The organism is Prochlorococcus sp. MIT 1201 (assembly GCF_047303415.1).
Classification (GTDB): domain Bacteria; phylum Cyanobacteriota; class Cyanobacteriia; order PCC-6307; family Cyanobiaceae; genus Prochlorococcus; species Prochlorococcus marinus_D.
Map to the genome: position 1 here is coordinate 848,294 of NZ_CP138947.1, position 115,343 is coordinate 963,636.

Sequence of the window (115,343 nt, forward strand, 5' to 3'; positions counted from 1 at the left end):
CCTACTTGCTCGTGGATGGACTGGCAGCAACCAGACACAACACCTTTGCCTATCAGCGCTAATGGTTGCGAGTCAACTATCGAACGACTCAGATGAAGTAGCCAATCATGTTAAGGAGCTACTGATCCACGCAAAAGGCTTCGCTGATCATTGCGGGCACATCAGGGAAATCGAATCAGGACAGTTGCCTGGTAGATCTGCGTGCCAAAAAGCAGCAAGATTCACTCCAAGCTATGAAGGCAGCTGGAAGGAGGCCGCTAACCAAGCCAAGGCACAAGATGCTACTGAGCGGGCGCTTGGAAGTATCGCAGCAGCCAGCATCGACGGAGTCGTCTTTCCGTCAATCAACAAAGCAATCATCTACTTGAGAGAACACTACGGAGCTCCATCAAGAGCTTGGTGGTTCAAAAGCCAGAACAATTTTCCCCTTGAGTCCCTGAAGGGATTTTTAGCTCCATAGTCAAAGTGGTTCTGACGCTCATGCAAGGGGCTCGTTGAACAACCTCAGTGCACTGATCGCGTCGTGGTTCCTGTAAATCGCATCGCTGTCATTCAGGTTGAGCAAGGCCTAGAAAAAGAGCGCAATACTCAGTTGATCCTGAAACGACAGGCCCTTGAAGTTGTTGAAGGTATAGATCTAGCCAAGGAACAAGAGGCCAAGGGGCAGGAAGCTAACTAGATATCAGCTTGTTTTTAGGGATTTTCTATCTAACTGGTACAAGTTCTGGCAGCTGCCAACTACCATCAAAATAAGCTTTCTGAGGCTGATACATTCTCAGTACAAAATTCCAGCCTGGATAAATTCCCAGGTAATTGCTCTGAGAAGGCTCGCCACCAAAGTGGATCACATAAGCCCCATCAGCATTCGCTTTCGCGAAAGCACTGTTGATGTTGTAGGCATCACCTTGAACGAACCCGTCTTTGTCGTAAACGGTGATTGACCAAAAACCATCGACAGGAACATCCTTCAGGGTGAGAACATTGGGTCCTTCAAATGTTGGGGTATAGAAGGGGTAAACAGCCTGCTCTTTGGGTAGACCACCCCAGCCAATTGCGACGCCAGCTCGATGCTGATCTGCTGTGAGCTCGCCGTTCTTCCCAAAAATATCTTCTGACTTAAATCCTTCAAGATCGAAAACCTCCTGAACTTTCTTACGCATGGCAAGAATCTGATCCATGTCCCAATTGTTTGTGGGGGTATACGATCCGCGCTTGGTCTGGTAGACACCCAATTGATCCTGCAGAGCTGAGGCTTTTGCCATATCGGCAGGATCGCGCATGTTCACGCCTGTTCTGAAAATCACCAGGGCATATGGCGTACCAACGTTTTCTTTGGTCAGTGTGAATGCTCCTGGCGAGGTGATTGTCATCGGCATGTAGTGCTCTTCAGAGACCACAAGTGCACTTTGGTAACGCCCTTTCGTTCCTGGCATTGAGATTGTGGCTGGTCTTGAGAGGTCGAGAACTAATGCGGAGTAGAGCGTGTCAAAGTTCGGGCGAAGGATCGTTCGGTCGTTGGGATCCATGGCTCCCTTCATGTGCCAGAACACACCGACTCCATCAGAGCAAGTGTTCTTGGCAATCTTTTTCACGTAGTCAGCAAAGATGACCTGAGTTTCTGCAAGCGCATAATTGTCTTCATTCACCCGGGTTACGGCTTTGGTAGGCCAGTGAATGGCAGCAGGCGGTGACTGAGCACATTCCGTTTCTGCGGCCTTTAGCGCTGTGTTGTCTATGGACATGCCAAAAAGCAGGCTTGATGCGAAGAAACCGCCAAAGAGAGCCGGGTGAAATTTGAACACAGACAAAAGAATCTTTCAATCACCCTAGAGCTGAGTTCAAACAAAATGCCCTTCACGGTTCAGCCTCAGTGCATGGTGGTGGGGGATCAGATGGCCTGTCTTCAAGGGATACAGCGGGCCTGGGAAACCCACTTACAAACGAAACGCCTACCTGCCCCCCCCATACAAGCAACAGATGTTTTGCCGGCTAAGGCTTCGCGGCACTTCCTGCGCGCAGTCTTTAAAGCCTCTAGTGGTGGTCGAACTCCATAGACCAAACGCTACAGGGCTAGAGACATAACACCATTGAATGCATTGTCAAAACACCCGTCAGTTGCTAACAGAAGTTGGTACTGAATGTTGGGGCTCGAGAAATGGATGCATGGGAGATATCAATATTGCTTGCAGGCGGTGCTTTTGCTGGTGCACTCAACACACTTGCAAGTAGCGGATCAGCAATAACACTTCCTCTTCTGATTTTCCTAGGAGTACCGCCAGGGGTTGCTAATGGGACAAATCGACTAGGAGTCTTGCTCGGATCTTTGTCAGCGGTAATCAGCTTTCAAAAATCAGGGTCTATCCCCTGGAGGAAAACTTTCACGCTATCTGCGCCGCTTGCCGTAGGCGCAATTATAGGGGCAAGAGCTGCAACCTATCTGAACGATGAGAGAATACAGCTAACAATTAATATGGCGATAATTGCTGCGTTGGCAGTACTTGTTATTGGGTCAAAGAGGTTTCTTTTTTTAAGGGAATCTCGTCAAAATAAAGAGAGTATTTTTATGCTCCCATGCATTTTTTTGGTGGGCTTTTGGACTGGATTTATAGTTTTAGACTCTGCCACGTATATGATTCTTGCATTAGTAATGCTTGGCTCGATGGATGTCACCAAAGCGAATCCGATAAAAGCCGTCTTTCTACTCTTTGCGTCAATACTCTCTATTCCTATCTTCTTTTTAGAAGGTCAAATTGCCTTGGTTCCTGGCATTGCATTAGCACTGGGAGGCGCTGTAGGATCTTGGTGGGCAGCTAAAGTTGCCATAAAACCTTGGATTAAAAGTTGGATTTATTTTCTTTTGATTACAGTAGTCAGTATTGAGCTTGTCGGTATGATAATCAAGAATTAAAAGTAGCACCAACGAAAGATCAGAAGAAGACTCTCAAATTCCTCAGTGTTAAGACCCCTTCTATCGGTATCCCCAGGAATGGCCCACAGAAGGGTGATCATGTGCTGCCCTTGTTGGCTAGTGAAGACAAGCCCTAGAGCGGGGCTTTTCTTATTTACTTTTTTTCTCTGAGGCGGTAATTATTTTTTTGTTTTCATCCTTCACCGCTAGCCATAAGTTGTCTCAACCTTTTTAAGAAATCAGTGTCCTGTCTCAATGCCATCGATGAGTTCGAACACAGACAGATCAAAGACATGCATAGCTTTTGATAAGCAGAGAAACCACTGGCATGAAGAAGGGCACCCGCGTTGGATGCCCTCAAGTCCAGGACAGGTTTTCAGGGTTTCTACGTCCTCGGACTCCTGATCTAGGTCTAAGCAAGCAACAACAAGGCGTCAGTAGGCAGAATTGCTCCTTTCGATCAAGGGTCTCTAAATGCCCCAGCAATAAACTTTCATACCAGTGGGTGCAGGTCTTTTTGTAGCTGCTAAGAACATAAAAAAGAACCATCCGAATCGGGATAGAGGGTTTAAGTAGGCGTTTCGTTTTTAAGCGGGTTTTCCCAGGCCCGCTGTATCCCTCGCAATCACGCCAGTTGGGTCCCAATCCACCTAGCGATAGCGATTATTGATCAGCAGTCACAACAACTGCAGCGACAACTACAAGCACAGGTTACAGAGGCTGTCATTGACTGAAAAAGCAAGCGGCACCAAAATAGAAAGATGAAAAGCAAGGCTATTGATAGGATTAGTCGCAAGACTGATCTAGAATAATCAGATTCTCCATCCAAATTACTTCTAATCAATCGATATGCACAAATAAAGGTGTGACCTACGTCACAATTGAATATGAGCAAGTTCGTGGCTCAAAAGGTTCTGGATCACATCTAAAGTCATGACATTGAGCGAAATTGATTGAGTCATTCAAAAGGCTTTGCCTTTTCTCTAATCATGAAACGGCTCTTCAGAAGTATCAGCTCAAATGACAAGCAATCAGAGCGCAGAGACTTCATCAGTGACTCACTAAATTTAGCAAAGCCAACAGACAGTCAGAACACTCATCTTGGCTCGGGGCATTCAAGCCACTATTACTCCAATAGTGACAAGATCACTGAACAAGAGCAGCCCTTTGAACTCGAAGCTAAGGGAGCCTCAAATTCAAACAACACAACCAAAGATTATCCTCGCGATAGCAGACTATCTTTTGAGAGGCAAGAAACATTCAATGTTCATCATTCCACAAGTTTGGAAGATCCGATTACAGGCAATCAACATGGTCCAAATACAGTTGGCCGACACCTAAGGCAGCCATTTCGTTCAGTCAATCGGCAAGGTTTCTCTTCCAGTGCAAATCAGCAAGATCGCGATGAATCACCTGATGAATTCAATCATCAAGGCCAATTTGAAAGAAAATCAAATAGGTTTTCCTTCGTAAGGCTAAACTGGATAGCAAGAAAAGGCCAACAGGATTTACCAGAAGATCGTACAAATGGTGAACATGAAGCTGGCGAGGAAGGTGGTTCACACAACCCATTTAGCCAAGGTTTTCACCGGCAAGCTTTCAACAAACTCCCACTAGCGCGCGATGTTGATCTCAGCATCAGCATCAAGCCATGGGACTTTAGTGTAGAGGGTCTATTTGATTATGGTTATACCCGTATTTATGATGCATCACACGACGGTACGAAAAAAGAAGTCTTTGAAGATGGTGCTATCAGAATCAATTATGATGGTGATTTCTTAAATGATAATAGGTTAGATTTCTCAGATATTTATGGCTGGAGTTGGGGCCCATTCTCAACAATGAAACTTGGTAATGTTGAAGCTCAAGTCAATGCAACCCACACCACTACAGGAGAAAGTGTTGATCTTGGATCATACACACTAGATCTCTCAGAAGATCGATTCCTTGTCGATCTTAACGGCAAGATCGATGCTGCGGAAAGCTTCTTCGATAGACGCAGTAACTGGGACTTTGATGTGGATATTGATGCTGTATTCGGTGGCTGGAGAGAAAATATAGAAGACTTTGATGAAAGATTAACGATGATTGATGCTCTTGACTGGAGTACATTTGATGGTGACATTGAAGCGAACACTTTTACTTATAATGATCTGGATGCATATTCATGGGTAGGTTCACAATATGATTCAGGTAGAATTTACAAGGCTCGTGGTGGAACCGACGAACTAATACTTAATGGTATTGATAGTGCAGACATCAAGAGCTTCAATGGCGAAACCTTCAGCGGTTTGACTGATTACACAACGATCGGCGAACAGGCCATTTATCAAGGCACAGCTTTCGACATCTTGAGCCTCAAAAATGGAGATGAGATTTATCTACAAGGTTTTGAGAGGATTACCACCGAAGACGATAGCTACCGCATTAGAGAAGGAATGAGCGACAGTACAAAAGAACAATGGAATCTAAATGCTATGGATGCTGCAAGTGCATGGCGATTCAACAAAGGTTCAGAAGATGTTGTTCTCGTGTCTCTTGATAGCGGCTTAAAAGACAGTGGAGATGGTAGTGCGGCTGTGCATGATGAAATCGGCCATATCAGCTATGAGACAGGAATCAATACTTACAATTCTGATCATGGCCACCAAGCCATGAGTGTGATGGCCGCCAAACATGACAGTGAAAACCTTGCAGGTATTGCACCAGGAAGTCAACTATGGGGTTACAACGTCAAAACATCTAGCCAAGGGGGTATTGGCCTCTATGACGCTTTGGTTAGTGTTGACAGCAAACGTTCCTGCAATGAGCGCATTGTCTTTCAAGGTGGAATTCAGGGAGATTGGCCCTGGACAGCAAATGGCTCAAGCAAGGAAGATGTTGAAACGGAACTTGGTAAGAGTAGCGAATGGGGTTTCTTTGCCATCGCCGCCGGTAACGGTGGACCTGGGACTGCACCATTTTATGATGATTATCTAACTACTGTTTCAGGTGTTGCTGCCGCATCTGAAGACTTTGATCACATCGCAAGTGTCGGTGCTCTGCAGTTCACAGGCACAGAAGAAATCGATGCAATTACTGGGGGTTCACTTACTAATGTGACAGGCACTCAACTTGCTGGTTATTCCAATAGAGGCGATAACCTTACATTAGTAGCACCAACAGATAGTAAAGCAATTAATGCTAATGGCACAGTTAGCACCTTCGGTGGCACCTCGTGTGCAAACCCCAATGTCGCTGGAGCTGCAGCTATTGTTTGGAGCGAAAATTTATCTCTAACTGGCGGAGAGATTAGAGAAATCTTAACAACAAGTGCCATGGATCTAGGTGATCCTGGCCGTGACGACACCTACGGTGCAGGCACAGTCAATATTGACTCAGCGGTTCGTCGTTCTCACGCCCTTTCAGTCGATAATGAGTTAGCCAGTCTCTATAGCAATACGGAATTTCTAGCTTGATTAATAACATGATCTAAGCGCTTCTCCTTTCATCGCCCTGGGCATATGTCCAGGGCTTTTTTAGGTATTAATGAGCCTGAACGCACTTTCAGTGGATCAACAACAACAAGAATACCGCTTCCTAGCACCATTCAGCTCATCAGCCAACCACTCAAACTTCAGAACGGCACCTCGCTTCCCTTGCAAGTTGGGTTTCACTTACTGCAAATATCAAACGACTCAGTGGTAACTATTAACAACTACTACTGGGACAGCTCCAGAGCAAAACCGATTCACTCAGGCAATTGTGAACTAAGTAAAAGACTATCAATATTAACTGCAACAACAGCAGGGCAACAATAAGCACAGCTACTGCAATGGCAACAGTGCTTGGTGTTCTCAAGGTTATTCATGGCATTCATTGCACGGTTCAAACAAATCCTCCTGCCTCCGCAAATACAACCGAACCAAAAAGGTAGTGAGAATAAAGGCCGGTCGGTGATCGACATCCCGTCTTAAACGTCACAGGTACGGTTTTCGTGGCCGCGATTTCCTCAATTGAATAAAGGTGGCTATGGAGCAGTCGACAGGTCTAAGGATTTTTAGATTCCTTCAGCCAGCGTTTGCGACGTAAGTCAAGGCAAGGCCCACACATACAGATGAAATCCCGGGCATAGGCTCCCCTGCGAATCCAATCTTCCCTCCCCCACTTTGAATGGAGCGTGAAAGGCATGCTTTGAGCAAGTTGCTCGTCGGTTGGCTGTAGTTCTTCCATGCTGTCTTGTCCTCAACCTTCCTTCCACCAACCCTTTGGGGACTTTCTTATTGGATATATATTCTCTGCTTACTAAGGAACCATGATTTTGAGGGCTTCTGGACTTGCAGCCGCATCTGTGCTGATTTTTTCAGGTGCTGCCTTTGCATCACCTCAGCCAATCACTGAGGAGCTTTTCAGGGCGAATCGGACCCTTGGAGGGAGAGTTGTTGCGTATCCAGAAGGGACACCTGAGATGAGGGTCTATCGGATCACTCTTCCTGTTGGCGCCAAGATTCCTTTGCACATCCATCCTTCGCCAGTGGTGGTGGTGGTGGAACAGGGAAGACTGAGCAATGTCCGCATCGTCGACGGTGCTGAGGTGACCGACATTGTTGAAGCAGGGGATGGCTTTCTGGAGGGCAACCCAGAAGAACCTCACTATGTAGTCAACAAAGGGTCTGAACCGGCGGTGAGTCTGGTCACCTTTGCCAGCGTGGAGGGAATGCCAAACATGGTTCGGGTTGAGTGACGGCTAGCAGGGAACCACCTCATACAGCGTTTCAACTCAGGAAAAAGAGAACAATTCCCCCCTGACCGGTCCATTCCATAACTGAAAGCACTGCCTGGAGGACTTCGTTCGCAGCCCGTTTGGTAACGGCCTTTCCTCTTGCTCTGTGTAAGTGCAGCTCAACTGATTCCGGTGATTTGAGGAGCAATGCTTGCTCGCGGATTTTGCGCGGTGTGTCTGTGCAATCGATGGTCAGTTGAGCCAAGCCGTTCGTGAGTGGATCCGCCGCCTTCCTGGTCAGCATTAAGCATTCACCTGTGCATAAAGATCTGCCGTTGCATCTGGTTTGAACCTGGCGTAACTGCCGAGATGCACTTCAATCGTGTGCCCCATGGCTTCAGCGATATTGGCGACAGGCAGATTCGCTGCATGTGATGCTTTGGCGTAGCGATGGCGAACTAAAGATTCATTTGATGACTACGATTATGAAATGGTTTCCCGCAAAGAAGATGCTGGAATGAGTCCTACTCGCTCAGAAAGCACAGATTCGATAATGAAATGCATGTAGAAAGCCTTCCTGAGGCAGACTAAAGAGTTCTGATCGGAGATAGGAGTACATTCAATTGCAGTATTAACGGCACACATTGCCTTGAGGTTAGTGGTTCGGTCCATCGTGAAAGTTCCGTATCGATGTTTATAGCCTCACCGCAAGAAGTCCTCAAAGCCCTGAGTTAGATCATCTCGCGCTGTGAGATTGGTCACTGCACTAGTGGCGCTCTAGCAATGACTTTGTAGATGGAGTAATAGGACTATCTGGTTATCACCAATGACGCCCCAAGCATTCAGATCTAAGCCTAAAGAAAGCCACTACAACCCCCGTGGCCTCGAGGGTGCCTGGGAGGGATTCCCGGATGAGGTGGCTTAGGGGCCCTACTTTCTCGGGCCCCGCAAACGATTGAGAATCAATCAAGCGCTAGCCCACCTCTTAGCGGTGTTGGTTGAGCCGTTGCCTAATGATCGATCCATTGAGTAATTGCTGTTTCGTCATAGATATGACCACTTGATTCAATCATTACTTTTGCCTCAGGGTCATTCCACATGCCCATCGCAACTCCCTCCTCTGCTTGGAATATCACAATCGCTCTTGATGAATCTTCTTTGTGTAAGCCTCTGTACAGAGATGTGATTCCGCCTGCTTTCAACATTGCTTTGTTGTCTTCACTGTCGTAAATAGCTCTCCACTCGTCAAAGGTTTTACTGATTTTGAAGTCAAACACGGTGGTTTCGATTGCCATTCCTAAGGAATAATTTCGACCAATTAGACCATGCTTGCCCACCACCTAGCTGTACGCGCTGAACATTGATAGCGCTCTGCGATTTGTTGCTAGTTGTCGTCCATGCATCTATAGCACTCAAGCAACGTTTGATGAGGGTTGATAAAGCATCACCGAAATGGTGGAATCCAATTTCAGTTCACTTGTGCAGTTCCCGCATTCACTTGCGCATAGAGGTCTGCCGTCGCTTCTGGCTTGAACCTGGCGTAACTACCGAGATGCACTTCAATCGTGTGCCCCATGGCTTCAGCGATATTCGCCACAGGCAAACCGGCCGCATGTGACGCCTTCGCGTAGCGATGGCGAAAGGTATAGGGCTTTAATACCTCACCCGTATGATCAGCGTCTTGTCGTAGTTGCTGCCATATCGCCTTGCGCTTGAGATAAGTGCCAAGTGCATCACCAGCGTTGCCTTGTTGCCCTAATGGCGGGAGTTGTTCGCCAATCTGTAGACGGCCTTGCAGGTTCCAGTCGCTAGGATTGCTATCTGAGTCTTTGACTAGCAGGGGATTGAGTCGACGAGGTTCAGTGCGTTCGCCTTTTTTCCACCTTTACTCTTGCGCTAGATAGTCCATAACTCAGGTCCTATTGGTCCATCCTTTTGACCTAGATCTGCACGATTTGATTATTACGTAGGTGTAACAGATTGAGTCGGCACCTTAAGGTGAAGCGTCACCAGGGGTCCCCTTTTGAAATTCTTGAGGGTGATGACGATGAATCAGACCTACTTCGACGAGCTGTTCGAACGTTGGCAGGCAGCCGATGAGGTTGATGCTGAAACGCTCCAACTGATCAAAGATACTGTTCGATTTACCCAAGAGACAAGTGACGACAGCTTGCGGGGTCATGCCCGTCAGCTGCTTTCTGATGTTTACCACCTTCCGAGTACTCCTCAAGAGATTGCTCTGATCGGGGAAGCGTTAGAAGGCACAGGCACAGCTCCTCCTGAAATACCTCCTGAAGACAATGGCTATGGCCTATAACGAAGCTCGATAAAGAGAGATGGCTCTCTCAATGGACGACCAGTGTGGAGCACTCCCCTCAAATCAGAAGCAAGCGCACCAATCACGTCTACGTGGATTTCCTGTAGCGAAGGGCTGTCGGCAGCGATTGCTTTGAGCCACCTCCTACAAACACCCACAAGCTTTTAAAACCAATAACTTTCACTTGTCTTTTGGCATGGGCAGCAGTTCTCGTCTTGCTCCCTCTCCTCATCCTTCTCTGGGCTAAAGAATCACGTCACACCAGAATCCAGCGCTATCGACATATGGGCTACTCCTGACAACAGATCGCTGATCGCTATCACTACTCAGCCAATACAGAGAGGAAGTGGCCCGCTACCTGACTCAACTTCTCAATGGGGGGGTAGCTAACGCCTCCAATCTCGACTTGATCACAAACTGCATCCCATCAAGTCCCATCATCACCATCGCACTCATACATGCAGCTCCCCACTCTCCAAACTCTTCCTCATCCAATACACACTCACCCCTGAACTCGATCCCTCGCTCCCAATACTTCTCCATTACCAGTATCTCTTCTCGTAACACGGCAATAGAGCCCATACGGCTACCAAGACTGTTCCTGGAACTTAACCTGGTCTTACGACCAACTAGTTCATGCCTTTCCCTAACGGCACCTGGACGACTTACTTTTCCCAAAGCGGCATCCAATACAAATCCATCACCTTTATTCATGGTGGCAAATCCTCCTCCTCAGTTACCGTCTCTTACTGAGTCAACAGCCGCAGGGCAAGAAAAAATCTTTGCCAAACGTCACCCTTTCTTTGACTGAAGTCCCTGGCTTGGCGTCACAATTGCTACGCTAAACTGATAAGCCTGGGCTTAATTAGCCAACGATTGTCGGGGAATTCCCAGCACTAAAAGCAGCCTTCGAAGCCGGTATTGGCTCAAGAACTAACGAGATCAAGAGTCTTTTCCTTTCTTGGTTGCTGTTTCCATCGGAGGAAGTCCACCTTGCTCTTACTTTATGTGTTTGTAATTATATTTTCAATAATACGCTACAATTAGTTCAGGAGATTAAAGGATGAACAACTAATGAATGAGAAACATTCTGATCACGCAGATAAAACAAAAATGCCGTCGTCAGAAACTCTAAAGCAAGTATGCCAGCCTGAGGAGCGAGTGTTAGGCAGGGCTGATGATGGCAGTGTAATGGAGTTCATGCTTCAAACTGAGCATGGTAATACCTACTTGTGCCGTTTTCCCCCTGGCTTTATTTCACATGCTGCCATTCAATTATGTACAGAAGAAATATGGTATTTTATTCAAGGGGAAGGGGTGTTTTGGATAAAGCATGAAGGCATTGAAAGGCATGTGCCTTTTAATGCTGGCACCGCGTTACATGCACCTTGCGGTGGAGCGATGCAATTTCGTAATAATGGACAGACGGAAGCTGTGGCGCATGTAGTGACCATGCCTCCATGGCCTGGTTCAGATGGCGCTAAATTAATCAAAGGCCCATGGGAAAGTGTTTGATTCAGCTCTTTTAGTAGTGGTCTAATTCTCGTAGGTGTCTTGCTTTGGATAGCGTTAGTCCCTGTAGGTTCTGGCGTTGCTGGCCCATAGTGGGTTGAATACTTACGACCAAACAATGCCCCGTGCAACGGAGTATTAAACACCAAGGGCCACCAAAGGTAACGCCGCTTTGACTAAGCACTTTTTATCTGTTCGTCGGTGCAGAGGACGCACGTCAGGATCGCTAACTGGCCTCATAAACCACACACTTACATCAAACCAGTAATCAAACTTTTAACTATCGGAGTCCTTTGCTTGGCTGCTGGTCTTTCGCCACATCTGGCGCTGATGAACACCACCATCTCATTCAATACCTAGCCGAAGGCAAAACCGAAAGGGTCTGTAATCGGGAGTACATAGCCCAAACGGTCGCGGACTTAAACGAATCAAAGAAAGCTCTTAATGCAGAACTTTCAACTCTCCGCAAAAGCTTCCAACGAAAATTGGTTGAGCCGGCGTGTTCGCGCACCCGGCTCACGGAGTTCAACCACTTACATATAAACTCCCTCACAAGACAATGCCCTTCGCGGGATCATGACTTGATTGTTTGATACTACTAAACAGCACTGCGGGGTGGAAGCTTGGCAAACAGATCTTTGTGCGCATCAACTACATCTTGACAGCTCATAACAGGGGTAAATTCGATCACAATTCCGAATTGAGCGCGCCAGGGAGCGAAATGTGTGAAAAGCTGTTTGTCGCTCTCTGCCCTGCACAGGATCACGACACGCCCTTCGCCTGGCGCATGAACACGGAAAAGGAGTTCAAAACCTTCAAATTTATCTTCCTTTGCCATGGCACCACTTTCCCATAGTTCAATAAACTGGGCATAGGCGGCTTTCTGAAGCTCAATATCTTCGAACTGGGCATCACATAGAAAGAGCTGCATTGTCTGTGAGTCAAAGGACTTTACTTTCTACATGAGCAAAAAGATGTTTTTACAGTCCGTTAGGATATTAAGACTCAGCTCACTACCAGACAGAGCTTGCCGATGCGCATTTAAGTCTTCTGTTGTAATCGAGAACCCAGCAGTCTTAGCAATAGAAACAACATCAGCACCTTCTGCTTTAAGTTGTTCCTGTAGTGAGCTATCTGCTTGAACTTTGGCGATGAATACCTTGAGTTGCTCTTCTCAGATCGATTGTTTATCTAAGAATTTATCATAGCAGTGAATCAACAAAAAACCCCGCCATGGTGCGAGGCCTTTGTTTATTTAATTTCTCCCCCCTGGGGCGGTGATGATTTTTTGTTTTCATCCTTCACCGCTATCAATAGATTCACTCAACCTCTTTGAAAATGCAGTGACCTGGCTCAATGCCAATAGTGAGCTTGAGCACAAACATCAAGAACATATCCATTTTCTCTACAATTAGCACAAATAACTGACATGAAGAAGGGCACCCGCGTTGGATGCCCTCAAGTCCAGGACAGGTTTTCAGGGTTTCTACGTCCTCGGACTCCTGATCTAGGTCTAAGCAGGCAACAACAAGGCGTCAGTAGGAAGAATTACTCCTTTCTATCAAGCGTCTCTAAATGCCCCCGCAATACCCTTTCGCACCACTCAGGGGCTGGATCGCACAAGCATTTTTTGCTGTTAAGAACACAAAAAAGAGCCCCCGAATCTGGATGGGAGATTCAGGTAGGCCTTGTCTTATTAACGACGATCTAAATAGCCGGTTCTGTCCGTTGAAACCCTTGTGGTCACTTGTCAGCAACTGGCCAACTCAGACAAGAAAAAGGGGCCCGCAGGCCCCGTAGAACGTACCGTTGTATCCCAGCAAATATCGGCAGATGGGTCCCACTCCAGCTGCCGTTAGCGGTCACTCTTTTGTGGCCGCTATCTCTTTGTCTGGCTCTGCTGCTGGTAGTGCAGCTTGCAGTTCTCCGATCTGCTCATTGAGGCGCTCAATTACCTGAGAGTGATGCTCTTTGCGAGCTTCAAGCTTGGCAACTTGGCGCTCGTTTTCTTGCGCACGCAGCTTGTTGTACTGCGAATCAGGGATCACAACAACGCGATCACGAGGGATGCTGTAGCCGAATGGAACGTCAAAGACGGAGTCGAATAGTGAATACATGATTGTTCTCTTCAAGACCCTCTTAGTTTGACTCCACCAGAATGTTCAACCGAACCAAAAGGGTCGTGAGAACCAGGGCCGGTTAGCGATAGACATCCCATCGTGAACGTCACAGGTACGGTTTTCGCGACTCAAAATCGATCGTCTCCTCAAGCGCTAACCACAGCGTCTTCGCTTAACCAAGATTCAACGCTTGACTCTTCGACTCGCTGTTGTTCTCCTCCTCAGCAAGAGGAGCTTCGAGCCGTTTCTTTGCTCTTTGTGCTGTTCGCTTCCTGTTCGTGCCTGTTGTGGCCATGCTGAATACAGCAAACGTTTGTCAGTTCTCCGGTATGGAATTGAACGGTGGATATGTAGGCCTTGCGATCATTTGCCTCTATTTCGCTATCTGGCCGTTTTTTGGGATCGCCAAAGAACTGGGGTGGTTCAGAGCAACAAAGGAGATCAGACTTTCACAGGAAATCAGCCTAGACACTGAATCAGAACGCGATCACAGCCCAATCAGTCGGGATAATTCATTCAAAAGGGATCTGGAGAAGACCTTCGCGCATAGCCCTTCACAGGTCTCAGATGATTGGAGGCCATTACCAGGAGGGTGACACGACCCTTCCTAATAGTGGGATGCCGTGGCCATCCAGCCCTCTTCTTGCTGTCTTTTTCGATAGCTCCCTGACCTCATCCCCTTGAAGGTAGATCCTCTGGGTTTTTAGGAGGGCCGGCACGCCTTTCATCGGCCGGCCTTTGATTACTTCAATCTGGAGATCTAAAGAGCTACAGCCGAGAACATCTTTAAAACGCAGATACCAATACCCCTTTGGGTCAGATCAACAGTGCGTCTTGCCATTCCTGACCGCCCTCAGCGTCGAGACCTACGTTTCAATACTTATGCACTACTGAAACCCAGCGCTAAAGATGCTCTGCGCTTCTACGGCCCTGACGTTTCTCAACAAAGGAGCTAAGACAAGAAGAGACTGGTCAGAACCTATGGAGGACAACCTTGTTCAGAAAGAATTGCTTTATCTATTCGGTGGGATCGTTGCTATTGGTGCTGCTGGCCTCCTGGCCTGGTTCCGTTCGGGCAGGAGAGGCGACGGCTGATGGTGAATCGGAGCAGATGGCACAGGCGCAGGCGCAGCGAAAAGTCCCTCAAGGTAAAGCTGTCACTGATATGTCGTGCATAACAATTGCTGTTGCCATGAGCACGCGCTATCGCTGCACGGCCACTTGGGCTGATTGAACGTCCAAATGAAAACCCTTGGCACTTGGTGTGATCTCATCACTTGTTTTGGGCAGTCAATCACTGAAACCCTTTCGTGTTCTTGGGAACAAATTGTTTTTGCTTCGGTTTCTTGTCGACTTTCTTGTCCCTTTGAAGCCAGACAGCTAGACCACCACCACCAATAACACCGAGTGCAACCAGCAGATAGCGCAAATTGTCGCCTGCTTGAACAGCGGTGTCTTCCATAGTTTTCGAGGTGTCTCCTGTTGTCCTAGCTCTTTTAGGGGCGGGGAAGCACTTGGAACACTTACCCAGTTACATCAAACCCATGAGGCCGAGCAAGTCTTTTGAGTTGAACACTATGAGGTTGGGCCGTCAATCAGCCGTCCTCACCGTTCCCTCCAAAACGCCAGGCAAAAAAGGCAGCAGCACCAATAACAACAATCCCAATCTCAAATAGATAGAGCCTCAACAGTTCTGGTGGCAAAGGTTTTTAGGCGGATTGTCTTGTCCTAACTCCTTTGTTGAGAAACGTCAGGGGGCGTTGAAGAGGGTCACCCCTTGGCAATGGGGCTTAATAGGGGATAGGCACTAACGAAAGGCTCCTGATGATGAGGGGTGCGGCATGGCCAACTTTTAACAGATGAACCAACGCCGAATTGGGAACGCCAAGTTCACCTGCAATGCGTTCAGCTGTAACTGCTGTGGAGTGCTAGCAGAAGAGAGGGCGACTCCTGGTGTGGAGTTCCCTTCGATAAGCGGCGAGTTGCGGCAATACTTAGCTCCTCGTCTGATGTCTAAGAAGCTACGGCAGGTTATTCGACCTCTCTATCTCAGCAAACTGATCTGGATCGACTGGTCTCCAGAACCTTCAGATAAAGCTGCTCGTCAATTTCTCGGATGTCGTACTCCGTTGGCTTTACTCCGTGACCATGCTCATGAACCACCATCCAGCAGCTGCGCTCCAACTCCCCGCCTGCACTTGCCGAAAGCTCTAAAGCCTTAGCGACAAGGGCGTCTAAAACTGCCGGGTCTGATTCTGTCAATTCCAGCTCTCGATTAGCACACATCATCATGCTGAGCAGACAGAAATACACCAAGGCTTAGCGACTGCGAGAAGACTTGCTGGCATGCAAAAAGGCCCCACCCTCAGGGCCTTGATCCAGCAACTCCCTGATGTTGACACGTCTAAGGACAGCTTTGATCACATCCCGATATGTCATAAAAACCAGACCGGCTGATTTTGATGGGCTGCCTCGAAGGCCCATAGCGGATCACAAGCACGCAAGAAAAGGACGGCACCAGCGATTACCGCCCATCCATGCTGTGTGAGGAGTGTCGTAGCTCTGTTCTACTTCTTCAAAAAAATTTCCTTAGAAGCAGAACAGGTACAAGCACTCATCCCTTAACAGTGATGGATGTTGCTAGAGCGTGTGTCGAAAGGACAGGGCCTCCTCCGGGGGGCTTTTTATTGGCCTTTTTTAGACAGGGCCATGTAGTTGGTCATGTTGGTGAGCTTGTCTTCCAGCCTTTGCTTGAGCGTGTCGTGAGCTGAAATGACATTCTTGAGTAGAACTCGCATCTCCTCAATGTCATCTAGTGAATCGACCTGAGAGCGTGCGCTCTCGATCGTGCCGTGTGAGGCCTTCTCAAGCCCCACCCAATTCCTCAACACTGCGTCATCCCTTGATGTATCAAATGTAGCTCTGAACACAAGGGGCAAGGTATGACACCTCGACCCGCAATGGCTGAAACCTCTCACCCTTTGGTGTACGGCTTCGCACAAGAGGGCAGATCGCCACCCTCCCATGACACTCCAGGAACTTCAGGATCAGTCCTTAGCCTTTGCTCAGGACGAGAAATTAACCAGAACCCAATCCATCCATCAGCCTCACCATTGCGGTGATGGTCCTAAGGGTCATGTCTACAAGTCAGCCTTTGATTTTGTTCACGGTGAAAACGCCTTCAAGGTTATGGCTGGCGAGATTGATGACGACAAGCGGCTCCGATTTGTGGTTTGACTAGTTTTAAAAAAGCGAAGATCTGCAGGCCCCACGCCAGGGCCTTTTTTATGGGGTTCCTAAAGAATCAACTGCAAAATCGGTGACAGATCCAAGGCACGTCTAGGTGCTGACTCAATAAGACAAAAAAAGTGTCCGGGATTGACAACAAAAAACGGGAAAGTCCTCGATGGTTGCAGAAGTAGCCACGGAAACGATGTCCAGAAGCGCTTGGCTCAAGCCCCCAACTCGCTGCTCGGCAGCCTCGACCTGGCGGTCCTTTTACCAACCGTCAAAACAGACATCGCCCTCACCGTCCGTGATTACTTCCAAGGATTCTTCGTCTATGCCCGAGGACACCTCACCGTCTCCAAAGTAATCCCGTTCATATAGCCCCCACCCCAGCGGGAATCGATCCCCTATTGAACCCACTGCAAAAACGGTGACAGACTTAGCGTCGCCCGATAGGCCAGGACATGACATGCGCTTCCTACTGATCGCAGCTGCAACGTTGATCTTGACGGTGGGTCCTGGTATCAGGGCTTGGTCTTCTTCTGAAGAAGATCCCTGGATGCAGGGAACTGTTGCCTGGAGCAGGCCAATAAAAAAAACCAACACGAGGCGGGGCGTTGATGGTTTTGTCGGGGGATTGATCGCGCACAACACTTCGCGATCTGCTTTCCCCATCGAGGGTGTTGTATAGCTTTCAGCCGAAGCTTCAGGCTCCCCGGCTAAGCCTCAAACAAAGAACCCTCCAGTAGTCATCGCGACGACTGGAGCAATCAAGGCTCCGCAGATGCCTTGCCCCGCATTCAGCAGATCTTTAAGCGTTGGGCTGATGGAAACATCACACTTGCAGAGGCAGCGCAAACTGCTGATACAAGCAGCTCAAAACAGCAACTGAACTTCGACGAGCTGATCGAGAGCTATAGAAAGTTCGTCCCCAACGCTTGCGATAAAACCTGGAAGAAGAATTATCTGCCCGTATTGCCCAAATGCCGAGACAAGTTCAAAGGAACCCCACCGCGTGATGGCGAAACACTCTGCATGGCATGCCTTGAGCAATGGGAGCAAGGCTCCAGGTCCCGTCAGATCAGCCGTCAAAAGCTCTATGGCTTTCTGACTTGGGCAGTGCAACGAGGTCACCTAAAACCGATCTACTCACCTCCTGCAACGCTTCCTGAGGTACTGAAGAGCAAGCGCGTTGGTTACGCCATTTCAGACGTAGAGATCCTCAGGTTGCTGGAAGGGATGCCTGATCCTCGCTGGCAGTTCGCCATACAACTGTGTGCCGTATACGGACTGCGACCAGAAGAACTGCGATGGCTACAGATCAAAAAAGGGGCAAAGGGTTCCGAACTGTGGACCATCTATCAAAAGTCGATGGGCGGCAGGAAAGGAGATAAGACAGAACCGCGTCGCTTGCTACCGCTACTCGTGCGTGATCTCGATGGCTCTTCCATTGATTGGAAGTTGCAAGCCCGGATTCAAAAAGGCAAAGAGTTACCACCACTGCAGAGCTATGGCGATGGAGCACAGGCGTTGAATAATTATCTGCGTCGGCGTGAGGTCTGGAGGAGCTTGAAAGCTGAGGCGTTGAACTCAGGTGAACAGCTCACGACGTATTCCTTTAGGCATCGCTACGCGAAGGCGTCACATGCGGCCGGTTTGCCTGTGGCGAATATCGCTGAAGCCATGGGGCACACGATTGAAGTGCATCTCGGTAGTTACGCCAGGTTCAAGCCAGAAGCGACGGCAGACCTCTATGCGCAAGTGAATGCGGGAACTGCACAAGTGAACTGAAATTGGATTCCACCATTTCGGTGATGCTTTATCAACCCTCATCAAACGTTGCTTGAGTGCTATAGATGCATGGACGACAACTAGCAACAAATCGCAGAGCGCTATCAATGTTCAGCGCGTACAGCTAGGTGGTGGGCAAGCATGGTCTAATTGGTCGAAATTATTCCTTAGGAATGGCAATCGAAACCACCGTGTTTGACTTCAAAATCAGTAAAACCTTTGACGAGTGGAGAGCTATTTACGACAGTGAAGACAACAAAGCAATGTTGAAAGCAGGCGGAATCACATCTCTGTACAGAGGCTTACACAAAGAAGATTCATCAAGAGCGATTGTGATATTCCAAGCAGAGGAGGGAGTTGCGATGGGCATGTGGAATGACCCTGAGGCAAAAGTAATGATTGAATCAAGTGGTCATATCTATGACGAAACAGCAATTACTCAATGGATCGATCATTAGGCAACGGCTCAACCAACACCGCTAAGAGGTGGGCTAGCGCTTGATTGATTCTCAATCGTTTGCGGGGCCCGAGAAAGTAGGGCCCCTAAGCCACCTCATCCGGGAATCCCTCCCAGGCACCCTCGAGGCCACGGGGGTTGTAGTGGCTTTCTTTAGGCTTAGATCTGAATGCTTGGGGCGTCATTGGTGATAACCAGATAGTCCTATTACTCCATCTACAAAGTCATTGCTAGAGCGCCACTAGTGCAGTGACCAATCTCACAGCGCGAGATGATCTAACTCAGGGCTTTGAGGACTTCTTGCGGTGAGGCTATAAACATCGATACGGAACTTTCACGATGGACCGAACCACTAACCTCAAGGCAATGTGTGCCGTTAATACTGCAATTGAATGTACTCCTATCTCCGATCAGAACTCTTTAGTCTGCCTCAGGAAGGCTTTCTACATGCATTTCATTATCGAATCTGTGCTTTCTGAGCGAGTAGGACTCATTCCAGCATCTTCTTTGCGGGAAACCATTTCATAATCGTAGTCATCAAATGAATCTTTAGTTCGCCATCGCTACGCCAAAGCATCACATGCAGCGAATCTGCCTGTCGCCAATATCGCTGAAGCCATGGGGCACACGATTGAAGTGCATCTCGGCAGTTACGCCAGGTTCAAACCAGATGCAACGGCAGATCTTTATGCACAGGTGAATGCTTAATGGAAGAACTACAACCCACCGACGATCAACTTGCTCAAAGCATGCCTCTCACGCTCCATTCAAAGTGGGGAAAGGAAGATTTCTGTCGACGGGAGCTTATCCCAGGGGCTTCTTCTGTAAGTGCGAGTCTTGCCTTGACTTGCGACGCAAACGCTCGTTGAAGGAATCTAAAAATCCTTAGCCCAGTCGACCGTAAGGGATTTCTCAATCCGAATCGAAGGAAGAGGGATAGCGCATTCCCGATCCGTGCGAATGCTGTGGCCGGAAGGTGAGTCCTGATTGCTTACCGACTGGGCTGACACCGCAGCCAGCCGGCCTGCCAGATGTGGGCCTTTATTCGACAGCAGCAGCAGCCTTCACGCCAGGCCACATTGCTGCGAACTCTGCATCTGACACCACAGCCGTGACCTCGAATTGGATGCCATAGCCCTTAATCCAAGGGCCGAGGTGGGCCCAAACCTTGCCGATATCGCTAGCTACTGCAATGGCAACCCCACTGCCACTCACGGGCTCGCAGACGCGATATTTCAGCTCAAAGCCCTCGAATTTGTCGCCAGGCCCTCCTTCATTGATGTAGTCCGCAAATCCAGGGCACGACTCCCAGGCCCCCTCAACAGTGGGGAAAGTCCAGACAATCAGGTAATGCTGCACAAAGTTGAGGCAAAGCATCTTCTGCTTAGCAACGGACCACTTGTGTGTCTTGGAGTAGTCCCGATGCCCTGAAGATCGGAGATTTCAGCGAGGAGGAGTGCTCTGATTACCAGCGGGGCTGGCGCTGCTCACCAGTTGTTTGAGTATGCGACTACCTCAGTGGCACTTGGGAGCAGCTTTGCTGTGATGGCGATAATTCTGGCAGAAACGCTCATAGTGCCTGGCACAAACATTCAGAGTGGCCGAGAGCTTTAAAAAGGCAGGGCTCCATTCACTGATGCCGTCTGCCTTCAATCTGCTGTAGTTGCCATAATTGGAATAGGGGTCATCAAAGCCTGTCCTTACCCCAGCCGCTTTGGGGTTGGCATGGATAGTTCTGAGCGTATTCAACATTCGCCGGTGATCTTTTGGGTGGATCGGTAAGGCAACAACTTCTTAGGACTTAACTAAAGAGGGCTTGAGGTTTCTTTAATTGAAGCTAGTGTAATTTTAAATTAAAATGACTCTTGCGTGAAGACTGTTCTTGAGGTTGGAGAAAAGCTTGTCAAGAAATCGCCGGCAAACCATCAAAGAGGTATTGAGACCGTTGGAGGGATGCTTTATCTGACCACAGCAAGATTAATTTTTGAGTCACATGCGCTCAACATTCAAGCAGGTGTAACTACCGTCTCGATTTCTGAAATCAATAAGCTAAGAAAGGATTGGACAAAATTCTTAAACGTTATCCCTATCTTTCCCAACACTCTAGCCGTGACTTCTAGTTCAGGTCATGAAGATAAATTCATTCTGTTTAGAAGAACTCCTTGGATCAATGAAATCAATAAATTAAAAGAGGGACAGAACTAAGGCCCCTAACTATTTCCTCACTCCTAACCCACATGACTTGTCGAATTGAGCTACAGCGCTCACAACAGCAGCGGGGTTGTTCTGCTTTAAAGCAACCCTTGCGCTTCCCATCACTAGATGAATAGCTTGAGCAACAAGATCTGTTCTTTGGATATCTTCCTGATCGATGTCCTCACGGATCAAGGCATATCCCTGTTGAACAGTCCTTTGAGAGGTGCGCAGCGGAGATAGCCAAATACGTCGCCACTAACGCTTAGGGCGGTGATGGACCTACCAGTTTCGCGCTGAAATCCTCTTCACTGCCAACCAATAGCACAACAGGCTGAGCCAAGCCTTCACATACCAAAACCCAGTCATGCGAGCGCAACTTGCCTGATTGATTGACGCAGGTGATTGGCAGGGCCCCAGCTACTTCTTTGCCCTTGTTTCAAGCATTAATCACAGGCGCATAAGAAAAGGGCGCCCTCATCGAGTAGCTCCAAACGACAAACTGTGTGGGGAGTATCGCGGTTCTGTTCTACTCCTAGGTCTGTACAACCCAGAATCAATAATGAGTAAAATTTCTCATCTCGATCAAGCCAAGGGTAGCTATTAGATAAGTGGTTCGCTTTTCAGGGCATGGACACACCTGCTGTGATTGTCATGGGGATCAGTTTTGTGCTTGCACTAGTGGGGCTGCGAGAGCTGCTTAAGGAACTGAAGCCCGCAAAGCCTCAAAAAGTTCACTGATGCCAATGTCCACTGGAAGAGGACATTGCTAGCCACTGTGTGGGAAAAGCGGAAAGGGGCAATTCTTCCTACTGACACCTTCTACCTGCTTGCTTAGAGCTAGATCAGGAGTCCGAGGACGTAGAAACCCTAAAAACCTGTCCTGGGCTTGAGGGCATCCAACGCGGGTGCCCTTCTTCATGTCAGTTATTTGTGCTACTTGGAGAGAAAACGCAATGTTATTGATGCTTGTGAACAAACTCACTGTTGGAATTGAGCCAGGTCACTGCGTTTTTAAAGAGGTTGAGTGAATCTATGGATAGCGGTGAAGGATGAAAACAAAAAGTCGCCACCGCTTTAGGGGGAGAAAACAAATAAGAAAAGCCCCGCAGCATGGCGGGGCTTTTTGTTGATCCACTGCTATGACATGTTCAGAGATCAATAATCGATGTCAGAAGAACAACTCAAGGCATTCATCGCCAAGGTTCAAGCAGATACTTCATTGCATGAATAGCTCAAAGCAGAAGGAGCTGATGTTGTAGCTATTGCTATAGCTGCTGGGTTCGCGATTACAACAGAAGACTTAAAAGAGCATCGCAAAACCCTGCCTGATGAAGAGCTGGAGAGCGTAGCTGGGGGGCATCACGGGGGCTGGACAGTGTGATTCTTGCCTGTTCCCGCCCCGCTTAAAGTTTGTGGTGGTTAGTCGTGGAGTTGGTAGTACCGCTGGGTCCGCCTAGACACTCAAAGCCCTTGCATTAGCAGAGACTTTTATTTCTTTGAATACCTCAATATTCGCTTAAAACGAGATCCGATACCTGGCACGATTGAGATCATTCGCTGTTTTGCTTTGGTCACTTTAGAACTGGCCAATAAACTCCAGACACTTGAGGCGCAGCAAAGCAAATTTCTTCAATTCTTATCTCTGCCGATACATCTATCTCCTCAAAGGAACCAGTAAAGACTTCGCTCTTTATCGCCATCTCTAATTCCATTTGTTTTTCTAAATCTAACCGGAATCTGATGCCAATCCTTAGGAATCTGGTTCAGGCGAATATCCCAAGCCATGGCAATCGATATTATCTATTTGCATCCGATTTGGTTGAAAAATGCAATTGATCTCCCATAAGTATTCTGATTAGCTATAGGCCTTGGCTTTTGATAAAGCAACGGAAGGTAAGGTTGATTCTTGGTTGAAGCACTCTCTTTCGTCTCGGCAACGCATGTAGCCATTCTTTTTGACATTGAGGGTGCATAATCAACAGATCGCCGCCCTGCAAATGAAGCACTTCCCGTAACGGTTGATGGCGATGCTTTAAACAGAAATCCCTTGTTGCTCCCAGTGACAAGGAAGCGATCTGTGTGTTTGGTTCAATCTCAGCTTCATCATCCGCATGCCAACCCATGCGGTCGTTGCCATTGCGATAGAGATTCAGTAAACAACCGTTGAAGTTTTCCTTGCAGGCCGCATTCACTTGCCTGAGCAAGGGATAGAGCCAATCAGGCAATCCTTCGCCGCGATGGCTTACACCGCTGTAGTGATAGTTGACCCCCTCTGCTGCCATGAATGCCGTTAGTCGTGGGACAACATGATGACGTCCGTAGACTCGAACAACCGGTTGCTCCCAAGCCACACCGTCTTGTAGTCGATGCAGCCAGGATCGAGCATCAGCGCAGTTCAACCAATTGGCCATCCACGTCCAGGGGCGAGCTTCTGCCCAATCGTGTCTTTGTGATGGCTGTGCCATAGAGCTCCTAGCCAACACCATTGAACAGAACCATGTTGGCTTTATAGATGGCGGAGAGTAGTCACAGATGCCAGTGTTGAGTCATAGCTGAAACACTTCGCGGGTGACCACGACCAAGCAAAACCAACCCGCTTTGATTCAGGCATTAATGAAGCCTGAGGCTTATCCACATCCGGTGATGGTTGTGGAGCTTGTCGAGACCCACATTTCCTGGGTGCTTCTGACCGGTTCCTATGTTTACAAAGTCAAAAAAGCTGCGCATTTTGACTTTGTAGACGCCACCACACTCAAGCAACGCCTTCATTTTTGCCAAGAGGAGCTGCGCCTAAATCGTCGCTTGGCTCCAGACCTTTATCTAGGTGTGACCCGGATTCTCGAATCAGTTGATGGCGCCATAGTTCTCGATGAAAACTTTGAATCGAATGATCCATCCACAAAGGGTGTGGTTGAGGTTGCTGTGAAGATGCGTCAGTTTCCTGCCTCTCGTCTTCTCAGTGTTTATCTGAGTGATGGGGTTTTGAAGACTGAATCCCTAAAAAGACTTGCTTTCGATCTTGCAGAGTTTCATCTCAGTGTCGACAAGGCTGCTTCAGATGGCGGTTTTGGTGGATTTGAAGCGGTGACTAACCCTGTGCATGCAAATTTGCGTGTTTTGGATCAGTTGAAACTTCCTGAGCCATTAGAGCTTTGGCTTGAGCAGCATCGAGCTTGGATTAAGAGGATTCAGCCAGAACTGGCTTTTCGTTTTAAGCAACGACTCAACGCAGGAGCCATACGCGAATGCCATGGCGATCTTCATGTCGGCAATATACACTTAAACAACGATGAACGTTTAGAAGTCTTTGATGCCATTGATTTTAATCCAAGTCTTCGTTGGATCGATCCGATTAGTGAAATGGCATTTCTAGTGATGGATTTTGAGGTACACGATCATCAGGATGATGCCATGGTGATACTCAACGAATGGCTTGAGCACACCGGCGATTACAAGACTCTTGATCTTTGGCCTTGGTATTCGGCTTACCGAGCGCTTGTGCGCGCCAAAGTGAGTGGCCTGCAATGGCAGCAACTCTGCTCCCAGAGTCAGCATCAATCTGTTGATCAGCAACATCTTCAAAGGCTGCTTAAGGATCTCAACCTCTACATTCAGCGGGCAAGAGAGGTCCAGCAAACAAAATCAGCCGGTATTGTGCTGATGCATGGACTCAGCGGTAGTGGTAAATCCTTTTTGAGTGAGCAGCTCTATCAGCAGTTGCCAGCAGTACGATTGCGTTCAGATGTTGAACGTCAGCGTGCTTTCGGTCGCAGACCGCTGCACAAGCTGCTTGGCTTTGAAAAAGGAACGATGACAAGTGGTGGCATTGCACCACTTTTTCAAGGAGACCCTTATCGACCTGAGGTCACCCAGTGGTTGTTTGATCAATGCCTACCGGCATTAACTCAAAGTTGCTTGAGCAGTGGTTACACCACAATTGTGGATGCCACCTTCTTGCGCGAACGAGAACGACAGCGAATGTTTGCATTGGCGCATCAGCAAGGATGCCCGATTGCCATCGTGGCCTGTGAATGTAGTGATTTCACAGCTCAGCAGCGGCTCGCTACAAGGATGGGGATTGGAACTGACCCCTCTGAGGCAGATTTAAGCGTGCGTGAACTGCAGAAAGCGTGGATTGAACCTCTAACCACCTATGAGCAAGATCTGACGGTTAGGTTTACAGAAAAAACTTCTATCAGCATTGGCCTAGAACGTTTGCGTGTTTTGCTGAATCCTTAGTGCATCCGATACGCATGACTTTTGTAGATGAATTTATAGAAACTTGCTTTCTCTTTTGGTTACTTTTATTTTGCTAATTATGATTATTTTGACAATATTTCAGTCACGCAAACTTACTCTTTGATAGCAGAACCATAGCCAGTGCTGAAACAGTAGATTTCGATGTGACCGCCATAGAGTTAGAGGGCTGTCTGGATCAAAGTTTTCAGGGGGCTGAACATCGCCTCTCGCTTGATCTCGTTCCATCTCTGTTAACAGGCGACCCGCGTTGTACTCCGGATGCCCAAGATGAACAAGTTGGCGTTGATCGGTGGTCTCAAAGATCGTGTAGCCAACCTTCTCACCATGCGCCAGTAAACGTAGACGTCCCTGTCGCTGTGCTGCTTCCATTGCGCCATCAGGCAACCCGGCATGGCGACTCTGCGGACACACAAATCGATCGTCTTGCGTGCCCATCAGAGCATGGCCAGGAACCAAGCTGCGCATCGGGAACACCCCAAACAACTTTTTGCTAAAAGACTTTTTATCGACACCTTGGAGATAGGCCATGGCAAAACCAGCCCAGCACAAGCCAAGCGTGTTTGCACAGTTCTGCCGTGCCTCTTCGATGATTTTTACTAGCTCTTGCCAGTAGTTCACCTCCTCAAATGGCAGATGTTCAACTGGGGCTCCAGTGATGATCAAACCATCAAGAGGATTGGGTTCCATCGCTTCCTCCCAGCTCACATAGAGATTATCGAGATGAGCAAGGTCCCATGTTTTATAGCTATGGCTACGTAGCCTTATCCAGATCGGTTCGATCTGTAGAGGTGAAAGCCCTAGGGGATGCAGCAGATTGAATTCATACTGCTTGCCCAGGGGCATGATGTTGAGGATTCCGATTCTTAATGGCCGGATGTCCTGACGTTCTGCAAGTTCCGGCTCGATCCATGAGATCCGGTTCTTCTCCACCGCGGCGATCTTGTGATAACTGCGTGGCAGGATCAGCGCCATCGATGCCTCCAGTCTCAGCTGATGGCCGCTAGGGCCTGTTCAAAATCAGCCTTGATGTCTTCGATGTGTTCAAGGCCAACAGATACCCTAACCATTGTGGGAGTGACTCCTGCAGATTCCTGCTCTTGAGCAGAAAGTTGTTGATGCGTGGTGGATGCAGGATGAATCACCAAGGTCTTGGCATCACCAACATTGGCGAGATGGCTAGCTAATTCAAGACCATTGATGAAGCTCACGGCATCATCAAAGCCTCCTTTAAGGGAGAACATCAGCATGCATCCCATGCCTCGATTCGTTAGGTATGTTTTGGCTTGTGCGTGGTATGGGTCATTTTTCAGGCCGGGATAGTTGACACTGGCAACCTTGGGATGATCCTGCAGCCATGTAGCAAGAGCCATGGCATTGGATGCATGGCGTTCCACTCTTAAACTCAATGTTTCGAGCCCTTGCAAAAGTAGGAATGAATTGAATGGACTAAGAGCTGCTCCCCAGTCACGCAGTCCCTCAACTCGAGCTCGCAGTGCAAAGGCCACATTGCGATTGCTTGGAACGCCGAGCATGGAGCAGATGTCGCTGCCGAACCCGAAAGCATCCCAGTGCACCAGACCGTGATATGCCGTGCTTGGCTCACTCATCAGTGGGAACTTGCCATTGCCCCAGTTAAAGGTGCCAGCATCCACAAGCACTCCACCAAGGCTGGTGCCATGGCCTCCAATCCATTTGGTGGCACTTTCCACCACCACATCAGCACCATGCTCTATGGGCCGAAGCAAAGCACCAGCTGCTCCAAGGGTGTTGTCAACAATTAATGGGATTCCCATGTCTTTTGCTAAGCCTGAAAGGCCTTTGAAGTCAGGGATATTGAAGCGAGGGTTTCCCATCGACTCCACATAAATTGCTTTTGTGTTGGCATCGATTTGAGTGGCAAAGCTATCAACATCATCACCATCTGCAAACTTCACATCAATGCCAAGGCGGGGAAACTGCACCTTGAATTGATTGTAGGTTCCTCCATACAAGAAGGATGTTGAGACAAGATTGTCACCAGCCTGCATGCAATTTGTAATTGCCAGGAACTGGGCGGATTGTCCGGAAGCTGTCGCTACAGCAGCAATCCCTCCCTCAAGAGCCGCAACACGCTTTTCAAACACATCCGTCGTGGGGTTCATCAGACGGGTGTAAATGTTGCCGAATTCTTTAAGACCAAACAGGTTGGCACCATGTTCAGCGTCATTAAAGACATACGAACTGGTTTGATAAATGGGTACAGCCCGTGAGTTCGTGACAGGATCAGCTACCTGGCCGGCATGAAGCTGGAGGGTTTCGAAGCGATGTGAAGTCAACTACACGTAAACAGGAAGGTTCCTTCTTTCTAGCAACTTAGTCTCAGGCGCGGTTCCAGTCGTCAGGTGGAGCAGCTTTATCTGTTTTGGCTAATGATGGCAGTGTTTCGCGAATCAAGGGCACCAATTCGGCCCTCACTTCCTGGCGGAAGCCTTCGACCACAGAGGCATTGAGTATGGGATAGCTCTGATCAGCTGCAGTGTCTTCTTCTCTTAATTGGCGCCATTTTGTTGGCTCTTGAGCTTTGAGAGCGTTGAGGGGGGCCTGGAAGTCAAAACTCACCACAAGGCCCTGCTCATCAGCAAGCTTTGATGCACGGTTGGCAATCGATTCACGTACAGCATCGAACTTCTTGGCCTTCAGGGTGTCTGGTAGGCCGAGAACAGGTTCGTAATAGTCGAGAGCTCGCAATTCTTCTTCCAGCAGGATCGGCCATGCACCACGAGCGTTCTCTTCAAGTGCGAGAGCTAACTCTGCTTCATTCATGGCCTGGAGATAGAAGCGGAGCCTGCGGTAATAAGACTTGTCCTCAGTGGCTTTTTTGGCTGCAGCCTTGCCAGTAACGATTGCTGGCAGAGCGGCTTCAGCCTTTCTTAGGAACTGGCGGTCCTCTCGCTCCAAGTTCATTGCACCCCAACGCTGCCGGTAGTCCCATAGCTCCGCATAGCGGGCTACGTCCTCGCTGGACCAGCCAAGTTCTTTGAGCTCATCAGCTCGGTGAGTGGATTCCTTGGCCACGCGAGGGTTTCATGTAATGGACGGCAGCGTAAGCGGCGGCGGGCTGATCAGTGCCATCGAGCCTTTGTTGGTTAGTTCCGGTAGCGTCATCTTTGCCTTTGAGTTGGTTGTCATGAGGAAACGCCACCTCGCTCTAATGCTTTTCAGCGCTGGGGTTCTAAGCCTCATGGGTAGCTTGGCTTTGAAGTCACTAAGTACCACGAATGTTTTTGTGGCGGAACGCCAATCCGCATCAAAAAGTCCGATTCTGCCAAGCGATGCCGATCGGCCACGTATGGCTGATGGGCGTCATTACCCCATCGTTCCAGATGATCCGATCAAGCTTGCGGATCTTCTTCAAGAGGTAGAAGAAGCGCTGCTTCAACCATCAACACCTGAAGAAGATCTCCCAAGCCTTGGCCATCAACAACAGCTCATCTACCGGGTGTTGTCTAAGGATCTACCCACTTCTAATAAGGTGCTGGCTCACTTGCCGACCCGTTGGCGTCATGTGGCTGAACGGCATTTAGTCGCAAGGCGAGAGTTTCTTGCGATGCACAGGAGATCCTTTAGACCTCGCTTAATGCCGGCCTGGAGAATCATTCCGCCAGAGCCTGCAGAGAAGTTATTGAGCTATTACCGCAAAGCAGAAAGTTCAACTGGTATCGATTGGGAAGTTTTGGCGGCAGTGAACCTTGTTGAGACAGGAATGGGCCGCATTGATGGTGTCTCTGTAGCTAATGCTCAAGGACCGATGCAGTTTTTGCCAACAACTTGGCAAGAGAATGGTATTGGAGAAGGGGACATCCGTGACCCCCATGACGCGATTCAGGCAGCCGCGCGCTATCTAGTACGCCGAGGCGGGCTGCAAGATATCCGTAAAGGGTTGTGGGGATATAACAATAGCGACCATTACGGAAGGGCCGTGCTCGAATACACAGCCTTATTGAAGGAAGATCCGCGCGCATTCACTGGCCTTTATCATTGGGAAATTCACTTTGACATTGATGCTGGGGATTTATGGCTGCCTGTTGGTTATAATCAAAACAAGCCAATTCCTGTGTCTACCTATTTAAGGAAGTTCCCAGCAAGTAGCCCAAGATAACCACTTTGATCAATTCATAATTGTCAGGAGGATGGTCAATGGCTAACATAGTATGAATTAGGCCATGAATACTCAATAGCTTTTAATCCTCGCACATGGAGTATCGCTATAACCTCTAGCGATCTAAAGTTATTTGGTTTGACCACTTGTTGACGATGAGATGTCTTTTGTAGGTAGTTCTTGGATTCTGTGATCAATCAATTTAGGAAACTTGCTCTTTGCAGTAAATGTTATTGGATTGATCTGGAACTAGTGGATTGTAGTTAATATCTCTCCTTCGACAAGGATTGACTATAAAGTAGATGCTAGAGCCTTGCGGCCCTTTTCTGTAATTTTTTTGACCCTAATATTAAAACACTAAAGACAACCAGTGCCGCGATGATGTTGTAGACGATCAAAAAGATAGGAAAGGTTAGCTCTAGGGTATTGGTGCAGAGAAGTATCGCGATAATAAGTAGTTGGAATCCCAATCCAAAGATTGAGATTAAGCTCATGATCCAGTTTGGGATTGGGCGAGATCTTGAGTTGGTTATTTGATTGCCCTTGAACATTGTGTCGATAATCCAGTCTTGCCAACCGTAAAAAATTAGATATAGCTTATGAAGCATAAATAACACTTTTGGGTTCTCTTGAGGGTAAGGAACCGGAGAAGTCACTTCGGATATGCGGCTTGTTTTATCCCCGGAAGCCTGATGCCTTTTAATCACATAAAAATAATTAAATATTGTCCCTTGCAGTTGAAATGAGATCCAGGTCAGCGCAATTTTCCAAACAGGTATCATCAGCGGGATGCCAATCGCAAACAACACAAGCCCGTTCAGAATTAAATCATTTATTGAGTCCAAGTATCTACCAGTATGTGATGGTCGATTTCTTGCGCGAGCCATTTCACCATCTGCTGCATCAAGCAAGCTTTTTAATATCAGCAGTGAGCCTGCAAGCGTAAGTGCATAACGATTAAAAATTAGCAGTACACTAACTAGGCCTACTGCGGTAAATAGCCATGTTAATGTGATAGCGCCTATCGATGTAGGCAGCAGTCGTTTTACCAGCCATATTGCCCCTGGACGTGCATAATCTGACAGGTCCCAAAACTTATGTTCAGGGGGGAGTTTTGGCATTACAGTAGTGTTATTGTTGGCTTAGCAGAAATCGCAATAGTTTTACGATCAAGACTTGTCAATCTTTGATTGTGGATTTGAGATACATGCTGCATGTTGTCGCTTCTGCTTTTTGATAATTCAGGGCCTATATATACACTTAATTAGGTCCTCTTGAACAAAGCTTAGCATTGTGATACTGAGGCAGGTGGTAGCTCAGTAGGTAGTCCTATCAGCTCGGCGCTCACTTCCCACAGCGACTTGGCCAGATTGTTGTCCTGTGCTTCCTTGCTTACATTTGCTTCTTCAAAACGGTGCTGCCCTGGACCGTCAAGCCGATTGCTTCGATAGCTAAATGGAGATGTGTTTAACGATTGATCTGTCGCAAGTCTCGACAGTAGAGAACCCGCATTCTCTGCTGATTCGCTAATGCGCAACAGATCTCGCACCACTAGTGAAAAGACCCGCTGACCCCATTCGTTGTAGCGCCGACTGTAGCGAAAGAAGCCTCCTGAGCTGCGAGGTATCACTAGCCCTGGTGCCCATGCCAGCACTGGTATCTGTATGGAACGCAAACTCAGTCGTCTTGCCAATTCCCGAGCGAACAGTACGTTGCAAAGCTTGCTGTCTTTGTAGGCCTTGTCTGCATTAAAGCTTGAACTGCCATCAATCATCTCAAAGCCGGCTCCGGTTTTGAGACCCGTCAAATCACCTAAGCCAGCAGGCTTGCCAAAGCGTCCGCCAGGAGAATTGGAGTCATGCACCTCGGAAGCTGTTACCACTACACGTGGGCTCATCCCTGCATCTAACAGCGGTAATAGGCGGATGCTCAAGGCCTGATGACCAAGATGATTCACCGCGATGGTGAGTTCGTAGCCCTGAGATGAGAGCTGCGCTTTTGCTGCACCTGTGTATTGAAGGCCAGCATTGAGGATCAAGGTATCGATTGGCTGGCCGATGCTCAGTAGCTCATCAGCACACTGTTTGATGCTTTCCAAATCAGCTAAGTCCATGACTGGAGCTGAAACTGGGCTTCTCTCTTGCTGATGTTGAACTGTCTCCTCTGAGAGTTTTTTAAGCGTTGCCGTAGCTGTAGACCGATCTCGACAAGGCAGAATTAGCTGATGTCCGGCACGATGCATTCGAACTGCAGCTTGATAGCCGATTCCAGAACTTGCTCCTGTGAGCAGGATTCGGCGGCTTTGGACTGTTGACGAGGGGGCTTTGGTCATGGTTTGCACCCTATGCAGAAGATGGTGCTTGTTGCCTTGCTCTAGGGGATGGCCTTAAAGGCTGCTACGAGCTGAATTGAATTCGTCGCACCATCCTTTGCGTTCAGACCAACCACAATTCCTTTTTTAGGCAAGAAAAAAGGCTGGGTAGGAGTTCTTTCCGCCTAGAAGCTAACGATTGTTTTTTGTCTAGTGCTCAGCTCTGCACCAAGCCGACAACCAAAGTCACTACAGCAACCAGCAGTCCACCCCATTTAATAATTGCCTCATCTTTGTCATGTCAGCAAGCGGTAAGGATGGCTGCAAGCTGAATGATAACGATGTTATTAAACATGGTGATCAGAGTCGTTGGTATTTCTTTTGTAGAGAAGCGAACCTTTTCTGTCTATCTCACGACCAGCTCTTCTGCAGTTTCTTGATCATCCGCCATATCAGTTCACGCGTATTGGGATGGATTCGTCCCATATCTATGGATGTGCAAGCGCTTAGATCAGCCATTCGTAGACATTGATGGACTAAGGAGGCTTCCCGCATTAAAAGCTGTTTTTTACTGATGTTGAGTGCTGTAATCATGATGGCTACAGTGATGATGATCAAGAAACCTAAGGCTGCCTGATTCTTTCGGAATCTATTAGACATGAAACTTCAGTGTTTCAATGAAGTTCTGCGAATGCTAAATCTGACTGATCTAGAGCATTGGCATGGTTTTGCTTTTAAGCTGCTGCATTGTCCCCAGGAGGAGTTCACGATTTAGGGTTGAATGAAACTTCGGCGGTCATGAAAGTCTGGACCTTGGCCTGTGTGGCGAATGGCCCAATAGCTATAACTTGCATCGGCATGTTTGATGACCGCAGCGAGAGAGAACTCTGGGCAGGAAATACCTGGAAACCAGGGCTGTAAATTGAGAAGCACATCACAGCGAAAATCTTTTGGTCCACCATGGATGCTGATGGTTGGGAGGAGTACGCCGAGCTCTGGTTTGAGTCCGTTGCGGTAGTTCTCAAGGGAGTAAAGATTCCAATTACCACTAGGGGCAACATTGAGTTCCCAGTATTTCTCTTGCCCAGGATGAGCGAGGAATGCTTCGAAGCACGTGTTTGACCAAAGCTCATCACATCGCTGTGGTGAAACTGCAGTGGCTGGCATTTGAATATCGTTGAGCCCAGCTTCTCCTCGACTTCGAAGTCCATAACTGAGCTCAAGAATCCCTTCTTCATGCCATACAAACTCAGCACTAACTAGTAAGTTTGGTTTCTGCCTTGGTTCATAGGGAACCAGAGTGCATACTTGGCGTGTCATGACAGCATGGCGAGCCATATTTAGCTTTGGCTCCTCAGGCGCTCTACCAAGCCAACAATAGAGGTCCACTGAGCTTCAATACTTTCCATGAGGCGGAACTGCACCTCCGCGCGATCAAGGTTTTGGTTTGGATGTTTCGTTTTGAAGTAGATGTTGCCATTGAGGTGATCAGTAAGGAAGCGCAAACCAAGTTCAAATGGGATCAATTTGATGCACTCGGGGATGTAGTGATAATCCCTTTCACTCAAGAAGCCTCTTGCTACAGATAGGTATCCATCAAGGATTGCTTCACATAGTGAGAGATCAAATTGAACCTGGCTGATATCGGTAGCTTCCTCTCCTGCTGGATTACAACAGGAACGAAGGCAATCACCAATGTCATAGTGAACCAGTCCAGGCTTGACGGTATCGAGGTCAATCAACCCCACCGCCTGGCTTGTGAGGTTGTCGATCATGACATTGTTGATCTTCGGATCACCATGAATGGGACGTTTCTTTAGTTCACCACGACAAAGTGCGGCTTCTAGTACATCGACGTCAGCGCGACGGGTCTCTATGAAATGCATCGCCGAGCTAAGGCGTGAGTCTCGCTCCAAAGTTGTAACGCTACCACTGCATCCTATGGTTTGGGCGATGTCGAACTGTTGTAAGTAAGCAGGAGTAACGTGAAAATTCTCAAGCGTGTCTGCTAATCCATCGTTGGGGAGATCACTGATGAGGTAATGAAACATGCCAAGTGCATATCCGATTTCTTTAGCGTGTTCATAGTCGCGGAGTACCTCAACAGTTGTAGCGGAGTTGATGTAGGTGATGGAACGCCAGAACTGTCCATCTTGTTCAATCCAATGTTCATCTAATCCACGGACTGGTAGAACTCTTGGGATCTCCCATCTCCTGCCGGTTAGCTCTGATGGATTTGAGGCTAATTTTCTTTCCACATGTTCAACAAGGTTGAGCATATTTTTCATCACGAGATCAGGTCGATCAAACACATGGGTGTTGAGACGTTGAAGAACAAAGCTCTGAGGTTCAGTACCACTCAAGGCCACTAAAAAAGTATCATTGACGTTGCCAGATCCCAGTACATCGATACTTGATATATTTCCTTGAGGACAAAACTGACCAGCAATACTCATTAGAGTATTGCTGGTCACGAGTGGGGATTTGGCCAAGACTGCTTACTTGTGTGTTTATTAGCAACGATGATGTCTTTTAAAGGCTTTTGCCAGAGAACAGTGTGCGGAAAAGCAGGCGGTGGATCTCCGAAGCTCTCGCCTTGACTTTAAGACTCGATGATTTGCTCCAGGCATCACGCTAGTTCTGCACGGATTGAATTCTTTAGGTTAGGGCATGGTTGCTTAGTGCATCATGCATCATGCTTGGAATGATTGTTATGTTTTGAGTTGGAGCAGCAAGCCTTGTTCAAGACCTAGAGATTGATGCTAATCGTAGTAAATTTATTATGTTAATAGGCTAAGTTTGCGGGTTGGTATTGATCACAGTGTCTGGCTTGCAGGCAATCGCTTGATAAGTAATCTATAGTTACTCGAGCTTTATTATTCCTGTCGATCAAGGCACGGAGAATCTATGACCGCCTATATTATTGGGTCTTGTTAGGTTGGTTGAGTAACCATATAGACCACCTTTTTGATCTGCATATTGTTGCAGCTCTTTCACAGCAACAGTTTCTCCAACTTAACATTCTAATCCTTGTCTATAGATATGACTCTTGTCTCGCGCGCAAGCTAAAACCTTTAATATGGCAGCTCCATTCATCAGGAGTGACCTCTATTGCGAATGTTTCGAAAGAGTTGTTATTCCTCGCTCAACTGATATGTCAAGGCAAGGCATCTCGCTACACTTCTGGAGACAACACAAGAAGCACTTTGCTTTGCTCTATGGAACTTATGTGACCGAGAACTGTGGTGATCTACAGGACTTGCTAGCGCGCCCTTGTCTCTGTAGATCATTTCTGGGCTTTAGAATCAATCCGCTTGAATTAAGCTCAACGCAGTGAGGATTTCAACAAAGATTCTTCAACACAAGATTTGATTAGGCAACCCATTGACGTCGTATACCCTCAGCAGCTGCGGCCGCACGATTCCGGACATTTAATTTGCGAAGGATTGAGTTCACATGCCCTCGAGCAGTTGTTTCTGCAATGAACATCTGGTGACCAATCTCGCGGTTGGTGAACCCGTCACACACCAGACGGAGGACAAAGCGTTCCCGAGGCGTTAATGATTTCACTTCGAACACTAAGGGTGGCAGAACCATGCTGCGCAGCTGAACTGCTTTAAATCTGACTATCTCTGCGGGGAATTATGACCAAGTCTGACTGGCTCCAGTCCAGAAGACCTTTGAGGTCAGTGCTTGACACACTTTTAGGGCCACTTTGCCAAGTTGATCTCCCCTGAGGGGGCTTCAGAAATAGCAGACTCACGGCAGCATGGGGACCCGGAGTGTGTTGCAGCTTTGCCCCGATTTCTCCACACCGCTGACTGGCAAATCGGCAAGCCCTTTAGGAATATCACAGATCCTCAGAAGCGCTTTCGCCTGCAACAGCAGCGGATCTTGTCTGTTTCACGGATCGCTGCTGTTGCCGAAGAGCACAACGTAGATGCCGTGCTGGTGGCAGGCGATCTGTTCGATTCCAGCACCGTCCCATCAGCTGTGGTGATGGAGGTCTTGGAGGTGATTGGTTCTATGAATCGTCCAGTCCTGGTGATCCCCGGCAATCATGACCATGGTGGAGCTGGAGGTGTTTGGCAGCGCCAGGATGTTCAAAGGCAGTTGAAGGAACGAGCACCTTTGATGCAGTTGCTTCTAAAACCGGAGCCGGTTTTGATTGATCATGCGCTTGTTTTGCCTTGCCCTCTGCTACGTCAGCGCGATAGCGAAGACCCCTCAGCTTGGATCAGTCAGCTGGATTGGCAGGATCTAGCTGAAGATTGTCCTCGAATTGTTCTTGCACATGGAGCTGTGCACGGATTCGAGAGCACTGATTACAACCAAGACAGTGCTGGTCAGTCGGAGCGGATCAACCGCATTGATCTTGACATGATCCAACATGGGCAGGTTGATTACATCGCTCTTGGCGACTGGCACAATCTCAAACAAGTAGGAGATCGTGCTTGGTATTGCGGAACCCCTGAACCGGACCGCTTTGATCAGGGAGACCAGGACCAGCGTGGGCAGGTTTTAGTGTTTGATATCGATCGAGGGACATGTCCCATCCCGAAGTCTGTATCAACGGCTGGGTTGCACTGGCACAATCTTCGGGTACAGCTCAGAACCACTAGCGATCTTGATCGACTGGAGCGGACTCTCCAGCAGCGCATTGGAAGTCGAGTAGGCCGTGATCTATTGAGTCTTGAAATTAATGGACAACTGAGCCTTCGTGAGTATCAACGATTTGATGCCTTAATCGAGGTGCTAAGGACGCAATTGCTGCATGTACGCATCAAAGGAACCTGCCATCGACGTCCAGGTCAGGAAGAACTTCGGGCCATGACTGATCGCAGTGAAGATCATTTGATTAGTTCTATTGCCTTACAACTACAGGGAGAACTTGAAAACCTTGAACTTACCAAATCTCTTACAACTGAACAGCAGAGCGAAGCCGAGCTGATCGAGTTAGCTCTTTGTGAACTCCATCGGCTTTGCAGTGAGTCATCCTTAAATAACTGATCGCCCTATGCGCTTATTGCACTGCCATCTTGAAAATATTCGCCGTCATCGGCTCTTGGATATCGACTTTTCGCCCGGATTGACGTTGATTTCTGGAGCCAATGAAAGCGGGAAAAGCTCACTTGTGGAGGCGATGCATCGAGGCTTATTTCTCAAGGCCACAGCTAGCGGATCGCTAGTAGAAGCGTTGCGCTCTAATCTTTTTCCAGGTCACCCCCTCATTGAACTTTCTTTTGAAGCAAAAGGTGCGATCTGGTCGTTGAGCAAACGCTTTAGTGGTCAGAGTGGCAGCGTAAGGCTTGATGGAACCGGGCAAGAAGTTCCACTCAGCGGTTCTGCGGCAGAAGAGCTTCTAGCAAAACTTCTCGGAGTTGATGAGATCGTTGGCAGTCGTCAGGCAGCGCGAGTCCTTCCGAGTCGATGGGCTCATCTCTGGGTGTTACAGGGACTCGCTGGCCAGAATCTTTTAGATCAAGGACCCCAGCATTACGACCTCAATGGGTTGATGCAGCAATTGGAGCAACGGGCAGAAGTGTCTTTGCAATCACCTCTTGATCAAAAGGTGAGTACGGAGCTGGAGGCTCTTGTGGAAGCCACTTTCACGAGTCGAGGGGTTCGTCGTAACTCACTTCTTTGGCAATGTCAGCAACAACGAGAGAGAGCGGAAGATGCTCTTAAAACTGCTGAACTGCAACGGGACAGCTTTGAATCCACCAGTGCAGAGTTGGATCAACTTGAACATGAGCTTGATTTGCTCACGTCAGACCGCAAACCTGCCCTCAAGAAGCGACGTTTCGAGTTGCAAACGCAACAGGAGCAGACCCGCCAGGACGAAGCTGCTCTGCTCCTTTATCGACAGCAGCTCGAACCTCTTCAACTGCGAAAGAAACAACTGCAAAGCGTCCTTCATGCCAATCATCAAATTCACAATGAATTTCTCCTCTGCCAGAAGAATCTTGAGGATGGCAGTGAGCAGCAGACTCTGCTTAAGCACAGCCTTAGTGAGACCAAAAAGCAGATTGAGACCACACAGCAAAAGCTCGATGATCTGGATCAACAACGGTCGGACTCGGAATTAAGGGGTCTGCACATGAGACGGTTAGAAGAACTCACACAGCTCAAGCTTCAACGCGAATCCCTCCAACGACAGCACAACGAGCAACAACGCTTGCGCAAACAATCCCAAACACTTCAAATTCAACTCGATGCACTGCCTGATCTTGGTGTGGCTAACTTGCAGCGTCTTCGTGATTGTTATGACCAAGTCAAAGGATGTGCTATTCGCATTGAAACGATGGCATCTGAATTCAATCTAGAACGTGCAGATCAGCCTGTACTTGTCGATGGTTTGCCCCTGAAGGAGGGTGAGAAGAAACGCCTTATATCAAGCTTCACCGTGAATGTTGGTGATGGAGTTTGCTTTCATATTATTCCTGGCCAAGGTACGGGAATTGAAGAACTAAAACGTGACTATGAGAGGCATCTTCTGAAGTACACGGAGACCCTGAAGGCTTGGCAAGTGAAATCTTTGGAGGAAGCCGAACAAAAGATTAATCACAGGAATCAGTTGAGTCAGCAATTGAATCTTGTCAACGAACAACTCAATGGATGTCAAGATGGACATGATGGAAATATAAGCCTATCTCTACAGAGAAAACAACTTGAAAATCGTCAGCAAGAACTTGAACAAGAGATGACCTTAGAATCAGAACTTTCAAAGCTAGATGATAGTTTATTCTCTAATGATGGAAGCTTGAATCAACTTCTTGATCTCGATGCCATCCGCGTTGAGCTTAAGCGATATCGTCAGAGCTACAGAACCATTAGTGAGTCAATTAAGGTGATCAAGTTGCGACTTCAGCAGCTGCATAGAGAAGAGTATGAGCAAGACAAGAACTTACAGAAGCTTACACTTTCGCTTGAGGTGTTAAGTGCAAAACAAATCGAACGAAAACAACAGATGAAATCTCTTTTGGCTGAACATGGTCCTGAACCAGAGATTGAGGAAAAACTACTGAAACTTAATCAATCACTGACTCATTTGGGACAGAAAGTTTCTGATTTAGAACAACAGCTCGGAAAACAAACTCTACAAGCCATCAAGTCAGCTCTTGCAGAGCTGGATGCTCAAGAAAAACGTTTGCAGGAATATTTACAGCTGCTTAGCGGACAACGAGGAGCTCTGCGTGAACGCTGTGAAGGGCTTGGAAGCCTTGAACCTTATGTTGCTCTTGAGGAAGCCCGCGTAAACTTCAATCAGGCCAAGCTGGAGGAGCGTGAACAATTGATGCTTGCTCATGCACAGCAAAGACTCTTAAAATCATTTCAACAAGCTCAAGCTGAACTATCAAATCGATATACGACTCCACTTAGTCAGGCAATTTGTTCTTACTTAGAGCCCCTGCTTGGTAACGAAAATGATCGTTGTCACCTTAATTTCGACCCTCATGATGGATTTCGAGAATTAGGCCTTAGACGTGACGGTCAAAACGTACAATTTCGAGATTTAAGTGGCGGCATGAAGGAACAGCTCAATGGGGCTCTTCGTCTTTCGATCGCAGATGCCCTCAAAGGAGGACATGGCGACTGTTTGCCAATTCTGTTTGATGATGCTTTTACCAATACTGATCCAGATCGCATCGAGACAGTGCTCAGGATGATGACCCAGGCGGTAAAGCGTGGCCTTCAGGTGATTGTGCTCAGTTGCGACCCAACCCCTTACGAAACAATTGCTGATAAGACTATTTACTTGCCAAGTCCTTAATTGACTCAGACTTATAATCTGATAACTAGATCAGCTAGCTTGCTCATGATTCAAATCAATCGATATTTGCTTTCAATTCAGCAGATGTTTTGAAATTACTGGTGATCTGCTGAGGAATCCTACTTATAGGCTTGTCTCGATTACATTCATCGCTCTGAGATAAGCTGGTGTCTTGTCTACTGCCTCCGAATCATTAAGCAATGAATCATCTCGGATTGCACGACGCCCATTGTCGGCAATCACTGCATTAACGATGAGATCCATGGCCTCTGAGTTGTCAAGATTTTGAAGAGCTTCGGCATATCTGCGGCTATGGGTTGGTCTGACAGATTCCTGGCAGTAATTAGTGAGTTCACGGCTTTCTGTCATCACAGAATAAGCAACTCCTTTGCTGGACTGATTTCCATAGATAGACATGTATAAAAGATTCACCATCGATGAATCATTCAGAGGAATAGAGTAATTACGAACAATCTGTGGCCAATAACGCAGAGACTTCAAGCCTTCTAACCCTCCCTTTTGTAGCCCATCAGATTCACACCATTCTTCAAGTTCTTCCATTTGATGAGGGCAGCGCTCTTCTTCCTTCATCTTTTTAGCGAGTACTTGCCCAGCTTGAAAGTTACGCGTTGGTTTGCCACAAACCGGAAGCATCATACTGCCCCTAACATCTGCAACCATGGCAGTAAGTTGTGCAAAGGTGTGATCTCGTACCTTTTCCATCTCCCCATCTCGAGCTAATGCGGCTTCAATGCGCTGCACTCCGTAACCAAGCTCAGTTAATGAAAATGGTTGTTGATTGTAGAGCCCATGACGATCATTTCTACACATCGATACTGTGGCAGCTTGATCAAGACACTGATCTAAAAGTAAGGTCAGCAGAGTTGGAAGTACGCCTGGATTATCATGGTGATATGTATAACCAAACCCAGCAAATATTGATGCCATATTTTTTGCTGCTTTGATATATTGCCCTTCAATATTGTGAACGCCTGACGATACCTGGATATTTGGTGACAATCGATCCAGCATTCGAGCTCCAAGCATCGCTGTCAGTGCATTTGGATGGCAGAAGTTGGCCGTGAAGCTATCAAACGGATTTCGCAATGCTCCATGGCGGTGAAATCCTGAGAAGAACGCTAAATTTGGTTGCTTTTCACATAGGACATATGATTCATTATTGATCTGGTTATGAGAGAAGGAACCGGCCAGACAAGCTAGAACAACCTGTTCTCGTTTCATCTCCTCACGAAGTCGACAAGCTTCCTCAAGGTCTAGCTCTACATGGTTGCTGTTCGCACTGAGAACGACGAGCTCACAGCGTTCAATTAGATCAGCCAGTGTGTTTGTGACACGAACTCCAGCTTTTACATGTGTGCCCATCTTGATAACAGATGCAACATGGGCCTCGTCCATTCCATCCAAAGAACCCTCTGGAAAGGCTCCCAGCAATTCTCGTTCTGGACGTGGGGCAAGCAATAAGCTGACACCAGCGCTTTGCATCGCACAGTTGTATGCCAGTGAGGCTGGATAAAGCCCCACGCTGTAGAACCCGACATTGCCATTCTCAAGTGCTTTAATTCTGCTTTGAATCAACTCCGGATTTAGGGACTTGGTGAAAAAACTGTTGTTCATCACTTCTCCTTGCTTCTATGCAGATTTGTTGTTGTCTTCTTTAACCCTACGGATGCAGCTGATCTCAGGAAAATGGGAATTTGCATATCACCATATTAAAACGTTTAATCTCTATGATAAATCGAGCAGCTTCTGTTCAGATCGGTCTGCTTTTGTGGCCTTTAGTTCAATCAGGATCTGCTTAACAAACAGCTGAACTTTCACCTCGCGCCAATACAGCTGCTCATTAGTCAGCAGGTGCTAGCCACAGTGTTTCCATGTCAGTGGCTTGGCCCATCGTGCTCAACGTGGGAAGGTGTGTAGACCCGGCCATAGCAACCAAACATGGGCCACATCGACCTCGATCAGCTTTTGGCTGAGATGGTCAGTACTGAAGACCTCTTGATCGTTCAGGATCTTGACGGCGTTTGTATCCCTCTTGTCAAGGATCCTCTGACGAGAGTTTTGGATCCTGCCTACGTATGGGCAGCCAAAAGGCTTGAGGGGTCTTTCTCTGTACTGACCAATGGAGAGCATGGCGGATATCGTGGAGTTAATTGTGTAGTCGAGAGGGCTTTGGGTGATCCCCAGCTGCCGGCTAAGCAGGGCCTCTACTTACCGGGATTAGCCGCAGGCGGAGTGCAACTGCAGAATTGTTATGGCGAGATCAGTCATCCCGGCATTAGTGATGCAGAAATTGCCTTTCTTGCTGCACTGCCTAGCCGAATGCAGACCTTGCTGGAACAGCGTCTCCCTGCATTGCTTCCCCAGATCACCTCTGATGAGATCCAAACCCTCGCAAAGATGTCAGTTCTAGATACAGAGCTATCGCCCACAATTCTCTTGAATGGCTTGTTTAGCCTGTCTCCTGACGATGTTGGTATTCATCAATCCCTGCAAATTATGCTGCAGGAATTGATGAATGAATTGATTAATAGTGCAATAAGTGCTGGTTTGCCAAATTCGTTTTTTCTGCATATTGCTCCCAACATGGGCTGTGATGGACAACGGGAGAGGCTCAAGCCTGCTGCCCCTGGCGATGTAGGCACCACTGATATCCAGTTCATGCTCAAAGGTGCTGTTAAGGAAGCCGGACTATTGGTTTTGATTAACAAGCATATCGCTCAACACAAAGGCACAGCTCCTCTCGGCAAAGACTTTGATGTGCGTTCAGCACCTAAGACTCATCAGGGATTGTTGGATCTCTGCCGCAAACATATTCCTGTTGATCAGATGCCACTGTTGATGGGTGTGGGTGATACGGTTACATCCAATCCATCTCCAGATGGAACTGGATGGTTACGTGGCGGAAGCGACCGCGGTTTTCTTACCTTGCTACAGGATTTAGGTGCAACTTATAACCGAACCAATCGAGTGGTTCTTGTCGATAGTAGTGGTGGTGAAGTATACCGACCCAGCTTGGCGGATGAACGTTTACAAGGGATCAGTGATCCTGAGGATCCCTTGCATTTTGATGTACTGGTTCCTAGCGGCCCCAGCACGTACGTGGCTTGGTTTAGGTCACTTGCTGAACGTCGTTCAGCTCGTTGAATGCTGTAATTAGCAATCTTTGGGAGGCTTAAGAGGAGACCATTCCTTCGTGCCTATTGGGCCTCAAGGGTGAGATTAGATATCAGCACTAGAGTTCCTTCACCTTGAATGATTGTTTTTAACCATGTCTTTTTTAGAAAGAGATTCTTTTTAAGGTTAATCATTTTTTAGCGTAAATATACATTACTGCCTGTTGGTGCTCCTTGGGAAGCACGGCATTGAGACCTGCTCTACTCCTCGAGTATTTTGCATCATCTTTGCAGTATGATTGATCGTCTTGCTATTTATCTCTCTCGATCGATAAAGCAAGAGTTGGAACGTAAATGTTGTACAGACTTGAACCCAAATGTAGCAAGCATAGGATGTCTTGTGTATGTTTTATTGTTATCTCTTTGCTCTTGTGCTAGTGGATGAGAACTTCAATAAAGAGCTTGCGTTGAACGTAAGTAAAGTATTGCACTTCTATTAAGTCGTCTCGCTAATGGTTCTGTTTGCAAAGAATCATCAGTTTGTTTCGACATCAGCAGTAATAACTAACTAAGTGGTTTGTTTGCCATTGGCCACGTCAGGATGATTGCACTCATATGATTTCTGTGTTGCCTTCTCACGACACATCAGCAACTGCGTTTCGATCTGAGGTTTTCCCGGAGCTTCATCGGGACAACCTACGTACTTTGCAGGTCAACCTTGGTTACCGATGCAACCAGAGCTGTGCCCACTGCCATGTGAATGCAGGGCCGACCCGTCTGGAAATGATGGATCCCCAAACCATGGCCTTGATACCAAAGGTGTTGGATCAATACCAGCTGGAATGTCTTGACCTCACCGGTGGCGCTCCCGAGCTTCACCCAGGATTTAAGGATTTGGTCATTCAGGCCAGCTGTTTGGGTGTGGAGGTTATCGACCGTTGCAACCTAACCATCCTCACTGAGCCAGGCCAGGAAAACTTGGCGGCTTTTCTCGCAAAACATCGTGTCACTGTGGTGGCTTCTCTGCCTTGTTACGAGGCGGAGAATGTAGACCAACAACGTGGCAAAGGAGTGTTTGAACGCAGCCTTATTGGATTACGTCAGTTGAATCAACTTGGTTATGGGAAAAACGATGAGCAACTAATTCTCAACTTGATTTTTAACCCCCAGGGTCCTCAGCTGCCTCCTCCTCAAGCTCAACTAGAAGAGGCCTATCGTAAAGAGCTGAAACAACGTTATGGCATTGAATTCACCAGATTATTCACGATAGCGAACATGCCGATTCAACGTTTCGCTACACAGTTGACCATGTCCGGCCAGCGAGAGATTTATCAGCAGCTTTTAGAAGGTGCTCATAATCCCGATAATCTAAAAACGGTCATGTGCCGAAGCTTGATCAGTGTGAATTGGCAGGGCCAGCTTTTTGACTGTGACTTTAACCAGCAACTGAGTCTTCACCTTAAGGGGCCTGTTCAACACCTCAGGGACTTGCTGGATGTCGAAATTCAATGGCCTGGTCAACCAATCACTGTTGGACCTCATTGTTTTGGTTGCACTGCAGGTAATGGATCCAGTTGTGGCGGCGCCCTTCAATCTGAGGGAGAGATCGGTTAATCATTCAAGGCCCTGTGATCAAAGCTGATCATTAGCGCTCGATAGATTTGCTGCTTGAATCTCTTATAAGGGAACCTTGCAACGTCTTGATCGCGACAAGTGAAGGTGCAAATAGGAACACTTTCTCGTCAATGCGCACATATTGTCCATCAAGCGCAGTCACAGCTCCAATCACAAAATCAATGGTGCGCCGGGCATGTTCCGGGTCCATCCGACAGATGTTGAGCAAAACGGTGCGTTGCTCGCGGACAGCCAAAACTGCTTCAAAGGCCTCTTCAAAAACCAATGGTTTGAACACGACGATCTCGTGCCACCAGTCAGCAAACGGTGCGTCCATAGCCTCGACGCTTGTGGAGTTTTGGTGCAGTCGATGGGCCTGATCTAGCTCTCGCTCGCCAAAAGCGAGCGAGAGGATTTTGTGGTGCATCCTTCAATCTGGATGCATCATGGATGGTGGAAATAATGGAGCTCATGGGCCGATCAGCCTCAACTACATTAAGTGGATCGCTACTGTTGATTGCTGCAACGACTGGATTGACAGTTTTAATGAGCGAAGTAGGGATCAACGCTGCTGAAACATCAGCGACTGAACCGAAGCAGGCGATGTTTAGAACTCAAGCTGAGGCAGAAGCTGCAGCTCCACAATTTGGTTGTAAGGGAGCCCATCAGATGGGTCAGATGTGGATGGTCTGTGACAAGCACGGCATTCAAATGGAGTCTCAACACAATCCATGAACACTGCTGATAAAACTGGCGATGACAAAGCATCAGCACACTGCGGGAGCAAACCGAAAAAGCTGGCTATTGGGATAGCTCCCTTAGGCACAATTTCGATCGGTATTGTGCCAATGGGAGTGGTTTGCATTGGTGTTGTTCCCATGGGTGTTGTTTCCATTGGCGTTGTGGCCATGGGGGTGATCAATGCTTCTGTCGTTGGGATGGGCTTGCTTTCTGTTGGTGTAAGCACCATGGGAGTGTGGACGGCAGGTCCATTAAGCATGGGCTTGGTGTCATTGGGTGGGTCGGAGATTGAAAATTCCCATCAGCATCACCTTCCCTTGAGCGGCAAGTCTTCGTCGCAGACGGACCCTCGCTTGATGGCCTACCCCACTCAATTGGAGGCCGAAGCGAAGGCACGTGAGTTGGGATGCAAAGGCGTTCACCAGATGGGAACCCATTGGATGCCGTGTGATCAGCATTCTCAGCATTGATGTTTGTCATCAGCCATCAATGGACATTGGTTGTAGAGGGTCTCTGACAAGACGGACATAGAGCCCTTACATTCAAGGTTGACTCGATCAGTTGGAACCCGATTCGCTCAGCAGCAGAGCGTCCAGCTTCCAGTACTGGCTTGCTCTCAAACTCCTCAGTACGACCACAACGCACGCATACCAAATGGTGATGATCAGGATGGTCGTGACTTGCTAATTCAAAGCGATGTCCGCCATCGCTTATTTCCAACTCGTGTAGAAAGCCCATGTCGACAAGCAAGCGCAGCGTGCGGTAGATCGTTGCTAGAGACACCTTCGAGTTTGCTTCTAGAAGTTGCCGATGCACTTCTTCAGCACTGAGGTGAATGCCAGAACCAATACTTTCAAAGAGATCAAGAACGCGGCGTCTTTGAGGCGTTAAACGTCGACCACCCTGATGCAAGCCAACCTCAAGTTGTCCATGGATACGGGCCAGGGACGAAGAAGTCGGCAAGGCCACCTCTGCAATGCATTTCTCAACAGTAACCGCTAATGAGAGTGATTGGCGCAATTGTTGGTTTGAGATTCCTGCAAGCAAGGCAGCCTCTTAAGGTCGATCGCGTTGTTTCTTTAAAGTTGTTTGAGCCAAGTCAATAGTTGATCCTTCTGCCTTTGTGGCAAGGCCTGATAGCGCTACTAGGCAGTTGTAGCCTCGCCTGCATGCACGATGATCGCTTCTTCGAGGCTAGGCCCCATCCCGCGAAGTAAAAGGTCGGTGTAAGGCCAGATTGTTTGGCCCTTGATGACTTTTGCCACTGCCTGTTGATTGTTCCCTGTCCGCTGGCTGGGCACGTGACAGCTAGCACCTTGAAGTTGATCAAAGAGTGCTGATCCCATGTGGCCTAAAAGGTTGTGAGATGCTTTGTCTGTGGCATGTGCTGCGAGAGTCTGTGTGTAGTAGCTCAGCCCATCGAGATTTTCCCAACTGATGTCAGCATGGCTGCCATCAGTAGCCATGGTGCTACGCGGCTCAGTTGCCGTTGTAAGTCCCATGTCGTCGAGGTAGGCGTTAGCGCTCTGTTGGTTCACAGTGGTTGCAATCGCCTTCCAGCCAAATTGCACAATTCGCCATTCCCTATGGTTGCCGATCGTCAAAACGGCTCTACCAGGGATTCCGTTTATGGAAAAATTAGCTCAGTAGCAAGACTACTCTTATATTTAAACGTTATTGAGTACAAATTGGTAAAATGTAATTGATTTTTCTGTCTATTTAGATTAATTGTTTGATCATAAGTTTAGATGAAACTGTTAATGCTCTTTAGCTAACGATACTTGAGACTGATTATAATCCTGCAAACTTACTCATTGGGCATAGCTTTTCTACATTAGGTTGGCCTAGCCTTAACTAAGTGAATTGAAGCCACCATTAGAGTTTTAAATCTTGATCTGATGGCTAGGAGAATTTTTAATTCTCTTGCAAGTACGGGTTGTCATCGGCTGAACTCCGGCGACAAGGCTTACTGAAAATGTTTTGATCTCAAGGTTTACTTTGTTGATCTCATATTTGAAGTAATGACTGTTGCTTGTTTGAAGTTTAGCAACAACAATAACTGGTGAGGTTGATTCAACGATAAGTCTCTCGATGACATTTCTATCTTCTTCAGATGGTGCAAATGGATAACTTATCTCTACTAATAATTTCTCGGGGTCGACAATGTATATTTCCTTATATGCTTTGCCTTCATAGATGTAAGAGCACATGAGCTTGAGTGGAGTTGCCCTTACAGGCGCTATATGCATCAGGGCAACGAAACCAAAGGTGCCAATCACTAAAATAGACGTTTCAATCCAACTCGTGGAATTCAGGTTTGTACAGCTCTTCAAATGGATGCAAGGCAATTTTGATTAGGTCTAATCATCAGCTCTCTAAGCACGTTTTGATGTTGATGACTGGCAGACTGATATTCCTTAAGACTAGCACCAGAGAAAAAAACAACGTATTAACATAAAATGTATCGGATAAGAATATCATTTTGACCGCACATCTGCTCTGTCATGTCACGGACAGATTTGCTTACTGATCTATTAGTAATTTAAATATTTTGGCCAGATATTGGCGTACTTGATCTGTACTTTTCAAAACATATCGTATGGTAATCTCATTTTAATCTTTTCTGATTCCAGTATTTATAATACTATTTTTACCTTTCCCCTTGGCATTGTCTGAAACTGATCCATCGCTTGCTTGATGTTTCTAAGGTTTGCCTGCAAATGCACCCCCCCCACCAACAAGTTGTTCTATTTAATATCATAGAAATACATATAATTCTATGATGTTAAATCACTCACCCCATCTCAATAGATTGATTGACTACTCTGCTTGGTACATCCGGCACACCTATGTGGGCCTTCGACTACTCAGTAGTTCATGGATATACGCAATACTATTCAAGGAACGCATAAACGATCCCTTGGTCAGTGGAGGCCAGGGGATTTTTATTCTTTTGACTAATTAATCAGTTAAATGTATTCATTAGTTATTTGATAAGATTTCTTCTGACCAAGCCCTGAAGATTTAGAAGGGCTAAATCGTTTAAATATTTTAGGATTGTGGCGTCATCTCACTGAGAGGGCCATTATGGTGTCTTCTTAGTCATTGCTTCATATGGCATACCGTCGCAAAATAACCAACGTTCTTCATGACTTCACTGAATTTATCAATCGCGGCAATGTCGTTGATCTAGCGGTCGCTGTTGTCGTAGGTGGTGCCTTCTCCAAGGTTGTGGATGCACTTGTCAAGTTGGTCACTATCGCTGCGATGGACCCTGTACTTCATAAACTTAAGGTAGAGACACTAAGTGACTTGCCCGGCGGATCCTTGTTGGTTGCAATAATCAATTTCTTGGTCATTGCCTTCGTGGTATTTATTGTGGTGAGGGCCATCGAGCGCTTCAAACGCAAACAAGAGGCTAAAGCTGCAGCAGGTCCAAATACCCAACAGCAATTAGCCGAAGCGGTTGAACGTTTAGCAATTGCACTGGAGAGCCGTGAGCTTTGAGCTCATCAAACTCTTATACAAATAGTTTAGGTTTCTTAATGCACTGAACCGCTTCTGCTTGATTGGCTGCCATTTTTGGTGTATCACCTGAACATCCCTATCAACATAGATTCTTCCGAAAACTTATTTTCGGATTTATCGACTTCGTTTACTGATTCTCTTTTGCATAGCCCAATGTTGATGCAATCTAAAGACACAGCCCTTTTGATTATTGATGTACAAGAGAGATTGATACAGGCTGTGGATGATCAGAAACAGATCGTTTGGAATATAAGGCGTCTGATTGATGCTGCGAATGTTCTGAGTATAGAGATGGCAGCAACGGAACAATATCCTCAACGTCTTGGTCATACAATAGAACTAATTGCGAAAAGGATAGTACATAAGCCTTACCCAAAAATGTCATTTAGTTCTGTTAGATGTGCAGAAATCCTTCAACAATTTAGGAAGTCTGGTATTAGTAAGATTCTTCTCTGCGGAATTGAAGCTCATGTTTGCGTCCTTCAAACAGCAATAGATCTCATCTCAAATGATTATCAGGTTTTTGTAGCTGTCGACGCAATTGGTAGTCGTAGGAGAATTGACTATGAGTTTGCATTAAGACGTATGGAGTCTGTTGGTGTGACTTTAACAACTACAGAATCAGTGATGTTTGAGTGGTGTCATCGAGCTGATAGAGTCGAATTTAAAACTATTAGTAAGTTAGTAAAGGAGTGCCTATCAGAATGATAACCTCTAGCATTACTTTACATTTCCAAAGTTCAATGATCACGAGAATTTGCTATTAACGCCTTTCTTGAGTTCAGACTATTTAACTGTGTGGCTATCGAGTTATAGCCTTACCTTTAACTAAAGAGGAGAGTTCTATTCTGTTTGATTGTACTGATTAATCTTCGAGCATTTTGGGGATGAATCCAATACACCCTCATGCTCATTGATTTATGTCTGCCAGTAAGTTTTGTCCAGATTCTTGTTTAAACGCCAATTATTTTTAGAAGCTTAATCCGTTGGAATTTATTAATTTTTTTGGCACATTGAACCCTGTCTCTCAAGGCAGTACATCCACCTATGGCAATGCTGGTGTATTGCGTGAAGATAGGCAGGTGTTTACATCCTATTATGGCTCTTCAAGCTGTTCTTGTTCATTCCACTGCCCAAGGTGGCACTATCCATAAATTTACTGCCAAGCAAGGAGAGCGTTTTCTAGGTTGTTATCTGGGAACTTGTAAATTCAGCAACAATATAGCTGAAGCAACAGCAGATTTGTCAAGCTTAGAGCCTTCAGTAAAAAAGTCAGAATCCTAACTCGATAAATCTTTTGCTGCTTTTATCTAACTAATTCCGATAGAACTAGACCAATACGAAACCTTCTAGACGTAATCATCCTGACTTGCAATAGTTATACTAGGCTTCAAAATAATGTTATCCTTATTGATTTTTATTGGGGAATATATTTCTACATAAGATATGTGAATTTAGTGATTCATCTTGTGAAAAGATCCATCTTGTAGGTAATAGTATGATGAGGTCCCTATTCTTCTATTGCCTTTAAGTTTTACTTTATTATTGGAATCGTAGGCGAATTGCATAGGCCAGGAAAATTTTAATTCCTGTTTAACAGATAATGCTTATGGATCAAACTTTTCTTGTTTTTGCTGGCTATCGATCAGCAGCTCATTTACTCTCGCTACAATCCTTAGATGGATAAGAATTGGTAATGCAACTACCTTCCAAAAAAAAATTAGCTTTGCGTTGGTTGGTATGTCTTTTTTGTGGCTTACTGATCAGTCTGCTTTCTTTTCCTGCTTTTGCACAGATCTCGTTCGGGTCAACTGCAGCTCCTATCAGTAACCCGATGAACCGACCTGTCTGGAACCTTAATAGACCTTGGCGTTGTGGACGTCTTTACTGCAGCAGAGTTGTTTTTCCTGTTCGAATTCTTAGCCAGAACAATCGTCTCACTCTCGCTGCGCAGGCTTCAAATAATATCAGTCCACAGGAGGCAGCTCAGAACATTGAACAGCGAGCTCAATCTGTACAGTTAACTGTTAAATCTGTCAAAAATCGCCTTGTTAGTTTTTGGCGTGAGACCCAGTTGTCTGGTAAGACTTCTACTTACAGTCTACAACGAATCTATGATCCACGCTTCTGGTGGTTCTTACATCAGAAACCTATACATCCTCTTACTCCTGCAGTGGAAATCGGCAGCCAAAATAAAGCAACAGTTATCTATTTGCCAGACAATCCAAAGTATCGTCTTTTGAAACAGACAGTAATTACTGTAACGGCTCTAGATGCTCAGCATGCAGGCATTGAGATCCCTCAGTTGGCGCAAGAGTGGCAGCAGAGAATAATGATTAATTTTAGTGATCGCCTGTGGGGCCTGGAATTTTCCTCCTCCTTTCCTGGATTACGTGTTTTACTTTCTGTGAGCTTGTTGTTGACAGGCCTTTTAGGCTTGTTTGCTCTCAAGACTATACGAGCTTCATTGCTCTCCATAAATCGTCGTTTATTGCATAAACAGGAATCACTTGCAGAATCTTTTAAAGACGATGTCATGGCTGCGTATTCGGGCAACCTTTTGCCGCTTTCCAGTAATGACGTACATGTTAATGATATCGATTCACTCGAGAATTCAAAGGATTCATCTGGCGTCGATCCTGTCAATGAGTCTACAACTCAAGACCCTAATCCAAGCATCAATAATCTTCCTCGATCTGCTTCTTATACTCACGCTTTATTGAACCAGACCCAAAACTTCCTAGAACTCGTCCTATTAGCAAGTAATTTTCTGCGAATCGCATTTTTAGTCTTAGTCTTTCTTTCTGCTACAGCTGTTTATCCTTCAATGCGTATATACTCATTTATTGCCCTACAGCAGTCGATTGCGATTCCTTTGATTTGGGTAGGTGTCTTTATTTTACGGTTTTTGGTTGTCATCATGATTGATTTCAATATTAATAATTGGATAAGGCGGGTTACTAGCATGGAGGCTAGTTCGAAGCGCTATACCCTTAGGGCAAGTACATACTCTAAGGTTCTTAAAGGTGGAGCAACCGTAATCACTATCTTTCTAGGTCTCGTTTTTACTTTAACAACAATAGGAGTCGACCGGTCTATTTTTACCAGTGCTGGAGTAATCGCTGTGGGTGTGGGTTTTCTTTCTCGAAATGTGCTTGAGGATATTCTTAACGGATTTCTTATCTTGGCTGGCGATCGTTTTGCAATTGGTGATGTCGTTACGATCGGCACCTTTGGTGGCTTTGTTGAAAATATGAATTTATTCAATACTCAACTTCGTGGTTCTGATGGTCAACTAACAACTCTTCCTAATAGCCAGATTCGAATCGTAGAGAACCTTACTAAGGATTGGTCTCGAGTTAATTTTGATATTGAGGTATCAGCTAGCGAGAATCTTCGCCATGTGCTCGAAGTGGTTCGGCTAGTAGCCAATACCATGAGAGATGATAAGCAATGGAGTGATTATTTACTTGATGCTCCCGAGATCCTTGGGATTGATCAAGTGCAATCATCAGGTTGTTTAATACGTGTTTGGATAAGAACTCAACCCTTGGCTCAGTGGAGTGTAGGCCGTGAGTTTAGGTTGCAGATTAAAGAAGCTTTTGACCGGGAAGGAATTACACTTGGCGCTCCTATTCAAAATGTGTTTTTTTCTCGACAAAAATGATTGACTGTAACCAGATTATATGAATTCTACATCAAACCAATCTTCTGCCAAATTTATCTTTTGCATATGTGATAGTTGGAGTCTTCTTAAATATTAAATTGTTAACTTATAACTTCCTAGGCTGAGATGACTTTACTTAAGAGTCTCTCTGTACTGATGAACTCGTGAAGGAACGATTCTTGTGTCTACATCGAGTTGTCGAATCCCAAACTCTTTTATTGAATCAAACAGTATTTTATTAATAGAGGCTACTTTTCCGTCTGTCAGTGTGCCTTCAGGGACATTGAGTACCAGATCTAGAACAGCACGATCTTCTTTTAAATTCACATACATATAACGGATCTGCATCTTCTGCTTAATTCCTGGCATTTTTATATTTGTTGCTGCCTGCTCTTGTTGAATTGCCCCGATGGTTGAGAGTTCCATCTCAATCTTCTTTGTAATGAAGAACTTTCTTAAGGAAGAATTTAGAGGGATGCAAATAAGAATGATCAGTGCTAACCATGCTAATAATGGAAGCCATGACCGCTTGATCGATCCATAGGACTGACTTAAAAAGGTTAGTGAAGCGGCAAAGGTGATGCCTATAAGGTTGGCCAGAAAAAGTATGAAAGACCCTGTGGCAACCTCATGGTTGAGCCCCCTTATTACCCCTCTAGCAAATCTGGCACTGATCTCTGGATCAAGCGTCAACCCAATGCCACTAACGCAAAGTGGAGGTACAAGCGCAACGGCGATTGCGACCCCAGCTATAGAACTCGCAATACGCTTTCGCGTTAGAGAAAATGCACCAGCTATTCCGGCCGCAATAGCCACTAGCAAGTCGATCAGATTTGGTGATGTACGAGCCAGTATCTCTGAGCCTAAGACTCTTATCGGCATGAGCGCTGCTATTAAAGCTGCTGTGATAACAACGACTCCAGTACCTATGATCAATGTCACTAATGATCGTCGGATCAACAGGCTGCTTGCAATTGATATTCCATACGCCATGCTCAATATTGGATTCATTAATGGAGCCACGATCATGGCTCCAATTACAACGGCAGTGTTGTTGGCAATAAGTCCAAAGGTTGCGATTATTGTTGACGTGATAAGTAATACAAAAAATCCAAAGGAAGGCAATGAGTTGGCAATGCGTTCCTCATCAAGTACTTCAATTGGAACAGGTTGTTCCAGAAAAACAGACCATTGCCCTGTTAGTAAATCGAAGGCGCGATGCAAGGGATTCTTTCTCATTTCGTGATTAACTCGAACCTCGATGTTCAGACTATGTTATCCTTGTTCTAATTTCATCTTCCAGAAACTTTTCAAAATATTTTCCCCTGTTACTTATTTTTGTTTTATTAGCCTATCCATCCCCATTCTTCTTTTTCGGTTTAAGATGTTATTATTTTAAGTGAGACTTTCTTTGTGTCTTTCTTTCTTTTGCTGACGAATGATAATAACTTCGATCCCTATCATTGCTTTGGCTTAGAAGCCAGATTATTTAATATTTATATAGATCGACTAAATTAAATTTTACCCATCTCTCTGCATTGGAGCCAATCTACCCTTTCCGCCTGTTCGTACTGGTATCAATATCTCCATTTGCATAGTCTCTTTGTCAATATCTGCGAATTTCTCAGCTCCAATCTGTAGGTAGCTATTCACCAGTCTTTGCAGTAGGTGAGTTTCCTTTCATACTTTTAGCTGGCGTTTATCAGGCCAAGCATCTCTTTTCGATTGGGTCTTGGTAGCTTGTCTTAACTGCTCGATACGTTTGCTCATGATTTATGTCTTGGGGCTTGTTGATCTGGTTGCCCAAGTCGGTCATCAACCCGCTGAAAACCTGTCAAGGGCCATCCAGATGTCTGTAGCGCCAGTTTTCTTGCTCGCAGGTATTGGAGGTTTGCTGGTAGTTCTCAATAGCCGATTGGTTCGCATTATTGATCGTTCTCGTGAGCTTCAAGCTTTGACCCAGAGCCGGGATACACCTGTCTCATCAGAGCGTGAGAGCAAAACAGAGTTACAAGCATTGAAGAGGCGCATGGCGTTGGTGATGAAAGCGATTGAACTTCTCACCATCACGATTCTATTGGTTGCACTGGTTGTAGCTGTTGTCTTTATCAGTGTGGTCACTCAACTTGATCTTGCCTTACTTGTGGTGCCTTTGTTCGTTATGGCGATGGTATGCCTAATGGCAGCGGCCCTTCTCTTTCAACGCGAAGTGCAGTTGGCCACGACTCAGGTTAGACGATGGTTTTAAGCCCTTTTCTAATTAAGTTTTAACCGAAAGCCTTTTTTTGTTGGCAGTTGATTTGTTGTTGAGATTGATTCTGGTTGAGCGCAGGTCAAGCCTTGGGCCAACGCTTGGTTGTAATGAACTGGGCAGTAGTTGTTCTGGTAAGACTTGCAGGCCATCGAGCTCAATAGTGGTCTCTACAAGTTCGCCCTGTTGACTGAAAAGGTCGAGCAAGGTGATGGTCTGTTGTGGGGGGGTTCTGTCGTTGAGTCTTTGACGGGGTCCACTACCCATACAACCGAGACTAAGCAGATTGGCGGAACCCACATGGCTCGGATACCAGGCGTGATGGTGGCCACTAATGTATAGATGTACATTTTTGCTCTGAAGCAGTTTCTGCAGACGTTCCGGTTCGTGTAGCACTTCGCCTGCACGATCGCGTCCCTTTGAAATCGCATAAGGCGGCAGATGGCCCATCATCATTCGCAACTTTGCCTGGCGAGCTTCTGATCCATCTAGCTGGCTCTCGGCCCAGACCCAGTCATCCGCTGAGATATTGGCCGAAGAGGCATCAACAACTAGCAAGAAGATTTCTCCATGACGAATGCTGTATCGGAAAGGGAATTGATGGGCATCAACAAATGTGAGTCCAAGTGATCCTTGGCGAGCACGCCAGAATTTTTGAGCATGCAGACGATCGAGCTCAAACACATATCGCGAATGTGTGCGGCTGTTTGATGCATCATGGTTGCCCATGGTTGGAGCGAAAGACTCTTCTACAGTTCTTAGTGGCTGCAGTATTTGCTCATCAAAGGCAGACCACATTGCATCGAGCTGGTTTGAAGTGAGCCCGAGCTTCTGTCCTGCAACCATATCGCCTGCGCAAAGGACAAGATCGGGTTGCAGTTTGATTAAAAGCTCTAGGCCACGATGAACTTGAGACACGTATCTGGTTGATCCGTAACTTGAGTTGAGGTCGCTGATCAGTGCGATTCGCTGATCTCCCCTTGGCAGCTCAGACCAGAGAGACTTTGACGGAGAACTGACCAGGTTTGCGGCAAGGGCCCTATGAAGAAACAAGCTGGCCATTCCTGCTCCGCTAAGGCTTAGGAAGTCTCGGCGGTTAAGGGACATAGCGTTGAGGATCAGGCCGTTGTTTGGTCATTCTGGCTTGATAGCGCAAACTTGTATTTGCCGTTCAACCTTCGCTTTTCGCTCTATTTAACCTTTTTGCTCCACATTGCCCGGCTGTCGAGCACGATCGGCCAGTTAGTGGAGAGGTGCAAGCGATTTCTCTACAAATAAATATAATATTACAACGATTTCTTTGCTCGACTTAGAGGTGAATTTGTTGTTATTGAAGCTCTTATCGGTGCCTAATTTCCACTCCTGCTCCAATCATATGAATGGATTACTCGTATTTGCATAGTCACTTGATTCGTTAGTTATCGTACTGTTGGAGCCTGTTTTTTTTGGAGGCTTTCTAGTCAATCGAGTCTTTTTAAAAACTGTTGAGTGAAGGATAAAGACTATTGCCAGGACTGTGGAGTGGCTGGCAACTTATGATTTTTGTTAGACTTGTGCAGATTATAATTCTCTGCAGATCCATTTTAGGGTGATCAACTTTTAATCTTTTGTCTTTCTTTTCTAAATTTCGATGATGTCTTTGTCGCTAGCTAGGGTTTGGAGTATGGGTCGTTGTTGCTAAACCAAGTCTTGTAAGTCGTAGCTCCAGTTCCTGTATGCTGATCTTTTCACGGATTGATTGGATACGTGGTGTGGCCAAAGGCTGTACTGCACCAGTCGTACCAGCAAAAGATTGGCGCATAGAAAGGATTTTTGGGAAGCTATGGCTTCTAAGCCTATACTTATTTGCGCAAATGCATCTTAAGCAAATATTAATATCGTAGCCTTGTCTGGGATAGGGCTGTCTCTCCTCAAGCCTTTTGTCAATGGCAGACAATGGTCTGGCAGTGAAGTCTGAACAGCTTCTTGTTGTTTTCTTTGCATAGGGTTGTTGATCACATGGCGATTCAACGCTTTTAATCGCGTAAGGGATAAGGGCTTTTGTGTGCGCTAGCGATATGGAGAGTAAGAGCACCAAAAATCAGATCAAATTGGCCTATCCATAGCGATTATTGCGACCTAAGCCCCAATCTTGACTAGGAATGATTTGCTTGAAGCTGGTTCCAGCGCTTTTGGCGTCTCTGCTTTGATTGTTGAGTAAATATACCCAACTTGCGGGCTGTTCTGGGCTTGGGTCGCTTCAGTCGTCTCTTTCGTTGAGCGACTCGTCGCCGATTTCAACGGGTTTTAGGAGAGTGAAGTCGTTGATGGCCGCGGCAATCGTCATTCGAGAGCCTCTATGCGTTAAATCCTTTGCATTGAAACCGTTTTGCTGGGGGGCACCAGCACGGTGCTCTGCTGTTGGCTTTATCCCCCTAAAGAACTGCTGCAGAGTGTTCCTGTTCTTAAAGCTGACAGTGGAGGTTGAGACAGTCGTCCAGTTGCTTTTCTCGATGGTCCATCAAGGTGTCAAGCCATCTCGCTGCTTCGACGGGAGCAACCGTTCGATCTCGCAAGAAGTTGCAGATCAGGCGATAAAGCGGGCCTGCATCGGTCTCGACTCTTATTTGCTCATCTAGCGCTAGAAGCTGCTCAGGTGTACTGCAAGAACGAAGTTGATCCACGATGGCTTCGCGCATTCTGTTGATCATCATTGCCGGCAAAGTTACGCCTGTTCTCATCCTGCCATCTCATGCCGCTTTCTTTGCACCGATAACGGCTGCCTAAGGGGCTCTGAATTGTTCCTTGTTATGGCAGCTTGCTGATATGGCTTGATTTTCGGCTAATAGGCCTTCCATTTCAAGACATACAGAAAGGATGAATAGCCTCCACATTTATCCGCCGGCTTCTGTTCCCTGCTTTAGCATCGACATTGAAAGATCATCTGAGTATTGCGGTGGATGCAACGCCAAAGGACAATTCAGAAGCCAACGCTCGGATCTCTCCACGCGAGAAAAAGCTTGGCATAGCCGTTTCTGTCTCAGTATTTGCTTTGAATGCTTTAGTGGTACTGATCTTGATACTGGATCGCACGGTGCCCTCGTTTCACCAGCTTTTGATGGGTATTTTGGATTGGATTAACTCACTGTGATTCAGAATCTTGTTGGATATTCGGCTGATTTCCTTCAAGATTGACTGAATCCTTATGCAGTCGACCTGCCTTTTCATCGTCTTGGCCTCATGTCCAAACGCTAAGGATCTATTTGGCGGCTTGCTCAGGCTTTGCTACCAACAGGGAAACTCGTCCTATTAGTGATGGATGAAATTCTCCAATTTCCATGTTTGGTGTCTTCGGCTTAATTTGCTTGGTTGGACTTGACGACCTGACAAAGGAACTTGCAACTTCTAACTTCACTAAATTCGCTAATGCCTTTACCTTCAGAACTTGCTTGGTTAATTCCAGTGCTGCCTTTGGCAGGTGCATGCTTTGTAGGATTTCTGTTGATCAGTTTCAAGCTCACCATGAACCGGTTGAGTAAGCCGGTTTCATTCCTGTTAGTTAGCTGTGTTGGTGCAGCAGCTGTACTCAGTTACGCCCTTCTGGCGGAACAAAGGGCTGGAACTGCTGCCAGTAAGGTGATCTTCGACTTGCCAGGCTTAACTGATCTCAATTTACAGATTGGTTTTGTTGTAGATGGCATTGCTACCGAGATGCTTGCACTGATTAGCACTGCAGGAATGTTGTTGATGTTGTCCGCACATATTTATATGGTGGGCAAAAAAAACTATGTGAGTTTTTTTACTTATCTAGGCATTTTTACTAGTGCCTTATTAGGTCTAGCCCTAAGTCCAAACCTATTAGAGATGTTTGTCTTTTGGCTGCTGGTGGGGATCTCTTCATACCTTCTAGTTGGTTTTTGGTACGACACCAATGGCTCTTCCAAAACAACCCAAAAGATTTTCCTGGTAGACCGTGTTGGTGACGTTGGATTTCTACTTGGTAGTCTTGGTTTGTTCTGGGTGACCAGAAGTTTTGGATTTGATGAAAGTGGCCCCCTTCTCGAAGAAGCGATTATCAGCGGTAAGCTTTCAAATCCAACGACTCTTCTCCTTTGCTTCCTTATTATTATGGGACCAATTGCAAAACTAATAGAGTTTCCATTGTATATCTGGCGGCCTGATGTGTTGAAAACACCCGTTCCTGCCTCGGCTCTCATTCATGCAACAACCTTAGTTGCTGCAGGTGTTTTTGTCGTTGCCAGGCTTGAACCAGTTTTGGCTGCTGGAGCTACGGCCTTGCCTGGAACGGTTTTGGCCAATTTATTTGTTTGAGTCATTATATTTAGTTTGTAGGGAGAGAGTATTGATAGTGATTAAGGTTATCCGTAAGAAAGATGATCAAGTCTTTAAAATCGAGGTTAGAGAGAAGTAGACGTTGTAATCTCGATGCTTTTATCGAATGCAATTGCATGCTAATAACCTTAAGGATATTATCGCTTAGAATAAGTGCATCTATTTGCGAATCTTGTTTTTAATAGTACGCATATTTCTACTTTGCATATTAGCTAACGTTTAGCTGAGTTTGCTTATTTGATTTGATCGATAGGGGCCGTGGAGATGCTTCGCCAGCACTATTCATACCTGAGACTGTAACGCTAATTGTGTGAGTATTGCCAAAACCAGTGCTTTATCAAGTGAGCCTGCCGTGCTTTTGCAAGCAAGCCCAGTATATATACTGGGCAACTATTTCATGAGCTAATAAACCATTATTGCAATTTTATTACTTTTTGAAATCATTCTAGCCTAGAGATATATTCTTTTACCGCTTTGTCCAGATGTAGGTGATCAACCAGGCCAGCCCCGCTGCTGTGAAAATAGGCGTTACAATGCTGGTAAGTGCTCCTAGGAACCCAGGAAGCACTGTAAACATCAGATTTATAATGTAAGGAAGAATCATGATGACAGCTGTTGCAATTCCAGCTGTTAGGGCAGTTTTTGCCGGGAGTTTCATGTCGTTGATTTTTGGCAATAGTAATGGGATCTGAGGCATAAGCTTAATGGCGTTTACTGGTTTTTGCTTTATATGCATAGGACCAATATATTCACATTGGTCGAAGTTATCACTATTTGCACCGAATAAAAAAAAGGATGTTGCCTAAGGCCTAAGGCAATAATGACGCTTGTCTGCTGAGGTTTTATAAAAGTCTATTGGTGAAGATTATTCCGATTGGGGCTTGTGTAGAGGGGTTTGGCCTGTGATGGTGAGCAAGTCAATGTCAAGGTGCTTGCACACCTGTTTCATAGTAAGAACAATGAAGACAACACTCAAATCCTCTCACATGACAGATCCTCGCTTTCTCAAAGCTTCACATATTAAGAGTTCATCTGTTTGTATACGTTGTGGTGGTGTTGGCTATTTGAAGTCTTCGCCTGTTACATATCACACTTGTTTGACTTGCCTTGGCCGAGGCGTAAAACCCATACATACTTAGCCTTCGCTTCGATCTATATTATTAGAATGAATGATAGGAATCAATAATTAATGCCTTAAACAATAAAATCCTTGACATTATCTCAAGACATTTTTGATTGATTGTAATTCTCAATCCACTTCTTTCTCTTCATTAGACATAAGCGCAAAAACACTATTGTTGAAAATATCCATAACCAAGTTTGGGCAATATCAATGGGTGCGAAGTGGTTCTTTTTTAGTGTGTAATCAAACAATCAATTCAGGCCTAAATACATTACATGAATAAGTATTAATATTGATTCATGCTCTTAGTCTAATCCTTGCTTACCGGTCGAATAGTTGGTGTTGACGAACCCATCCAAATTCACTATGACGTGCTTGACGGCGAGCGCGCAGACACTCTTCACACATACATGGAGGATCTTCTAGCCAGCGGGTATGAATTGTCCACGGGAAAAGCTCAGCAAGCTCCATATCTAGCAATTGTTGAGTCATCTGGAGGGATAAGGTAATTGGCTTTAAATTTGTAGTTGTTGGGTTAGTAATTGATTTTCAAGAATGTCAATAGATTCATGGGCGACGGTGAATGTTTGAGCTGGAAAGGAATGGTACTTATTCAGTACAATTTGGTCATGACAAATTGTTGTGTCTGTTGTATCAACACATGCCTTTACAGAGCTAGCCAGGATCTTGTAACAGAAGGTAGGATATCTGATCGCCTTGCCCTTCACACAGCCAGCTCACTATCTAGCCTTAATGTCTGATTAGATATCCAACCAATAGAACTGTTATACGAAACTATTTACGATTCTAGTTAACTCAGAATCCTCCTAATCTGATACCTGCACCGACAATCACAAAGGCAATTGATACTGTTGTAATGCTACGAATATGCCAAGATAATTCAATAAGATTGTCGTCGTTGAGATTAGGAATGAGTCTTATTTGTGCGTGCAGAGCCAATGCAAAAGCGATCGCCAACAAGATCAACTTTGTTGTTAGTAGGGATGTAACTGGTGTCTGAAATGTAAAAAGACCTCGGCCTCCTGGTAGATAGATCCATGTTAACCAGAGACCACTAATGACTTGAATTGCTAGTGATGTCACCCTTAAAGGCTCGAACATCTTTTCAAATGAGCGGACCTTAGAGACACTTTTTTCTTTGAGAGCATCTGGCAGGACCCTTAGATTTAAAATCAACTGTCCTCCAGTCCAAACCGTAGCGGCAAGGATGTGGAGTATGACCAGGACTGAAAACAACATTGATGCCCGAGTGTCTAAGCAAAAAAAATGGCTGGAATACCAATCATTCTTGCAGGGATTAAAGCAAATGTCTACTTTTGATCCAATATTACTTTTTTCGTTTTGTTTATTCTTTTAGACCTGGATACTCTTTGATTGCAATAGGCTTCCAGTTCTTCGAATCAATGATTTTCTAATTAATAGATTATTTGCGGTGATACAATATCATTTAGATGAAACACTCTCAAGCGAGTCATTCTAGCCTACTTAAAGTTACTATTTTTGCATTAGTTTTATTTATTTTAGTCCACCAATAGACTACCGCAAATGCCTCATTTATTACCATTTTCCATTTCCTGGTGGTTTTGTTGAATTATTTCTTTGGTATTGCTGACTTAAGATTATCTCTAATGGCCATTGAATTATTCTGCTCCCTTCCTGTTCTTGCTGAATCTATTACCAAATCACTTTGCTTCCTATCGTTCTTCTTAATTCAAAGCTACGCCTTGATGGTTTCTTTTGTAGAATCAGATGAATTGGAAACTTTCTTCGTTATTAGAGATAGAAGTGCGACAACGATAGTCTTTAAATAGCGATGGATATATGCTCTGTAAAATTTACCCAATGAGTAGCCAGCGGAATAGGTGTTACGGATTAGTCCTGCAACGAAGTTTAGAATCCAAAGGATCGCTAAAACAGTAATAATCCCGCCGCCTACCTCGTAGATACGCCCAACAGAGTTAAGAAAAGGCTCTAAATTGTCGAGAATGTGAATAGTTGTCATAGGATTGAGCTAGAAATTCTGGGTGCTTGGTTGTATGCTTGTTAAGCTTGGATTGTTTTGAGCCGATGGGGTTAGCCTGTGTCACTAGTGTAGACGATAATGTTGTAGCTCTTTAGTTTTGCCTCTATATTGCTGAAATAATCTTTTAGAGCATATAAATGCACCTAAGAAATAATATTAATCTTTTAAAAATCTCGAGATGTACGGGATATTATCCCTGTTGGCTCAATTGCATGGTATTCTAATGGATAGCCGATAATTAGCGAACAAATCCCTTGTAAGCAATCAAATTTATCTATAAGTTATGCTTTGCTTTACAAGAAGAATAAGCCTTAACTGTTTTCTCCAAAAATATTCAAATCCTTTTTATTTATCTTAAAATTGAGTGGTTTTGGCTTTTCTACTGTTTAATGATTTACCATTATTGTTGTTAATTCACATTCTCTCAGTTGTATATTATATACTCTTGTTGTGATTGAAATACAAGTAATACATGCTACTGCTAAGACAGTATCTACTGTCTATAAGAACAGAGCTGTTCATTAACGCGTTTCTTTCGTTCAAAACTGAATATTTAGATCTATGATACTCCTTGTAAGGTTGTAGTTAAGATATTTTCCTATTCTATACGCTCTTTACAAAGAGGTGGATTACCCTTTCTTTTTGATTTCTAGATAATGTTCTCTATTTTCTGCTTTTACATCTCATTCTGGTTACTCGATTTTCATTTCCATAATTGATTTCGAAAAGACGAGCTCATGCTCTAATGTTTTACTGTGTATATATTGTTACGAACTGCCTTTTGCTGGTTTTCGCGCCATTCGTGGCCTCTCGTTGATAATCATAGTGGTTCGAAATCTACTTTTGGAGGATCAAATGTCTAATATCAATGAGAAAGACAACGGAATGAAGATTCTCGCGGTTGCTTGGATGTAGCGTCCCAGTACCTAGATTCGTTGATCTGATGCAGATGCTCGCTTATTTCATTGCAACAGCTGTAGCAATTTCATTGATAGTTTCTTTGCTATATCTAGCAACATTCAAGGCTAGTGATAGCACTTATCCCCCCAGACGCGATAGTTTTGAAAATGTACCTTGAAAAGACATTCCCCAGAGTCATACTTGATACCGATGCCAGGATTAACCTTACCATTCACCGACCGACTCCCTGAATCAACTTGATTTTATTGTCTCAGCAGTGCAATGGTTTGCTTGTGCTTCATTCTCAAATTAATTTCCTAGTCGAGAACTCTTTGTCGCCGGTATCAAATTGCTTCGTTACGTAGTCTCAGGTAATCCATTTAAATTCAGGTTGTTGACTAGAGATATTTGCCTTAATACTGGCAACTCTTCTAGAGCTCAAGAGCAAACAGCTTCTAAGATTCCAGCTTTGCGTGCGCCTTTTCAGCTTTGCGTATGAGCTTTTGAGCTTCTTCTCGTGTCGCGCATAGCTCGGCTTTTTCAGCCAACCTTACGAGTTTTTTATGTTGCTTGGTCTTACCCATCATTAAAATCAAATTCCTATTATTATACCGTATTGCCCAGCGAATACTTTCTGTCTTGGCTTTATACCTGATTAGAGCTGCTAAACGGTGCTGTTAGCTGGCCTTATTTCTGCTCGATTTGCATGTTTATTTCTATCTTGACTGATTAAATGCTTGTGTGATGAATAATATTATTTCCTTTCTTTTCTTTTAAGTCTTTACTAGCATAATCCCTATGCTTCTAGTTCATGTGCACATCTATCATTCGTTTCTTCCTATTCATGATGTCAATCCGTTCTTGTTTCCCAGTTTACCCATGGTTATCCTTCTAGCATTTGCTTTAAATGTGCTTTCAGTCATGAATTTGCCTGCAAAACTTCGAAATGGTTAGAAGTTGACAAGCTTACGTTTTTGGGAGGATCATACGCGCATTAGAAATGAAAGATCTTTCTCCAGATATTATTTCATCGTATAAGCTGCATCTACTGATGACTAGTACTTGATTTCCGTTGGTTGCACCTTCTCACCTCCTGAAGACTCTAGTTCCAGAGGGTTGTTGCTTATGCTGATTAATCCCCTTTAAAAATTAACTTGAGGTCAAGACGAATTAACTTAGTTGGCCTTGTGAATGGATTAATGTGATTAACTTTACTGGATCATAGAGGATATTACCTTTATACTTCAGTGGCAACGACTAGGATCAATCTATTTATCGTATTAGCATACTCTATCCATTTGATTTCCTTTAATGGAACCCCTGTTGATAATCTGTTGTTAGTATTAAATTTGCCATTTGCCTAATGAAATGATGCGGCATATTGAACTATTAGAGTTCTTATGTTCTTGGTAACAAGAAAATCTTTTGCTAATTTGAATCCATATGAAGCGCTTTCCTGAAACTTCTAATAACGCCCTCTACAGTATCAATGACATTGATAATCAATGGTTGAATTCTTTGAGCAAGTTTATTTAGATCGTTTGCCAGTAATCCAATCTCATAATTGTTTATTTTTAATCGATTCCTAAAGTCGTTCCATAGATCCTTCCTTGAGATTACTTTTATGCCCGGAAGGCTTGTATTCACAAGTCTCACCTGCTCTGAATGCGAGCTTTTGGGTATCAGCTGGACTTTGCGTATGCTGTTTTTATTGGCTGGACCGGACTTGGTTACAGTCATGATTCATTCCATGGATAAATGCAACCCCCCTCATGGAGGGGGCAATTGTTACAGTATCTACGCATTATAGCCTACACTGTCAAACCCTTGTCCATAGCACATTGAGTTGTTGATTTTGTGTGCCCAAACCAACAATATCCTTCGACATCTAATTGCTTTTCCCTCTAGGCAGCAAGGTTTATCCATTGGTGACTGACGATGCTGTTGAATTAGTGATTTTTTATTGGTCCTCAGTCATAGTTGAGGCGTTTGGGCTAATGCGAAATTAAACTTTTGGATTGAATTTTTTATGCCTATAATCTTTTGCCTATATTTAATATAATCGAATCTAAAATTTCAGTTTTTCGTTCTCCTAGGCATGTTCTAACGATCTTCTTATTGTAGCTCAGCCAATTTTTCTTGATAGCGACCCATCTCCGCGATTTAGCTTAATCAAGTCTTCAAGCGGGAGTGTCTAGTGTTCAGATGCTCACAGTCCACACAAGTTCTTGTTCAGGTCTGTATCACTAGTAATGATTACCAGTTCAACCTCAGGCAATGGGGATCCCAATCTCAGAAGGATCTGAGCAACTTCCAGCAATGAGGCTTCTAGCAGTAGAAGGAGCGCAAGCTCGGGTTGACACTACTGATGACCCTGAAGAACTTCGTTTGCTTATTCGGGAGTTGCTTAGTGGCTTCGATTTTGCGCCACCAATAGGCAACACCAATATTGAAGAAATCGAAACGAGCAACAGTGAGGAGATCTTCGCAGAGATTTATTGCTCTGGATGCGGTGAAGTCGAGACCTGCGAGTGCCCGGATCCCAGTGAACCGGATTTGCCCAGAACCCCCAGGCCTCTGTTATGACTTCTAAGCAGGTCGTTGTTATCATTGCCCAACTTCTGAGCGCAATCGTTGCCGGTGCTGCTCCTTTGGTTTGGGCAATCGCTGCTCATCCAGGGCTCTAACTTCATCACCCCCCGCACAACTTTGTTCAGCTGAGATCAACTCTATAACGTTGTTTAAGCGATCTTTGGCCAGCGACGAGAGCCTCCTGCGACCTTGCCAATCCAAATCACTGCCTTAGAAATCTCCTTTCGACTGGCTAAGTATGCTCTCACCCCATTGATCTAGCGACCAATCACAGGCCTAATCGATGCAAGGCAGCTTTCTACTGACTTGTTTGTTTGCGTGGATCTCAGCGCTGTAGTCAAGAGTCATATGCCCTCAGACTTTGATCAGGTAGTTCTCCCCCCCTACCTTCATCACTAAGCTCATCCGATGTGATCACGCCCATGGTTCAGTTCATAATGGTTATGTTGTAGATGTGATCCACAAAGATGCTGATCTATTGCTGAGGAACTATCAGGAGGTCTAACTCTGCTGGGAATTTCTTTAGTGCATAAACAACTGTAACCATGCTTTGTTTGATCTCATCCGCCTTCGATTTGAACTTGTTTTATTTAAAACATAGTATTTGATTCTACTTATGCAAAATTGTGGAGTCTGTGAACACCATCGCAGCGCTAGTGATCAATTTAACTATGAAATTGTTCGCACAACTCATTGGGTTTTTCGCCATCATCCAGCACCAGCTCCTTTGCTTGGTTGGCTGCTGCTCGATTCACGTCGTCACTTGGCAGGACCTATTGATTTCCAACCCGATGAAGCAGCATCTTGGGGTAAGGCAATGCAAATTGGTAGTGGGCTAGTCCAACGGCTTACCAAGTGCGACAGGGTTTATACCATTGCTTTTGGGGAGCTCATCATTTGCATTTGCATCTGATCCCACGCTTCCAGCTTGATCTTCACACCACTGCTTGGGACGTTGCCGATCATTACCGTGCAGTCAGTAATGGGCAGCGAGTAGCAGTTGATTCAACCCAGATTGCTGAATTTGTCAAACAAGCTCGACTTCTTGCAAAATCATTAGAGCTCTAGGCTTGATCTTAAAATTGACAATTAGGCTTCTCTGTGGATAGTGGCTTTTTTAACTGAAAGAACTTTTTACCCATTATTAATATTCTGGATCTCTATTGTACACGCTCAATTTCATCGCTAAAAATAAATAAGATTCCTACGATTAGAGGCGAAGACAAGCATTGATCAGGTAGCAGTGGATTGGCAATGAATCCGTACAAAGCATCATTCCACAAACCGGTTCTAATCATTTGTGCCTACACAAGAAACTTATGTCACTTTCATCTCTTTACCTCACTCTGAGAGGTTCTTGCCTGCCTAGCTGAGTAAGTCCAGAGGCATCTTTTGGGGCTTTGTCAGGATGATGGCACCTGCCATAGGTGTTTGTCCTCTCACCTGCCCAGCTATAAGCGGATCCCCGGTGCTGATGAAGGCTTTGAGCTTTTTGAGGTTTCCGTGGCTCAACTCCAGCCTACCCAGTGGTGCGTGGGCTTAGCGGAAGTGAAGAGTCGTCAGCTCGATTTCCGTGGAAAAAGCACTAATGATCAAAAAAAATATTTGAAGGGTAAGCCCGTTCCCCTTGTAGGTAACGGTTCAGGTTCACTGTGGATGATTGATCGTCATCACCGCCTACGAGCACTATTGGATCTTGACCAAGACGCCACCACCTTTGGATATCTGATCGAAAATTGTCCTACCGAGGATGATTTAGAGAGCCTTCAGCTTTTGGCCGAGCGTGGTTGGTTGTATCTCTACAACGGACGTGGCCATGGCCCCCTTTTGCCGCAGGGTTTACCTAAGAGCTTGTTAAAGCTTGAGGACGACCCTTACCGAAGCCTTGCTTGGAAGCTCAAAAGTGAAGGGCTGATACGCCCTGAACCATTGATCCCATATCACGAATTCCGCTGGGGAACCTGGCTGCGCAGTCGTGCGTTACCGCCTTTTTCTAGTAAGTGCCTTGAACCGGCTTTGCCGGCTGCTCGCAGTTTGGTGCGTTCCAATGCTGCCTCCCACCTGGATGGCTGGATTGGGTGATTTCACCTTTCATCAGACGAAAGTCATGCAGAAGACGGAAGTGCTCGACCAGACCATCAGCTTCTTGAGTGGCTCAGTTTTTCTGTTTGCCTGAACGCCATCAGGACGTTCTGGCATTTCGAGTGGCCATTCTTTTGATCCGAAGTGATCGAACCTGTTGTTGATCGCTTCCTTCCGTTTCGCCTGCGGTCTCCACTTCAAGTGGGTGCGCTGATGAACTCCAACACCGTGGAACATTTGAGGCCCTTTTTAGGCTTCAGCGCAAATAAAGACCGTGTTGCAACTAAGGCTAAAAAGTTAGTGCAAATACAGCAAACCCAGCAAGTTTATCCTCTCCTGTTAATTTCCGATCTCATTTGCAGGTCAACATCAACCTCCTCCCCCACTTTTAAGTGGTGGTAGCGGGGTGGAGGTTTGAACTCCCGACCTTTGAGTTGTGAGTTCGAAGATATTGGCCCAGATCCAAGTGATTTACTGCCTTAAGTTTTTAACTCTCTCACCTGACTGGTTCTGTACATCTGCTTCGACCTGGTAGTAGTTGGGTGTCGTTGTCGTTCATTGGCGGAACGTTTTTTTATCGAACCAAAAGTTGCTGGAATGGACTTATCGCGGCACAGCGATGAAGGAATTACCTCGTTCTTGCTGTTCGCGGAAGGAACTCATGTTGATCGGCGCAATGAATGCCGCATTGGCCCGCACAACGCAGGTGAGAGGCTTGCTGCGCTGTGAAGGTGGCCGTCTGTCGTGCACCGTGATCGGTGATGCCATCTGACGACGACCCATGTGACTGTCCTTCACTGTTGTATTCAACCAGGGCTTTCCGCTGTGAATCACGATCGCATCACCGGCTGGATTCGTGACAAAAGACTCGAGAATGGTTCCGTATGCGAGGCTCACAGGTGCATCTTCGTTATCGGCTGCCAATCGGCAGTTGAGACCGTCAGGATCATTGGCGATTACAAGCCACAGCAACTGGTGATATTTCTGACGGGTGCCCTGCAAATGGGAGCTAACGAAATCACCGCTGGCATCTGGGCGCGGGGTATTGGCGATCTGCGCAGCAGTCGGCCAGGGCATCAGTGCGGCGATCACCAGCAGTGATGCTGAGAAGGAGGTGCAGCGTTGGACCTTCATTCACTGTTCAACGTATTTCAGTAATCATGCCTCTTGTTTTGGTGCATGAGGAAGCTGAACTATTTGGCCAGGCGCACTAGCTATCTGACCCTGAAGGTTTTTGGCTCCTTAGTTCAATGATGTTTTACGTTGCAGTTAGCTGGATCGCCATATTGAAGTGATCAATGGTCGATCGATGGAAATCAACAGTCCCTTGGAGGGCTCTTAGTCAGTTCGGTCATTGATTGAGTAGAAAAGAGGTACTGACAATCAACAGAATGATCCATCCTCTATCTACCGTGTTTGTCGCTCTATTGCTGTGCAATCCCGTTCACGCGATGGGGTGTTCTGGAGATCACTCTCTCAAGCATGACGGTGTTTCACCAGAGAAGACGTCTGAGTCGACTGATACCACCAGCAAGACAAGCATCGATGCGTCTAAGGCCAAAGTTTCAGAGAGCTCGAATAACTGAACACTTTTCAAATAAGATCTTTTGTATGACAAGAATCAATTTGGTCAAACCAAGTGAATTATCTGATCAACATTTAGTTGCGGAATATAGAGAAATTTTTATGGTTGGCTCTGCACTCCAACGCTCAATCAAGTCGAAAAACTGGGAGAAAACCAAAGAACAGCTACCCACTGAATTCACCTTAAATATTGGACACGTCAAGTTCTTCTATAACAAAGGTAAGTATTTGCATAAAAGATATTTAGACCTGATAAACGAAATGAAAAGCAGAGGCATGCGGCCAGATCCAGAACGTCAATTCAAAAAAGATCAGTGGCCAATTGACTTTTATAAAGACTGGGAGCCTAAAGCAAAAGACATTGCGCTAATAAGAAAAAGAATCAAAGAAAAAATCAATCAAAAGCCCACTTGGTATCGCTGGACAAAAAAACAAGATGGTGATTCACCAGGGAAGACGTATGAGTCTGGGTTTTTCTTTAGAAGATAGGTGCTGATTCGCGAATCTCGATGCTGGGGTATGCGTGTTGTCAGCGTACGGAGCTGGGCTTCAGCACATCAACCACGGCCCGCCTACTGGCAGCGTGTATTTCCATCTCGTGCATGGCTTCCAGCTGTCGATGGATGCAACGCAATTGATGCTTTAGAGACTCAGCGTCTTCTAGGTGAGCAACACCAACCATTGCCGCTTCGATGTGGCTCTTGGATTCGATCAGATGCAGGCAGGTCGCCGATCCCATCTCAACGCTCATAACTCTCCTTTGGTTGACCCTATTCAGCCAAACTTTTTTGGGCTATGTTGTGACAACGATCACGAAATGATGTTGCTCGTGGCAAATGTCTGGAGGCCCTCATAAAGGTTGTCGTAAGTGAACCTTTTTATGGCTGTCTGTCCTCGCCTAGGTGAAGCGGGGATTGATTGGTCTTGATGTTGCAACCACCAGACCTACCAAGATCACTAGGGGCATCCTGTGCGATTAGCGACAGATTCCTGAATCCTGTAAGTTTTAGATCTTCCCATTCCAGGAGAATAAAAAAGGGCCTTTTTGAGGCCCTGTCTGGTGTTTGATTTGGTGGCGGGGGGGAGATTTGAACTCCCGACCTTCGGGTTATGAGCCCGAATAGACAGGGGCAAAACCCAGTGGGTCACTGACGCAAATTTTTGGGTGGGTACTCTGAGTTGGTACGTAGAAAGGCCCCCTCCCCATCTTCCACGGGGTCTGGCCTCTGTAAATGGGATGCCGATGTGCAACTGAGAGCTCTTGGGTTAGAGCAGTTCTTTTTCCATAGGGATGAACAGATCACGACTAAGTGCAGGCAATTTTTTACAGAACCGACTTCAATCAAAAAGTTGCAGACAACGATTTTCAGCCAGCGACAGCTACCTGCAGACCAATAGGGCCATAGAGCACTTGAGCTCTATGGAGTTCTTTTGTTGTTTTGCGTTGTTTTGGTATTGAGCTCACTTGTGCTGCTTTAACCGGTCAGCGGATCTTGGAAGTAGTCGCCAGCAATGCCGCCGTCATTGGCTGTTTCATTGCCATCAGCGCCGATCACACCCACAGCCGCTGGTGATTCGAGTGATTCAACAAAGTCATTGCCAGCTTCTACAGCGTTTTGATCTTTAAAGGCTTGGTTATCCCAGGTCGCTTCGCCTGTTAGGCCCTGACTATCGAGTTGATCCCAGGAGATTTGATCAGAACCGGTAAAGCTTGATTCTGTTCCATTCGCTGCTTGATGCAGGCTTTGGCCCCAATCGGCATCCAAGACAGCTAAATCTGCCATCGAGATCTGGCCATCAAAGTTGGCATCCACTCCTCGCGCCACACTGGCATCAACAAAGCCATCATTATTGGCATCCACTGCATCGGGATCCTCACTGGCTTGTTGTTGTCTTGCAGCACCAGCATTGAGATAGGCCAGATCTTTCATTGAAACGCGGCCGTCGTAATTGAGATCGCCTTGGAAGGTGATTAGGTTTTTGGAGCCCTTTTGATTTTCAAAGACGTCTGAGCCTGTTGCTTGAAGGCTGAGGATGCCTTGGCTTAGATCCACAACATTGCCTGCAGCACCTGTGATCTCGATATCGGCAACCAGTTGCGCTGTTTCTTGACCTGCTTGTACAAATGCGCCATCAACAAAGCTGCCACTCTCGAGGTTTGTTGATGTTTGACTGTCGTCAGGTGAACTGATATAGAAACCAGAGCTCGTTAAACTTGCATTGTCATTGGCAACTCCCGTAATCGCTATATCTGTGGCTTTGATATTACCGACGTTTGTCCATTCGCTTGTGGCTGTAATCGTGTCACCTGATCGTACCAAATTTGTTTGTTTTGAATTATAAGATCCAATATCAAGATCACTACTTAAGATCAAGCCATCGCCTTGTTCTTCTAGATTGATTGTTGCCTCATACAGGGTGACTTTGGTTCCTTCTACAGCTAAATCACCACCGAGATCCCGCAGGCTCTTAATATCGCGATTCACAAAACCGCTGCCATCGTTTAAAGCTTTCGAGAAGACAGTTTCATCTTGATTGGCACTCAAGCCAAAGAACAGTGGTGTGCTGGGATCAAGGATCTTGCCATTGGAGTTTTGGGTGAGCGTATCGAGGCGGAATTCATTGAAATCCAGTTCAATCGATGCCACAACACCACCATCCCCGCCAATACGCGATCCGGCATCGGCTAGATGGTTTCCGTAGAGATCTCCTGGATCTAGATCTCCAAGACTTGCTGCTGCAATACGGATTTTTCCCACATCATTATCGATGCGTACCGCATTGGCGATGGGTAGCTGCCCGCCAATGGTGATATCAGAGGCTTTGATCTCATTAAAGAGATAGGGATCAAAGTTGATCGTGATATCAGCTGTTTCTAAGTCATAGCCTTCTGCAAGGCTCTTTGCTGTGATGTCCAGGCGATAGGTGTCTTGCCAATCAACCGAATCACCAAGCACTGCCAGTTGCTTGAGATCAGTTTGAGTATCAGTGCCATTGATTGAGTGAAGGCTATAGCCAAGTTCAAGGTCGCTATCTGCTGTGGCTTGTGGATTAGGAGCCCATTGATTGGCAATATTTTGATTACTTCTGGCTAGCGGTATTTCAGCAATACCTATATTCATCTCTGGGTCTACCCCATACCATGAATCAAAAAGGTCAGTGAGATCATTCCATGTTCCTGCCTGTTCATTCCCAAATATTGTTTGGCTTGCATTATGACCATGCATGTGTACATATTGCTCTGGATACCAGACTTCATAGTAATCAGGGGCCTTATCTTTGTATGTATCAGAATGAGGGCGATCAGTAAACCAATTGGTAAATGTAACATCTTCTCCACTGCTCCATTGCCACTCTCTACTTGGGTTGTCTGAATTTAATCCGATCCACAACCCAGCTCTGTTCTCCGTATCAATATATTCTTTAAAGCTGTTAAGAATGAAACTATTTTCTTCAATACTTTCTATCGATGTTAAGTGGCCTCCTATCTTCTGAGCTTCTGCTTCTGCTTCTGTCCACCTAGGCCCATCAACAATTACATAGGCCGAATCACCACGGCGTACATAGTTAGTTGACATTGAAGTATCTTTGATTTCTACAGAGGCTGTATTGCCAACTTGCTTGGTGCGTAAAGCATCAGTGAACAGCTTAATCTCTAAATTCTCTGGGCCTTCTTTTGTTTGATCATTTCTGATCGTATGGGAGAAAGAGAATTTGCCATCAGCATCGGTTTGCCCTGAACCAGATAATTCTCCAAGTTTAAAATCTGATTCATTAATACCATCGCCGGAGATGGACCAATGAAGTTCAGTGCCGAGATTAATGTTTGTCGTGCTTACTGTGGTGTTTAGGGTCTCGCCTTCTTCTAATGACTCAGTTGATGTAGTGATCGAATAGATGGGAAAGTTGATCTCTGCAATTCCGTAATGCCCATATCCCCCAGATATTGCATTGGAACTATATTGATCATTCCATTTACCTGCTGTATCTGTCCAAACATTAGATACATTGGGGTCTGCCTCTAAGATGATCTGACCTTTATCACCATTCCCAAATGGAGCCTTATTGCCCCAGTTGATAAATGATATATTATCTCCACTAGACCAATTCCAGTTACCATCCTCGAGCGTAAGCCCCATCCAATAGATATCCTCATCAATAGAACCCGCAGGAAAGTAAGTTAGGTCTTTATCTTTAAATCTACTGACTAACCATTCATTTTCTGCCGCCTCATTAATAGAAACTAGATTGCCTCCTAGTTTCTGTGCATTAGCTTCTGCTTCTTCCCAGGTAGGTCCTTCGACGATCGCATAGGCAGAATCATTACGGCGGATGATTGGGATTTCGGCTACACCAATATTCATTTCATATTGCGAACCCCAACTTATATCTTGAGCTGGATTATCAGGAAAATCATTCCATTTCCCACCGTCATGGTTCTCACCAATACCAACATCATCGCCATTTGGTCCTATGACATGAACATATGGACCCTCAGCAAGGCCAGTACTCGTGTAATCTGTAACTTCTCCTTGACCTGGCCACCAATTTTCGTATTGACTTACTTCACCACTGCTCCAAACAAAATCACCAGTTAGATCAGGGCTATAGTAACCAATCCAATATCCTCCTCGATTGTCAGAGTCAACATAATTTCGTAATTGATCAAGTACAAGATCATTTTCTTCCTGATCATTTATGGTAACCAGGTTTCCACCGAGTTTGACAGCATTAGCTTCTGCCTGAGTCCATGAGGGTCCATCTACGATTTTATAGAGACTTTGGCCTCTAAGAAAAACATCACCATCACCTAGTTTGATGATATTGGGCTCATTTGATTCATCATTAATACTGATGCTGTGGTCAATAAACTTTGTTAGGAATGCATCAAAACCACCACTATTGCTCTGCCCATCAAGCTCACCCTCTGTATAACCAGCGATATAGATGGAGCCATCGCTGTCTGTTGTTAGGGCACGGGCTTCATCCCAGGCATTTGAACCAAATTGTTGGGTCCATTCTTGATTGCCATTTGCGTCATATTTACTTAAGAAGGAATCAGATTTTCCGTTATGGCTCTGTCCTTCAAGGCCACCCTCTGTGTGGCCAGCGATATAGATGGAGCCATCTTTGCCTGTTGTGAGGGCATGGGCATATTCCCCTTCAGTTGTACCTAATAGCTGGGTCCAATCCTTGGTGCCATCCGCATTATATTTCGTTAAAAAGGCATCATCGTTACCACTATTCGTTTTGCCATCAAGGTCGCCTTTTGTACGACCAGCGATATAGATCGAGCCGTCGCTGCCTGTTGTTAGAGCATTGCCATAGTCAGATGCAGTTGAACCTAATAACTGGGTCCAATCCTTCGTGCCATCATTATTATATTTAATGAGGAAGGCATCACTATTACCACTATTCGTTTTGCCATCAAGGTCGCCATTTGTAGAACCAGCGATATAGATTGATCCATCGCTGCCTGTTGTTAGGGCACGGGCATATTCATTTGAAGTAGTACCTAATAACTGTGTCCATTTCTTAGTTCCCTCAGCATCATATTTAGTTAAAAAGGCATCATGACCACCGCTATTTCTCTGTCCATCAAGGCTACCATCTGTCCAGCCAGCGATATAGATGGAGCCGTCGCTGCCCGTTGTAAGCGCAGTAGGCCCAACCTGGCTAGTTCCTCCCAAAAGCTGGGTCCAATCTTTATTACCATCAGGATCATATTTGCTTAGAAAGCCATCAGAATCAGCTCTATTGTTTAGTCCATCAAGGTCACCATTTGTTATCCCAGCGATATAGATGGAGCCGTCGCTGCCTGTTGTTAGGCTTGTGGCTTCATCCCACACACTTGTACCCAATAGTTTTGTCCAACTTTTTATTCCATCGGCGTCATATTTACTTAGAAAGGCATCATAAAATCCATTATTGCTTTGCTCATTAAGATCGCCTCCTGTGATGCCAGCGATGTAGATGGAGCCATCGCTGTCTGTTGTTAGGGCACGGGCTTCATCCCAGGCATTTGAACCAAATTGTTGGGTCCAGGCTTTGGTGACATCGCCAGCAGCTTGTTGCCCGTCTAGGTTCAGGTCTTTTTGATTGGGATTGGAGGCGACCATGAAGACCTCCTCAACCAGGGGAAGGAGCTTGGGCTTGGGCCAGTCGCAGCCCAAGTCTATGTCTTTATTTTACCTTAAGGTTTTGCCTTGCATCCGTCTCTTGAGGTCTTGAAAGCTTTTGCTGCCAAGCGATTTAAGCAATTCTACTTAGTCTTGCTGTGAGATTGATGAGTGGTTTTTGTTTTTATGCCGAAGCTCTTAAAGGCCCAGTATGAGGATGAGGTAAATGCCAATCATTGAGCTTTTTCTTATAAGTGGAGGTAAATAATATGCGTTTAGAAAGTTGTTTTGTTCTAGGTAAATACTCATGCTTTGCTTAACGATCTGAGGAATCCTTCCTTTAGTTCGAGCCCTCTTCCATGCGCGGTTGAGCATCTGTCCCAAACTGACTCGAATTTGGTGCTTCCTTTGGGCATCAGGATCTCCTATCAGTGCTCTTCTGTGTGCTCAGGATTCCATGAAAAGGCCTTTTTTACATCCCCACCACTGGGGATATGAATTGTGCTTACTAGGGTTTTTAAGGGCAATTATGACTCCTTGTAAAGCGCGAAATTATTCTCTTTAGATTCCCCAGATCCCAGTCGCAGACATTAAAAAACCCCTGCCGGACAGGGGTCTTATTTGGTGGCGGGGGGGAGATTTGAACTCCCGACCTTCGGGTTATGAGCTCGACGGAAAATGCTGTAATCGTCTGGTATGACTGGGCCACGTTTCTCAAGTTAACAACAGAGTTAACAACAATGAGGCTCGGCGAGGTGGTCAACGCTGTATCTAGGCCATCTTGGCCTATTTAGGTGATTTGTGGCGATTAGTCCTTTTCGTTGTATTTAGCTAGAACGAGCTATATGTAAAACGAACTTAGCCAAATTTATAATTTTAGCATGAATTATTTTATCACTTTGTTGTGACCTGATATCTAAAGACAAAGCATTATTAAAGCCTCGCACTCTATAGTATTGATTCATGCTTAGGCAGAGTCGAAATCTATAGTTAGCCGGTTTCTGCTCTTTCTGATCTGCAAGAACAGTCTTGCATTGTTTAAGACATGTCTTATGAATTTAGGTTTTCAATGTAAATAAAACTGCAAGCTTTATCTCGCTTTCTGTGTGATAGATCTTGCTACCAGGGCAGCACCAGTCCCCGAGTTGGTCAGCTCGTCGGGTTTCTAGCCCGACGAGCTGAAATGCCTGCCGCGAGGCATGAAAGTGAACAACAAAGTGAACAACAAACTACCAATCGGCTCGTTTTGCGTCGACTGCGCTCGTCGAAATCCGTCGTTTTCCAGGCGAGTGTTCTAGGCCGAGACCGCAGTCAGACACTAAAAAACCCCCGCCGGAGCAGGGGTTCTTAAGTGGTGGCGGGGGGGAGATTTGAACTCCCGGCCTTCGGGTTATGAGGGCGACGAGATCACCCCAGAACCCTGTCACTCACTGACGCAAAAAAATGACCGGGGCACCTAACCGGGGCAGTAGAAAGGCCCCCTTCCCATCTGGCCAGTGAAAGAGCTCTTCTCCAGCCTTGCTGGGTACAAACCACTGACTGGTTATATCTGAAGAAAGCCTCATAGAACTGATGAGCAATAGGTGATCACTTTTCCAGGAAAAAGATGGCCACTTCTTAATTTCCCGCAATCAAACAACATCCGTGCCTACTAAGGTGCCTACTATCAGTAGTAACAGGCTAATCGTTATGGCTACAAGGCGTAAACGACTTACTAAGCCCGAAGTCATAGGTTTAGTACATGAACTCACATCCGAGGCAGCTATTACCAATGAGATGCTGCTTAAATTTGCCGAGAAAATCAACGGCGCACCTTTTACTGAACCCAAGGCCAAAAAGCCCAAACCTATGACGATGACCACAGCGAAGAAGGCCGTTCTGGCAATGTTTGGTTGTTCTACTGTTACTCAACTAAGAAAGAATAAGACATTCAACATGTCAATGACTGGTGAGACTATTTCGTTGAAAAGTAAAGATGATTGGATGAAGCTCTACAGAAGATGGGTGGCAGTACCAGAAGAAGAACGAGCCAGAACAGGCCCTACGTGTATAAACGGCATCGATGTACTAGAAAACTTCCGTCCCTGGCATGTATTTGGCCTAGACAGTGCAACGGCATCAAGAGATGATGTGAACACTTCTTTTAGAAAATTGGCTAAGATTCATCATCCTGATGTGGGTGGTAATCCAAGCGTCTTTGAGCGTTTGCAGAAAATGAAAGATTCTGTCTTGGCCTTAATGTAATAGTAATTAACCAAATAAATCCATGAGAGACTTATTAACTGATCGAGAAACTGCCAAAATCCTTGGCCGTAGTACAAGTTCACTCTATAGGACAGTGAGCTACTTCGATAAATATGATGATGATGAATGGGAACTTGAAGAAGGCGAGCATTTTGTATTCGCTACAAGAAGTGGTGAACCTAGTCTGCGTCAAAGGCGATTTACAGAAGAAGGAGTAGAAGCCTTGGCTCGTTTCTATGAGAAGGACAAAACTGGTTTTCTAGCTGTCGTAATGGAAGCGCTTACACATAGACGCAGAAGAAGAAAACAGATGCTTGTTTCTAGAAGGATTACGCAGGAATTCATTGAGTCAGATAGCACTATTGAAATCAGAGGGCAACTGGCCTTTGTTGACAAAAAAACAACGATTAGCATTCTTCAGACTAATGGGAAAGGCTTTAACAATTCCAAGCGGCGCTTGTTCGGTGCAGGCTCGCTTATAGGCCAAGAAGGTCTTGAAATAGACAAACATTTTGTTCTCACAGAAACGAATCAGAGGCTATGGAGTCAAAAGGGATTGGCAAGTATTGCTATTGATATGGGCCAGAACTCCTCACTGACTAAGTCACGTAAGGCTTGGGTTGAAGCTGTTGGGGAGGTCGTTGATGATTGCTTTAAAACAGAAATAAATAGAATTCAGGCAGCGCCAAATAGAATTGAAAGGGCTGTTAAGGGAGCTAAAAAGGCTGCACATTTTAGATGTCAAGTTACCGGGAGACGAATGACTAGAAGCAACAATCTGCCCTTGGATGGGCATCATCTCTTTGATAAATTAACACGACCAGATTTAGCAGATCTTCATGACAATATATTAATTGTTGAAGGCAATGTCCATGCTGACTTCCATGCATGGAATGGATCAGCTTGTTGCTTGCCAAACCATTTTTTAGATTATCTTTCAGAAGTCAGACTTGACCTCGTAGACCCAGTAAACGCAGCTGCTGCCAAGCGTTATTACAAACTTGTAGCACGACTATCAAAACTTCAGAATAATTACGAAGGCAACCGTCTAAGGTATAAATGAATTCCATCTTATAACGCATATATAATTAACTATTGTATTCCCCTAATACTACCAATAACTCTATCAGTAAATTCTAAGTAAGCATTAACGATCTGGAGAGATTTAAACTCCCGACCTTCGGGTTATGAGCTCGACGGTAAATGCTGTAATCGCCTGGTATGGCTGGGCTGTGATTCTCAGGTTAACAACATAGGTAACAACAATGAAAATCGGCAAGGTGGTCAACGCCGCATCTAGGCCATCTGGGTCTGTTTAGGTGATTTATGGTGACTAGTCCTTTTCGTTGTATTTACCTAGAACGACCTATATGTAAATTAAATCTAGCTAAACTAGCAGCGTATGATTTTTGTATGAATTATTTTATGACTTCATTCTGACCTGATTTCTAAAGGCAAGGTATTATCAAGCCTCGCAGTCTATAGTATTTCTTTATATCGAGCATGGATTTAAATGTTTAATTGGTTAGTTTCTGCTCTTTCTTGTTTGCAAGAAGAGTCGGGCATAGTGTAAGATATATCTTATGATATTAGTGTTTCAAGTTAAATGAAACTGCAAGCTTTATCTCGCTTTCTGCGTGATAGATCTTGCTACTAATACAGCAGCCATCTCTGAGTTAGTCAGCTCGTCGGGTTTCTAGCCCGACGAGCTGAAAAGCCTGCTGCTAGACATGGAGTTAACAACAGAGTTAACAACAAACTACCAATCGGCTCGTTTTGCGTCGACTGCACTCGTCAAGATTCGTCGTTTTCCAGACGAGTGTTGCAGGCCGAGATCTCAGTCAGAAACTAAAAAACCCCCGCCGGAGCAGGGGTTCTTAAGTGGTGGCGGGGGGGAGATTTGAACTCCCGACCTTCGGGTTATGAGCCCGAATAGACAGGGGCAAAACCCAGTGGGTCACTGACGCAAATTTTTGGGTGGGTACTCTGAGTTGGTACGTAGAAAGGCCCCCTCCCCATCTTCCACGGGGTCTGGCCTCTGTAAATGGGATGCCGATGTGCAACTGAGAGCTCTTGGGTTAGAGCAGTTCTTTTTCCATAGGGATGAACAGATCACGACTAAGTGCAGGCAATTTTTTACAGAACCGACTTCAATCAAAAAGTTGCAGACAACGATTTTCAGCCAGCGACAGCTACCTGCAGACCAATAGGGCCATAGAGCACTTGAGCTCTATGGAGTTCTTTTGTTGTTTTGCGTTGTTTTGGTATTGAGCTCACTTGTGCTGCTTTAACCGGTCAGCGGATCTTGGAAGTAGTCGCCAGCAATGCCGCCGTCATTGGCTGTTTCATTGCCATCAGCGCCGATCACACCCACAGCCGCTGGTGATTCGAGTGATTCAACAAAGTCATTGCCAGCTTCTACAGCGTTTTGATCTTTAAAGGCTTGGTTATCCCAGGTCGCTTCGCCTGTTAGGCCCTGACTATCGAGTTGATCCCAGGAGATTTGATCAGAACCGGTAAAGCTTGATTCTGTTCCATTCGCTGCTTGATGCAGGCTTTGGCCCCAATCGGCATCCAAGACAGCTAAATCTGCCATCGAGATCTGGCCATCAAAGTTGGCATCCACTCCTCGCGCCACACTGGCATCAACAAAGCCATCATTATTGGCATCCACTGCATCGGGATCCTCACTGGCTTGTTGTTGTCTTGCAGCACCAGCATTGAGATAGGCCAGATCTTTCATTGAAACGCGGCCGTCGTAATTGAGATCGCCTTGGAAGGTGATTAGGTTTTTGGAGCCCTTTTGATTTTCAAAGACGTCTGAGCCTGTTGCTTGAAGGCTGAGGATGCCTTGGCTTAGATCCACAACATTGCCTGCAGCACCTGTGATCTCGATATCGGCAACCAGTTGCGCTGTTTCTTGACCTGCTTGTACAAATGCGCCATCAACAAAGCTGCCACTCTCGAGGTTTGTTGATGTTTGACTGTCGTCAGGTGAACTGATATAGAAACCAGAGCTCGTTAAACTTGCATTGTCATTGGCAACTCCCGTAATCGCTATATCTGTGGCTTTGATATTACCGACGTTTGTCCATTCGCTTGTGGCTGTAATCGTGTCACCTGATCGTACCAAATTTGTTTGTTTTGAATTATAAGATCCAATATCAAGATCACTACTTAAGATCAAGCCATCGCCTTGTTCTTCTAGATTGATTGTTGCCTCATACAGGGTGACTTTGGTTCCTTCTACAGCTAAATCACCACCGAGATCCCGCAGGCTCTTAATATCGCGATTCACAAAACCGCTGCCATCGTTTAAAGCTTTCGAGAAGACAGTTTCATCTTGATTGGCACTCAAGCCAAAGAACAGTGGTGTGCTGGGATCAAGGATCTTGCCATTGGAGTTTTGGGTGAGCGTATCGAGGCGGAATTCATTGAAATCCAGTTCAATCGATGCCACAACACCACCATCCCCGCCAATACGCGATCCGGCATCGGCTAGATGGTTTCCGTAGAGATCTCCTGGATCTAGATCTCCAAGACTTGCTGCTGCAATACGGATTTTTCCCACATCATTATCGATGCGTACCGCATTGGCGATGGGTAGCTGCCCGCCAATGGTGATATCAGAGGCTTTGATCTCATTAAAGAGATAGGGATCAAAGTTGATCGTGATATCGGCTGTTTCTAGGTTGTATCCAGCGGCCAGGCTCTTGGCTGTGATGTCTAGGCGATAGGTGTCTTGCCAATCAACCGAATCACCAAGAACAGCAAGTTGCTTGAGATCAGTTTGCGTGTCAGTGCCATTGGTTGAATGGAGGCTATAGCTCAGTTCCAGATCGCTATCTGCTGTGGCTGGTGGATTAGGGGTCCATTGATTGGCAATATCAGGATTGTTTCTGGCTAGGGATATTTCGGCAATGCCCGAGGTATTCCCATAAAAATCAGTATCCTGTAGTCCATAAAATTCAATATGATTAACAGGTTCCTGCCACCATCCATTTAATCCACCATGCCTCTCGGCATGGCCTGAGGGGTCTGACATCAATAAATAAAATCCACCTCTAGTACCAACCTTTAAATATTCTTGATGAGCTTGAGATTGACCAGCGCCATAAGGCGCGTCATATGTTGAATCTAGCTGTTCACCTGAAGACCAATTTAATTCCCCTTTTTTATCACTGCTAAGACCAATCCATGCTCCAGAACGTGGCGCATTCCCCCAGTTAGGATCTGGAACTGATAGTTTATTTTTATAAGTATCAATAAGAAATTGATTCTCTAATTGATTGTTAGGTGTAGCCAGATGCCCTCCCAACTTCGTCGCGTTAGCTTCTGCTTCTTCCCAAGTTGGCCCATCAACAATCACATAAGCCGAGTCACCACGACTGACGTATTCCCTTGATCTTGAAGTATCTTTGATTTCTACAGAGGCTGTATTGCCAACTTGATCGCTGCGTAAATCATCAGAGAACAGCTTGATCTCTAAATTCTCTGGGCCTTCTTTGGTTTGATCATTCCTGAGCGTATGGGAGAAGGAAAACTTGCCATCAGCATCGGTTTGCCCTGAACCAGATAATTCTCCAAGTTTAAAATCTGCTTGATTAATTCCATCGCCGGAGATGGTCCAATGAAGCTCAGTGCCTGGTTCTACCAATCCTGTACTGACATTTGTTGTTAGAACCTGGCCTTCGTTGACTTGATTGGCGGAAGTTGTGAGGCTATATGTCTTTTGATCATCGAGATCATTGACCCGTAGGTCGAATGACTTGGCTCTTGCCAAGCCGTCTGAATCACTGGCTTGTAGCTTTACTGAATAGCCGGTTTTTGTTTCAAAGTCAGCAGACTGATTAATGACTAGCTGATCTCCAGTGACGCTAAAGAATGAATTGTCTTCGCTACCTGTTCCTGATATTAATGCGAAAATATGACCATTCGGTGAATCAGGATCAGTTGCAGATAGCGATGCAATCGCAGTTCCAGCAGCTAGGTTTTCATCAAAGCTTGTAGCAGAAAGCGTTATATCTGTAGGAAAGAAATAATGGCCATCACTCGAGAATCTAATCGCTTCTATGTTTCGCAGTTGATCAGTACCATCTCTGCTCGTGGTATTGTCAGCAACGCTAAATGTTTCACTGCTTCCGTCAAAACTTAAATTATATTCACCTCTAGTTCCACTGAAAAATACATAATCATCGGAACCTTCTCCGCCATCAATATTGTCATTACCAATGCCAGCACTAATTGTGTCATTACCAATGCCACCACTAATCGTGTCATGACCATCTCCCCCATCGATCACGTCATGACCATCTCCCCCATCAATCACGTCATAACCATCTCCCCCATCAACCATGTCATGACCATCTCCCCCATGAATCACGTCATGACCATCTCCCCCATCAACCACGTCATTGCCATCTCCCCCATCAATCACGTCATTGCCTAACTCTCCCAAAATAGTGTCATTATCATCTCCACCATCAATTACATCATTGCCATCTCCCCCTTGAATAAAGTCAACGCCAACTCCACCACTAATCGAGTCATTGCCATCTCCCCCATCAATCACGTCATTGCCATCTGTACCATCAATCACTTTATTGTCAGTTATTGTGACTGAAACAGTTGACTTAAATGCTTCGCCATTCACCTCAGCACCTTCCGGAACTAAAATTCTCGTCAGTTCAGTATTCCAAAATGCCCCATAACCAATCTCTGTAACGCTATTTGGTATCTCAACCTCCGTCAGTTGAGTATTTGAAAATGCATAATCACCAATCTCTGTAACGCTATTTGGGATCTCAATACTCGTTAGTTTAGTACCTGCAAATGCCCCATCACCAATCGAAGTAACGCTATCTGGAATGACAACACTCTTCAGTTGAGTATTTGAAAATGCATAATCACCAATCTCTGTAACGCTATTTGGGATCTCAATACTCGTTAGTTGAGTGGAACGAAAGGCATTATTGCCAATCTCTGTAACGCTATTTGGGATCTCAACACTCGTCAGTTGACTATACATAAATGCCTCATCGCCAATCGATTTAATTCCATCACTTAATACAACACTCTGCAGCTTGTCGCCAAATGCATTACTGCCAATCGAGGTAACGCTATCTGGAATTACAACACTCGTTAGTTGAGTATTCCTAAATGCCTCATCACCAATCGAAGTAACGCTATTTGGGATCTCAATACTCGTCAGTTTAGTATTCCAAAATGCATGATCACCAATCTCTGTAACACTATTTGGGATCTCAACCTCCGTAAGAAAGTGATTCCCCTGAAAGGTCATCTTACCAATCGAAGTAACACTATTTGGTATCTCAATACTCGTCAGTTGAGCATTTGAAAATGCATAATCACCAATCGAGGTAACACTATTTGGTATCTCAACACCCGTTAGTTGAGTGGCCACAAATGCTGCATCACCAATCGAAGTAATGCTATCTGGAATTACAACACTCTTTAGTTGAGTGCTCTGAAAGGCTTCATTGCCAATCCATCTATAGTGTTCAGGAATTATTAAATCTGGCCCTTGTGTAGCGATGAGGTCTCTTGCGTCTGATCGATAAAGGCCTTCATGTATTTGTTCGACCGAAACATATGGATCAAAAGTGTTTTCCTGAATTTCTGTATTTTCTGGAATGACAACACTCGTTAGTTGAGTCTCCTGAAATGCCCCATCACCAATCGAAGTAACGCTATCTGGAATGACAACACTCGTTAGTTGAGTCTTCTGAAATGCCCCATCACCAATAGAAGTAACGCTATTTGGGATCTCAATACTCGTCAGTTTAGTATTTGCAAATGCATAATCACCAATCTCTGTAACGCTATTTGGGATCTCAATACTCGTTAGTTGAGTGGAGCGAAAGGCATTATTACCAATCGATTTAATTCCATCACTTAATACAACATTCGTTAGTTGTGTACTCCAAAATGCATAATCACCAATCGAAGTAACGCTATATGGAATGACAACACTCGTTAATTGAGTCCCCCTAAATGCTTTATCACCAATCGAAGTAACGCTATCTGGAATGACAACACTCGTTAGTTGAGTATTCCTAAATGCCTCATCACCAATAGAAGTAACGCTATCTGGAATTACAACACTCGTTAATTGAGTCTCCTCAAATGCTTTATCACCAATAGAAGTAACGCTATCTGGAATTACAACACTCGTTAGTTGAGTCTCCTGAAATGCCCCATAACCAATAGAAGTAACGCTATCTGGAATTACAACACTCGTTAATTGAGTCTCCTGAAATGGATGTTGTCCCATGTATCTGAAGCCGTAAGTATTTCCAATATTTGCAAATGCCCTATCGCCAATCGACGTAACACTATTTGGGATTTCAATACTTGATAGTTGAGTTTTGTAAAAAGCATAATCGCCAATAGAGGTAACGCTATCTGGAATGACAACACTCGTTAGTTGAGTCTCCTGAAATGCCCCATCACCAACAGAAGTAACGCTATCTGGAATGACAACACTCGTCAGTTGAGTGTCCTTAAATGCATGTCGTCCTATGTATGTAACGCTATCTGGAATGACAACACTCGTCAGTTGAGTATTCAAAAATGCATCGCTCTCAATCGCTGTATACCCTTCTGGAATTATTACATCATTCCCTTGGGCTTCAATGAGTGCTAAAGCATCTGTACGGCTAAGGTAATTTCTCATTTGCAACCATACTCGTTAGACGAGTAGCCAAAAGCAGTCAAGAGATCCGCTTTAGATTCTTGAGAGCGCTGCTTATCTTCTAAATATTGGCTTCTACGCCTATCTCTGAAAACAAGACTTGAGCAGCTTGATGGCTTGCTAATGGAAATCATCATCCTTGCCACCATTTGAGACCACTTTACTTCCGTTCCTGTGAACAGGCAGGAGTTACTTGTGAGGGAAAATACTCAGGTATTTTTGCTTTATTTGCATCTCTAAGGATCCTTAAGCAAGGCGTACCACTGATGATGGCGACTGAGTTGACAGCGACTAGCAGACAGATGCTCGACCAGACGTATGGCCATCTATACAAGTCAGAGGCCGTAGCAGCCTCAAAGGCTCTGCTTAAAGCATCAGAAGTGTTCTATAAGGATCTCCTATCAGTGCTCTTAGCTGTGCTCAGCATGCCATAAAAACGCCTTTTTTACTGCCCCGGTACCGGGGCACCAGATTGTGCTTATTGGGGTCTTTAAGGGCAATTATGACTCTTTGTAAAGGGCGAAATTATTCTCTTTAGATTCCCCAGATCCCAGTCGCAGACATTAAAAAACCCCTGCTGGACAGGGGTCTTATTTGGTGGCGGGGGGGAGATTTGAACTCCCGACCTTCGGGTTATGAGCCCGAATAGACAGGGGCAAAACCCAGTGGGTCACTGACGCAAATTTTTGGGTGGGTACTCTGAGTTGGTACGTAGAAAGGCCCCCTCCCCATCTTCCACGGGGTCTGGCCTCTGTAAATGGGATGCCGATGTGCAACTGAGAGCTCTTGGGTTAGAGCAGTTCTTTTTCCATAGGGATGAACAGATCACGACTAAGTGCAGGCAATTTTTTACAGAACCGACTTCAATCAAAAAGTTGCAGACAACGATTTTCAGCCAGCGACAGCTACCTGCAGACCAATAGGGCCATAGAGCACTTGAGCTCTATGGAGTTCTTTTGTTGTTTTGCGTTGTTTTGGTGTTGAGCTCACTTGTGCTGCTTTAACCGGTCAGCGGATCTTGGAAGTAGTCGCCAGCAATGCCGCCGTCATTGGCTGTTTCATTGCCATCAGCGCCGATCACACCCACAGCCGCTGGTGATTCGAGTGATTCAACAAAGTCATTGCCAGCTTCTACAGCGTTTTGATCTTTAAAGGCTTGGTTATCCCAGGTCGCTTCGCCTGTTAGGCCCTGACTATCGAGTTGATCCCAGGAGATTTGATCAGAACCGGTAAAGCTTGATTCTGTTCCATTCGCTGCTTGATGCAGGCTTTGGCCCCAATCGGCATCCAAGACAGCTAAATCTGCCATCGAGATCTGGCCATCAAAGTTGGCATCCACTCCTCGCGCCACACTGGCATCAACAAAGCCATCATTATTGGCATCCACTGCATCGGGATCCTCACTGGCTTGTTGTTGTCTTGCAGCACCAGCATTGAGATAGGCCAGATCTTTCATTGAAACGCGGCCGTCGTAATTGAGATCGCCTTGGAAGGTGATTAGGTTTTTGGAGCCCTTTTGATTTTCAAAGACGTCTGAGCCTGTTGCTTGAAGGCTGAGGATGCCTTGGCTTAGATCCACAACATTGCCTGCAGCACCTGTGATCTCGATATCGGCAACCAGTTGCGCTGTTTCTTGACCTGCTTGTACAAATGCGCCATCAACAAAGCTGCCACTCTCGAGGTTTGTTGATGTTTGACTGTCGTCAGGTGAACTGATATAGAAACCAGAGCTCGTTAAACTTGCATTGTCATTGGCAACTCCCGTAATCGCTATATCTGTGGCTTTGATATTACCGACGTTTGTCCATTCGCTTGTGGCTGTAATCGTGTCACCTGATCGTACCAAATTTGTTTGTTTTGAATTATAAGATCCAATCTCAAGATCACTACTTAAGATCAAGCCATCGCCTTGTTCTTCTAGATTGATTGTTGCCTCATACAGGGTGACTTTGGTTCCTTCTACAGCTAAATCACCACCGAGATCCCGCAGGCTCTTAATATCGCGATTCACAAAACCGCTGCCATCGTTTAAAGCTTTCGAGAAGACAGTTTCATCTTGATTGGCACTCAAGCCAAAGAACAGTGGTGTGCTGGGATCGTCGATGCTGCCATCTGAATTTTGAGTGAGCCCTGCAAGATTACGTTCATTGAAATTGACGTCTATCGACGCCAGAACATTTTCTGATGAGATTGATTGTCCAGCGGCAAGATCTCCAAGGCTTGCTGCTGCTATACGGATTGTGCCAGCATCATTATCAATCTGAACGGCATTAGCAATTGGCAACTGGCTACCAATCTTGATATCCGATGCTTTGATCTCATTAAACAAGTAGGGATCAAAGTTGATCGTTACATCTGCTGTTTCTAAGTTATAGCCTTCTGCAAGGCTCTTGGCTGTGATGTCCAGGCGATAGGTATCATCTAGATCAACAGAATCGCCAAGAACACCAAGTTGATTTAAACCAGTAGCATTGTCAACTTCTGTACCGTTGTTTAAATGCAGGCTATAACCGAGCTTAATGTCGCTATCTGCAGTAATTGCTAAAGAATTACCATATACATCAAGGGGTATTTCCGCAATACCGCCACTATATGGGAAACCATTAACAGGTTTCAGGTCACCATATGGCTCATATGGATTAGTAAGAAAATCTTGCCCCGCTCTTGTTTCGAGTTTGCCACCAGTATCAAACCAAGCATGCTTGCCAGGCTGGCCTGTCTGTAAGAAATCTCTGCTGAGGGGTGAACTAGGTGGACCAACATCTAAATTGAAATCAATAGCAGATAGAGGGGTTTGCCAAAGAAGGGTATTTCCATTTCCAGGCGTTATTTCACCACTACTCCATTTGTATCTACCTGCCAGATCAGTAGTCAGCCCCGTCCATTTACCAGCAACACCTTTGAGTGGGTCTCCGTTGTTAATTATAGTTTGATTGAAATTATTGGTTAACCATGTTTGTTCGGCTGCTGTATTGAGTGTGACCAGGTTGCCATTAAGCTTTACAGCATTGGCTTCTGCTTCTTCCCAGGAGTGCCCATCAACAATTACATAAGCTGAATTTCCGAGGACTGCATCTGCTGGGGGTGGAGTCTTATAAGTGTTCCATGTTTTAGCAATATCGGGATTGGTTCTTACGTCTGGCCCTGGTTTGCCTCTTGTGATTTCAACAGAAGAATCAAAAGCATCACCATGTACTTCAGTATCTTCTGGAATCAAAATACTCGACAGTTGAGTACCAGCAAATGCACCATCACCAATAGATGTGACGCTATTTGGGATCTCAACTTCCGTCAGTTGAGTATTTTTAAATGCACTATTGCCAATCGAAGTAACGCTATCTGGAATGAAAACACTCGTTAGCTGAGAATTATTAGCAAATGCACCGTTGCCAATCGAAGTAACGCTATCTGGTATTAGAATGCTCGTTAGTTGAGTATTGTAAAATGCTCCATTGCCAATCGAAGTAACGCTATCTGGTATTGTAACGCTCTTTAGTTGAGTGCCGGAAAATGCATTATTGCCAATCGATTTGACACCATCACTTATAACAATACTCGTGAGTGGAGTTTGGCTGAATGCATCATCTCCAATCGAAGTAACGCTATCTGGGATCTCAACACTCGTCAGTTGAGTATTTTGGAATGCATTCTTACCAATATATTCAAGGCTATCTGGCAGCTCAACACTTGTTAGCGCAGGATTTTGAGCGAATGCTCCATCGCCAATTGATGTGACACTATCAGGAATAACAACACTCGTCAGTTGAGTATTTTGGAATGCATTCTTACCAATATATTCAAGGCTATCTGGCAGCTCAACACTTGTTAGTGCAGGATTTTGAGCGAATGCTCCATCGCCAATTGATGTGACACTATCAGGAATAACAACACTCGTCAGTTGAGTATTGTCAAATACTTGATAACCAATCTCTGTAATGCTATTTGGGATCTCAATACTGGTTAGTGGAGTATTCTGAAATGCACTATTGCCAATCGAAGTAACGCTATCTGGAATGAAAACACTCGTCAGCTGAGAATTATTAGCAAATGCACCGTTGCCAATCGAAGTAACGCTATCTGGTATTAGAACGCTCGTTAGTTGAGTATTGTAAAATGCTTCATCACTAATCGAAGTAACGCTATCTGGAATCACAACTCTCGTTATTTGAGTATCTTTAAATGCTGCAGAGCTAATCCAACCACAGCTTTCTGGAATGATTACATATGTCCCTTGTTGGGCAATGAGTGTTATGGCATCTGTATTTCTTATGACTGACCTTTCTTCTACCAGAACATCTGAACCAAAAGCGCTGTTTTGAACTTGAATGCCTTCTGGAATAACAACACTCGTTAGTTGAGTGCCAGAAAATGCATCACTACCAATCCAGGTAACGCTATCAGGAATAACAACACTCGTTAGCTGAGAATTATTGGCAAATGCACTAACACCAATCGATGTGACGCTATCTGGTATTACAACACTCGTTAGTTGAGTACCAGAAAATACACTAGAGCCAATCGATGTGACGCCATCTGGTATTACAACACTCGTCAGTTGAGTATTTGCGAATGCACTCCAGCCAATCTCCGTAATGCTATTTGGGATCTCAATACTGGTTAGTGGAGTATTCTGAAATGCACTATTGCCAATCGAAGTAACGCTATCTGGAATGTCAATACTGGTTAGTGGAGTATTCTGAAATACACTATTGCCAATCTCTGTAATGCTATTTGGAATAACAACACTCGTTAGTTCAGTGCCATAAAATGATTGATCACCAATCGAAGTAACGCTATCTGGAATGTCAATACTCGTCAGTTGAGTATTGTAAAATGCTTGACGACCAATCTCTGTAATGCTATTTGGAATAACAACACTCGTTAGTTCAGTGCCATAAAATGATTGATCACCAATCGAAGTAACGCTATCTGGAATAACAACACTTGTTAATTGAGTGTTGCCAAATGCATAATCAGCAATTGAAGTAACGCTATCAGGAATAACAACACTCGTTAGCTGAGAATTATTAGCAAATGCACTGTTGCCAATCGAAGTAACGCTATCTGGTATTACAACACTCGTTAGTTGAGTACCAGCAAATGCACTGTTGCCAATCGAAGTAACGCTATCTGGAATAACAATACTTGTTAGATCAGTGCTTGAAAACGCACTTTTGCCAATCGAAATAACGCTATCTGGGATCCCAACACTCGTCAGTGGATTCCCATTAAATACAGCATCACTAATCTCAGTAAGGCTATCTGGAATAAAAACACTCGTTAGTTGATTATTTTGAAATGCACCAACACCAATCGAAGTAACGCTATCTGGGATTTCAACACTTGTTAGTTGAGTGCTTGCAAATGCATGATCACCAATAGAAGTAACGCTATTTGGGATTTCAACACTTGTTAGTTGAGTGCTTTCAAATGCATGATCACCAATCGAAGTAACGCTATTTGGAATTTCAACACTCGTTAGCTGATAATTACGGCTAAATGCCCTTTCGCCAATCGAACTAACACTATCTGGAATAACAACACTCGTCAGTTCAGTTTCATAAAATGCACGTTCGCCAATTGATCCATACTCATCTGGAATAATTACATTCTTGCCTTGGTTTTCGATCATGCCTTCAGCGTCTGATGCTGTTAGAGTTTTATTCTTTAGCTTGATTGAAACAGTTGGATGAAAAGAATTAGGGTTTATATCAGCTCCTTCTGGAACTGAAATGCTTGTTAGTTGAGTATTGTAAAATGCATGATCATCAATATAAGTAATGCTATTTGGGATTTCAACACTTATTAGTTGAGTGTTGTCAAATGCACCGTAGCCAATCGAAGTAACGCTATCTGGAATAACAACACTCGTCAGTTCAGTTTCATAAAATGCACGTTCGCCAATTGATCCATACTCATCTGGAATAATTACATTCTTGCCTTGGTCTTGGATTATGCCTTCAGCGTCTGATGCTGTTAGAGTTTTATTCTTTAACTTGATTGAAACAGTTGGATGAAAAGAATTAGGATTTATATCAGCTCCTTCTGGAACTGAAATGCTTGTTAGTTGAGTATTGTAAAATGCATGATCACCAATAGAAGTAACGCTATTTGGGATTTCAACACTTATTAGTGGAGTGTTGTCAAATGCATGATCACCAATAGAAGTAACGCTATTTGGGATTTCAACACTTATTAGTGGAGTGTTGTCAAATGCATGATCACCAATAGAAGTAACGCTATTTGGAATAATAACACTCGTTAGCTGAGAATTATTAGCAAATGCATGATCACCAATAGAAGTAACGCTATTTGGAATAATAACACTCGTTAGCTGAGAATTATTAGCAAATGCACTTTCGCCAATCGAACTAACACTATCTGAAAAAACAACACTCGTCAGTTCAGTTTCATAAAATGCACGTTCGCCAATTGATCCATACTCATCTGGAATAATTACATTCTTGCCCTGGTCTTGGATCATGCCTTCAGCGTCTAATGCTGTTAGAGTTTTATTCTTTAGCTTGATTGAAACAGTTGGATGAAAAGAATTAGGATTTATATCAGCTCCTTCTGGAACTGAAATGCTTGTTAGTTGAGTATCGTAAAATGCATAATCGCCAATAGACGTAACGCTATTTGGGATTTCAATATTTGTTAGATGAGGATTAGTAGCAAATGCATAGTTACCAATTGATTTGACACTATCACCGAGACCAATGTACATTAGATCAGTGCCTGAAAATGCTCCATCACTAATCGAAGTAACGCTATCTGGAATGACAACCCAAATTAATCGAGTATTTTTAAATGCATCTTGGCCAATCGAAGTAACGCTATCTGGAATCTCAACAGATGGATTCAGATCAGTATTTTGAAATGCTCCTTGTCCAATCGATGTTACGCTATCAGGAATAACAACACTCGTTAGCTGAGTATCTTTAAATGCATTATCACCAATCGAAGTAACGCTATCTGGGATCTCAAGACTAGCCAGTTGATTCCCTTTGCCTAAATGTTCTTCAATCAGGGCTAAAGCATCTGTACGGCTAAGGGATTTGCTCATTCGCTACCATGCTCGTTAGTCGAGTAGCCAAAAGCAGTCAAGAGATCCGCTTTAGATTCTTGAGAGCGCTGCTTATCTTCTAAATATTGGCTTCTACGCCTATCTCTGAAAACAAGACTTGAGCAGCTTGATGGCTTGCTAATGGAAATCATCATCCTTGCCACCATTTGAGACCACTCTACTTCCGTTCCTGTTAACAGACAGGAGTTACTTGTGAGGGAAAATACTCAGGTATTTTTGCTTTATTTGCATCTCTAAGGATCCTTAAGCAAGGCGTACCACTGATGATGGCGACTGAGTTGACAGCGACTAGCAGAGAGATGCTCCACCAGACGTATGGCCATCTATACAAGTCAGAGGCCGTAGCAGCCTCAAAGGCTCTGCTTAAAGCATCAGAAGTGTTCTAAAAGGATCTCCTATCAGTGCTCTTAGCTGTGCTCAGCATGCCACGAAAATGCCTTTTTTACTGAGTCAGTACTGACTCACCTAATTGTGCTTACTGGGGTCTTTAAGGGCAATTATGACTCCTTGTAAAGCGCGAAATTATTCTCTTTAGATTCCCCAGATCCCAGTCGCAGACATTAAAAAACCCCTGCTGGACAGGGGTCTTATTTGGTGGCGGGGGGGAGATTTGAACTCCCGACCTTCGGGTTATGAGCCCGAATAGACAGGGGCAGATCCCAGTGGGTCACTGACGCAAAAAAATGACCGGGTATCCTGACCGGGTACGTAGAAAGGCCCCCTCCCCATCATCCACAGGGTCTGGCCTCTGTAAATGGGATGCCGATGTGCAACTGAGAGCTCCTGGGTTAGAGCAGTTCTTTTTCCATAGATACGAACAGATCACGACTAAGTGCAGGCAATTTTTTACAGAACCGATTTCAGTCAAAAAGTTGCAGACAACGATTTTCAGCCAGCGACAGCTACCTGCAGAGCAATAGGGCAATAGAGCACTTGAGCTCTATGAGCTCTTTAGTTGTTTTGCGTTGTCTTGGTGTTGAGCTCTCTTTTGGTGCTTTAACCGGTCAGCGGATCTTGGAAGTAGTCGCCAGCAATGCCGCCGTCATTGGCTGTTTCATTGCCATCTCCTCCGATCACACCCACAGCCGCTGGTGATTCGAGTGATTCAACAAAGTCATTAGCTGCTGCTTCTATACCATTTTGAATATGAAAGGCCTGGTTATCCCAAGTCGCATCGCCTGTTGTGCCCTGTCTATCGAGTTCCTGCCAGGTGATTTGATCAGAGCCGATAAAGCTTGATTCTGTTCCAGATGCATTGTTGGCTGTATAAGCTTGATGAAGGCTTTGGCCCCAATCGGCATCCAAGACAGCTAGATCTGCCATCGAGATCTGGCCATCAAAGTTGGCATCGACTCCTCGCGCCACACTGGCATCAACAAAGCCATCGCTATTGGCATCCACTGCATCGGGATGCTCACTGACCTCTTGTTGTCTTGCAGCACCAGCATTGAGATAAGCCAGATCTTTCATTGAGACCCGGCCGTCGTAGTTCAAATCGCCTTGGAAGGTGATTAGGTTTTTGGAGCCCTTTTGATTTTCAAAGACGTCTGAGCCTGTTGCTTGAAGGCTGAGGATGCCTTGGCTGAGATCAACAACATTGCCTGCAGCACCTGTGATCTCGATATCGGCAACCAGTTGCGCTGTTTCTTGACCTGCTTGCACAAATGCTCCATCAACAAAGCTGCCACTCTCGAGGTTTGTTGATGTTTGACTGTCGTCAGGTGAACTGATATAGAAACCAGAGCTCGTTAAACTTGCATTGGCATTCGTTAGGCCAGTAATTTGTATGTCTTTGGCCTGAATATTGCCCACATTGGTCCATTCACTTGTGGCTGTAATCGTATCGCCTGCTCTGACCAGATTTGTTTGTTTTGAATTATAGGATCCAATCTCAAGATCACTACTTAAGATCAAGCCATCGCCTTGTTCTTCTAGGTTGATTGTTGCCTCATACAGGGTGACTTTGGTTCCATCAACAGCTAAATCACCACCGAGATCACGCAGGCTCTTGATCTCGCGATTCACAAAACCGCTGCCATCGTTTAAAGCTTTAGAGAAGACTGTTTCATCTTGATTTGCACTCAAGCCAAAGAACAGTGGTGTGCTGGGATCAAGGATCTTGCCATTGGAGTTTTGCGTGAGCGTATCGAGGCGGAACTCATTGAAGTTCAGATCAATCGATGCCAAAACAGCACCATCGGTGCCGATGCTCGATCCGGCATCGGCTAGATGGTTTCCATAGAGATCTCCTGGATCTAGATCTCCAAGACTTGCAGCAGCAATACGGATGGTTCCCACATCATTATCGATGCGTACCGCATTCGCTATTGGTAAATCTCCGCCAATCGTGATGTCAGATGTTTTGATCTCATTAAAGAGAAAAGGATCAAAGTTAATCGTGATGTCTGCGGTTTCTAGGTTGTATCCAGCTGCCAAGCTCTTGGCTGTGATGTCTAGGCGATAGGTGTCTTGCCAATCAACCGAATCACCAAGAACAGCAAGTTGCTTGAGATCAGTTTGCGTGTCAGTGCCATTGGTTGAATGGAGGCTATAGCTCAGTTCCAGATCGCTATCTGCTGTGGCTGGTGGATTAGGGGTCCATTGATTGGCAATATCAGGATTGTTTCTGGCTAGGGATATTTCGGCAATGCCCGAGGTATTCCCATAAAAATCAGTATCCTGTAGTCCATAAAATTCAATATGATTAACAGGTTCCTGCCACCAACCATTTAATCCACCATGCCTCTCGGCATGGCCTGAGGGGTCTGACATCAATAAATAAAATCCACCTCTAGTACCAACCTTTAAATATTCTTGATGAGCTTGAGATTGACCAGCGCCATAAGGCGCGTCATATGTTGAATCTAGCTGTTCACCTGAAGACCAATTTAATTCCCCTTTTTTATCACTGCTAAGACCAATCCATGCTCCAGAACGTGGCGCATTCCCCCAGTTAGGATCTGGAACTGATAGTTTATTTTTATAAGTATCAATAAGAAATTGATTCTCTAATTGATTGTTAGGTGTAGCCAGATGCCCTCCCAACTTCGTCGCGTTAGCTTCTGCTTCTTCCCAAGTTGGCCCATCAACAATCACATAAGCCGAGTCACCACGACTGACGTATTCCCTTGATCTTGAAGTATCTTTGATTTCTACAGAGGCTGTATTGCCAACTTGATCGCTGCGTAAATCATCAGAGAACAGCTTGATCTCTAAATTCTCTGGGCCTTCTTTGGTTTGATCATTCCTGAGCGTATGGGAGAAGGAAAACTTGCCATCAGCATCGGTTTGCCCAGATCCTGTTAATGCACCTTCTGCAAAGTCTCCTTGATTAATACCAGTGCCAGAAAGTGACCAATGAATTTCAGAGCCTAAACTAACTTCATGTGTGCTGACTGTGCTCGTTAGTTGCTCGCCTTCATTGAGGGAGTCTCTAGATGTAGAAAGTATGTATGAACCATCGATATCTTTGATTTCTAGATTCAGATCCTGCTCACTGCTATTGCCAGCTAAATCGGTGGCAGATACGGAGAATGAATAGGAGGGATTGGTTTCATAATCTGGATCGTCTGTGAGGCTTACCTTTCCTGTTGATGGATCAATAGAGAAGGACGCTGCATCGTCATTGTTGTTTTGTTTGAGGCTGTAGGAAATATCTGATGCATCATCTGCAGCAGCGTTATAGATAACTTGAGCTGCGCCACTGTTTTCTTCTATCGGGTTAGTTGTATCGCCAGAGGAAAAGGCAGGAGCAGTGGCATCAATGGTGAGGTTGAGGGGATCTGATGGATCAGTAGTGGTGCTAGTAAATATCAGGCGATCATCGTGGAACGGATCCGCGAAGGAGACCACACCAGAGCTGAGCTCATTGGCGACGCTGCTGCTATCACCGCCCCTATCGGAGTTTCCCCAAGTGACAACGGAGCCGTCGTCTTTTAATGCCGCGAAGGCGGACTTATTAGAGAAGATCTGGTTGACACCAGAGCTGAGCTCAGCGGCGACGCTGCTGCTATCACCGCCACTACTGGAGGACCCCCAAGTGACAACGGAGCCGTCATCTTTTAATGCTGCGAAGGCCCTATCAATAGAGAAGATCTGGTTGACACCAGAGCTGAGATCAGCAGCGACGTTGCTGCTATCACCGCCCGAATTGGAGCCCCCCCAAGTGACAACGGAGCCGTCGTCTTTTAATGCCGCGAAGGCGCTATAAGCAGAGAAGATCTGGTTAACACCAGAGCTGAGCTCAAGATCAACGCTGCTGCTATCACCGCCCCAATACGACTCCCCCCAAGTGACAACGGAGCCGTCGTCTTTAACTGCCGCGAAGGCACTATCATTAGAGAAGATCTGGTTGACACCAGAGCTGAGATCTTCAGCAACGCTAACGCTGTACGGGAGTCCCCCCAAGGACCGCCACATGCTGCTATCACCGCCACTATGGGAGTCCCCCCAAGTGACAACGGAGCCGTCGTCTTTTAATGCCGCGAAGGCACCTGACGTAGAGAAGATCTGGTTGACACCAGAGCTGAGATCTTCAGCAACGCTAACGCTGCTGCTATCACCGCCACTACGGGAGTCCCCCCAAGTGACAACGGAGCCGTCGTCTTTTAATGCCGCGAAGGCGTAATTATTAGAGAAGATCTCGTTGACACCAGAGCTCAGCTCTCGTGTCAACGAGAAGCCATCACCGCCTCTACTGGAGTCCCCCCAAGACACAACGGAGCCGTCGTCTGTTAATGCCGCGAAGGCACTCTCAGTGGAGAAAATCTGGCTAGCACCAGAGCTGCCAGGTCGTCGCTCAGCGGCACGGCTGCTGAGCTCATCGGCGACGCTGCTGCTATCACCGCCGTAGCCGGAAAGCCCCCAAGTGACAACGGAGCCGTCGTCTTTTAATGCCGCGAAGGCTTCTCTAGTAGAGAAGATTTGGTTGACACCAGAGCTGAGCTCAACATCAACGCTGCTGCTATCACCGCCTCTACTGGAGTCCCCCCAAGACACAACAGAACCGTCGTCTTTCACTGCCGCGAAGGCAAAACTATTAGAGAAGATCTGGTTGACACCAGAGCTGAGATCAGCAGCGACGCTGCTGCTATCACCGCCCCAGCCGGGGTTCCCCCAAGTGATAACGGAGCCGTCGTCTTTAACTGCCGCGAAGGCGCCTTGGTTGGGAAACTCATGCGTAGTCCGGCCTGGTGAAGCAACAGGTATCGCCGTGCGTTGTAAATCACTTGTAGTTTTTGTTGTTGTTGCGGTAATGGCGATCGAGCCATCAGCAAGAGGGGAGTCATTCGCAACGGTGTAAGACCAATTGCTATTGCTATCGGTTGTTGAGCTGCCAAGAGATATTCCATCAGCAAAGACCTCAACGCTGGAACCTGCTTTTGCAGTGCCGGAGAATGAGGGCGTGTTGTCGCTTGTGATGTCGTCTGAATTCGAGATGCCGCTATCAGACGTAGAGATGAGATCTGGTGTTGAGGGTGGAGTGTCATCGAGGATGCCTAGATTCACATCCTGTTCACTACTATTGCCAGCTAAATCGGTGGCAGATACGGAGAATGAATAGGAGGGATTGGTTTCATAATCTGGATCGTCTGTGAGGCTTACCTTTCCTGTTGATGGATCAATAGAGAAGGACGCTGCATCGTCGCTGTTGCCCTGTTTGAGGCTGTAGGAAACATCTGATGCATCATCTGCAGCAGCGGTATAGATCACTTGAGCTGCGCCACTGTTTTCTTCTATCGGTGTAGCTGTGCTGCTTGAAGAGAAGGCAGGAGCAGTGGCATCAATGGTGAGATTGAGGGAATCCGATGGATCAGAAGAGCTGGTTTCAGTTTCTTTTGTTGTGGTTGCGGTGATAGCGATTGAGCCATCAGCGAGAGGGGAGTCATTGGCAACTGTGTAAGACCAATTGCTGTTGTTATCGGTTATTGAGCTGCCAAGAGATACGCCATCAGCAAAAAGTTGAACGCTGGATCCTGCTTCTGCAGTGCCGGAGAATGAGGGCGTGTTGTCGTTGGTGAGATTGTCTGAATCAGAGATGCCGCTATCAGACGTAGCGATTAGATCTGGTGTTGAAGGGGGAGGAGTCTTTGAAGTATCGTTAATCTCAACAGTTGATGATTGAGCAAGCAGCTCACTTCCTGTTTGATCAGAGAAAAGTTTTACGATCAGGCTTTCTATTCCCTCTGTTGTGAGGTCTTCTGAGAAGGTATGAGACAAGGAGAAGTTGCCATCAGCGCCGACTTGATGGGATCCACTTATTTGGCCAGTTCTTAGGTCGTCTTGGGTGATGTTGTCTCCATTTAGAGCCCAGAACAGTTCAGTGCCGATAGCAACATCTGTGGTGGATATATTTGTCGTTAGGCTCTCTCCTTCATTGAGGACATTGGTTGATGTATTGAGTATGTATGTTTCATAGATGTTATTGATGTTCAGGTCAACCAATTGATCACTGCTATTGCCAGCTAAATCGGTGGCAGATACGGAGAATGAATAGGAGGGATTGGTTTCATAATCTGGATCGTCTTTGAGGCTTACTTTTCCTGTTGATGCATCAATAGAGAAGGATGCTGCATCGTCGTTGTTGTTTTGTTTGAGGCTGTAGGAAACATCTGATGAATCATCTGCAGCAGCGGTATAGATAACTTGAGCTTCGCCACTGTTTTCTTTTATGGCGGTGGCTGTTTCACCAGAGGAGAAGGCAGGAGCAGTGGCATCAATGGTGAGGTTGAGGGGATCTGATGGATCAGTAGTGCTGGTAGTAACGGTCAGGCGATCATCGTGGAACGGATCCGCGAAGGAGACCACACCAGAGCTGAGCTGATCAGCGACGCTGCTGCTATCACCGCCGAAGTCGGAGTGCCCCCAAGACACAACGGAGCCGTCGTCTTTTAATGCCGCGAAGGCACTGCCATGAGAAAAGATCTGGTTAACACCAGAGCTGAGCTCAGCGGCGACGCTGCTGCTATCACCGCCACTACCGGAGGACCCCCAAGTGACAACGGAACCGTCGTCTTTCACTGCCGCGAAGGCCCTATAAGTAGAGAAGATCTGGTTGACACCAGAGCTGAGCTCAAGATCAACGCTGCTGCTATCACCGCCTAGGTGGGGGTTCCCCCAAGTAACAACGGAGCCGTCGTCTTTTAATGCTGCCAAGGCACCACGATTAGAGAAGATCTGGTTAACACCAGAGCTGAGCTCAAGATCTACCACCCAAGAAACGGACGGGAACGAGCTCCGACCGCCGTAGAACGAGCTGCCCCAAGACACAACGGAGCCGTCGTCTTTTAATGCCGCGAAGGCTCTGTCCGTAGAGAAGATCTGGTTCACACCAGAGCTGAGCTGATCCGCAACGCTGCTGCTATCTCCGCCGGAATCGGAGGCCCCCCAAGTGACAACGGAGCCTTCGTCTTTTAATGCCGCGAAGGCATAATCAGTAGAGAAGATTTGGTTAACACCAGAGCTGAGTTCTGTCGAAACGCTGCTGCTATCACCGCCGTAGGGGGAGTTCCCCCAAGTAACAACGGAGCCGTCGTCTTTTAATGCCGCGAAAGCGTACTCAGCAGAGGAGATCTTGTTGACACCAGAGCTGAGCTCAAGATCAACGCTGCTGCTATCACCGCCGTAGTCGGAGTGCCCCCAAGACACAACGGAGCCGTCGTCTTTAACTGCCGCGAAGGCCTCTTTAGAAGAGAAGATCTGGTTGACACCAGAGCTGAGCTCAAGATCAACGCTGCTGCTATCACCGCCCCTGGTGGAGTTCCCCCAAGACACAACGGAGCCGTCGTCTTTTAATGCTGCAAAGGCACCAAGAGTAGAGAAGATCTGGTTAACACCAGAGCTGAGCTCAAGATCAACGCTGCTGCTATCACCGCCGGAGCTACCCCAAGTAACAACAGAGCCGTCGTCTTTTAAGGCCGCGAAGGCGGTACTAGTAGAGAAGATCTGATTGACACCAGAGCTGAGCTCAGTGGCAACGCTGCTGCTATCACCGCCGAAGACTGAGTGCCCCCAAGTGACAACGGATCCGTCGTCTTTTAATGCCGCGAAGGCGCTGCTGTTGCTACTCTCATGCGCAGAGCGGACTGGTGAAGCAACAGGTATCGCCGTGCGTTGTAAATCACTTGTCGTTTCTGTTGAAGTTGCGGTGATGGCGATTGAGCCATCAGCAAGAGGGGCATCATTAGCAACGGTGTAAGACCAATTGCTGTTGCTATCGGTTATTGAGCTGCCAAGAGATATTCCATCTGCAAAGAGTTCAACGCTGGATCCTGCTTTTGCCGTGCCGGAGAATGTGGGCGTGTTGTCGTTGGTGAGGTTGTCTGAATCAGAGTTGCCACTATCAGACGTGGCGATGAGATCTGGGGTTGAAGGGGGAGGAGTCTTTGAAGTATCGTTAATCTCAACAGCTGATGATTGAGCAAGCAGCTCATTTCCTGTTTGATCAGAGAAAAGTTTTACGATCAGGCTTTCTATTCCCTCTGTTGTGAGGTCTTCTGAGAAGGTATGAGACAAGGAGAAGTTGCCATCAGCATCAACTTGATTGGAGCCGCTGAGTTCACCACTAGATAAATCATCTGCTGTGATCTTCTCTCCTTCTAGTTCCCAGAACAGTTCAGTGCCGAGATCAACATCTGTGGTGCTTACTGTTGTATTTAGGGTGTCACCTTCATTGAGAACATTGGTCGATGTGTTTAGCGAGTAAGTAGAAGGAGTCGTCGAATTATCGTTGATTTGAACAGTGGATGATTCTGCAAGAAGTTGAGAATTTGCTTGATCAGAGAATAGCTTGACGATCAGGCTCTCAAGGCCCTCTGTTGTGAGGTCTTCTGCAAAGGTATGAGAGAAGCTCGCCTTGCCTTGTGAATCAACTTGAGCTGAGCCTTCTAATTCCCCTACTTCTAAATCATTTGCAGTTATGTTATTACCACTAAGTTGCCAGTAAAGCTTGGTCCCCTCCTCTACATTCGCTGTGCTAACACTCGTCGTTAGCTCTTCTCCTTCATCTACTTCTTCCGCTGATGTTGACAGTGAATATGTAGGGTCTGGTGTTGTTGATGTATCGATAATCTCAACGAGAGGGCCATTAGCTTCTAGTTGCTTGAAATCTGGATCAGAATAAACTTCTAGCCTTAAGCTTTCTGGCCCTTCTATTTTTTGATCATTGGCAAAGCTCTGTTCAAAACTAAATGTTTCATCTGTATTAACTATAAAGGAGCCACTGAGCTGACCTTCCGATAGGTCGTCTTCGGTGATGTTGCTACTATCTACACGCCAATAGAGTTCTGTTCCTTCCTCTACATTCGTCGTATTGATCGTCGTGGTTAATGATTGCCCTTCATTGATTGAATCGGCTGACGTCGTAATGTAGTAGGAGGGTAGGGAACCATAATCATAGATATGAAACTCGGCCAAGGTAGAGTCTTTATTATTAAAATCCCAGACTCTGAATGATTCATAATCCTCTACGCGATTGTCGGCAGCTATCTGAATATCCAAATAAGCTGATTCCTGGCCTGGCTCAAATTCAATAGCATTCTCAAAATAATTACCGTCCGGCGTAGCCGGCCAAAATAAATCAAAGTAGTTTGGAGTATCTACATACTGTTCCCATACGAAATTAGATAGGTTTTCATGGTCTAGTCCTGTATAATACCTTTTAAGGCCAGGGTCAAAATCTGTCCCTATGGAGAGTGTTTGTTCATTGTCTATATATCCATCATGACGCCTGAATTCAAGTTGGGCGAAAGAGACTCGGCCAGATCCTGGTTCTTCCAATGAGCCAAAGCTATCACTTCCTTCGCTTTCATGGGCCAAGCTTATACTTATGGAAGGGCTTTTCCATGTCGCGTGTGTATTAAATGGCCCCTGATTCAGTAGCAGTTCTACTCCGTCTGGAGCATTGGCTATCTGCCCAGTTTCTTCTCCATAAATTTCAATTAATGCGCTCTGATCTAAAGTCGTAAAACGGGGTGATCCGTCTGAGTCTTTAGTAGACGTGTAAGACATAATCGTGTCATTTATATTCGTCTCTCCTGAGGCGACGCCGTCCCCATCATCCATATTAAATGGATGTTCGAGCCCTAGAGCATGGCCAAGTTCGTGGTATGCAACATGCTTCCATCCTGCTTCGTCAGCGTTAGCAAAAGATGATGACCAGGAATAGGCATTTGGAGATATTTCAATTTTAGATTCACTCTCACGCACTATGCTCTCTAAAATAATATTGTCATCAACTATTTGATACTGATAAGAGCTCCCAGTAAACATTCCAGCACTGTCCCCAAGGTCAACATCGTCGTATATGTTTAGCTGGGAAGAAGGATGTGACTGATCAACAATCGCAAATTCTGGCTCGATAATCGAATCGGTGTCAGCAATAACGTCCTTCCACCAATTGCGTCTTGTTTCATCAACAGAAGAATTAAAAGCTAAGTAAATAATACCTTGATCACTATGTAGATAACTTCCCAGTAGTTTGTCTTCTGGAATGGAAGAACCATGTGCAATTATTAAGTCTGTTGTTAAATCCTGGCCATATGTATCACTTCCGCTGTTTACACTTTCGCCTAGGTTTACATTGTTTTGATTGGCCTGAGAGCAAGCTGCACAGCCGCAACTGGGAGGATGTCCAATTCCCGATCCATTAATGATCGCTCCAGGCCATTGGTCGTTTAATGAATATTCAGTGGTTTTTGTGTTTATCACTCATCTGCCCTTCGCTGAGAGGATAGATATAAGCTTCTACGCCTATCTCTGAAAACAAGACTTGAGCAGCTTGATGGCTTGCTAATGGAAATCATCATCCTTGCCACCATTTGAGACCACTTTACTTCCGTTCCTATGAACAGGCAGGAGTTACTTGTGAGGGAAAATACTCAGGTATTTTTGCTTCATTTGCATCTCTAAGGATCCTTAAGCAAGGCGTACCACTGATGATGGCGACTGAGTTGACAGCGACTAGCAGACAGATGCTCGACCAGACGTATGGCCATCTATACAAGTCAGAGGCCGTAGCAGCCTCAAAGGCTCTGCTTAAAGCATCAGAAGTGTTCTAAAAGGATCTCCTATCAGTGCTCTTAGCTGTGCTCAGCATGCCACGAAAATGCCTTTTTTACGTACCCGGTACCGGGTATCCAAATTGTGCTTACTAGGGTTTTTAAGGGCAATTATGACTCCTTGTAAAGCACGAAATTATTCTCTTTAGATTCCCCAGATCCCAGTCGCAGACATTAAAAAACCCCTGCTGGACAGGGGTCTTATTTGGTGGCGGGGGGGAGATTTGAACTCCCGACCTTCGGGTTATGAGCCCGACGAGCTACCAGACTGCTCTACCCCGCGGTGACCCTCAAAGCATACCTTTTGAGGCTTGTCCAACCTGGTCTTTGTTTAGGTTTCCTGGTATCGAAGAGCGCCGGCCACTTCCAGCTGCACACCTGGAGCAATGAGCAACACCTGTTCCTCTAATTCTTGCAGTCCAGTTGGGGTGAGCCAATCAAGTTGGCGAAGCAGGTGGAGCGCTACAGCGTGTTTTGCTCGTTTGGATCCGTCTTCTACTTTGATCGCCACACCCATCCCTTCACCAACGCGGCTTAGACATTGGACACCTTCTGCTCCACCCTTGCTCACGATTTGTCCGTGAGCTCGTCGCATGAGCTCAGTGTCAAATCGGCCTTCTCCTGCTACGAGTTCAGGATGGGCCAACATTGCCCTAATCACTTGTTCCATTTCTGCCTGACGTGATGCCCCGAGATGGGCATAGAGCAGAGCTATTTGGTCTAGCCGTAGGCGAAGGGTTGGTGCCCCACAGTCATCCCTGGCAGCTACGAGCTCGTCGGCCGGTAGCCCAAGCAGTTCGGCTATGCGTCGATTCACTTCCACTTGCAGAGGATGGTTGCCTTGCAGGTATGAATCAAGGGGCCAACCCATTTTCTTGCTCGTCGCAAGAAAGCCAGCATGTTTCCCGGAGCAGTTGTGCTCTAGCGGGCTCGTGCCTCCTTTGGGAATCGGGCATTGCAGCAGGCTTGGGTCTAGCTCGGCATTCCAAAGCAACCTGAAGGCTTCGCGGGCATGGGCGGGTGTCCCTGAATGGGATCCACAGCAGATTGCCAATCCTTTTTCGCCACAGTTCATTTGCTCTGCTGCACCACTACTCAAAAATGGCAGTGCTTGAAAGGGCTTTAGAGCTGAACGGATGAAGGTTTCAAAGTCTGCACAGCCCGCTCGCATCAGGACGCGCCCTCGCCCATCGCAAACCACAGCATGCACGCGATGGATCGACTCCACGCTGGAGCCACGCTTAAGGCTTACTTCAAGAGGCGTTGTGCTCGAACGCTGGGAGCTTCCGAACCAGGTTGGAAGATTCATGCTCAAGCAGACTTTTGGGCTTCAGAGAGCCTGGCAGAGACTCGCCCCCTTGGATGATGAATCTTGTGATGAAGTCCATGGTTCGTGCCAAATAACCAAGCAATGGAACTTTGAGTTGGTGTTAATTGCTACTCATTCAAAGTGGTGTTTTTAAGTCTCAGGATGCTTGAGAGAGATTCGAGCTCATGAAGCCGTGATGCTTTCCATGACTCCAGAAGGCTTCCAGGTCGTAAAAGCCTCGTTCGCTTGGCTGTAGAACATGCACGATTAATTCGCCGTAATCGAGCAGAGCCCATTTCCCTTCATTAAGACCTTCGCTTCTCAATGGCAATCGATCGGCTTCTACCTCAAGGCGATCTTCCACAGATTTAGCAATTGCTCGTACTTGGACTTCAGACAGTCCTCCGGCAATCACCATCCAGTCCGCCAGGCTGGAGACCTCATCGATTCGGATTAGTTGAATGTCTGTAGCTTTGCGATCGTCGCAGGCTTCAGCGGCCATTTCTGCTAGCTGTTCACTATCCATAGACGTTCTCACTGCTTACGGATTGGCGAGATCCTTCCTGTTCAGCCATCTCTGCTCGAGCTTTTCCAGCACTTTTTCTAAGGGCTTCCAATCGATCTTCATAGAAGCTTCGCTTCTTCTTTTTGCGGGTTTGTTCCACAAGCTCCTTTAGGGCTCCCCCGAGGCTCTTGTAGGCATTCGGCACGCTGTAATTAAAACGACAGGCCAGATCGATAGCCCGTTCATCGGCAGCGATTGCATCCTGAAGCCGCTTTTCAGAGTTGTTCTTTAAATAGAGCCGATATCCAGCGAAGCCCGAAAGACCTAGGGCCATTAATAGCAACAATCCGTCTTGAACCCAGAGTTCACCAATTGCACCGCCGAGGCCGATGGCTAGAGCAGCCATTTCCCAGCCATCGCGAGGAATGGTGTCGTTCTGGACTCGACCCACTTCATGCCAAAAGAGCAAGTTGCGATGGTCGAGAGCGAAATTGTCCCATTGTTCGAGATCGATTTGGATCTCGACCTCATCGCGTCCGATTTCCTCGAGGGTGATGAGCGGTGGATCTACCGCTGCTGCCGCCTCCACGAACACCCAGCTCTGCATCTCTGGCGGCAGCTGCCCCTTAAGGCGCTGGAGTTCGCTCATGGTCTTGATCTCTCTCCGTACTCATCAAGCTAGCGACTACATGGCGCCTGGGTGTTTTTCCTGAGCTATCTCTGACGTTGCATGGGAAGCTAGTCGCGTTTGGCCAACACCCGAAATTCCATGCCCCGTAGGTCTGATCTGCGTCGCATCCTGCTGCTGGGGTCAGGTCCGATCGTGATTGGCCAGGCCTGTGAATTTGATTATTCCGGCACTCAAGCATGCAAGGCCTTGCGGGATGAAGGTTTTGAGGTGGTGTTGGTGAATTCCAATCCGGCCTCAATCATGACGGATCCGGAGATGGCTGATCGCACCTATATCGAGCCGCTCACACCCGAGGTGGTGACTCGCGTCATTGAGTTAGAGCGCCCTGATGCGTTGCTGCCAACCATGGGCGGCCAGACGGCTCTTAATTTGGCGGTGGCATTGGCTGAAAATCACACACTCGAACGTTTTGGCGTTGAGTTGATCGGTGCAGATCTAGCTGCAATTCGAAAGGCCGAAGATCGCCAGCTTTTTAAGCAGGCGATGGAGCGTATAGGAGTCAACGTTTGTCCTTCAGGGATTGCTTCCAGCCTCAAGGAGGCAGAAGAGGTTGGTGAAGTGATTAATAGTTTTCCGCGCATCATCCGACCAGCCTTCACTCTTGGTGGCAGTGGTGGTGGCATTGCTTACAACCCTGAAGAATTTGCAGCGATCTGCAAAAGCGGTCTTGATGCCAGCCCGGTTTCTCAGATCTTGATCGAAAAGTCGTTGTTGGGTTGGAAGGAGTTCGAGTTAGAGGTGATGCGTGATTTGGCGGATAACGTTGTGATCGTCTGTAGCATTGAAAATCTCGATGCAATGGGTGTTCATACAGGAGATTCAATCACTGTTGCCCCTGCGCAAACTCTCACCGATCGTGAGTATCAGAGGCTTAGAGATCAATCCATTGCCATTATTCGTGAGATAGGTGTTGCTACGGGGGGTAGCAATATTCAGTTCGCGATCAATCCAGATGATGGCGAGGTGGTTGTTATTGAAATGAATCCGCGCGTTAGTCGATCATCAGCGCTGGCAAGTAAGGCCACGGGGTTTCCAATTGCCAAGATTGCTGCTCGTCTTGCTGTTGGTTATACCCTTGACGAAATTATCAACGACATCACGGGTAAGACACCAGCGTGTTTTGAACCCACAATTGATTATGTCGTCACGAAGATTCCACGATTTGCATTTGAGAAGTTTAAGGGCAGCCCTGCTGTTCTCTCTACGGCAATGAAGTCTGTGGGAGAGGCAATGGCGATCGGTCGCTGTTTCGAAGAGTCTTTTCAGAAAGCGATGCGTTCTCTAGAAATTGGGCGGGCTGGTTGGGGTTGTGATCGTCAAGAGCCAGAATTTACGCCTACAGAAATTGAGCGTTTGTTGCGCACGCCTTCTCCTGAGCGGATCATGGCAGTGAGAACAGCGATGTTGGCCGGACGCAGTGACCTTGATATTTACGTTTTGAGCAAAATTGATATTTGGTTTTTAGCCAAATTACGCCACATGATCAATATTGAGACAACGCATCTGCATGGCCGCACATTAGATGAATTGGATGAGGAGTCTCTACTCTGCTTGAAGCAGCTTGGCTATTCCGATCGTCAGATTGCTTGGGCGACAGGTTCTGAGGAACTTGCTGTACGTGCTCGTCGTGAACTGTTAAATATCAAACCTATTTTTAAGACAGTCGATACTTGCGCTGCCGAATTTTCATCTACTACTCCATATCATTACTCAACTTATGAGCGCCCCCTGTACCGTCTTGATTCTGATGACCAATTGTATAAACTTGAGCCGGAAAGTGAGGTCGTTACAGACAGCCGCGCAAAAGTGATGATTCTTGGCGGCGGTCCTAATCGTATCGGCCAAGGAATTGAGTTTGACTATTGCTGTTGCCATGCTTCATTTGCTGCTCAGGACAAGGAATTTGTCACTGTGATGGTTAACAGTAATCCCGAAACTGTCTCCACTGACTATGACACTAGTGACAGACTTTATTTCGAACCTCTTACTCTTGAGGATGTACTCAATGTGATTGAGGCTGAACGGCCTAATGGTGTCATTGTTCAGTTTGGTGGTCAGACCCCACTCAAGTTGGCGATTCCCTTGCTTCGTTGGCTAGAGAGTTCGATCGGAAAGTCAACAGGCACACGGATATGGGGTACATCACCAGAATCAATTGATCGGGCTGAAGATCGTGAGCAGTTCGAGGCGATCCTGCGGCAGCTTCAAATTCGCCAGCCTCGTAATGGCTTGGCTCGCAGTGAGGAAGATGCCCGAGCCGTAGCACTTCGCATTGGTTATCCCGTTGTTGTTCGTCCCTCTTATGTGCTTGGAGGCCGAGCCATGGAGGTGGTGTTTGATGAACAAGAGTTGAATCGCTATATGGCTGAAGCGTTTCAGGTCGAACCTGATCATCCAGTGCTCATCGATCAGTATCTGGAAAATGCTGTGGAAGTTGATGTTGATGCTCTCTGTGACTCTGATGGAGTTGTCGTGATTGGCGGTTTGATGGAACACATTGAGCCGGCTGGAATTCATTCTGGAGATTCCGCTTGCTGCCTTCCCTCCATCTCTCTTGGTGAGCAAGCCCTTCGCACGATTCGTCTCTGGAGTGAAGCGTTGGCCCTTGCGCTCAAAGTTCAGGGGTTGATCAATCTGCAGTTCGCTGTCCAGCGGGATGAAGCGGGTGATGAACAAGTGTTCATCATCGAGGCCAATCCTCGTGCTTCTCGTACCGTTCCTTTTGTGGCTAAAGCCACAGGAGTACCCCTGGCCAGGATCGCCACTCGGCTCATGGCAGGAGAGACCTTGGCGGCTATTGGACTTACGCATGAGCCTCAACCGCCTCTTCAGTCTGTCAAGGAAGCCGTATTGCCATTCCGTCGTTTCCCTGGGGCCGATTCGGTGCTTGGCCCGGAGATGCGGTCCACTGGAGAAGTGATGGGTTCAGCTTCCAGTTTTGGCATGGCGTTTGCCAAGTCTGAAATTGCAGCTGGTGATTCCCTCCCAATTCGTGGAACTGTCTTTCTCTCTACTCATGACCGGGATAAGCCAGCGCTAATACTTGTCGCTGAAAGGCTGATTGAACTTGGCTTTGATCTCACGGCCACCTCCGGAACTGCTCAAGCCCTTAATCGGGCTGGATTGAACGTTCAGCCAGTACTTAAGGTTCATGAGGGACGTCCCAACATCGAAGATTTGATTCGCTCTGGTCAGATTCAGTTGGTGATCAACACACCTATTGGCCGTCAGGCCGCTCATGACGACAAATATTTGCGACGAGCAGCTCTTGATTACTCCGTGCCTACCCTTACGACGATTGCTGGAGCACGAGCCGCTGTCGAGGGAATCACGGCACTCCAGCAACAGTCATTATCCGTAGCGGCCCTTCAAGACATCCATGTTTGATCTCCCATTAGGCTTGCTCAACTGAAATTCTTGCCGTGATCGCTAACGCTTCCCCTATTTTTTTGGCTCCTGGTAGTGATTGTCGAGAACTATTTCAGGCGGCTTATGAGAATCGCTACACCTGGGATCCGGTCTTTTCTGGTTATCGGGGTCGGTGTCTGTGGGTCACGGATGATCGCGTCGTGGAAGGGCAGTTTGTGTTGGGGGCGGATCTCAAGGCCCATATTGATGGTATAGAAGATGAATTGATCGCCAAGGCTGTCTCTTCCCAGCTATGGGAAGTTGCCATACATCGAGTACGACGCAGTTTTGAAAAGACCCATGGTGAAAACACTTTTACCGCAGGTGATAACGATGATGTTGGCTTAGAAGTGATCGTTGGAGGTAAAAATCTTGGTGATCGTTATCGCATCAAAAATGATGTGGTGACGATGGTTCATCGCCATATTCATGGAACAGTGGTGACCATTTTTACAAAAAGTACGACGAATACAGGTTATGGCTACCTAAGTCATACATACAGCAGTCAATACCACGACCCAAAAACAAACGAGCCTACCAGTGGCATCAGTCAATTCACTGATACTTTTGTGCCCTTGGCTGATGATGGCTTATGGGTATTGAGTGAAAGGTTAGTTGAAAAAGATGCTTTTGCTGGAATGGCTGCTGAACGGCAGTTGTTTAAGTTCGTAGAGCTTGAGCAGCTTTAAAATAAGTGACAATGGTTGCCAATTGATTTGAGACTAATAATGCAACCTTTGTTCGACTGGTAAACTAATTCTGTTCATTTTGGGGTAGAAGATAATAATTCTTTTAAGCTCGTCTGTTTTTAGGTACACTTAAGACTATTGTAAAAAAGGATAAAGTTAAATTTACGATTGATTGAGTAATTATCATCATTATCTCGCTAACATCTAAATCGATGATGCTAGGTGTGGACTTTATGTCTTTGTTGGAGCTTTGGCATTGCTTTTTGGTAATGCTGTCTCCATCTTATTAGGCAAGAAAATATCTCAATGGCTGGCAGCTTTGCTGAGATTGATTTTGTAAAAAAATAAGAAGACAATGTCAATATTGCCTGCATCGCTAAGCTGAAGACGGCAGGTTTAGGATATTGTTTGCGAACTTAATCTTCGTGGATTTGCCTAGTCAGATTGGCTTTATAGATGATCATATTAGGAACATCCATTAGCTGCAGAGACGCTATTAATTGAAAAAGGGTTAGAAGGTATGGGGAAAAAGAAAGTCAAGATGCGTCTGGTAGAGGGGTGACGTCTTTGAGCTTTTCATTCAATTGCATTGCCAGAGTCTGACGACCTACTGCCAAAACCTTTAGGGTGTCTTCGTGCATGCGTAGTTGGGCATCAGCAACTTGCATGCCACGGATTAGTTCCTTCAGTTCATCTGGTAATGAATTCAGGTCGTAGCGCTTGCCTTCAAAAGTGAGTACGGGATCAGGCTTGTTTGCTGCTGAGTCAGTCATCGGAGGTGAGTTCTGTTCTTGAGTGGCATTTGTGCTTTCGGACCTTCCGAAGGGCCATTTCGGAGGCATTCGTTCACCAAAAGGTTATCCAGCTCTTTCTAAAGCATGAGAATGAGATTGTCTATAGCTCACCTAAAATCATATCGTAGGAATTTGCCCTGACGGCTCGTATCCCTTATTGACTCGGACGGCCTCTTTTTCTATCGCGAATAATTTGTCGTTCGCAGAGATCCCTGTAGCGACCAGCTCGACTCATTAGTTCGTCATGATTGCCACAATCACAGATTCGCCCTTTTTCTAGTACAATAATATGATCAGCCTCCTGAACAGTTGCAAGACGGTGGGCTATCACTAGAACAGTTCGCCCCTGCATAGCTTGTTTAAGACCTAGTTGTACGGCTGCTTCCGCTTCGGCATCCAGCGCACTAGTGGCTTCATCTAACAGCAGCACGGCTGGATTGCCGAGCACGGCTCTGGCAATGGCGATGCGTTGCAGTTGGCCACCAGAAAGGTTTGTGCCGCGTTCTTCCAATTGAGTGGAATATCCTTCCGGTAATGACATGATGAAATCGTGAGCGTTGGCAAGGATTGCTGCTTCTTTGACCTTCTCTTGACTCACATTTCGACCGAAAAGAATGGCTTCTTCGACGCTGCCAGAGAAGACTGTTGTTCGTTGCGGCACCAAGGCCACCTGATGTCTTAGCTCCTGGGCTTTGACCTGGCTGAGCTCATGACCATCTAGAAAAATCTTTCCTTGCTGGGCCGTGTTGAAGCGTAAAAGTAATGAAAACAGAGTGCTCTTTCCAGCACCAGATGGACCCACGAGTGCAACGATCTGGCCAGCCTTCACTTCTAGAGACAGATCGTGTAGCACCTGTTTCTGATTGACATAGGCAAAACTGACGTGACGAAGCACTAGATCACCTTTTAAGCGACCCAGTGGTTCAGCCTCGTCAATGTCAGGAGGTTCCTGTGGTTCGCGTTCAATTTCTCGCAGGCGTCGTAGTGAGGCCTGGCCTTGCTGGAATTCATTGAAATTCGTGGTGAGGTGGCTAATTGGATCGATCAGCATCAGCAAGGCAGCCACATAGCTGCTGAAACTTTGCCCATCCATTCCGCCGGTTTGAATCCGAGCGGCACCAATCGCCAAGACTGTGAGGATGCCAGCGGCTTCGATGAAGCCCACGACAGGATGCTGTAGAGCGAGCAGGCGCAGGGTTTGGTATCGCGCTTGACGATGAAGATCAACTTCGGCATCAAAGCGCTTCTGAAGCCAGGGTTCTGCAGCAAAGGCTCTCACCAAAGGCAACCCTTGGATTGCTTCACCAAGTAGCCCTGCAAGATCGCTCACTTGACGCTGGCTGCGTTCGGCAGCTCTCATGACTCTGGCACCAAACTGGCTTACCAAGATCGCCACCATTGGCGCTAGCAGCAGGGTGGCTAGTGATAGTTGCCAGTCAAGAAAAACCATATAGCCAAATACCGCTACCAATTGCAGAGCACTTGGTGTGGTGTCTTGAATGGTCTTGTAAATCACTTCTCCCACCCGATCGGCATCCTCAGTGAGCCGATAGGTCAGATCTCCTGAAGACAGTTTCTCGAGGGCCCCTAGTTCGACTTGTTGCAGCTGTGCAAACAAATCACGACGCAGGTCTTGGCTCACTCGCAATGCTGGCCCGGCAAGCATGGTGTCCTGTCCGAATTGAGCCAGTTTTTGAACCAGAAAAACAGTGAGTGCTATGGCAATCACTTGGACGACCTGGGCCAGCTTGCCTGCCCCGATCGCTGGAATCAGCTGCCCAGCAAGCCATGCCAGTAGCGGCCAGCATCCTACGTAAATCAGCATGCACACACCTCCCCAGATCAGCCTGCGCAGGTGAGGGCGTAAGAGGGGAAGCAGTCTGCGGAAGCCGGCTTCGGAGGAGGAAAACATCGAGTCACACTAGTTGCGTGAACGCTCTGCTTATTCAATGAAGTTGGATCAATTTCTTAAATGGCAGGGCTGGGTGGCCACTGGAGGCGAGGCGAAACAGCTGATCCAGTCAGGGCAGGTGTTTGTCAATGGCTCTGTTGAAACTAGGCGTGGCCTCCATTTGAGTTCAGGCAACCGGGTTCGATTGGGCACAGATGAGGCGGTCTTTGTCGGCAATGCTTCGACAGGGCCGTAAGTTAGCCCCTGCGGAACTTCAGAGGACCTGAGCGTGCGTAAACCCGTGATCGCTGGCAACTGGAAGATGCACATGACCTGTGCTCAGGCAAGGGAGTACACGGCCATGTTCCTGCCATTAATTGAAGCCACTCCCAATGATCGTCATGTAGTGATTGCCCCACCATTCACCGCTATCTCCTCAATGGCAGAGTCCGTAGGCGGCACTCGTCTGGAATTGTCAAGCCAGAATGTGCATTGGGAGGATGATGGTGCTTATACCGCAGAGGTTTCGCCAACGATGCTTCTGGAGCATCAAGTGCGATACGCGATTGTTGGGCATAGTGAACCACGCAAATACTTCAGTGAGAGTGATGAACAGATCAACCGTCGTGCTCGTTCAGCCCAAGCGCATGGTCTGATCCCGATTGTTTGCGTGGGTGAAAGTGATGAGCAGCGTGAACGAGGAGAGGCTGAGCGTGTGATTCGACGACAGGTGGAACAGGGACTGGAAGACACCGATCCAGACAAGCTTGTGGTTGCTTATGAGCCCATCTGGGCCATTGGCACGGGCAAGACGTGCGAAGCATCGGAGGCGAATCGTATCTGTGGCCTCATTCGTCGTTGGGTCGGTGCTTCAGAACTAATCATTCAGTACGGGGGTTCGGTCAAACCAGGAAATATTGATGAGTTGATGTCAATGAGTGATATCGACGGAGTGTTGGTGGGTGGTGCCTCCCTTGACCCAGAGAGTTTTGCTCGCATTGCCAATTATCAAACCAGTTAAATCTCCTTGGCCTCAGGAATGGGGACAGCGAACGAAGGTGATGGGGGTGATTAATATCACGCCCGATTCTTTTAGCGATGGTGGCAATTATCTAGAGCCTGCTAGTGCCCTCGCACAGGCAACTCTTCTTATACAGCAAGGGGCTGATGTACTAGATCTTGGTGCTCAGAGCACGAGGCCTAAGGCCGAGGAGGTTGGCTGGCAAGAGGAGTTGAACAGAATGATGCCTGCTCTTCATGCAATACGTGCAGCTCACCCGCAGGCGTTGATCTCTGTGGATACATTCCTTGTGGAGGTGGCGGAGGCGGCTCTGCAAGCAGGTGCAGATTGGATTAATGATGTCAGCGGCGGCAGGCGTGGCCCTGAGTTGCTGAGGGTTGTTGCCGAAGCAGGATGTCCCTATGTGTTGATGCATAGCCGTGGCAACAGTCAATCCATGGATCAACTCGCCACTTATAGCGATGTGATTGAAGAGGTTCGTCTTGGACTACTTCGTCGAACGGATCAAGCTTTGGCTGCTGGTATTCGATCTGATCAGTTGATTTGGGACCCAGGCTTGGGTTTTGCTAAAACCACTGAACAAAATCTGATGTTGTTGAAGCATCTAGAGAGGATTTGCTCTGAAGGCTTCCCTGTTTTGGTTGGGCCCTCAAGGAAACGCTTCATCGGAGATGTTTTGCACCAACCGGACCCAGAGGCTCGTCTATGGGGTACTGCCGCCGTGGCCTGCCGTTGTGTGCAGGCGAAGGCGGCAATGGTAAGAGTGCATGATGTGGGCCCAATCCATCAGACCCTTCAAATGGCTAGCAGACTCTGGTAATTAGGGTTTGAGTTACTTTTTAATCATTCGCCAGACGATTGGTTGTCTGGCGTTGTTACTCCTTCAATTCGATCTTCAATTTCCTGGTAAAGCTCTTGCAATTGCTGAATATTCTCATCAGATGTTTCCCAGTAACCTCTGCCATTAACTTCTAATAAGGTGCCAACAATACGACGGAAACTATGTGGATTAAGTTCCATGAGACGCTTACGCATCTCTGGATCATTGATGAAGGTTTCGTTTGACTCTTCGTAGACAAAGTTATCTACCTGTCCGCTAGTTGCGCTCCAGCCGAGGGTAAAGTTCAGGCGCTTGGCGACTTCGCGAACGCCTTCATAGCCTGAGTTGACCATGCCTTCATACCATTTTGGATTAAGTAGCTTTGTACGGGAATCCAATCGAATCGTTTCGCTCAGTGAGCGGACCTGCGCATTTGCTGTTGTTGTATCTGCGATGTAACTCGCGGGAGCTTTGCCATCATCTCTAAGACCCTTGATTAAATTTGTGGGGTCTGAGTCGAAGTAGTGGCTGACATCAGTAAGCGAAATTTCAGCAGAATCAAGGTTTTGGAAAGTGACATCTGCTGTTTTCATAACAGATTCAAATACTTCTCTGTTTTGGTTCATCTCTCCTGGGTTGTCAGCATTAAAGGCAAATGTCTTGCGTGAAAGATACATCTCTTGAAGTT

General features: G+C 46.1%; 87 protein-coding genes, 1 tRNA gene and 2 pseudogenes (2 of these 90 running past the window's edge). 42 read left to right on the forward strand and 48 right to left on the reverse strand.

Translation table 11 applies throughout. The features are described 5' to 3' along the window. Together SIB41_RS04230 and SIB41_RS04235 are read left to right on the forward strand one after the other, a co-directional pair. Positions 1 to 460, forward strand: the 3' portion of a protein-coding gene (locus SIB41_RS04230; protein WP_413360692.1) for a hypothetical protein. Its footprint begins 881 nt before the window's first position; the window shows 460 of its 1,341 coding nt (coding positions 882-1,341); the start codon falls outside the window, past its left edge; its stop codon occupies positions 458 to 460. A 63-nt stretch (positions 461 to 523) separates the two neighbouring features. Then, positions 524 to 679, forward strand: coding sequence for a hypothetical protein (locus SIB41_RS04235; protein WP_413360694.1), 156 nt, complete (start codon positions 524 to 526; stop codon positions 677 to 679). Between the two features lie 25 nt (positions 680 to 704). On the opposite strand, the gene SIB41_RS04240 is transcribed toward SIB41_RS04235, so the two are convergent. Next, positions 705 to 1,742 carry a DUF1254 domain-containing protein gene (locus SIB41_RS04240; protein ID WP_413360696.1) on the reverse strand — a complete coding sequence of 346 codons (1,038 nt, stop codon included), beginning with the start codon at positions 1,740 to 1,742 and terminating at the stop codon, positions 705 to 707. A gap of 105 nt (positions 1,743 to 1,847) precedes the next feature. Here SIB41_RS04240 and SIB41_RS04245 point away from each other — a divergent pair, with 105 nt between their 5' ends. The 4 genes from SIB41_RS04245 (at position 1,848) to SIB41_RS04260 (ending at position 7,631) form a co-directional block, all read left to right on the forward strand. Then, a complete protein-coding gene (locus tag SIB41_RS04245; RefSeq protein WP_413360699.1) occupies positions 1,848 to 2,054 on the forward strand; it encodes a hypothetical protein in 207 nt (68 codons plus the stop codon). A gap of 101 nt (positions 2,055 to 2,155) precedes the next feature. Further along, positions 2,156 to 2,908, forward strand: a complete 753-nt coding sequence (locus SIB41_RS04250) for a sulfite exporter TauE/SafE family protein (protein WP_413360702.1) — start codon at positions 2,156 to 2,158, stop codon at positions 2,906 to 2,908. Between the two features lie 989 nt (positions 2,909 to 3,897). After that, a complete protein-coding gene (locus tag SIB41_RS04255; protein WP_413360704.1) occupies positions 3,898 to 6,366 on the forward strand; it encodes a S8 family serine peptidase in 2,469 nt (822 codons plus the stop codon). A gap of 836 nt (positions 6,367 to 7,202) precedes the next feature. Further along, entirely contained in the window at positions 7,203 to 7,631 is a 429-nt protein-coding gene (locus SIB41_RS04260) for a cupin domain-containing protein (protein ID WP_413360706.1), read from the forward strand. Between the two features lie 31 nt (positions 7,632 to 7,662). Here SIB41_RS04260 and SIB41_RS04265 read toward each other — a convergent pair whose 3' ends face one another. Together SIB41_RS04265 and SIB41_RS04270 are read right to left on the reverse strand one after the other, a co-directional pair. Further along, the gene (locus SIB41_RS04265; RefSeq protein ID WP_063418756.1) at positions 7,663 to 7,914 is read right to left on the reverse strand and encodes a hypothetical protein; all 252 of its coding nucleotides are present in this window, start codon (positions 7,912 to 7,914) and stop codon (positions 7,663 to 7,665) included. 706 nt (positions 7,915 to 8,620) lie between these two features. Continuing rightward, positions 8,621 to 8,905: a DUF3764 family protein gene (locus SIB41_RS04270; RefSeq protein ID WP_413360709.1), complete on the reverse strand. Its 285-nt coding sequence runs from the start codon at positions 8,903 to 8,905 to the stop codon at positions 8,621 to 8,623. A 746-nt stretch (positions 8,906 to 9,651) separates the two neighbouring features. Here SIB41_RS04270 and SIB41_RS04275 point away from each other — a divergent pair. Further along, positions 9,652 to 9,927 carry a hypothetical protein gene (locus tag SIB41_RS04275; protein WP_413360711.1) on the forward strand — a complete coding sequence of 92 codons (276 nt, stop codon included), beginning with the start codon at positions 9,652 to 9,654 and terminating at the stop codon, positions 9,925 to 9,927. 363 nt (positions 9,928 to 10,290) lie between these two features. On the opposite strand, the gene SIB41_RS04280 is transcribed toward SIB41_RS04275, so the two are convergent. Next, positions 10,291 to 10,641 carry a hypothetical protein gene (locus tag SIB41_RS04280; RefSeq protein ID WP_413360714.1) on the reverse strand — a complete coding sequence of 117 codons (351 nt, stop codon included), beginning with the start codon at positions 10,639 to 10,641 and terminating at the stop codon, positions 10,291 to 10,293. A 360-nt stretch (positions 10,642 to 11,001) separates the two neighbouring features. Between SIB41_RS04280 and SIB41_RS04285 the strand changes: the two genes are divergently transcribed. Further along, the gene (locus SIB41_RS04285) at positions 11,002 to 11,442 is read left to right on the forward strand and encodes a hypothetical protein (RefSeq protein ID WP_413360717.1); all 441 of its coding nucleotides are present in this window, start codon (positions 11,002 to 11,004) and stop codon (positions 11,440 to 11,442) included. Between the two features lie 595 nt (positions 11,443 to 12,037). Here SIB41_RS04285 and SIB41_RS04290 read toward each other — a convergent pair. The 3 genes and pseudogenes from SIB41_RS04290 to SIB41_RS04300 all read right to left on the reverse strand — a co-directional run bounded on the left by SIB41_RS04290 (position 12,038) and on the right by SIB41_RS04300 (position 13,556). After that, positions 12,038 to 12,370, reverse strand: coding sequence for a DUF3303 domain-containing protein (locus SIB41_RS04290; RefSeq protein WP_413360719.1), 333 nt, complete (start codon positions 12,368 to 12,370; stop codon positions 12,038 to 12,040). Positions 12,371 to 12,397: 27 nt separating this feature from the next. Next, positions 12,398 to 12,613 (reverse strand): annotated as a pseudogene (locus SIB41_RS04295) (Nif11-like leader peptide family natural product precursor); the annotation flags it as partial. A 688-nt stretch (positions 12,614 to 13,301) separates the two neighbouring features. Next, positions 13,302 to 13,556 (reverse strand): hypothetical protein, encoded by a 255-nt coding sequence (locus SIB41_RS04300; protein ID WP_063418766.1) that lies wholly within the window; start codon positions 13,554 to 13,556, stop codon positions 13,302 to 13,304. A 212-nt stretch (positions 13,557 to 13,768) separates the two neighbouring features. On the opposite strand from SIB41_RS04300, the gene SIB41_RS04305 reads away from it, so the two are divergent. After that, positions 13,769 to 14,155 carry a hypothetical protein gene (locus SIB41_RS04305; RefSeq protein ID WP_413360722.1) on the forward strand — a complete coding sequence of 129 codons (387 nt, stop codon included), beginning with the start codon at positions 13,769 to 13,771 and terminating at the stop codon, positions 14,153 to 14,155. On the opposite strand, the gene SIB41_RS04310 is transcribed toward SIB41_RS04305, so the two are convergent. Next, a complete protein-coding gene (locus tag SIB41_RS04310; protein ID WP_413361378.1) occupies positions 14,141 to 14,356 on the reverse strand; it encodes a hypothetical protein in 216 nt (71 codons plus the stop codon). The genes SIB41_RS04305 and SIB41_RS04310 overlap by 15 nt on opposite strands. A gap of 30 nt (positions 14,357 to 14,386) precedes the next feature. On the opposite strand from SIB41_RS04310, the gene SIB41_RS04315 reads away from it, so the two are divergent. Together SIB41_RS04315 and SIB41_RS04320 are read left to right on the forward strand one after the other, a co-directional pair. After that, positions 14,387 to 14,515, forward strand: a complete 129-nt coding sequence (locus SIB41_RS04315) for a hypothetical protein (protein WP_255454326.1) — start codon at positions 14,387 to 14,389, stop codon at positions 14,513 to 14,515. A gap of 68 nt (positions 14,516 to 14,583) precedes the next feature. Then, entirely contained in the window at positions 14,584 to 14,793 is a 210-nt protein-coding gene (locus SIB41_RS04320) for a hypothetical protein (protein ID WP_169189931.1), read from the forward strand. A gap of 60 nt (positions 14,794 to 14,853) precedes the next feature. Here SIB41_RS04320 and SIB41_RS04325 read toward each other — a convergent pair whose 3' ends face one another. The 3 genes from SIB41_RS04325 to SIB41_RS04335 form a co-directional block, all read right to left on the reverse strand. Further along, positions 14,854 to 15,021, reverse strand: coding sequence for a hypothetical protein (locus SIB41_RS04325; RefSeq protein ID WP_413360724.1), 168 nt, complete (start codon positions 15,019 to 15,021; stop codon positions 14,854 to 14,856). Between the two features lie 587 nt (positions 15,022 to 15,608). Beyond that, positions 15,609 to 15,851, reverse strand: a complete 243-nt coding sequence (locus SIB41_RS04330) for a hypothetical protein (protein ID WP_413361380.1) — start codon at positions 15,849 to 15,851, stop codon at positions 15,609 to 15,611. A gap of 392 nt (positions 15,852 to 16,243) precedes the next feature. Next, positions 16,244 to 16,585, reverse strand: coding sequence for a hypothetical protein (locus tag SIB41_RS04335; protein WP_413360726.1), 342 nt, complete (start codon positions 16,583 to 16,585; stop codon positions 16,244 to 16,246). Between SIB41_RS04335 and SIB41_RS04340 the strand changes: the two genes are divergently transcribed. Next, positions 16,584 to 16,796, forward strand: a complete 213-nt coding sequence (locus SIB41_RS04340; protein WP_413360729.1) for a hypothetical protein — start codon at positions 16,584 to 16,586, stop codon at positions 16,794 to 16,796. The genes SIB41_RS04335 and SIB41_RS04340 overlap by 2 nt on opposite strands. A 261-nt stretch (positions 16,797 to 17,057) precedes the next feature. On the opposite strand, the gene SIB41_RS04345 is transcribed toward SIB41_RS04340, so the two are convergent. Further along, positions 17,058 to 17,462 (reverse strand): hypothetical protein, encoded by a 405-nt coding sequence (locus tag SIB41_RS04345; protein WP_413360732.1) that lies wholly within the window; start codon positions 17,460 to 17,462, stop codon positions 17,058 to 17,060. Between the two features lie 114 nt (positions 17,463 to 17,576). Here SIB41_RS04345 and SIB41_RS04350 point away from each other — a divergent pair, with 114 nt between their 5' ends. Then, positions 17,577 to 18,578 (forward strand): site-specific integrase, encoded by a 1,002-nt coding sequence (locus SIB41_RS04350; RefSeq protein WP_413360735.1) that lies wholly within the window; start codon positions 17,577 to 17,579, stop codon positions 18,576 to 18,578. Positions 18,579 to 18,751: 173 nt separating this feature from the next. Continuing rightward, positions 18,752 to 19,036: a DUF3764 family protein gene (locus SIB41_RS04355; RefSeq protein ID WP_413360709.1), complete on the forward strand. Its 285-nt coding sequence runs from the start codon at positions 18,752 to 18,754 to the stop codon at positions 19,034 to 19,036. Between the two features lie 874 nt (positions 19,037 to 19,910). Here SIB41_RS04355 and SIB41_RS04360 read toward each other — a convergent pair. Together SIB41_RS04360 and SIB41_RS04365 are read right to left on the reverse strand one after the other, a co-directional pair. Then, complete coding sequence (locus tag SIB41_RS04360; RefSeq protein ID WP_413360738.1) at positions 19,911 to 20,045, reverse strand: hypothetical protein; 135 nt, start codon at positions 20,043 to 20,045, stop codon at positions 19,911 to 19,913. A 31-nt stretch (positions 20,046 to 20,076) separates the two neighbouring features. After that, a complete protein-coding gene (locus tag SIB41_RS04365; RefSeq protein ID WP_413360741.1) occupies positions 20,077 to 20,412 on the reverse strand; it encodes a DUF3303 domain-containing protein in 336 nt (111 codons plus the stop codon). 492 nt (positions 20,413 to 20,904) lie between these two features. Here SIB41_RS04365 and SIB41_RS04370 point away from each other — a divergent pair, with 492 nt between their 5' ends. Continuing rightward, entirely contained in the window at positions 20,905 to 21,240 is a 336-nt protein-coding gene (locus SIB41_RS04370; RefSeq protein WP_413360743.1) for a GRAM domain-containing protein, read from the forward strand. Positions 21,241 to 22,396: 1,156 nt separating this feature from the next. Then, positions 22,397 to 22,612 (forward strand): annotated as a pseudogene (locus SIB41_RS04375) (Nif11-like leader peptide family RiPP precursor). Positions 22,613 to 23,090: 478 nt separating this feature from the next. Here the strand turns inward: SIB41_RS04375 and SIB41_RS04380 are convergent. Beyond that, on the reverse strand, positions 23,091 to 23,696 hold the full coding sequence (locus SIB41_RS04380) for an alpha-ketoglutarate-dependent dioxygenase AlkB family protein (protein WP_063420313.1): 606 nt from the start codon (positions 23,694 to 23,696) through the stop codon (positions 23,091 to 23,093). Between the two features lie 103 nt (positions 23,697 to 23,799). Between SIB41_RS04380 and SIB41_RS04385 the strand changes: the two genes are divergently transcribed. Further along, entirely contained in the window at positions 23,800 to 25,470 is a 1,671-nt protein-coding gene (locus SIB41_RS04385; RefSeq protein WP_413360746.1) for a bifunctional aminoglycoside phosphotransferase/ATP-binding protein, read from the forward strand. Positions 25,471 to 25,569: 99 nt separating this feature from the next. Here SIB41_RS04385 and SIB41_RS04390 read toward each other — a convergent pair whose 3' ends face one another. The 3 genes from SIB41_RS04390 to SIB41_RS04400 are packed head-to-tail and all read right to left on the reverse strand — an operon-like array spanning position 25,570 to position 28,545. After that, positions 25,570 to 26,463, reverse strand: coding sequence for a homoserine O-succinyltransferase (locus tag SIB41_RS04390; protein WP_413360748.1), 894 nt, complete (start codon positions 26,461 to 26,463; stop codon positions 25,570 to 25,572). Positions 26,464 to 26,477: 14 nt separating this feature from the next. After that, positions 26,478 to 27,806: an O-acetylhomoserine aminocarboxypropyltransferase/cysteine synthase family protein gene (locus SIB41_RS04395; RefSeq protein ID WP_413360750.1), complete on the reverse strand. Its 1,329-nt coding sequence runs from the start codon at positions 27,804 to 27,806 to the stop codon at positions 26,478 to 26,480. Positions 27,807 to 27,849: 43 nt separating this feature from the next. Beyond that, entirely contained in the window at positions 27,850 to 28,545 is a 696-nt protein-coding gene (locus SIB41_RS04400) for a hypothetical protein (RefSeq protein WP_063405703.1), read from the reverse strand. A 16-nt stretch (positions 28,546 to 28,561) separates the two neighbouring features. Here SIB41_RS04400 and SIB41_RS04405 point away from each other — a divergent pair, with 16 nt between their 5' ends. Beyond that, positions 28,562 to 29,629, forward strand: a complete 1,068-nt coding sequence (locus tag SIB41_RS04405) for a transglycosylase SLT domain-containing protein (protein ID WP_413361382.1) — start codon at positions 28,562 to 28,564, stop codon at positions 29,627 to 29,629. A gap of 305 nt (positions 29,630 to 29,934) precedes the next feature. Here SIB41_RS04405 and SIB41_RS04410 read toward each other — a convergent pair whose 3' ends face one another. From SIB41_RS04410 to SIB41_RS04430, 5 genes are all read right to left on the reverse strand, one after another. Further along, positions 29,935 to 30,750, reverse strand: coding sequence for a CDP-alcohol phosphatidyltransferase family protein (locus SIB41_RS04410; RefSeq protein WP_413360753.1), 816 nt, complete (start codon positions 30,748 to 30,750; stop codon positions 29,935 to 29,937). Between the two features lie 164 nt (positions 30,751 to 30,914). Continuing rightward, positions 30,915 to 31,961 (reverse strand): SDR family NAD(P)-dependent oxidoreductase, encoded by a 1,047-nt coding sequence (locus tag SIB41_RS04415; protein WP_413360756.1) that lies wholly within the window; start codon positions 31,959 to 31,961, stop codon positions 30,915 to 30,917. A 750-nt stretch (positions 31,962 to 32,711) separates the two neighbouring features. After that, complete coding sequence (locus SIB41_RS04420) at positions 32,712 to 33,260, reverse strand: DOMON-like domain-containing protein (RefSeq protein ID WP_413360758.1); 549 nt, start codon at positions 33,258 to 33,260, stop codon at positions 32,712 to 32,714. A gap of 20 nt (positions 33,261 to 33,280) precedes the next feature. Beyond that, on the reverse strand, positions 33,281 to 34,396 hold the full coding sequence (locus tag SIB41_RS04425; protein WP_413361384.1) for a phosphotransferase enzyme family protein: 1,116 nt from the start codon (positions 34,394 to 34,396) through the stop codon (positions 33,281 to 33,283). Positions 34,397 to 35,312: 916 nt separating this feature from the next. Continuing rightward, positions 35,313 to 35,537 carry a helix-turn-helix domain-containing protein gene (locus tag SIB41_RS04430; protein ID WP_413360759.1) on the reverse strand — a complete coding sequence of 75 codons (225 nt, stop codon included), beginning with the start codon at positions 35,535 to 35,537 and terminating at the stop codon, positions 35,313 to 35,315. Between the two features lie 198 nt (positions 35,538 to 35,735). On the opposite strand from SIB41_RS04430, the gene SIB41_RS04435 reads away from it, so the two are divergent. After that, a complete protein-coding gene (locus SIB41_RS04435; protein WP_413361386.1) occupies positions 35,736 to 36,950 on the forward strand; it encodes a metallophosphoesterase family protein in 1,215 nt (404 codons plus the stop codon). A 7-nt stretch (positions 36,951 to 36,957) separates the two neighbouring features. Continuing rightward, positions 36,958 to 39,714, forward strand: coding sequence for an AAA family ATPase (locus tag SIB41_RS04440; RefSeq protein ID WP_413360761.1), 2,757 nt, complete (start codon positions 36,958 to 36,960; stop codon positions 39,712 to 39,714). Positions 39,715 to 39,837: 123 nt separating this feature from the next. On the opposite strand, the gene SIB41_RS04445 is transcribed toward SIB41_RS04440, so the two are convergent. Continuing rightward, complete coding sequence (locus SIB41_RS04445; protein ID WP_413360764.1) at positions 39,838 to 41,349, reverse strand: hypothetical protein; 1,512 nt, start codon at positions 41,347 to 41,349, stop codon at positions 39,838 to 39,840. A gap of 324 nt (positions 41,350 to 41,673) precedes the next feature. Between SIB41_RS04445 and stpA the strand changes: the two genes are divergently transcribed. Continuing rightward, the gene (stpA, locus tag SIB41_RS04450; RefSeq protein WP_413360766.1) at positions 41,674 to 42,879 is read left to right on the forward strand and encodes a glucosylglycerol 3-phosphatase; all 1,206 of its coding nucleotides are present in this window, start codon (positions 41,674 to 41,676) and stop codon (positions 42,877 to 42,879) included. Between the two features lie 584 nt (positions 42,880 to 43,463). Continuing rightward, the gene (gene arsS / locus SIB41_RS04455; RefSeq protein ID WP_413360768.1) at positions 43,464 to 44,462 is read left to right on the forward strand and encodes an arsenosugar biosynthesis radical SAM (seleno)protein ArsS; all 999 of its coding nucleotides are present in this window, start codon (positions 43,464 to 43,466) and stop codon (positions 44,460 to 44,462) included. 31 nt (positions 44,463 to 44,493) lie between these two features. Here the strand turns inward: arsS and SIB41_RS04460 are convergent, their stop codons facing one another. Next, positions 44,494 to 44,889, reverse strand: a complete 396-nt coding sequence (locus SIB41_RS04460) for a cell division protein SepF (protein WP_169189815.1) — start codon at positions 44,887 to 44,889, stop codon at positions 44,494 to 44,496. Between the two features lie 35 nt (positions 44,890 to 44,924). Between SIB41_RS04460 and SIB41_RS04465 the strand changes: the two genes are divergently transcribed. Both SIB41_RS04465 and SIB41_RS04470 read left to right on the forward strand, forming a co-directional pair. After that, positions 44,925 to 45,197, forward strand: coding sequence for a DUF3721 domain-containing protein (locus tag SIB41_RS04465; protein ID WP_041385005.1), 273 nt, complete (start codon positions 44,925 to 44,927; stop codon positions 45,195 to 45,197). After that, entirely contained in the window at positions 45,194 to 45,673 is a 480-nt protein-coding gene (locus SIB41_RS04470) for a hypothetical protein (protein WP_413360770.1), read from the forward strand. The genes SIB41_RS04465 and SIB41_RS04470 overlap by 4 nt, the downstream gene beginning before the upstream one ends. Before the next feature lie 16 nt (positions 45,674 to 45,689). Here SIB41_RS04470 and SIB41_RS04475 read toward each other — a convergent pair whose 3' ends face one another. From SIB41_RS04475 to SIB41_RS04485, 3 genes are all read right to left on the reverse strand, one after another. Beyond that, a complete protein-coding gene (locus tag SIB41_RS04475) occupies positions 45,690 to 46,172 on the reverse strand; it encodes a Fur family transcriptional regulator (RefSeq protein ID WP_370520960.1) in 483 nt (160 codons plus the stop codon). 176 nt (positions 46,173 to 46,348) lie between these two features. After that, positions 46,349 to 46,807: a di-heme oxidoredictase family protein gene (locus SIB41_RS04480; protein WP_413360772.1), complete on the reverse strand. Its 459-nt coding sequence runs from the start codon at positions 46,805 to 46,807 to the stop codon at positions 46,349 to 46,351. A gap of 279 nt (positions 46,808 to 47,086) precedes the next feature. After that, positions 47,087 to 47,482, reverse strand: a complete 396-nt coding sequence (locus tag SIB41_RS04485; protein ID WP_413360774.1) for a hypothetical protein — start codon at positions 47,480 to 47,482, stop codon at positions 47,087 to 47,089. Between the two features lie 835 nt (positions 47,483 to 48,317). Between SIB41_RS04485 and mscL the strand changes: the two genes are divergently transcribed. The 3 genes from mscL (at position 48,318) to SIB41_RS04500 (ending at position 52,398) form a co-directional block, all read left to right on the forward strand. Further along, on the forward strand, positions 48,318 to 48,710 hold the full coding sequence (gene mscL / locus SIB41_RS04490; protein WP_413360777.1) for a large conductance mechanosensitive channel protein MscL: 393 nt from the start codon (positions 48,318 to 48,320) through the stop codon (positions 48,708 to 48,710). Positions 48,711 to 48,788: 78 nt separating this feature from the next. Continuing rightward, positions 48,789 to 49,439 carry a hydrolase gene (locus SIB41_RS04495; protein ID WP_413360780.1) on the forward strand — a complete coding sequence of 217 codons (651 nt, stop codon included), beginning with the start codon at positions 48,789 to 48,791 and terminating at the stop codon, positions 49,437 to 49,439. 988 nt (positions 49,440 to 50,427) lie between these two features. Then, positions 50,428 to 52,398 carry a mechanosensitive ion channel family protein gene (locus SIB41_RS04500; RefSeq protein WP_413360782.1) on the forward strand — a complete coding sequence of 657 codons (1,971 nt, stop codon included), beginning with the start codon at positions 50,428 to 50,430 and terminating at the stop codon, positions 52,396 to 52,398. 132 nt (positions 52,399 to 52,530) lie between these two features. Here SIB41_RS04500 and SIB41_RS04505 read toward each other — a convergent pair whose 3' ends face one another. Then, positions 52,531 to 53,637 (reverse strand): TIGR00341 family protein, encoded by a 1,107-nt coding sequence (locus SIB41_RS04505; RefSeq protein WP_413360785.1) that lies wholly within the window; start codon positions 53,635 to 53,637, stop codon positions 52,531 to 52,533. A gap of 610 nt (positions 53,638 to 54,247) precedes the next feature. Here SIB41_RS04505 and SIB41_RS04510 point away from each other — a divergent pair. Continuing rightward, complete coding sequence (locus SIB41_RS04510; RefSeq protein WP_063415273.1) at positions 54,248 to 54,646, forward strand: DUF2721 domain-containing protein; 399 nt, start codon at positions 54,248 to 54,250, stop codon at positions 54,644 to 54,646. 12 nt (positions 54,647 to 54,658) lie between these two features. Here the strand turns inward: SIB41_RS04510 and SIB41_RS04515 are convergent, their stop codons facing one another. From SIB41_RS04515 to SIB41_RS04525, 3 genes are all read right to left on the reverse strand, one after another. Continuing rightward, positions 54,659 to 55,756 (reverse strand): metallophosphoesterase family protein, encoded by a 1,098-nt coding sequence (locus tag SIB41_RS04515; RefSeq protein WP_413360787.1) that lies wholly within the window; start codon positions 55,754 to 55,756, stop codon positions 54,659 to 54,661. 538 nt (positions 55,757 to 56,294) lie between these two features. Beyond that, positions 56,295 to 56,450 carry a hypothetical protein gene (locus tag SIB41_RS04520; RefSeq protein ID WP_155724952.1) on the reverse strand — a complete coding sequence of 52 codons (156 nt, stop codon included), beginning with the start codon at positions 56,448 to 56,450 and terminating at the stop codon, positions 56,295 to 56,297. A gap of 643 nt (positions 56,451 to 57,093) precedes the next feature. Next, complete coding sequence (locus tag SIB41_RS04525; protein ID WP_011130228.1) at positions 57,094 to 57,369, reverse strand: hypothetical protein; 276 nt, start codon at positions 57,367 to 57,369, stop codon at positions 57,094 to 57,096. A 191-nt stretch (positions 57,370 to 57,560) separates the two neighbouring features. Here SIB41_RS04525 and SIB41_RS04530 point away from each other — a divergent pair, with 191 nt between their 5' ends. Both SIB41_RS04530 and SIB41_RS04535 read left to right on the forward strand, forming a co-directional pair. Beyond that, entirely contained in the window at positions 57,561 to 57,779 is a 219-nt protein-coding gene (locus SIB41_RS04530) for a hypothetical protein (RefSeq protein WP_063420295.1), read from the forward strand. Positions 57,780 to 58,264: 485 nt separating this feature from the next. Further along, positions 58,265 to 58,960: a proton-conducting transporter membrane subunit gene (locus tag SIB41_RS04535; protein ID WP_413360790.1), complete on the forward strand. Its 696-nt coding sequence runs from the start codon at positions 58,265 to 58,267 to the stop codon at positions 58,958 to 58,960. A gap of 487 nt (positions 58,961 to 59,447) precedes the next feature. Here the strand turns inward: SIB41_RS04535 and SIB41_RS04540 are convergent, their stop codons facing one another. Both SIB41_RS04540 and SIB41_RS04545 read right to left on the reverse strand, forming a co-directional pair. Beyond that, positions 59,448 to 59,678, reverse strand: coding sequence for a photosystem I reaction centre subunit VI (locus tag SIB41_RS04540; protein WP_157859812.1), 231 nt, complete (start codon positions 59,676 to 59,678; stop codon positions 59,448 to 59,450). A gap of 1,242 nt (positions 59,679 to 60,920) precedes the next feature. After that, a complete protein-coding gene (locus SIB41_RS04545) occupies positions 60,921 to 61,301 on the reverse strand; it encodes a CopD family protein (RefSeq protein ID WP_413360792.1) in 381 nt (126 codons plus the stop codon). 4,024 nt (positions 61,302 to 65,325) lie between these two features. On the opposite strand from SIB41_RS04545, the gene SIB41_RS04550 reads away from it, so the two are divergent. Beyond that, the gene (locus SIB41_RS04550) at positions 65,326 to 65,634 is read left to right on the forward strand and encodes a histidine kinase (protein ID WP_413360794.1); all 309 of its coding nucleotides are present in this window, start codon (positions 65,326 to 65,328) and stop codon (positions 65,632 to 65,634) included. A 1,437-nt stretch (positions 65,635 to 67,071) separates the two neighbouring features. Beyond that, the gene (locus tag SIB41_RS04555) at positions 67,072 to 67,722 is read left to right on the forward strand and encodes a ParB-like protein (protein WP_413360796.1); all 651 of its coding nucleotides are present in this window, start codon (positions 67,072 to 67,074) and stop codon (positions 67,720 to 67,722) included. Between the two features lie 12 nt (positions 67,723 to 67,734). Here SIB41_RS04555 and SIB41_RS04560 read toward each other — a convergent pair whose 3' ends face one another. Together SIB41_RS04560 and SIB41_RS04565 are read right to left on the reverse strand one after the other, a co-directional pair. Beyond that, entirely contained in the window at positions 67,735 to 67,959 is a 225-nt protein-coding gene (locus tag SIB41_RS04560; protein ID WP_413360798.1) for a hypothetical protein, read from the reverse strand. A gap of 366 nt (positions 67,960 to 68,325) precedes the next feature. Beyond that, on the reverse strand, positions 68,326 to 68,856 hold the full coding sequence (locus SIB41_RS04565) for a hypothetical protein (RefSeq protein ID WP_413360801.1): 531 nt from the start codon (positions 68,854 to 68,856) through the stop codon (positions 68,326 to 68,328). A gap of 477 nt (positions 68,857 to 69,333) precedes the next feature. On the opposite strand from SIB41_RS04565, the gene SIB41_RS04570 reads away from it, so the two are divergent. Beyond that, on the forward strand, positions 69,334 to 69,795 hold the full coding sequence (locus SIB41_RS04570) for a pyrimidine dimer DNA glycosylase/endonuclease V (RefSeq protein WP_413360803.1): 462 nt from the start codon (positions 69,334 to 69,336) through the stop codon (positions 69,793 to 69,795). A 40-nt stretch (positions 69,796 to 69,835) separates the two neighbouring features. Here the strand turns inward: SIB41_RS04570 and SIB41_RS04575 are convergent, their stop codons facing one another. Beyond that, positions 69,836 to 70,045, reverse strand: coding sequence for a hypothetical protein (locus SIB41_RS04575; RefSeq protein WP_413360806.1), 210 nt, complete (start codon positions 70,043 to 70,045; stop codon positions 69,836 to 69,838). A 736-nt stretch (positions 70,046 to 70,781) separates the two neighbouring features. Next, positions 70,782 to 75,425, reverse strand: coding sequence for an SBBP repeat-containing protein (locus SIB41_RS04580; RefSeq protein ID WP_413360809.1), 4,644 nt, complete (start codon positions 75,423 to 75,425; stop codon positions 70,782 to 70,784). Between the two features lie 1,183 nt (positions 75,426 to 76,608). Here SIB41_RS04580 and SIB41_RS04585 point away from each other — a divergent pair. The 4 genes from SIB41_RS04585 to SIB41_RS04600 all read left to right on the forward strand — a co-directional run bounded on the left by SIB41_RS04585 (position 76,609) and on the right by SIB41_RS04600 (position 79,573). Continuing rightward, positions 76,609 to 76,776: a hypothetical protein gene (locus tag SIB41_RS04585; RefSeq protein ID WP_413360812.1), complete on the forward strand. Its 168-nt coding sequence runs from the start codon at positions 76,609 to 76,611 to the stop codon at positions 76,774 to 76,776. A gap of 338 nt (positions 76,777 to 77,114) precedes the next feature. Then, positions 77,115 to 77,669 carry a J domain-containing protein gene (locus SIB41_RS04590; RefSeq protein WP_413360815.1) on the forward strand — a complete coding sequence of 185 codons (555 nt, stop codon included), beginning with the start codon at positions 77,115 to 77,117 and terminating at the stop codon, positions 77,667 to 77,669. A 22-nt stretch (positions 77,670 to 77,691) separates the two neighbouring features. After that, on the forward strand, positions 77,692 to 78,732 hold the full coding sequence (locus tag SIB41_RS04595; protein ID WP_413360818.1) for a hypothetical protein: 1,041 nt from the start codon (positions 77,692 to 77,694) through the stop codon (positions 78,730 to 78,732). Between the two features lie 667 nt (positions 78,733 to 79,399). After that, positions 79,400 to 79,573 carry a hypothetical protein gene (locus SIB41_RS04600; RefSeq protein WP_413360821.1) on the forward strand — a complete coding sequence of 58 codons (174 nt, stop codon included), beginning with the start codon at positions 79,400 to 79,402 and terminating at the stop codon, positions 79,571 to 79,573. 383 nt (positions 79,574 to 79,956) lie between these two features. On the opposite strand, the gene SIB41_RS04605 is transcribed toward SIB41_RS04600, so the two are convergent. From SIB41_RS04605 to SIB41_RS04635, 7 genes are all read right to left on the reverse strand, one after another. Continuing rightward, positions 79,957 to 85,365: a leucine-rich repeat protein gene (locus SIB41_RS04605; RefSeq protein WP_413360823.1), complete on the reverse strand. Its 5,409-nt coding sequence runs from the start codon at positions 85,363 to 85,365 to the stop codon at positions 79,957 to 79,959. Positions 85,366 to 86,383: 1,018 nt separating this feature from the next. Next, complete coding sequence (locus SIB41_RS04610) at positions 86,384 to 92,449, reverse strand: leucine-rich repeat protein (RefSeq protein ID WP_413360826.1); 6,066 nt, start codon at positions 92,447 to 92,449, stop codon at positions 86,384 to 86,386. A gap of 1,017 nt (positions 92,450 to 93,466) precedes the next feature. Further along, complete coding sequence (locus SIB41_RS04615; RefSeq protein ID WP_413360828.1) at positions 93,467 to 103,177, reverse strand: Ig-like domain-containing protein; 9,711 nt, start codon at positions 103,175 to 103,177, stop codon at positions 93,467 to 93,469. Between the two features lie 556 nt (positions 103,178 to 103,733). Beyond that, positions 103,734 to 103,810, reverse strand: a tRNA-Met gene (locus tag SIB41_RS04620). Positions 103,811 to 103,858: 48 nt separating this feature from the next. Beyond that, on the reverse strand, positions 103,859 to 104,836 hold the full coding sequence (locus tag SIB41_RS04625; protein ID WP_413360831.1) for an asparaginase: 978 nt from the start codon (positions 104,834 to 104,836) through the stop codon (positions 103,859 to 103,861). A gap of 157 nt (positions 104,837 to 104,993) precedes the next feature. Continuing rightward, positions 104,994 to 105,362 carry a ribosome silencing factor gene (gene rsfS / locus SIB41_RS04630; RefSeq protein WP_041384343.1) on the reverse strand — a complete coding sequence of 123 codons (369 nt, stop codon included), beginning with the start codon at positions 105,360 to 105,362 and terminating at the stop codon, positions 104,994 to 104,996. Continuing rightward, positions 105,355 to 105,990, reverse strand: a complete 636-nt coding sequence (locus tag SIB41_RS04635) for a DUF3318 domain-containing protein (protein WP_063400572.1) — start codon at positions 105,988 to 105,990, stop codon at positions 105,355 to 105,357. The genes rsfS and SIB41_RS04635 overlap by 8 nt, the downstream gene beginning before the upstream one ends. A 120-nt stretch (positions 105,991 to 106,110) precedes the next feature. Here SIB41_RS04635 and carB point away from each other — a divergent pair, with 120 nt between their 5' ends. After that, a complete protein-coding gene (gene carB, locus SIB41_RS04640) occupies positions 106,111 to 109,419 on the forward strand; it encodes a carbamoyl-phosphate synthase large subunit (protein WP_413360834.1) in 3,309 nt (1,102 codons plus the stop codon). A 35-nt stretch (positions 109,420 to 109,454) separates the two neighbouring features. Continuing rightward, on the forward strand, positions 109,455 to 110,129 hold the full coding sequence (locus SIB41_RS04645) for a DUF3386 domain-containing protein (protein WP_413360837.1): 675 nt from the start codon (positions 109,455 to 109,457) through the stop codon (positions 110,127 to 110,129). A gap of 536 nt (positions 110,130 to 110,665) precedes the next feature. On the opposite strand, the gene SIB41_RS04650 is transcribed toward SIB41_RS04645, so the two are convergent. Next, entirely contained in the window at positions 110,666 to 110,902 is a 237-nt protein-coding gene (locus SIB41_RS04650; protein WP_063420370.1) for a DUF6447 family protein, read from the reverse strand. Positions 110,903 to 111,077: 175 nt separating this feature from the next. Further along, positions 111,078 to 112,835: an ABC transporter ATP-binding protein gene (locus tag SIB41_RS04655; protein WP_413360839.1), complete on the reverse strand. Its 1,758-nt coding sequence runs from the start codon at positions 112,833 to 112,835 to the stop codon at positions 111,078 to 111,080. Between the two features lie 37 nt (positions 112,836 to 112,872). Here SIB41_RS04655 and SIB41_RS04660 point away from each other — a divergent pair, with 37 nt between their 5' ends. Genes SIB41_RS04660 through folP form a run of 3 tightly spaced genes read left to right on the forward strand, consistent with a single transcriptional unit; the run spans position 112,873 to position 114,655 of the window. Further along, on the forward strand, positions 112,873 to 113,070 hold the full coding sequence (locus tag SIB41_RS04660) for an RNA-binding S4 domain-containing protein (RefSeq protein WP_063420274.1): 198 nt from the start codon (positions 112,873 to 112,875) through the stop codon (positions 113,068 to 113,070). A 33-nt stretch (positions 113,071 to 113,103) separates the two neighbouring features. Then, positions 113,104 to 113,835: a triose-phosphate isomerase gene (gene tpiA / locus SIB41_RS04665; protein ID WP_413360841.1), complete on the forward strand. Its 732-nt coding sequence runs from the start codon at positions 113,104 to 113,106 to the stop codon at positions 113,833 to 113,835. Beyond that, complete coding sequence (gene folP / locus SIB41_RS04670) at positions 113,789 to 114,655, forward strand: dihydropteroate synthase (RefSeq protein WP_413361388.1); 867 nt, start codon at positions 113,789 to 113,791, stop codon at positions 114,653 to 114,655. Before tpiA ends, folP begins: the two co-directional genes overlap by 47 nt. Positions 114,656 to 114,678: 23 nt before the next feature. Here the strand turns inward: folP and SIB41_RS04675 are convergent, their stop codons facing one another. Then, positions 114,679 to 115,343: the 3' end of a magnesium chelatase subunit H gene (locus tag SIB41_RS04675; protein WP_413360843.1), read on the reverse strand. 3,379 nt of this gene lie beyond the right edge of the window; only the last 665 of its 4,044 coding nucleotides appear in the window; the start codon falls outside the window, past its right edge — the gene reads right to left on this strand; its stop codon occupies positions 114,679 to 114,681.

What these genes read in the sequence shown, in the direction of transcription:
- SIB41_RS04240 (WP_413360696.1), bottom strand. Translation starts at nt 1,742, where the DNA reads ATGTCCATAGACAACACAGCGCTAAAGGCCGCAGAAACGGAATGTGCT.
- SIB41_RS04245 (WP_413360699.1), top strand. Translation starts at nt 1,848, where the DNA reads ATGCCCTTCACGGTTCAGCCTCAGTGCATGGTGGTGGGGGATCAGATG.
- SIB41_RS04250 (WP_413360702.1), top strand. Translation starts at nt 2,156, where the DNA reads ATGGATGCATGGGAGATATCAATATTGCTTGCAGGCGGTGCTTTTGCT.
- SIB41_RS04255 (WP_413360704.1), top strand. Translation starts at nt 3,898, where the DNA reads ATGAAACGGCTCTTCAGAAGTATCAGCTCAAATGACAAGCAATCAGAG.
- SIB41_RS04260 (WP_413360706.1), top strand. Translation starts at nt 7,203, where the DNA reads ATGATTTTGAGGGCTTCTGGACTTGCAGCCGCATCTGTGCTGATTTTT.
- SIB41_RS04265 (WP_063418756.1), bottom strand. Translation starts at nt 7,914, where the DNA reads ATGCTGACCAGGAAGGCGGCGGATCCACTCACGAACGGCTTGGCTCAA.
- SIB41_RS04270 (WP_413360709.1), bottom strand. Translation starts at nt 8,905, where the DNA reads ATGGCAATCGAAACCACCGTGTTTGACTTCAAAATCAGTAAAACCTTT.
- SIB41_RS04275 (WP_413360711.1), top strand. Translation starts at nt 9,652, where the DNA reads ATGACGATGAATCAGACCTACTTCGACGAGCTGTTCGAACGTTGGCAG.
- SIB41_RS04280 (WP_413360714.1), bottom strand. Translation starts at nt 10,641, where the DNA reads ATGAATAAAGGTGATGGATTTGTATTGGATGCCGCTTTGGGAAAAGTA.
- SIB41_RS04285 (WP_413360717.1), top strand. Translation starts at nt 11,002, where the DNA reads ATGAATGAGAAACATTCTGATCACGCAGATAAAACAAAAATGCCGTCG.
- SIB41_RS04290 (WP_413360719.1), bottom strand. Translation starts at nt 12,370, where the DNA reads ATGCAGCTCTTTCTATGTGATGCCCAGTTCGAAGATATTGAGCTTCAG.
- SIB41_RS04300 (WP_063418766.1), bottom strand. Translation starts at nt 13,556, where the DNA reads ATGTATTCACTATTCGACTCCGTCTTTGACGTTCCATTCGGCTACAGC.
- SIB41_RS04325 (WP_413360724.1), bottom strand. Translation starts at nt 15,021, where the DNA reads ATGGAAGACACCGCTGTTCAAGCAGGCGACAATTTGCGCTATCTGCTG.
- SIB41_RS04330 (WP_413361380.1), bottom strand. Translation starts at nt 15,851, where the DNA reads ATGATGATGTGTGCTAATCGAGAGCTGGAATTGACAGAATCAGACCCG.
- SIB41_RS04340 (WP_413360729.1), top strand. Translation starts at nt 16,584, where the DNA reads ATGACACTCCAGGAACTTCAGGATCAGTCCTTAGCCTTTGCTCAGGAC.
- SIB41_RS04335 (WP_413360726.1), bottom strand. Translation starts at nt 16,585, where the DNA reads ATGGGAGGGTGGCGATCTGCCCTCTTGTGCGAAGCCGTACACCAAAGG.
- SIB41_RS04345 (WP_413360732.1), bottom strand. Translation starts at nt 17,462, where the DNA reads ATGGGGAAAGCAGATCGCGAAGTGTTGTGCGCGATCAATCCCCCGACA.
- SIB41_RS04355 (WP_413360709.1), top strand. Translation starts at nt 18,752, where the DNA reads ATGGCAATCGAAACCACCGTGTTTGACTTCAAAATCAGTAAAACCTTT.
- SIB41_RS04365 (WP_413360741.1), bottom strand. Translation starts at nt 20,412, where the DNA reads ATGCTTTGCCTCAACTTTGTGCAGCATTACCTGATTGTCTGGACTTTC.
- SIB41_RS04380 (WP_063420313.1), bottom strand. Translation starts at nt 23,696, where the DNA reads ATGGCACAGCCATCACAAAGACACGATTGGGCAGAAGCTCGCCCCTGG.
- SIB41_RS04390 (WP_413360748.1), bottom strand. Translation starts at nt 26,463, where the DNA reads ATGGCGCTGATCCTGCCACGCAGTTATCACAAGATCGCCGCGGTGGAG.
- SIB41_RS04405 (WP_413361382.1), top strand. Translation starts at nt 28,562, where the DNA reads ATGGACGGCAGCGTAAGCGGCGGCGGGCTGATCAGTGCCATCGAGCCT.
- SIB41_RS04410 (WP_413360753.1), bottom strand. Translation starts at nt 30,750, where the DNA reads ATGCCAAAACTCCCCCCTGAACATAAGTTTTGGGACCTGTCAGATTAT.
- SIB41_RS04415 (WP_413360756.1), bottom strand. Translation starts at nt 31,961, where the DNA reads ATGACCAAAGCCCCCTCGTCAACAGTCCAAAGCCGCCGAATCCTGCTC.
- SIB41_RS04420 (WP_413360758.1), bottom strand. Translation starts at nt 33,260, where the DNA reads ATGACACGCCAAGTATGCACTCTGGTTCCCTATGAACCAAGGCAGAAA.
- SIB41_RS04425 (WP_413361384.1), bottom strand. Translation starts at nt 34,396, where the DNA reads ATGAGTATTGCTGGTCAGTTTTGTCCTCAAGGAAATATATCAAGTATC.
- SIB41_RS04430 (WP_413360759.1), bottom strand. Translation starts at nt 35,537, where the DNA reads ATGGTTCTGCCACCCTTAGTGTTCGAAGTGAAATCATTAACGCCTCGG.
- SIB41_RS04440 (WP_413360761.1), top strand. Translation starts at nt 36,958, where the DNA reads ATGCGCTTATTGCACTGCCATCTTGAAAATATTCGCCGTCATCGGCTC.
- SIB41_RS04445 (WP_413360764.1), bottom strand. Translation starts at nt 41,349, where the DNA reads ATGAACAACAGTTTTTTCACCAAGTCCCTAAATCCGGAGTTGATTCAA.
- stpA (WP_413360766.1), top strand. Translation starts at nt 41,674, where the DNA reads ATGGGCCACATCGACCTCGATCAGCTTTTGGCTGAGATGGTCAGTACT.
- arsS (WP_413360768.1), top strand. Translation starts at nt 43,464, where the DNA reads ATGATTTCTGTGTTGCCTTCTCACGACACATCAGCAACTGCGTTTCGA.
- SIB41_RS04460 (WP_169189815.1), bottom strand. Translation starts at nt 44,889, where the DNA reads ATGCACCACAAAATCCTCTCGCTCGCTTTTGGCGAGCGAGAGCTAGAT.
- SIB41_RS04465 (WP_041385005.1), top strand. Translation starts at nt 44,925, where the DNA reads ATGGAGCTCATGGGCCGATCAGCCTCAACTACATTAAGTGGATCGCTA.
- SIB41_RS04470 (WP_413360770.1), top strand. Translation starts at nt 45,194, where the DNA reads ATGAACACTGCTGATAAAACTGGCGATGACAAAGCATCAGCACACTGC.
- mscL (WP_413360777.1), top strand. Translation starts at nt 48,318, where the DNA reads ATGGCATACCGTCGCAAAATAACCAACGTTCTTCATGACTTCACTGAA.
- SIB41_RS04500 (WP_413360782.1), top strand. Translation starts at nt 50,428, where the DNA reads ATGCAACTACCTTCCAAAAAAAAATTAGCTTTGCGTTGGTTGGTATGT.
- SIB41_RS04505 (WP_413360785.1), bottom strand. Translation starts at nt 53,637, where the DNA reads ATGAGAAAGAATCCCTTGCATCGCGCCTTCGATTTACTAACAGGGCAA.
- SIB41_RS04510 (WP_063415273.1), top strand. Translation starts at nt 54,248, where the DNA reads ATGTCTGTAGCGCCAGTTTTCTTGCTCGCAGGTATTGGAGGTTTGCTG.
- SIB41_RS04515 (WP_413360787.1), bottom strand. Translation starts at nt 55,756, where the DNA reads ATGTCCCTTAACCGCCGAGACTTCCTAAGCCTTAGCGGAGCAGGAATG.
- SIB41_RS04520 (WP_155724952.1), bottom strand. Translation starts at nt 56,450, where the DNA reads ATGCGCCAATCTTTTGCTGGTACGACTGGTGCAGTACAGCCTTTGGCC.
- SIB41_RS04525 (WP_011130228.1), bottom strand. Translation starts at nt 57,369, where the DNA reads ATGAGAACAGGCGTAACTTTGCCGGCAATGATGATCAACAGAATGCGC.
- SIB41_RS04540 (WP_157859812.1), bottom strand. Translation starts at nt 59,678, where the DNA reads ATGCCTCAGATCCCATTACTATTGCCAAAAATCAACGACATGAAACTC.
- SIB41_RS04550 (WP_413360794.1), top strand. Translation starts at nt 65,326, where the DNA reads ATGGGGATCCCAATCTCAGAAGGATCTGAGCAACTTCCAGCAATGAGG.
- SIB41_RS04560 (WP_413360798.1), bottom strand. Translation starts at nt 67,959, where the DNA reads ATGTTCCACGGTGTTGGAGTTCATCAGCGCACCCACTTGAAGTGGAGA.
- SIB41_RS04565 (WP_413360801.1), bottom strand. Translation starts at nt 68,856, where the DNA reads ATGAAGGTCCAACGCTGCACCTCCTTCTCAGCATCACTGCTGGTGATC.
- SIB41_RS04570 (WP_413360803.1), top strand. Translation starts at nt 69,334, where the DNA reads ATGACAAGAATCAATTTGGTCAAACCAAGTGAATTATCTGATCAACAT.
- SIB41_RS04575 (WP_413360806.1), bottom strand. Translation starts at nt 70,045, where the DNA reads ATGGGATCGGCGACCTGCCTGCATCTGATCGAATCCAAGAGCCACATC.
- SIB41_RS04580 (WP_413360809.1), bottom strand. Translation starts at nt 75,425, where the DNA reads ATGGTCGCCTCCAATCCCAATCAAAAAGACCTGAACCTAGACGGGCAA.
- SIB41_RS04585 (WP_413360812.1), top strand. Translation starts at nt 76,609, where the DNA reads ATGCCTGCCGCGAGGCATGAAAGTGAACAACAAAGTGAACAACAAACT.
- SIB41_RS04590 (WP_413360815.1), top strand. Translation starts at nt 77,115, where the DNA reads ATGGCTACAAGGCGTAAACGACTTACTAAGCCCGAAGTCATAGGTTTA.
- SIB41_RS04595 (WP_413360818.1), top strand. Translation starts at nt 77,692, where the DNA reads ATGAGAGACTTATTAACTGATCGAGAAACTGCCAAAATCCTTGGCCGT.
- SIB41_RS04600 (WP_413360821.1), top strand. Translation starts at nt 79,400, where the DNA reads ATGGAGTTAACAACAGAGTTAACAACAAACTACCAATCGGCTCGTTTT.
- SIB41_RS04605 (WP_413360823.1), bottom strand. Translation starts at nt 85,365, where the DNA reads ATGAGAAATTACCTTAGCCGTACAGATGCTTTAGCACTCATTGAAGCC.
- SIB41_RS04610 (WP_413360826.1), bottom strand. Translation starts at nt 92,449, where the DNA reads ATGAGCAAATCCCTTAGCCGTACAGATGCTTTAGCCCTGATTGAAGAA.
- SIB41_RS04625 (WP_413360831.1), bottom strand. Translation starts at nt 104,836, where the DNA reads ATGAATCTTCCAACCTGGTTCGGAAGCTCCCAGCGTTCGAGCACAACG.
- rsfS (WP_041384343.1), bottom strand. Translation starts at nt 105,362, where the DNA reads ATGGATAGTGAACAGCTAGCAGAAATGGCCGCTGAAGCCTGCGACGAT.
- SIB41_RS04635 (WP_063400572.1), bottom strand. Translation starts at nt 105,990, where the DNA reads ATGAGCGAACTCCAGCGCCTTAAGGGGCAGCTGCCGCCAGAGATGCAG.
- carB (WP_413360834.1), top strand. Translation starts at nt 106,111, where the DNA reads ATGCCCCGTAGGTCTGATCTGCGTCGCATCCTGCTGCTGGGGTCAGGT.
- SIB41_RS04650 (WP_063420370.1), bottom strand. Translation starts at nt 110,902, where the DNA reads ATGACTGACTCAGCAGCAAACAAGCCTGATCCCGTACTCACTTTTGAA.
- SIB41_RS04655 (WP_413360839.1), bottom strand. Translation starts at nt 112,835, where the DNA reads ATGTTTTCCTCCTCCGAAGCCGGCTTCCGCAGACTGCTTCCCCTCTTA.
- SIB41_RS04660 (WP_063420274.1), top strand. Translation starts at nt 112,873, where the DNA reads ATGAAGTTGGATCAATTTCTTAAATGGCAGGGCTGGGTGGCCACTGGA.